The following is a 115,343-nucleotide window of genomic DNA, read 5'->3' as shown; positions in this document are numbered from 1 at the left end:
GCGAAAATTGAATAAAAAACAATGACAAATCATTTCCGCAATTATTTGTTTTATGAGTTAATCCACTTGTTCCATCCGGTAGTCAATCACTTGACTTCTGATTACAGTGATAGGGAAACCATTGAGGCAGGCACCACGATGATTTGAGATCAGGAATCAGAATGACAGACAGCTTCCAGCCAGGACTCTATGAACAACTTCTCACTGAAGAATTAAAGGAGCAGTTACAGACAATCGCTGACCCGCGTCTCTACGCCACGATAGGTAAAGTTGATGCCGAAGATGCACATACTGCGATTGCCCAATACCTGGAACATGTTTTAGCCACTGGAATTGCTGGATTTCGTGGTAAAGAAGCAACTGAGAAACAAAAACGTTTAGTTGATCGTATTCTCAATTTGCTTGCAGAAGAACTGGGACAAGACTGGAAAAATCGATTACGTATCGCGACTCCGCTCGAACGACTGCTGGCAATTCATCGTACCGAGTCTGAAACTCCTGAGAATCGCCCTGATACTCCCTTATCTCGCTCTGCACTTTTGACAGGGACTCGGTTGGACCCCAGTTTGGGAAGCCAATTAAAAAAAGAGATATCAACCGCAGACTCTGTTGATATTCTTTGTTCCTTTGTGAAATGGAGTGGACTCCGTGTCATTCTGGACGAATTAAAAGAATTGGCGTCAAGCCCTCACCCTGATCGTCCCCGCATTCGGGTTATTACCACTAGTTACATGGGAGCTACCGATCCAAAGGCAATAGAAGCATTAAGCGACCTCCCCAACACTGAGATTCGTGTCAGTTATGATACGAAACGAACCCGTTTGCATGCCAAGGCTTATCTCTTTCATCGAGATACCGATTTCGGCAGTGCCTACGTCGGTTCAGCGAACCTTTCAAATGCCGCCCTTTCAGAGGGACTCGAATGGACAACCAAAGTTAGCCAATACGAGCTCTCGTATCTTTGGGGTAAGATCACCGGAACCTTTGAGACATATTGGCAGGACGATGAATTCCAGCCATTCAGCGGTGAGGCTCCTGAACGGCTAAGATCTGCCATTAAGAATGAACGGTTGAGTTCATCAGATCCATCGATGCTGCCTGCATTTCATATTCGCCCATACCCTTTTCAAGATGAAATATTGGACATCCTGGCTGCAGAGCGTGAAGTCCAAAACAAAAGAACGCACCTGGTAGTTGCCGCTACTGGAACGGGTAAGACAATGTTAGCTGCCTTTGATTATGCACGCATCTGCAAAGAAGAGGGCCGCCAACCTTCTTTTCTTTTCATAGTGCATCGAGAAGAGATCTTGAAACAAGCACTCGCATCATTTCGTGGCGTACTACGCGATCAGAATTTTGGAGATCTGCTAGTAGGAGGTCGAGACCCATCTCAGGTGAAACATCTATTTTGTTCTATTCAAAGCTACAACTCGCGTGAACTCTGGAAGAGTCCAATTGATGAATACGAATACATAGTTGTCGATGAATTTCATCATGCGGCTGCACCAAGCTACCAACGTTTACTAGATCACGTACGCCCTAATATCTTATTGGGTCTGACCGCAACACCAGAGCGGGCCGATCAACTCGATGTCCTAAAATGGTTCGGAGGGCGGACCAGTGCTGAAATCAGATTACCTGATGCCATCAATCGCAAATTACTGTGCCCATTTCAATACTTTGGTGTCTCAGATAGTGAAAACCTTGATGATCTGAACTGGCAACGAGGTGGATACGCGATCGATGATCTGGATCGTATTTATACTGGCAACGATCGCCGTGCGCAATTGATTTTAGAAAAAACACACGAAATCCTACTCAATCCATTGGATTCGCGTGGGCTGGGTTTTTGTGTCAGTAAAGCTCATGCAGAGTTCATGGCTCGATTCTTTAACGAACATGGGATCCCTGCAGCTGCGTTGACTGCCGATTCTGCTGATGACCTAAGAAACCAAGTGCAGGCTCAACTTCGTTCTCGAGAAATTAACTTTATCTTTGTTGTCGATCTGTATAACGAAGGGGTCGATATTCCTGAAATTGACACTTTACTTTTTCTAAGACCAACAGAAAGTCTCACCATCTTTTTACAACAATTTGGACGAGGGATGCGTCTCCATGATGAAAAAGAGTGTTTGACAATCCTCGATTTCATCGGCGCTCAACGACGGGAATTTCAGTTTGCATCGAGATTTCGTGCACTCAGTACGAAACCCGAACTGCGTCTCGATCGCGAAATCGAGCATGGTTTCCCTCATTTACCAAGTGGTTGTGTAGTTCAATTGGAACGCGTTGCTCAGCAACGTGTATTAGACAATATCCGTGATTCATTACGACTCAATAAACCAACTATCATCATACGACTTAAAGAATTGGGACGAATCCTCGGACGTAGTCCATTACTTCAAGAAGCTTTGGATTATCTACATACTAACTTAGATGAGTTATTAAAGCGGGGACTCTGGTCTCGTTTGCTCGCAGAAGCAGGTCTCATTGAACCAATTTCAGATTCTGACGAAACTCAACTCGCGAAAGGATTACGTCGCTTAATACACATTGATTGTGCAACTCAAATCGAATACTGGACCAAACATATCCAGTCAGGATTGATGCCGTATTCTAAAGAAGAGAAACAAGCACTAGAAATGCTCTATGTCACACTGTGGGGTAAAGAAGGTCTAGGCTGGACCATTGAAGAGTCACACAATCGATTATTAGACAATATGTCTGCCAAGCAGGATTTAGCCTCAGTTCTTGACTACCGTATTCAGAAAGCTCCTTCACTTCATGCTGGTCGTCTTCCGGAAGTTTCAGGACCGTTAACGATTCATGCACAATACACACGTGATGAAATTCTAGTTGGTTTGGGGCACTGGTCTCTCGAACATCGGCCAGATCACCGTGAGGGAGTATTGCATCTGAAAGATAAAAAGATTGATGCCCTCTTCGTCACTCTACAAAAAACGGAAGAAGAGTATTCCCCGACAACAATGTACGAAGACTATTTAATTTCGCATGAACTATTTCACTGGCAATCGCAGAGCAATACTTCATCTGGATCCCCCACAGGGCAGCGGTACATCAACCATAAAAAGCAGGGTTACACACCACTATTGTTTGTTCGTGAAGTGAAAAAACTTACATCAGGTCTTGCTTCTCCCTATTACTATCTAGGTCCCTGTGACTATGTCTCCCATACTGGAGACCGGCCAATGAGTATTATCTGGCGACTTCAACATTCCGTACCTGCTAGACTTTACCGTCAAATGGCACGTCAAGCAGTAGGATAGTCTTCTACACCTCCACCCAAAAAAATCACAAATCTCTCACAGTTCAGTTGGTTCCGGGGGGCGGGTCTGGTATCTTCGGGTGTGGAAAACCTGAACGGTTTCTATCTAACATTTCGTGTTTCGCTCGCATGAAATGAGCTCTTGCCGGGGTTGTTGTCCGTGTGTGGCATCGTCGGTTTTTTGGCCAGACGCGACGCTGATCGCGAACGTCTGGGACAACTCGTCACTCCCATGCTGGAATGCATGGCGACCCGCGGACCTGACTCCGCAGGCCTGGCTCTGTTTCACCGTCCACTCCCAGCCTCCCGGCGGTTTGCGCTCTCCACCCACGATCGCAAATTTGACTGGCAGGCGCTGGCTGAATCCTGTCAGCAGGAACTGGGACTGCCCGCGCCGGTCGCCGCTCTCGAAAATCATGCATCGCTCATCAGCGAACTCCAGCCGGACATCTTTAAACCCTGGCTGAATTCGACGTTTCCCGAAGTGCATCTGCTCTCGACGGGGCACGCGATTGAAATCTTCAAAGACGAAGGGCATCCCGAAGAGATTGCCCGGCGGTTCCACTTTACCGAAATGGTGGGTACACACGTTGTCGGCCATACGCGGATGGCGACCGAATCGGCGGTCTCGCCGGCTCATGCACATCCCTTTACGGCCGGTGAGGATTTCTGCCTGGTGCATAACGGTTCGCTGTCAAACCCCTACAGTGTGCGGCGGAAGCTGGAGAGCCTGGGAATCGCCTTTGAAACGGATAACGATACGGAAGCGGGCTGTCGTTTTCTGGAATGGCGGATGAGGGAAGGGGATACGCTGGAGACCGCCATCGAAGTGGCCCAGGCGGAGCTGGATGGCTTTTACACCTTTCTGATGGCGACCGCTGACAAGCTGGTACTCGTGCGGGATGCCTTTGCCTGCAAGCCCGCGGTCGTCGCGGAGACGGACGATTATGTCGCCGTCAGTTCGGAATTTCGCTCCCTGGCACATCTGCCTGATATCAAACATGCTCACGTGTATGAGCCGGCTCCGGAACAGATTTATTCATGGTCAGTCTGAAACAGCTTGATTTAACCGACTTGAGTGTCCGCCAGGTCAACGAGTACCTGCATGGGGAACTGCTGGAAGAACGACCCGCGCGGGTGGAGATCCTGAACCCCGACGGTTTGCACAGCATTGCCGCCGGCCTGGATACGGAAGTGGAGATCGACATCCTGGGGCACGCGGGCTATTTCATCGCGGGGATGAATCAGCGGGCCCGGGTGACGATTCACGGAAACGTCGGCTGGAGTGTGGCGGAGAACATCATGTCGGGCGTGGTTCGCGTGAAAGGACATGCGTCTGAATGTGCGGGGGCTTCGGGACACGGCGGACTTTTAGTGATTGAAGGAGACGCCTCTTCCCGGTGTGGCATTTCGCTCAAAGGGACCGAGATTGTTGTCGGGGGGAGTGTCGGTCACTTCTCTGCTTTCATGGCACAGGCGGGGACGCTGGTGGTCTGTGGCGATGCCGGCCCAAACCTGGGTGATTCGCTGTATGAAGCGACGATCTACGTCCGCGGGTCCATTCACAGTTTTGGTGCTGACGCCCGCGAAGAAGAGATGCAGGCAGACGATTTTGAAAAGGTCGCAGAACTGCTGTCCCGGGCGGAGATGAATTATGACGCCCGCGAATTCAAACGGGTCAGTTCGGCCCGCAGTCTGTATCACTGGAATGCGGACGCCCATCAGGAATATTAAACCACGTACTGCAACGAAATCAGCAGCGGAGAGCAAGTGTGAGTTCGGACAAGTCGATTCAACGCGAAGAGAGTGCCAGTTTCAACGAGCATTCCCTCTCTTACATCCGGCAGGCCGCTGAGTACGGGCTGTACGAGATCCGCGGCATGGGTGCGAAACGGCGTGTACCCAGCTTCGATGATCTGATCTTCCTCTCCGCGTCCGCGTCGCGGTATCCGCTGGAAGGTTACCGTGAGAAGTGCGAATCGAAAACGGTGCTGGGCACGCGGTATGCGAAGCAGCCGATCGAACTGGAGATTCCGATCACCATTGCCGGGATGAGTTTTGGCTCGCTCTCCGCGAATGTGAAGGAAGCGTTGGGTCAGGCGGCGACGCAGATGGGAACGTCCACAACGACGGGCGACGGCGGAATGACGCCGGAAGAGCGGGAATCGTCGAAGACTTTAGTCTATCAGTGTCTGCCTTCACGTTACGGGTTCAATCCTAACGACCTGCGGAAAGCGGATGCAATCGAGATGGTGCTCGGACAGGGCGCGAAACCCGGAGGCGGCGGGATGCTGCTGGGGCAGAAGGTTTCTCCCCGCGTGGCACAGATGCGGACGCTGCCCGAAGGGATTGATCAGCGGTCGGCCTGTCGGCATCCGGACTGGACGGGACCCGATGATCTGAAAATCAAAATCGAAGAACTGCGGGAGATCACCGACTGGAAGATTCCGGTGTACGTCAAGATGGGCGCGACACGCGTGCGGGAGGACGTCAAGCTGGCAGTCAAAGCGGGCGCGGATGTGGTGGTGATTGACGGGATGCAGGGAGGAACTGCGGCGACGCAGCAGGTCTTCATCGAACATACGGGCATTCCAACCCTGGCTGCGTTGCCCCTGGCGGTCGAAGCGCTCAGCGATATGAACGTACTGGGTGAAGTGCAACTGATTATTTCGGGAGGGATTCGTACGGGAGCCGACGTCGCCAAGGCGCTCGCCCTGGGGGCGGATGCGGTTTCGATTGGTCAGGGTGTGCTCGTCGCGCTGGGTTGCAATCATCATGCGTATCAGCGGGCGGACGGAGAAGAGGTCGACGTCACCGCGGACTATGCAAAACTGGGGACGGCCCCCGGGTATTGTCATCACTGTCATACGGGACAGTGTCCGGTGGGCATTACCACGCAGGATCCCGAACTCGAACCCCGGTTGATTCCGGAGGTCGGGGCGAAGCGTCTCAAGAATTATCTGCAGGTTCTGAATATGGAGCTGACGACCCTGGCACGGGCCTGCGGCAAGTCGAACGTACATCATCTGGAGAAAGAAGATCTGGCCGCGCTGACTGTTGAAGCAGCGGCGATGGCCAAAGTCCCCCTGGCCGGAACCAGCTGGATTCCGGGCACTGGTTCCGTTTAAGCGCACAAAACGCGGGCCGCAGGCGCAGCAACTGACAATGAGGAACCACGATGAGTGACCGTGAAGCAATCCGGAGCCGTATGAATACCGCCGGGATCGAATTTCTGCTCGCTCAGTTCGTCGACATACACGGTTCGGCTAAAGTGAAGATGGTCCCCTATTCCGGTTTCGATGACATGATCGACTCGGGGGCCGGGTTCGCAGGTGCTGCGGTCTGGGGCGTGGGACAGGGCCCAAGTTCGCATGACATGCTGGCCCGTATTGATCTATCAACCTACACGCCACTCCCCTGGAAAGAGAACACGGCCCGCTTCGCTGCGGACCTGTTCGTGGATGGGGAGTCGTATCCTTTTTGCCCGCGGACCAACCTGAAACGGGTCCTCGCGGAAGCGAAACAGAAAGGGTATGTGTTCAATGTGGGGATGGAGCCGGAACACTTCCTGGTGACAAAGAACGCGGATGGAAGCCTGTCTCCCTGGAACCCGGACGGCGTGGATTCGCTGGCCAAACCCTGTTACGACTTCCGCTCGATGGCACCGGCGATGGATTATCTGCAGGAGCTGACCACGGCGTTGAATGAGCTGGGCTGGGGCGTGTATCAGACCGATCATGAAGATGGCAATGGTCAGTACGAGATAAACTTTGATTACCAGGATGCGTTGACCACCGCGGACCGGATCACTTTTTTCAAAATGGCGACGTCGCAGATTGCCCAAAAATATGGTGCCATCGCTACGCACATGCCCAAACCGTTTGCGGATCGGACGGGCAGCGGATTGCACGTTCACTTTCACCTCGCAGATGCGGAAACAGGGGCCTGCCTGTTTGATGACGCTGCCGACAAACGGGGGCTGGGCTGTTCGGAACTGGCGTATCACTTCATTGGCGGTGTGCTCAAACATGCGCCGGCCCTGTGTGCCGTCACGAGTCCGACTGTGAACTGCTATAAACGGCTGCAACTCGGTTCCGGCCTCTATTCCAGCCGGAGCGGATACACGTGGACGCCTGCGTTTGTTTCCTATGGGGACAACAACCGCACCCAGATGATTCGGACCGCGGGGCCCGGGCATTTTGAAGACCGGACGGTCTCGGCGGGATGCAACCCATATCTCGCGCTGGCGGCTTACCTCGCAGCGGGCCTGGACGGGATTGAGAACCAGATCGATCCCGGCGAACCAAACCTGGGCAATCTCTATGAAAAGACGCCTGCGGAAATTCTGGAGCAGGGAATCAGGATTCTGCCTCAGTCTCTGTGGGAGGCGATTCAGGAACTCAGACAGGACACGGTCATTCAAGGTGCCCTGGGTGTGATCGCCGATGAGTTTATCGAACTGAAAACGCAGGAATGGGAAACCTATGATCGTCAGGTAACGCAGTGGGAAATTGATGAGTACCTGACGTTTTTCTGATCGCGAAAATGTCAGCGAACTGTGATTTGCAGAAAATCGCAATGAATGCGAGTTCTGGTCCTTCTCTGAAAACAGGATGTGTTATAGTGCAACGAAAAGAGAGATCGTCATCAAGCGGACGATCTCCCGTTGTCACCTGTTAGAACGGAAGCGACCTGAGCTGACCATGACTCAAGCAACAGAACACGAACCTGCCGGCGAGGACCACGCCGGTCACTCACATGGCCTGACACATGCGGATTCCCTGCGGGGTGTGAGCAGTTCGCGGCTGATCTGGGCGATCGTCCTGAATCAGTTGCTGACGGTCGGGCAGGTGGTCGCGGGAATTTATTCGGGCAGTGTGGCGCTGCTGTCTGATGCTGCTCACAATTTCAATGATGCCAACGCGCTGTTGATTGCCTACATTGCGCGACGGATTTCCCAAAAGGAAGCCAATGAACGGTTCACCTTTGGTTATCGCCGGGCTGAGATGATTGGTGCTTTGATCAATCTGACGCTGCTGGCGATTGTAGGCCTGTACCTGGTTTATGAAGGGATTTCCCGGTTTTTCGAACCAGAGCACGTCATGGGTTCGGTGATGGCCTATACCGCGATTCTGGCCCTGGTGGTCGATGTCGGATCGGCACTACTGTTGTGGTCGATGAGCAAGGGGTCTTTAAATGTCCGGGCCGCTTTTTTTCATAACATTGTCGACGCGTTGAGCAGTATCGCGGTCCTGGTGGGTGCAGCGGCGATTATCTGGTTCGGCTGGAACTGGGTCGATCCGCTGATTACCGTACTGATCTCGGGTTATATTCTCTGGGAAGTCTATAAGATGCTCCCGCAGGCGATGCGGATGCTGATGGAAGGAACCCCCGCTGACTTCGATATTCCGGCCCTGGTCGAACGCGTCGAAGCTCTTGCCGACATCGAAGAGATCCATCATCTGCACCTGTGGGAACTGGATGAAGAGCACACAGCGCTGGAGGCACACGTGGTCATCCGAAAACAGAATGCAGAGCAGATGGAGATCATCAAGCAGCAGATCAAGGAATTACTGGTACACGAATTTCAGATTGAACACTCGACACTGGAATTCGAATTCGCTGACGCAGCAGAAAACCAGTGCCACGATACGCGGGTGATTCCCGAGCACTGATGGCACTGGTGTTTTTTGCTCTTCTATTTATGTTCTACCGAGTGTCGCTCAGTTGGTCAGCGAAGCACTCTTGGAGGCCAGCTGCTCGAGTAGATCTTTCCAGGAATCGACGAACGACTCGGCACCATCTTTCTGCAGTTTTGCAGCGAGTGCATCACAGTCGACGCCTGCACTGGTGAACTCACCTAACAGGGAGCCGCTTTCGCCGCCGTCGTCTTCCAGCAGTTCTCCGGTCTCGCCGTGATCGGCAAACGCGTGCAGCGTTTCTTCGGGCATCGTATTCACGGTGAAGGGGGAGGCCAGTGATGTGATATAAAGAACGTCAGAAGCGTTGGGATCTTTCGCCCCGGTACTGGCCCAGAGCAGGCGCTGCATCTGCGCACCACAGTTGAAGATCCGCTGCCAGCGGGGTGAATTCATCAGCTCTTTATAGGCTTTGTAACACTGCTGACCGATGGCGATACCCAGGCGGTTATGCAGGTTTTCGGGAACCTGATCAACGACAGCGCGGTCCCAGCGACTGATAAACAGGGAAGCGACCGAGCCCACGACCGGATTCAGTCCCGCTTCGATGCGGCGTTCAATACCACGCAGGTAGGCTTCTGCAGCAGCCACGTAGTGTTCGGGAGAAAAGAGCAGCGTGACATTCACGGGAATGCCGGCGAAGATCGATTCTTCAATGGCGGGCAAACCTTCTGTCGTCCCCGGAATTTTGATCAGGACATTCGACCGGTCCGCACGTTCATGCAGATCCTGGGCAGAAGCGATTGTGCCTGCGGTATCGTAAGCCAGGGTGGGTGAGACTTCGAGTGAGACCCAGCCGTCGACCCCCGCGGTTCGTTCCCAGACCGGTCGAAATAAATCGGCGGCTTCCTGGATATCCTGCAGTGCCAGTTCGAAAAAGAGCTGTTCGCCTTCCCGTCCCTGGTTTCGCAGTTCCAGGATGGAATCGTCGTAGAGTTTGCTGCTCTTGATGGCTTTCTGGAAGATCGTGGGATTGGAAGTCAGACCTGTGAGTGAAAGCTCTTCGATGTATTGCTGGAGCGTGCCCTCTTTCAGCATGTCCCGGGTAATATTATCAATCCAGAGACTTTGCCCCAGATCGTGAAGTTGTTGCGTGGCTGGCATGGAATGACCTCCTGTTATAGTCAGATATTATTCTCTTTGAGTTTCCGTGAATCGATTTTCCATTGTCGTCAATTTCCGCAGCGATTGAAAGGCTGAGTCCGACAACATATCCGTTGTGCACCGCCAGCCCCAGTTCCCCTCACACGTTCCGGGTGTATTCATACGGGCTTCCTCGTCCAGATTCAGCAGATCCTGCAGGGGGGCGATCGATAACATTGCCACGGAGGACCAGGCCTGTTCCAGGAAGAGCGGTGCGATTTCTGTCTCGGATACTTCCGCACGTTGCAGAAGCTGATAAATCGGCAGTCGTTCCTCTGCAGACAGACTGCGGAACCAGCCACGGGTGGTGTTGTTATCGTGCGTGCCCGTATAGACGACGGAATTCTGATTAAAATTCTGAGGCAGATAAGGATTCGCGGGATCCCCGTCGAAGGCAAACTGCAGAACCCGGGTTCCCGGCAACTGGAAACGGTCGCGGAGTTCGTTGACGTCGTCGGTGATGACTCCCAGATCCTCAGCGATAAAGGGGAGTGAGCCCAGTTCCCTCTGTACGACATTAAAGAAGTCACTGCCCGGTCCGGTCACCCATTCTCCAGTAAGCGCACTTGGTGCGCCAGCGGGGACGTGCCAGGCGGCAGCGAAGCCCCGGAAATGATCAAGGCGGATGAGGTCCACATGCTGCAGGAGTGCGCGGATGCGATTGATGTTCCACTGATAGCCGGTCGCTCGGAGTGCCTCCCAGTCAAAGACTGGGTTGCCCCAGAGCTGCCCCTCGGCACTGAAGTAATCGGGAGGGACGCCCGCGACGTACTTCGGCCGGAACTGTTCATCCAGCAGGAACAGTTCCGGATTTGCCCAGGCATCACAGGAATCGGGGGAGACAAAAAAGGGGAGATCGCCGATAAGCTGAATGCCCTGCTCGTGCGCATACTCTTTGAGTCGCTCCGCCTGACGGTACACCAGATACTGGGCCAGGCGGATCTGTTCGATTTTCGGGGTCAGTTGTCGACGCGCTTCAGCCAGGGCAGCCTCTTCCCGGTGGACCAGTTCTGCAGGCCAGGTGAGGTAACTGGCTCCCTGATAGCGATCTGAGAGCGCCTGGAACAGGGTGTATTCTTCCAACCAGTGTTGTTCCTGTTCCGAGAACCGTGCGAAGTCCTGGCGCAGTTCCTCACTGGCCCAGGAATGAAATTTCGCAGAGACCGTCTGTAGCAACCGCTGTTTGAATGCTCGGACTGCTGGATAATCGACATGGTCGGTTGAGAAATCGGGAACCTCTAGTTCATTATCATGAACAAGCCCCACCGCGAGGAGATCTTCAGGGCTGATCAACAGCCAGTTGCCGGCGAAAGAGGAGATGGGCTGGTAGGGTGAATCTCCGTAGCCGATTGCCGACAGGGGGAGCAACTGCCACCAGGACTGTCCTGCCCGGGCGAGCAGGTCGATCCAGTCACGGGCCGCGGCTCCCAGATCGCCGATACCATACGGACCGGGTAAGGATGTCGCATGCAGCAGCAGGCCGGCACCGCGTTTCTGTAGTACGGGGGAAGCATGGCCTGTAATCTCATCATCGGCGGTCATATCTATTTTCGAATCCTTTCCTCAGATCACCTTAAACTGACGCAGTATTCTATCCCAATCCGAAGAAGATTCTCTAATTAAAATTTAAGAAGTGACAGGTTGCGTGGTTCTTCCCAGGAGGACATCAAATCGGGAACGTCTGCTGATCGACTGGGAAAATGAGAAGAAACGCTTTATATTGAAGCCAGGCTGGAAGCACTCGTCCACGCGTTGCTTTCGGTACCAGAATTTATTTTACTTTTCGCGCTCACCCACAGGATTTACATATGTTTCAACCGGTTCGTCTACTCTCCCTGTTACTGGCAGCCCTTTTCCTTCTACAAAGTCCGCTCCGTGCAGCGCAAACTGAGCAACAGAAACCGCTAAAGGCTGATGTCATCGTTTACGGGGCAACGCCGGGGGGATTCTGCGCTGCGCTTGCGGCAGCACGCGAGGGGGCCGAAGTGATTCTGCTGGAACCGACCGACCATATCGGGGGCTTGAATACCGGCGGTTTAAGCTTCAGCGATTCGAACCAGACAGTCCGCAGTACGGTCATGGGGCTGTTTGATGAATGGCATACGCGGATTGAAAAAGACTATGCCGACCGGGGGATCACGCTGCCATACAAGGTGAGTGTGAAAGACCAGTCGAAATGGACCTACGAGCCACACGTGGCAATGCGGGTGACGCGACAGATGCTGAAAGAGGCGGGCGTCAAAGTACTGCCGGAACAGCGTCTGCAGTCGGTTCAGAAAGCAGGGACGCAAATCAAAGAACTGGTCACCAGCCGGGGACACTTCGCGGCGCAGGTCTTCGTGGACGGCACATACGAAGGGGATCTGATGGCAGCGGCAGGCGTCAGCTGGACCATCGGACGCGAAGGGAAAGCGGAATATGGTGAGTCCCTGGCGGGTAAACGCTATCCCAAAAGAAAGATGAACATCAATGGATTCGCTGAGAGCGGCAAACCGTTGCCTTTGATCACGACAACCGATGCAGGCCCTGAAGATGAGGGGGATTCCCTTGTCATGGTTTACAGTTTCCGGCTCTGTCTGACGGATGATCCCGACAACCGGGTCCCTTTCCCCCAGCCGAAAAATTACGACCCCGCCCGATTTGAGGTGGTGCGACGCTATGTGAAATCAGGTGGTCGCGTGGGCTGGGATATGTATCCGCTGCCCGGTGGTAAACTGGACGGCAACAATTCGATTGGGGGCCAGTTCTCGCTCGGCCTGGTAGGAGCGTGTAACGGCTGGAGTGAAGCCGACGCAGCAGGGCGGGCCGCGATCTGGGAAGAACATAAGCAGTACACGCTGGAGTTTTATCATTTTCTGACAACGGATCCTGTGGTCCCGGAAAAGATTCGTCAGCAGTATGCTCGGCTGGGGCTCTGCAAAGATGAGTTTCCCGAGTACGGACATTTCTCTCCGGCCCTGTATGTGCGCGAGGGACGACGAATGCGGGGCATGTTTGTGCTGAGCCAGAAAGACATTCTGGAACAGCCCGAAAAAGAGGATCCGATTGTGATCTCGTCCTTCCCGATTGACTCGCATGACTGTCAGCGGGTGGCCCTGAAAGGGGGCGGCGTGATCAATGAGGGGACGATTTTCCCCGTCAGACGCGCGTATCCGAAACAGGGCTATGCGTATCACGTCCCCTATCGTTCGATCCTGCCAAAACCGGATGAATGCACCAACCTGCTGGTGCCGGTGGCTCTCTCCTGTACTCACGTCGGTATCTCTTCGATTCGAGTGGAGCCCACGTGGATGATCCTCGGTCAGAGTGCCGGCATCGCGGCGGCCATGACTGCCAGTAAGAACACGACCGTGCAGAAACTTCCCTACCCGGAACTGCGGGCGAGACTGTTGGAGCGGGGACAGGTACTGGAGTTGCCCGAAGTCCCCCCGGAACCGAAGACCGTGAGCGGCATTGATCCGAAGACACTGCCGGGCGTGGTGCTGGATGATGGTGCCGCGGAACTCAAAGGGAGCTGGAGTCGTTCGACAAATTTCAAACCCTATATCGGCAAGGGTTATGTACACGACGGTAAGTCGGGGAACGGAAGTGCGTCGGCGACTTTCCGCTTCAAAGTCCCCCACACGGGCCGTTATCAGCTGTTGATGGCTTACTCGGCGCATCCGACCCGTGCGAAACAGGTTCCCGTGACCGTATCCAGCGGCACAGACCAAGCGACGCTGACCGTCGATCAGACCAGACCACTGCCGGCGGGGAAACAGTTTCGCGAGATCGGAACAGTCCGGTTGCAGGGCGCTACCGAAACCACGATCACCGTCAGCAACGATCAGACTGACGGCTTCGTGATTCTGGATGCGATCCAGCTGCTGCCGATCGCTGAAAAGTAAGCTCGGACTTACTTGCGTTTGAAACGCAGGAAATAGTTTTCCTCAAAGGCGGGAATTTTGACTTCTTCCACGAATTCGAACCCAGCATCTTCGACTTCTTTACGGAAGGTCTCTTTGCCTGCACGAACATGGCCCAGCGTCCATTCGCGGGACTTGCCGGGGATGCGTTCGAAGTCGATCAGAATCAGCTGACCGCCGGGAACGATTGCCTTGTGCAGGGAGGCCATCGAACGGGACGGGTATTCGAAATGGTGGTAGACATCGCAGATGAAGGCAGCGTCAATTGAAGCGGGGGGCAGGCGGACGTCGTCCTGTCCACAGAGGACGGGAGTGACATTCTTCAGATCCAGGATATCTGAGATTTTTCCGACCCGTTCGACGAATTTGGGGACAATATCCAAAGCAAACACCCAGCCTTTTTCTCCAACTGCCAGGGAGAACGGTTCCACGAACAGTCCCGTCCCGGTCCCGACGTCGGCAATACGATCGCCGGGTTTGAGTTTCAGCTGTTTCACAATCTGGTCGCGGGCACGGAAGACTTCCCGGCTTTCAACTTCAAAGCGTTTAATCCACTGATCGACATCCAGATCGGGATCGAGGAATGACTTGTTGATGCCCGGCTTCACACTTTGTGGTGGCGCGGTAGCAGTCTCCTGGGCCATGACAGGAGAAAAATGCAGGCAGACGGTGGCGAGCAGAGTCAAACATATAACACGCATAGCAGGTTCCTGAATAAAGGGGATGCGAAACAATTTATTCGATTTGGCCAGTGCTTTTATTTTACATGTAAGGTACCTGCGAGGAAACCGTCAAACGGCAGATAGTGGTTGAGGCACCTCCTTGAGAACGGGCTCATCCTCCATGGGAACACTGAGCGGGCTGATGCGGAAGTTTTCAACAATGATGGCGTAGAGAGCCGGAATGACGAACAGGGTCAGCAGGGTGGCCATCAACAGGCCGACGATCATCAGCCAGGCCATGCCCACCCACAAGGGGCCCCCGGCCAGGGCGAGGGGGAGCAGGCCGCCGACAGTGGTGGCTGTGGTCAGGAAGATGGGGAGCAGCCGCTGCTTGCCGGCCTCGGCCAGGCAGTCGCGGAATTCGTCCCGGGTGAGCCCGACAATGGGGCCGCGCCCGTTGCTGGCCTTCGAGCGAGTAGCGATCTGGTAGTCGGCGAACTCCATGAAAATGATAGCCGTATTTAATACGATGCCGAACAGAGACAGAATCCCCAGCTGGGGCATGAAGCCCAGGGGATTACTGGTGAGATACAGACCGAGCAAGGCCCCAATCAATGCCAGGGGAAGCGTGAAGATGATCATGATCGACTTCGAAATGCTGTTAAATTGAATGACCAGCAGGAGCAGGATGGTCACAAAAGACATGCCGAAGGCTTTGAGCATCATGCCGGAAGCCTGCATCGATTCTTCGAGTGCGCCGCCAATTTCGATACGGAACCCGTTAGGCAGATTCGCTTCGATCTGTTTGAATTCATCCGAGGACATGATCCGGCTCACGATATCGTTCCCGGAGGCGCCGGGTTCGACGCGGGCAGAAACTTCGATGGTCCGGTTCATATCACGGCGTTCGATGACTGCGGGTTCCCAGCCATACTCGAAGGCTGCGACCGATTTGATGGGAACCTTGCCGTTGCGACCTTCGATGTATGCGGATTCGATGGTCGACACTGTTTTGCGTCCCTCGGGAATCAGACGGAAATAGACGGGAACCGAATAGTCTCCTTCGCGGAACATGGTCAGCTGTTTTCCCGAATAGTAGGTATTCAGGGTCGAGGCGATCTGGGCATTACTGACTCCTGCCAGACTGGCGCGGTCGGCATCCACGTTGACCTGCAACTGGTAACCGTCGGCGCCCCAGGAATCATGCGTGTTCCAGGTCTCGGGCTGATCACGGATCAGCTTCTCCACCTGGCCGGCGACCTCGCGGAGTTTGTGCAGATCTGCGAAGCCATTTCCGGTAATCCGCAAGGCCACAGGGGCCGCCGGCGGTCCGAGCATCATCTCCATGGGGACAACGCGGATGCCGGGCAGCGGGTCGATGCCCAGGTCCGCATCGCCGGTGAGTGCGACCTGACGCACCTGCTGGGCAAAGTCGTGCGTGAGTTTCGGATCAGAGGTTCGAATCAGGATCTCGGCGTAATTGGCTTTCCTCGATTCGGGGTTCCAGGAAAGATACCAGCGAGAGCCGCCGCCTCCAACCAGGGTGCGCATGGCCCGCAGGCGTTCGACCTGATTGCCGGCTTCGTCGGTGGTGGGGCTCAGTTTGCGGAGCAGTTCTTCAACCTGCCTGGCGGCCTGGTTGGTCTGTTCGATGCTCACGTTTTCCGGGAGCCAGACGCCGACGACAAACTGGTCCCGTTCTCCCTGGGGGAAGAACTCGGTGCTGACCGGCAGTTTGAGTGCCAGGAAAAAGAGACCGATGGAAACGCCCAGCGTGAGAAATTTATGTTTAATGGCCTGCGAGACAAGTGTCCCGTAAACCCGACTGATGTAATGCTGGTTCTCCGATTTCCAGGAGATTTCGTCGGCGGCCCGTTTGCGGCGGAAGAGCGTTTTGAACCAGTAGAAGCAGCGAACCAGGGGCGCACTGGGCTGGTCTTTGGATTTGGGCGGGCGAATGAACATGGCTGCCAGGATGACACAGAAGGTCATCGCCAGAACCCAGCTGACGGCCAGCATCACAGAAAGGGTGACCGGCAGACTGTAGATGAATTCGCGGTTGCCTCCTTCAAAGAAGATGACCATTGGCACGAAAGAGGCAATAGTGGTAAGGGTTCCATTCAGCATGGGAGCGGCCAACATGCGGGCTCCGCTGACGCTGGCTTCAATCGGTCCCATGCCTTCGATCTGGTTGGTGCGCGACTGATCACAAATCTGCACCGCGTTATCCACAAGCAGGCCGAGCGAGATAATCATGGAGGCCAGCGACATCTGCTCGAGCTGGACTCCGAAGAGCATGATGACGCCGACGGCTATCAGGGTCACAAAGGGGATGTTGGCGGCCATGACGGTGGCGGTGCGAAAGCCCACAACCAGATAGACGACCACGACCACTATGATCACCGCTTCAATGACATTGATGATCACTTCGTGTATGCGGTTATTCACACTTTCAGACTGGTCGGAGATGGGCACGAGTCCGAGATCTGGGGGGAGTTCGTATGTTTGATGTTGCATTTCCTCCAGGCGGGCTTTGGAGGCATTACAGATATCGATGATATTCGACCCCGATTTCATGGTAACCGCGACAATCACTGCGGACTGCGAAGTCTCCGGATCGCTGTAGCGACAGATCAGTGAGGGGGGATCCTGGTAAGCACGTCTGACATTCAGCCCCAGGTCATCCAGATACACCTGGTTGGAACCTTTGTCTGAACTGGAGAGATCAGCGACGATCGTATTGATTTCATTCACGCCGTCGAGTTTCCCGCCCGGTTTGACATAAAAACGTCCATCGCCGGTATCGAGCAGGCCTCCTGCTTCAATAATGTTGCGGTCGGAAATCAGGTCTTTAAGGTCTCCGGTGGTCAGTTGCAGCTGCGACCAGGTGCCGGCATCGGTCTCGATGTAGATCGCTTCTTCACGAACGCCGAACCGCTGGACTTTGGCTACGCCATCGAGCAGTCGGAGGGCATCGCGAACGCGTTCTGAATAGAGATCCAGGTCCCGGTCGGTGTATACGCGGTGCGGGTCGATCTCTGTCTGGCCCGGCAACGGTTTCTGATAGATGGCAAAGAGGATTACGCTCGTGTCGCCGAAGTCGTCGGTGACGATGGGGGTGATATTTTCCTCGGGCATCTCCACGTTTCGGACACGGGCGCGTACCTGATCCCAGACCTGATCGACGTGTGCGGGGGAGACGTTGTCATACAGATCGACAAAAATAGTCGACAGCCCGTTGATGGAAGTCGAACGCAGAACGTCTACTTCTTCTATACCATCCAGGACCTCTTCGAGTGGATCGGTAATCAGCTCTTCGACTTTTTCCGCCGAGACTCCCGGCCAGGGAGTCGTGACGACGCAGGTCATGATGGTAAATTCGGGGTCTTCGCGGCGGGGCATGGTCTGAAAGGAGACGATGCCCCAGATGACCAGCAGACCGACGATGGTAAAGACAATCGTCCGATAGCGGATGGCAAATTCGGGGAGAATGTTCATTGGACGGCCTCCGGTTTCCCGACGACTGTCACCGGTTCGCCGTCACTGAGGAAGGGCATGCCCTCCAGAATGACTCTCGCTTTATGAGGCAGCTTCACTCCGGGGGCCGGTCTGATCTGACGTAACATCATTTCCCGCGAGGAAGGGAAGCTGCTTTCCGAAAGGACGATTTCGACTTCACGGGCCATGGTCTGCTCAGTCGCGTCGTCAACTATGAAAATTGAAGTTTTGCCGGCCTGCTGGCGGATGGCTTTCATGGGCACGTAGAGTCCGGGTGTGGTCGCTCCCTGATCCAGGCCGACGCGGACGACATCGCCGGGCCTGAGCAGCCAGCTTGATTCGTCGAGGAGGATATGGCGTCCGTTCCAGTTGTCCGGCTGCCCCTGGCTGACCTTGAGTTCCCCGGCCACCAAATCACGTTGCGGATCAAAGTTCTGTCCTGGCTGAATTTCCACTGGGACGAAGTACCAGTTTCCCAGGAAAGGAACCCGAATCGTACCGGGCGTGATGCGGACTTTTTCGACGTTCAAGACGCGATTGCCAGACGATGTGATTTCACCTGCCCGGCGGTTTGTAATCTTCCAGAGAAAAGCGCCGTTTGTGTCCCGTCTGATCGCTTTTTCTTCAGTCATGAGCGTGTTACCACCGCTGACAATCGGAGCGAAATTCAAAGGCCAGATATCTTTCGTACGGGCGATATTCTCAGTCGGATAGCCGCGGGGAATTTTGAGTTGCGATTTCCGATTGCGCACAAGCAGGGTAACGGTGAAGGTTCTGGTCTCCGCATCCGCATTGGGGTCGGTCATATAGACATAGCCTTCGAGTCCGGTCTGCTGTCCCTGGCTGTTTTCGGCGATGACCCGTACGATATCACCTCGATGAAAACGCCGCGACATGGCTGCAGAGAGTTCCAGCTCGACTTTGATGGGATCCATGATCTGAATGGTTAAAGCCGGATCACCGGCATCGAGGTAGCTGCCGGGAACCGCGTGTACCTGGGCGACCTGTCCGCGAAAGGAGGAATAGAGGACCGTATCGCGTAAATTGCGTTCGGCTTCTGCGAGTTGAAAGCGGGCTTTTTCGATCTCTGCATCCTGGGAGCTGAGTTCCGCCTGTTTGGTTTTCAGTTCTGCTTCAAGATTTTTGACCGTGGCGTTCGTGGTCTGCAGTTCGGCCATTGCCCGGTCGTAATCGGAACGGGTGGCGACTTTTTTGCTGACCAGGGTCACCGTGCGCTGAGACTCGGCTTTGGCCAGATGCTGTTCCGCCTGCGCCGAAGCGAGGCGGGCGGGAAGGCCTTCGGCGATTTCCACCTGCATCGCTTTTTTTCTTTGCAGGGCGACATCGACGTCAGCCCGGGCGGAATCAACGGCAATGCGGTACCGTTCGTCGTGCAGTCGAGCCAGGACGGTGCCCGGCACCAGCACTTTGCCACTCCCCTGGTCGAGTACGCGGCCTTCGATTTCGGTTTCGGGCTCAAGCACGCTTTCGACGCGTCCCGAAATTTCAAAGCCGATTTTCTCGGTTTTCCAGGCACCCACCGATCCGGTGACGAGCGAATGGGAAACCGGGGTCATCTCGTGGAGCATAAAAATTGAGACCGGCCGGGGGGCTTTGGGTTTTGATTCGATTTGACTGGATGAATCACAGGCTGTTGATAAGATGGCTACTGCTATCAGCAGAACCGCGCAGGGAACGTTCATAATTTCCGTGGTCTCTATGGGAATTGGGTAGAAGCGCAAGTATACTACACCGGGTAGTGTAGTTTTTTATTAAAGTATGTAAACCGCAAAGTGTACTTTTTTTATGACGTCAAAATCGGCAAACAAGGGAAGACTGACAGATCGGAAACGGGCCGCAATCATGGAGGCCGCCGTTTCGGAGTTGAAGCAGAACGGTTTCGACAACACCAGTATGGACCGGATTGCGGAAGTCGCATCTGTATCCAAGAGAACGGTTTACAATCATTTTCCCAGCAAGGAGGATCTGTTTGCTGCGATTGTGGATGAACTGATGTCACGATGTCAGCTGATCGAAGTCTCCGACTATACTCCCAGTGAACCCATTGCCACTCAGCTGAGCGACATCGGTCAGACGGCCGTCGATCTGATGGCTTCCCCCGAATTTCAGGACCTGGCCCGGGTTACGCTTTCCCGTTTTTTGCAGTCGCCGGACCTGGCCCGTGAGATGATGATTGATTCGACCCAGTTTGAGGCGGGGTTGATCGTCTGGCTGGAAACAGCGCATCAGGATGGTAACCTGCACATTCCTGATGCCCAACTGGCGGCGAAGCAGTTTCTGGGACTGATTCAATCCTTCGCTTTCTGGCCCCCATTAATCGGCAAGGAAGCGCCACTCACGGAAGTTCAGAAGAAACAGCTGGTGGAGTCGACGGTCAGCATGTTTCTGGCTCAATACTCCTGTTGAAAACGGGCCTGAAGCGATGGTCTCAGGGTTCAGGGTTCCTCGACGAACTCTCTGATACGGGCCTAAAACCAAGTGTCCAGGGCAAACTTTCCGGACAGTCACATCCTGAATAGCTTCCTGCAGTTAAGAAGAACAGGCCTTCCGATTTTCTGCTGAAAAATCTGAATTCTGCAATTGCCTCATATCGACATCTCCCATAAACTTCATGTGAATAGTTTTCGTATAAACTATTAGCCAGGCTTACCGATTAGCGTCGTAAGTGTGTACCACCCGGAAAACAGGGCGATCCGAATGCCAGCAACGCTTTTCCGAAAACAGCCTTCCTTCAGATTCAATCAACCATCGGCGAGTTCAATGAAGTATTTAATGAGTTTATTCCTGGTCCTGTTGGGCGGACTGTGTGTCAGCCTTTCGGGATGTAACGAAGCCCAGACGGCCCCACCCCAGAAAGTGGCCCCCACTGTGACGACTGCCAAGCCAGTCGTCAAGCAGATTGTCGAGTGGGACGCTTACACCGGTCGACTGGAAGCAATCGACTTTGTCGAAGTGCGGGCGCGGGTCAGTGGTTATCTGAAATCCACCCACTTTGATGAAGGGCAGATGGTCAATAAAGGCGATCTGCTGTTCGTGATAGATCCCCGCCCTTTCGAAGCGGAGCTGAGTCTTGCCAAAGCGACACTCAGCCAGTCGAATTCGCAACTGGTGCAGGCCCGGGCACAACTTGAAGAAGCAAATGCCCAGAAGGAACAGACACAGGCGCAACTGGAACTGGCATTTGCCCAGGTCAAGCGGACGCGCTCGCTCAAATCAAAAAACGTGACAACGCAGGATGAACTCGATCAGCTGGAAGCGGCTTTTCTGCAGGCCAAAGCAAATGTGGAAGCGAGCCAGGCAGGCATCAGTTCAGCGAAGGCGGCCATTGAAACCGCGCGGGCGGTCATCGAAGCTTCGAAAGCACAAGTCGAGACAGCCGAACTGAATCTGGATTACACGCGGATCTATGCTCCCGTCACGGGACGAACCAGTAAGAAACATGTCACGGAAGGGAACCTCGTCAGCGGAGGTACTTCAACTTCGACGATGCTGACGACGATTACTTCGGTCGCACCGATTTACTGTAACTTCGATGCCAACGAGCAGGAAGTTTTGAAATACACTCGCCTGGCTCAGAACGGCAAACGTGCCAGTTCCCGTGTGGCTAAAAACCCCGTCTTTCTGGGGCTGGTAGATGAGAAAGGGTTTCCTCACCAGGGACACATGGACTTCGTAGACAACCGGTTTGATGTGGATACCGCCAGCATGCGGGCACGTTCTATTTTCCCGAATAAAAACGGGACGCTGCTGCCGGGGATGTTTGCCCGGATCCGGATTCCGGGAAGTGCCGCTTATAAAGCGATCCTGATTCCCGACTCTGCAGTGGGCACCGATCAGTCATCGCAGTTTGTGTATGTCGTGGTGGATGGCAAAGTCGAGCAACGCGTGATTCAACCGGGGCCGATTGTGGATGGATTACGCGTGGTACGCGAGGGGCTGAAAGGGGATGAGCAACTCATCATCGCCGGTCTGCTGCTGGTACGTCCGGAGATGGAGGTCCAGGTGAAACCCGGGAAAATCGAAGTCGTCGAAGATGGTCTGCCCAACGATTACAGTCCCTTGCCGCCTGAGCAATGGATCTCCCCCGAACCCGATCCCCTGCCGACGAAGCCGGCACCCAAGGTCAGTTCATTGTTTGGAAAGCCGAGGAACAACCCATGAAGTTCCCCCATTTCTTTATTGAACGCCCCATTTTTGCGTCGGTGCTCTCCTTCATCGTGGTTCTGGTAGGAGGTCTGGCGTACTTCTCATTGCCGGTCTCCCAGTATCCCGATGTGGCCCCGCCGACGATTGTGGTTCGCGCCAGTTATCCGGGTGCGACGCCCCAGGTGATCGCGGATACGGTGGCGACGCCGATCGAACAGGAAATGAACGGTGTGGACAACATGCTGTATATGGAATCGTCCTCGAGTAGTGACGGTACCATGCAGCTGACCGTCACGTTTCAGCTGGGAACCAACCTCGACGACGCACAGGTGCTGGTACAGAACCGGGTCGCGGTTGCGGAAGCGCGGCTGCCTGAAGCGGTGCGCCAGATTGGTGTGACCACCCGCAAACAGATTCCCGACATGCTGATGGTGGTGCACTTGAACTCACCCGACAACAGCCGGGACCAGCTTTACATCAGTAACTTTGCCTTCCTGCGCATTCGCGACGCGTTGATGCGTCTGGATGGTGTGGGGGATATTCGTGTCGCCGGTGGTAACGAATACTCGATGCGGATCTGGCTCGACATTGAGAAGATGACGCACGTGGGTCTGACCGTGGGCGACATCGTTTCGGAGATCCGTCAGCAGAACGCGCAGGTGGCGGCTGGTGTGATTGGCCAGCCCCCCATTGATGCCTCTGGTGACTTTCAGCTGAACGTCACCACCCAGGGACGTCTGCGAGAAGAGGATGAATTCGGCGATATCATCGTGAAACGAGGCGATGATGGTCGCGTGACGCGTCTGAATGATGTGGCCCGAATTGAACTGGGAGCCCAGGATTACTCGCGTATCAGTTACCTGGACGGGAAGCCGGCGGTGGCGATTCTGATTTATCAGCGGCCCGGTACGAATGCGGTCGATGCGGCAGCCGAAGTGAAGCAGACCATGGCCATTCTGAATAAGGACTTCCCTGAAGGGGTAGGCTACGAGATTGCTTACAACCCGACCGACTACGTCGAAGAGTCGATCGCGGAGGTGTTTGAAACTCTCTATATCACGACGGCGCTGGTAGTGCTGACGGTGTTCCTGTTCCTGCACGGCTGGCGACCGACGATCATTCCCGTGATCGCAATTCCGATTTCGTTGATCGGAACATTTGCCGCGATGCAGGTGCTGGGCGTTTCATTGAATACGCTCTCGCTGTTCGGGCTGGTGCTCGCGATCGGGATTGTGGTGGACGATGCCATCGTGGTGGTGGAGAATGTGGAACGTCTGATCGGCGATGGTTATTCGCCGCGCGAAGCCACACATAAAGCGATGGACGAGGTCGGCTCTGCGCTGATCGCGACGACCCTGGTGCTGATTGCCGTGTTCGTGCCGACCATGTTCGTACCGAGCATGAGTGGTCGCTTTTATAGACAGTTCGCGATGACGATTGCCATCTCGACCGCGTTTTCAACATTCGTGTCGCTGACCTTGAGCCCGGCTCTGTGTGCGTTACTGCTCAAACCGAAGAACGCCGAGCGGAACAAGATGGGGAAATTCGTCGACTTCTTCTTCGGCTGGTTTTTCCGTGGGTTCAATCGTTTCTTTGACTTCACCGGGAATGTCTACGCGGGCTTCATTTCCCGCATCATTCGTGTGTCGGCACTGTCACTGATACTCTATGGCGGCCTGTTGGTGGCGACCTGGTACAGCTTTGGTATGGTCCCGTCAGGATTCATCCCCGCCCAGGACCAGGGGTATCTGATTGTCAGTATCCGGCTGCCCGATGGTGCTTCTCTGTCGCGAACCGATGTGGTTACCAGACAGGTTGCGCAAATCGGAAGTGAGATTGATGGTGTGGCACATTCCGTCGGGATTGCCGGTCTGTCGGGTTCGACGTTCACGATCAGCCCTAACGCCGCGGTGACGTTCCTCCCGCTGGAAGATGCCAAGGAGCGGGCCAAGCGGGGACGGAACCTGGATGCGATTATCGGGGACCTGCGACGTGAAGTCTCTTCAATCAATGAAGCACAGATCTTCATCATTCCCCCGCCCCCGGTCCGTGGGATCGGTCGTGGTGGCGGATATAAGATGTACGTGCAGGACCAGAGTGGCGCCGGCGTGGCAGCCCTCAACCAGGTTACCGAGCGGATGGTGGCGGAAGCCAATCAACAGCCCGGGCTGGTGCAGGTCTATTCAAACTTCCGAACGAGCGTGCCTCAGATTTATGCGGAGGTGGACCGGACCAAGGCACAGATGCTCGATATTCCGATTAACAACGTTTTCGATGCACTGGAAGTCTACCTGGGCTCGGTGTACGTGAATGACTTTAACTTCCTGGGGCGTACGTATCGCGTAACGGCACAGGCGGAACCCGAGTTCCGTGACGAACCGAGCGACATTCTCCGCCTGCGCACCCGCAGTGCCCGGGGCACGAGCATTCCGCTGGGTTCGGTGGTGCAGTTGAAGCGAACAGCAGGACCGGACCGCCTGGTGCGTTACAACCTGTTCCCTGCTGCTGACCTGAATGGTGACACCGTCCCCGGTTTCAGTACGGGACAATCGCTGACGACGATGGAACAGCTGGCGGAACAGAGTCTGCCCCCCGGATTCGGTTATGCGTGGACTGAACTCGCATTCCAGGAACGGCAGGCAGGGAATACGATTGTATTCCTGTTCCCGCTGGCGGTGCTGTTTGTATTCCTCACGCTGTCAGCCCAGTATGAAAGCTGGTTGTTGCCGCTGGCCATCATTCTGATTGTGCCTTTGTGTCTACTGTTCGGCATCATGGGGATCTGGTTCCGTGGCATGGACAACAACATTCTGACGCAGATCGGATTCATCGTACTCGTGGGTCTGGCCTGTAAAAATGCGATTCTGATCGTGGAATTCGCCAAGGCGGAAGAAGACGCGGGCAAGGACCGGTTTGAAGCCGCTGTCGCGGCCTGTCGTTTACGACTGCGGCCGATTCTGATGACAGCGTTCTCCTTCATTCTGGGTGTGATTCCTTTGCTCATCGCCACCGGTGCCGGTTTTGAAATGCGACGGGTATTGGGTACCGCGGTCTTCAGTGGTATGCTGGGAGTCACCCTGTTTGGTCTGTTTCTGACCCCGGTCTTCTATGTGGTGCTGCGGCGTTTCTCCCGTAAGCCTGCAGTGGCCGGCGGGGATGCTGCCGTTTTGAACCAGGAGATCAATGCGATGTTACCATCCGACGAACATGTTTCCCGCAGCCAGTCTAACACAAGCAGTTCCGACTCGGCTTCCCCTGGTCCGGCTGACAGAGAGACCACTCCTGCCGAGAACTTCGAACAGATGTACGCGGAAGAGAGGCCTCCCTGGGACATTGGTGAACCGCAGCCGGAGTTTGCGAACATGGCAGACCGGATCCGGGGCTGCGTGCTGGACGTCGGTTGTGGGACAGGAGAGAATGCGCTGTTCTTCGCGGCCCAGGATTGTGAAGTGACCGGCATTGATCTGCTGGCCGCCCCGATTGCAGAAGCCAATCGTAAGGCGACCGAACGGGGTTTGCGGGCAACGTTCCTGCAACAGAACGCATTACAGCTTTCAGAGTTGAATCAGCTGTTTGAGAATGTACTCGACTGTGGATTTTTCCACATTCTCTCGAATGAAGACCGTGTACGTTACCTGAGTGAACTGGCCCAGGTAACGGAACCGGGGGCGACGCTTTATCTGCAGTGCTTCAGCGATAAGGAACCTGCGGGCGAAGGACCGCGACGCGTGAGCAGCGAAGAACTGCGTGCCACCTTCCAGGATGGCTGGCAGGTACAGTCGATCGTTGACTGTCGTTTCGTCACGCGGGAAGACGCGGACACCCACTTCTCGGAAGGGGGACCACACGCGTTGTTTGCTGTAATCCAGCGGGTTTAAGTGGCCGATCAAACCACTTGAATCACGCTATTGGTTGCGACACATAAGCTGGAATCATTGCGATTACATTGAGTTGAGGCAAACCTATCGATCATCGACTGGAAATCCGGTCGATGAGCTTTTTCAATATGTCCCCGGATGATGAGATGATTTTTGAAGGTTCTCCACCGGCCGGTCTGTGAAAGACAAGGGTGATCTGGTTCTGCGCCATGATGCCTGGCCAGCTGTGCCGGGGCAGGGAGGACCATTGAAATTCCGCAGGTTGATGTTTTTCACTGAGGATGAAATCGATGCCTTGAGTGAACTTCGATTCGGCAAAGCGTAAAAAATCAGCAGCGGGAATTGAGACATCGAATTCCAGCCGATGAATGGAACTTTTTAAGTCGATCGCGTCTGTCTGAAAAAGTGCCTGGGAGAGGATGGAATCCAATTTCCCTGCGATTTCGAGACCGGGGTTACTGATCCAGACATATCCCTGTTCCGGCACAATATCTGGCCAGGCTGTGTGATCGAAGGGCGGTAACACCGTTTCGAAAACGCCGTCAACTTCTTCGATGTGATAAAATCGATGCATCACGGGCTCTTCGATACTTTCTCTACGACTGGATGAACAGCCTGGTCAACTACTGGCAAAAAAGAATTCAGATCTGATGTGGGGTTGAAGCAGTAATCGTCCAATGATGGCTGCGATAGACATACTCGTCATCCGTGTATGAGACCAGGCAGCCACACTCGATATCAAATATCTCTGGAATTTTGACGGCATAGAGCTGACTGGGGCGTTGCGAATCGGGCAGACTGTTCTCGTAGAGGAATCCGTGGAAATAGTCTTCATCAAAAAACAGAGTGACTTCACTTGCAAACAGGTCAGGCAAAGTCAACAGGACTGCCACCCGGTAGAATTGGCTATTCTCAGGTGGTTGTTGCCTGGCCAGTTTCTCGGCTGCCCGCAGTAACTGTGAAATCACGTCTGCCTGTAGACGATGTCGAGACCGCGGCCCTTCGACCAGTGCAGCGGGGAGTGGGACTTTGAAGTTAACATACTTCTCCCCCGGTCGAATATCATTTTCAAAATGAATCAGATCTGCCCACTTCGTCAGGCTTCGTAAATGACGCCGTACGCCTCTCAGTTTCCTGTTGGGGCGATTCAGAGTAATCCGTCTCACAAACGCTGCACCTTCATTGGTCCACGAGTTTTACTTAGCTCTGTTGCCCGAGCTGTTTCTTGAAGAAGTCGATCGTTCGTTTCCAGGCGAGTTCTGCGGACTTCTCGTCGTAGCGGGGAGTGGTATCGTTATGGAAGCCATGATTCGCGCCTTCGTAGACATAGGCCTCGAACGGTTTGTCGTTCTTTTTCAGAGCGGCTTCCAGTTCGGGAGCACCTGCCATGATGCGGCGATCCAGTGACGCATTGTGAATCTGCAGGGGAGTCTTAAGCTTGGGAACCTCGGCAGTGTCGGGCTGGCGACCATAGTAGGGGACGCCGGCATCGATGACGTCGGGGAGTTCGAGCGCCACCTGGTAGACCATGCCCCCACCGAAGCAGAAACCAACCACGCCTACTTTGCCGGTGGACTTGTCATGTTTGTCGAGCAGTTTCGCGGCTGCGACGAAATCCTCTTTCATTTTTTCAGGTTCCCGTTTCCGCTGCATGGTACGGCCTTCGTCATCGTTACCAGGATAACCACCCAGGGGCGTTAAAGCGTCGGGAGCCAGTGCCAGAAAACCCTGTGCAGCGAGGCGGCGGGCCACATCTTCAATGTAGGGATTCAGGCCCCGGTTTTCATGAATCACGAGGACCGCGGGAAATTTATCTCCCTTTGCGGGCCAGGCCAGCAGGCCCTTCATTTTGCCAGCTCCGTCGGGGGAGTCGTAGGTGATGCGTTCGGTTTTAATGCGCGGGTCATCAGGCTTAACCTGTTCGGCCCAGCTGTAGTTGGGAGAGAGACTGGCCAGCAGGCCTTCCACGGTCAGGCCTCCCACAGCAAAGGCACCGAGTTGTTTAATATAATCCCGCCGATTGAGTCGGCCGTGGGCATAGTCGTCGTAGAGGTCCAGAACTTTCTGATCGAATTCAGATGCGGATTTGCGTTCCATGGGAGAATTCACTTTCAATTAAAATAAGCCGGAAGTCATCGATATCCACAACCGGCGGGAACTCAGAGTAAACACCGTCTTTTATGATAAGTTTTCTGCCGTCGAACTGAAAATAGAATTTCAGTAAATTCATTTCCGGACCCGAATGACGGGGCATGAAGATTCAGTAAAATCTCTGGAATGTTGTAGGATGTTGAAAATGAATTGTTTAGAATCTGAATACCTTCCAATTCCAGCTGGCATCCGGATCTCATCAGGGACCTGTACCAGCAATTCCAGTGCCGGTAGATATTTTCAGGTCCAAATCATGAATAAAACATTGTGCATTTTCCGTTCAGCATGCCTCTCTTTGTCAGTAACGGTACTGATTCTGTTCGCCACAATTCAGGCCCACTCACAGGAATATACACCACCACCGGCTGAACTTGTGACTCCGGACGAACTGAACTCTTCGATTGGAACCCTGGAATTTCAAAATGGTGTCCCGACAGAGAACACCGCTGGCAGAACATCCAGCATGCTGGATCTTGTCAGGGGTGTTAATGTCTATAATAACAGCTACCGGGGGGCATCGGCGTATGCGCTCGGTAAGGGATTCCAGAGTATCGGAGCTGAAGATAATACGATCGTTATTTTTTCAAAGCTGATGGATGCTCATTCTCTGTTTCTGACGGCAAACGCTGATACCGTCTACTACATGGGCGTTATCAATCTGTCTCAAGGCCCCATGGTAATCGAACAGCCTCCCCTCGGACTGGGAACCATCAACGATATGTGGTTCAGCTGGATTATTGATATCGGGCGTCCCGGCCCGGACCGCGGTGCAGGAGGCAGGTATCTGCTTGTGCCTCCCGGCTACCAGGGTCCGTTACCTGAGGGAGGTTATTTCATCGCGCATTCCAAAACAAACCGCGTTCTGTATGCAGCGCGTTCCTTTCTGGTCGATAATGATCCGAAACCGGCGGTAGACAATATCAAGCAGAACCTGAAAATTTATCCTTACACCCCCGGCGGCTTTGGGACGAGTATTGCCTCAGCGCTGGAGGGGAAGGTCCGCCTCGCGCAAAATCCTCCTGTTCCCCCAACCCGGTTTATTGAAGCCAGCGGTAAAAGCTTCAATACGGTGCCTCCAAGCGATTACGGATTTTTCGAACTGATTAACGAAAACGTTCAGCAGGAGCCGGCTACCAGTTATGATGTAGAACTCGCAGGACAGCTGGCAGCGATCGGGATTGTCAAAGGGAAACCGTTTGAGCCGGATGCACGTACGAAGAAAATCCTGACCGATGCCGCTGCCATCGGCAATGCCAGTGGAAGGATGCTGAACTGGCGTTTTGCACAACGCCATCCCGAGTGGGCCTACTATAAAGGATCCCAGTGGATGAACATGCTGTTTGAGGGTGGGGCTTTCTTCGAGACTCCGCCACCCGCATACAAAGACGGCATTTTCAAACCATATCCTCCCACCGGGGCACGCACGCTCGACTCACGAACTGCATTCTACTTCGCGTATACGCTTGATTCCCCCGGGATGATTATGCGGATTCCTGGTGTTGGTTCGCAGTACCTGATCGCCTTTTCTGATGACAGTGGTGAGCCCTTCGATGGTTCAGCCACTTATCGAGTCACTTTACCCAAAGGAATCCCCGCGCGGGCATTCTGGTCGTTGACAGTCTACGATAACCAGACCCGTTCGATGTTACAAACTCCTCAAAAATACCCGCGCGCAGGGAGCCAGAGTTATCCTTCGCCGGCAGCGGAATCGGATGCAGCGGGAAGTACTACGGTCTATTTCAGTCCTCAGAAACCAGACGATGTCCCGCGTGGAAACTGGATTCAAACCACCCCCGGAAAAGGCTGGTTTACCATTCTGCGGCTCTATAGTCCGCTACCTTCATTCTTTGACAGGACCTGGCAGCCGAGTGAGATCCAGCCGGTTCCATAAAGCGGCTCGATATTCGAGGTCTGATGAATCGATTCCCCTCACAAGGAACCAGTCGAACCCGTATTTGACATGGGACATTTGCGGTGTACTCGGCTCGTATCATCAGCTACAATTTATGGTCCCGATGGACTTCGCTTCTCGAATTGATATGTTCGGCAAAGTATGAGTCTGATTACATCTGCAGAATTTCATTTATTTCTCCAAGAGGATTTCACTGAATGTCAACTTCTCAAAAAATGTCGCGCCGCAATTTTATCCAGGGAGTCGCCTTCGCGGGTGCTGCCGGTATCCTGAGCCCTTCACTTAATCGGGCCATGGGATATGAGTCCCCCAACGAACGTCCGGTGTTTGCGACCATCGGTCTGCGAAACCAGGGTTGGGCGATCACCAACAAATCAACCAAGTTCGCCGACTTTGCGGCACTGGCCGATGTGGATGATAACGTACTGGGCGCGAACGTTGAGAAGCTGGTCAAAAAGCAGGATAAAAAACCGGACGCTTATAAAGATTACCGCAAGGTGCTCGATCGTCAGGATATCGATGCTGTGATGATTGCGACTCCCGATCACTGGCATACCAAGATCGCCGTCGAAGCGATGCTGGCGGGCAAAGACGTTTACTGCGAAAAACCATTAACGCTGACCATCGACGAAGGCAAGCTGATCGAAAAGATGGTCAAGCAGACCGGTCGTGTGTTCCAGGTGGGAACCATGCAGCGATCTGAATCGGGACAGCGGTTCCTGCAGGCGATTGCCCTGATCCGCGATGGTCGGATCGGCAAGGTTCAGAAAGTGACCTGTGGCATCAACGGCATGGAAGGGTCTCCCAAAATTCCCAAAGCGGAAGTTCCGGAAGGCTTGGATTATGAATTCTGGCTGGGACCAGCACCGAAGGTCGCTTATCGAGCTCTGCCTGAAATGCGTGAAGGTTACGGCGGAGGAGTGCCGCTCTTCAGTAACTGCCACTATTCATTCCGCAACTGGCACGAGTATTCCGGCGGTAAGCTGACCGACTGGGGTGCCCATCACGTCGACATCGCCTGCTGGGCACTGGGTGCCACCGATACTGGCCCCAGCAAGATTTCCCCCGTCAGTTACGAACTGCCTGTGGAATACAAAGACGGTCATCCCGTCGTCAACGATCAGTACAATGCCGCCACGAGTTTTCGTATCAAGGTCGACATGCCTGAAGATGTGGAAATGATTATCACCAGCGAAGGAGATAACGGTATTCTGTTCGAAGGGACCAAAGGCCGGTTCTTCGTCAACCGGGGCAAGATTGTGGGTGCTCCCGTTGAAGCATTGAAAGACAATCCGCTGCCAGACGGCGCGATTGAAGCTGTGTATGGCGGCAAAGTGAGTGAAAACCACACTGCCAACTTCATTGAGGGAATGAAATCCCGCAAGCAGCCGATTTCGGACGTCTGGTCGCATAACCGGATGCTGGAAATCTGCCATCTCTCGAATATCTCAATGCGTCTTGGTCGCGATCTCAACTGGGATCCGAAGAAACGCGAAATCGTCGGCGACGATCAGGCGAACTCATTCCTCTCCCGCGAAAACCGCAAGGGGTATGAGATCAACATGTAATCCCGTTGGATTCAGGGAACAGACTCGACCGGGTTGTGCGTCACTGCGCGATCCGGTCGAGCGTCTTTCCGTGGATGCTTTGTGGATTACGGTGATCTTTCTCCAGATGTTCTCAAGCCATGGGTGGTTCGATGATGCGCGTTCCTGTTGTGAGTGGAATTCTGGTACTGCTGGTGTTCTGTGCCTGGTCTGCAGAAACGGACGTTGAAGCAGCACCGCCGAATATTCTGATCCTGCTGGGCGATGACATCGACCGCGATTCCCTGGGCCCGTGGGGTGGTCAGGCACAGACGCCGCACCTCGATCAACTCGCGCGGGACGGCATGCGACTGGACAACGTGTACTGCAACGTCGCGATGTGTGCTCCCTTTCGGCAGGAACTCTACAGTGGTCGCACTGTCTGGCGGACGCGGGCGATGCCCAATCATTCCAAGTCGGTCAAAGGGACAAAGAGTCTGCCGCACTATCTGAAACCGCTGGGTTATCGTGTGGGCCTGTTGGGGAAGCGTCACATCGGACCGAACGAGTGCTATCCCTTCGACAATGTCGGCAGTCTGTCCAAGCAGGAAAATGCGAACCCCAAAGCGGTCAAGCTGGCACGGGAGTACATGACGACCGCCCGCGAGGCGGGTCAGCCTTTCTGCCTGGTTGTCGCCTCGCATGATGCGCACGGACCTTCTACAACGGGTGACCCCAGCCAATATGATCAGCAGGGATTATCACTCAACGCCGACACCATTGATACGCGGGCCTATCGCAGAGAACTGGTCCAACATTACGCAGAGATCACCAATCTGGATGATCTGCTGGGACAGCTGCGGACCGTACTGAAGGAAGAACAACTTGCGAACAACACGCTGGTCCTGTTCTGTTCCGAGCAGGGGAATGCGTTTCCTTTTTCCAAGTGGACCTGTTTCGATGATGGGCTGGCTACCGGTGTTGTGGTCTCGCTGCCTGGAGTGATTCCTCAAGGGAAGCGCAACTCCCAACTGATGTGGCTGGCCGACATCGCCCCCACGCTGCTCACCGCTGCGGGAGGCCAGCCTGACGATCAGGATTTTGATGGACGCAGTCAGTGGGCCAACCTGACAGGCGGCAATCAGCGGGTGCATAAATACGCTTACGGTGCCTTCACCAACTGCAACATCATTGATAACCGGGAACGGATTTTTCCGATTCGTTCGATCCGCGACCAGCGCTATACGTTGATCTGGTCGCCACGTGCAGACCAGGAGATCACATCCAACACCACGCTCACCCAGGCACTTACGTGGATTGAAGCCGGTAACTCACAGGGCCGGGCAGACACCGCGGGATCGTGGGTCCGCAGAGCTCAAAAGACGAAACGTCAGTCTCAGGACAGACTGGTGCAGCGACTGCACCATCGTCCGGAATGGGCGTTATATGACCGTCAGGCGGATCCGGAAGAGCTGGAGAATCTCGTCGACAAGCCGGAAATGGCACCGGTGTTGAAGCGGCTGAAAGGGGAACTGCATATCTGGCTGCAGCGTTGGGATGATGCCGACCCGGTTGCGACTGAGCGCAGCTTTCTCAAGCAGAAATGAGACGCGGCCAGTAATCAAAAAAAGGGGAGCAGGCCGTTAGGCCCACTCCCCCGTTCGCGTCAACGTTTCAGGCGTTGATCATCAGATCTAGCGCTGACTCAGGCTGGCTGCGGGAGCCGCCTTCTTCAGAGCCGGATCCAGGTCGAACCGGTCGAGGTTCATGACTTTGTTCCAGGCGGAGACGAAGTCTTCCACGAACCGTTTTTTACCATCTTCGCTGGCATAGACTTCGGCGATCGCCCGCAACTGTGAGTTCGAGCCGAACACCAGGTCCACAGAGCTGGCCGTCCATTTGACCTGTCCGGTTTTGCGATCCCGACCTTCGAAGAAGTGATCGCACATGGGTGACTTCTGCCATTTGGTATCCATGTCGAGCAGGTTCACGAAGAAGTCGTTAGACAGGGTTCCCGGCTGCTTAGTGAAAACACCCAGCCCCGGAACGCCAACATTCGTATCCAGCACCCGCATACCACCGACGAGGGCCGTCATTTCCGGCGCTGTCAGCGTGAGCAGGTTTGCCCGGTCAACCAGCAGCTCTTCAGCCGGCGTCGTCAATCCGTGCGAGTAGTAATTGCGGAAACCGTCTGCCTGTGGTTCGAGGGCAGCGAAGGATTCCACGTCGGTCATCTCCTGGGTGGCATCGGTGCGACCGGGTGAGAAGGGAACCTTCACATCATGACCGGCGGCCTTGGCTGCTTTCTCCACAGCGGCAGATCCGCCGAGTACGATCAGGTCAGCCAGGGAAACCTGCTTGCCGGTTGTCTGAGCCTTATTGAACTCCTGCTGAATGTTCGTCAGCGTCTGCAGAACTTTTTCCAGCTCTTCGGGCTGATTGACTTTCCAGTCTTTCTGCGGTGCGAGCCGGATACGTGCTCCGTTGGCACCACCACGATAGTCACTGCCACGGAAGGTGGAAGCGGAACCCCAGGCGGTTGAGACCAGCTGTGGGACAGTCAGGTCGGAAGCCAGGATTTTCTGTTTAAGTTCTGCGATATCCTGCTTGTCCACCAGCTTGTGATCGACGGCGGGTACGGGATCCTGCCAGATCTGTGCCTGGGGAACTTCAGGACCGAGACAGCGGGAGACGGGCCCCATGTCGCGGTGCGTCAGCTTATACCAGGCCTTCGCGAAGGCAGCGGCGAACTGATCCGGATTTTCGTGGAAGCGTTTGGAGATCTTGCCGTAAGCGGGATCCATCTTCAACGCCAGGTCAGTGGTGAACATCATGGGTGCGTGTGACTTGGACGGATCGTGGGCATCGGGAACCGTTCCTTTTGCCGATTCTGCTTTGGGAGTCCACTGCCACGCACCGGCGGGGCTTTTGACCAGTTTCCATTCGTAACCGAACAGATTGTCGAAGTAGCCGTTGGACCACTGGGTTGGGGTTGAAGTCCAGGCACCTTCCAGGCCACTGGTGATGGTATCGCCGGCATTTCCTTTACCGTATTTATTTTTCCAGCCGAGTCCCTGTTCAGCGAGACCAGCGCCTTCTGGTTCAGGACCAACGTTGCCTTTGGGGCTGGCGGCACCGTGGGCTTTACCGAAGGTGTGTCCGCCGGCGATCAGGGCGACGGTTTCTTCATCGTTCATCGCCATGCGACCGAAGGTATCGCGGATGGCGTGAGCGGCTGCCAGTGGATCGGGTTTGCCGGCAGGGCCTTCCGGATTGACGTAGATCAGACCCATCTGGGTTGCAGCGAGCGGGTTTTCGAGTTTGTCATCATTCTCGTAACGTTTACGTCCAAGCCATTCGCTCTCCGGTCCCCAGTAAACATCTTTCTGAGGTTCCCAGACATCTTCACGACCGCCGGCGAAACCGAAGGTTTCGAAGCCCATGGACTCCAGAGCAACGTTTCCGGTCAGAACCATGAGGTCGGCCCAGGAGATTTTCTGACCGTACTTCTGTTTGATCGGCCAGAGCAGGCGACGGGCCTTGTCCAGGTTGGCGTTGTCGGGCCAGCTGTTGAGCGGTGCAAAGCGCTGGGTGCCATCTGATGCACCGCCGCGTCCATCGGTAACCCGGTAGGTACCGGCACTGTGCCAGGCCATCCGGATGAAGAGGGGACCGTAGTGTCCGTAGTCAGCCGGCCACCAGTCCTGGGAGGTGGTCATCAGCTGTCTGATGTCTTTCTTGACGGCTTTCAGATCCAGTTTCTGAAACTCTTCGGCGTAGTTGAAATCGTTGCCGAGCGGATTACTCTTCTGGGAATTCTGATGCAGAATATCGAGGTTCAACTGATTAGGCCACCAGTCACCGATCGACATGTTGCCCGCTGCTGCGGCGGTATTTCGCTGGCCCTGGGAGTGGCCGATGACCGGGCACTTGGCGGCTGCCCCTTCTTTGTCACCTTTCAGTGCGGCCACATGGGGATGCTGTTTGTGAACCTCTGATTGTGTCTGTTTCGCGTGGGGCGGGTGATTCTGTGCGAACGCAGAACTGGCGACGCATAACACCAGCACCGTGCCCTTCTGTATTGAGCGACCAAAGTAACTAGTCATCACATCTCCTGTCAGTATTTAGAGTGAAATGGAGTGTCCTCGACCGGGACTGTTCCTGAGACACTTTCATTCTAGACAGAGGCCGCGATATGTCTAATACATTACTCACATACATACCATGCATTTGACGCATGGGTTTGATTCATCACAAGACGTATATATTTAACATGTTACAATCTTGACCTGCATGTCCTATTTGTGATTTTGACATAAAACATGACATCGACATCCAGTGCAAGTGCCAGGTGAGACCACTCCTGATTCCGGAATTAAGAGGACCGTCGCGACTGAAAATACAGGAAGCTTACAGAGGCTGGGGGCCCGGCATCGTCTTTATTGGCTGCCCCCTGACAAACCGGCACAAACGTTATAACTGATCAGATGAGATCAAGCGGAATTAGTTCGGCAGACGATATCAACATTGGTTATGTCCCCTGAACCGGGGCGCACACAAAGCTCTATCCTGATGGAAATTCAATCCCTCAGGAAATGGTTTGCTGATACTTTACGCTGGATCTGACAGACAGATGAAACTGCTTCGCCTTTTAATGATCGCACTGTTGCTGCAACCGTGCCCCGTCTGCTGGGGACATGGTCTGGCCGGCTGCGATGAAGCTGTTTCCACCGCAGGCGAAGTCTGTCTCGCTCCCGCTTCGAATTGCAGTTGTTGCGTACATACCTCGAAGTCGGCAGAGATCCGCAGTGAATCCTCGCATGATGATCACCATGACTGCCCCTGTATCTGTCATATGGCCGATCAGGTTTTTGCACCGAATGCACCAGTAGTGCCACTCATCAGTGTGACACCACTTCCCGGAATTGTGGTCAATCATGATCAGGACGGGGCGCGTTTCACCGTCCTGGATTCTTTCTCCAGGGACACATCACAGACGCCGCTGACGCTCCCCTTGCGTTTATAAATTCTCGTGGCCTGCTTTGCGCAGGCGATCGCTCTGGATGCTGAACCAGAGTTGTCTTTCAGTTGATATACCGAGGAGAACAGCGCTGCGCTAAATCCATCAGAAGATCAGAGATCTTCACACGGAGAACGCATTACGTCCATCGCTGGCTCCTCTCACCAAAATAGATTTATTCATTCCCATTACTGACAAGGAAAATGATCGCTATGATGACTCCTTCGATTCTCAGACTGTTCAAAGTTAACGGTATCCGCCTGCTGGCCGCCGGAACTCTGCTGAGTTCTCTGACCACGGTATCGATGGCTGAAGAGGTACCCCGCGTCGCTGCCCTGAGTCGAGCCGAAAGCTCGCGGGCTACAGCTTCGCAACAGAACAAATACACGTTCATCATGTTCTACAAAGACCAGGATGACGCGACGAAAAGCATGTGGAATACGCTGTCGCAGAACCTGAACGGCAAGAAAGAGACCACCTCTTTTGTCGCCGTGAACACCAACGATCCTAAAGAGCAGAAAATCATTGAAGAGTACGGTGTCTCCCGGGCACCGATGCCGCTGACGCTGGCGGTTGCTCCCAATGGTGCCATCACCGGATCGTTCGTGAAACAGATCAACGATGATTACATTCAGCAGGCCTTCGTGTCTGCCACTAAGGCCCGCTGCATGCTGAACCTGCAGAGCCGCAAAATGGTTCTGCTCTGTGTCAATCCCGGTGGCAACACAGGCGTACCTGCGGGCGTAGAGGCATTTAAAGCGATTCCCTGTTACAAGGACGTGGTGGAAGTCGTGACCGTCGACCGTAGTGCACCGGGTGAAGGTGACTTCCTGAAAGAGCTGGAAGTGCCGGCTTCACAGGAGTCTTCAATCGTGTTCATGGCGCCTCCAGGTGTGATGATTGGTCAATACAGCGGCAAGGTTACCAGCCAGCAGTTGATCGCCGAGCTTAAAAAAGCGGGCAAAAGCTGTGGCGTGGAAGGCTGTAAGCACTGTAAAGAATAGACCGTCTCACTCACTGAAGGAGGTTTCTCATGACAATGAGCACCATGATCTGGAAAGAACTGAAGGAGCGTCCCACGGCGTTGATTGCCAGTCTGTTGGCGATCATCCTGAGTGTGACAGCGCTGGTGGCGATCCGCAACGTCACGATCTTTTCTGAACAGGAAGTCGCCGGCAAACTCGACGAACTGGGGGCCAACGTGTTGATTCTCCCCCAGGGAGTCACTTTGCAGGACTACTACGCAGCGGACATGCACCAGGAAACGATTCCTGAAGAACACGTGGCCGAACTGGCACTGGCAGGACTTACCGGAGTAGAAGCGATTACGCCGAAGCTGTGTGTCCCGACCAAGGTCGACGACCAGGATGTGATTCTGACGGGGATTCTGCCTCAATCAGAAATTCAGAAGATGAATGCCTGGTCGGGGGGCGGCATGCTCTTCAAAAAGCACGAAGGCTGTAAAGCGAAGATCAACGTTGCTGACGAAAACCAGGATTCCCCCGAGGCCCTGGCCGAGCGACGTTCGCTGCAGCATCTGAATAAATCGGAAGTCATTCTGGGATCGGACTTCGCTGCCGCTAACAACCTCAAAGCCGGTGATTCACTGGACCTGCTGGGAGAGTCATTCAACGTCCTGACCGTACTCCCTGCAACCGGTACTGTGGATGACAGCCGGGTGTTTGCTCACCTGCATACCGTCCAGCGGCTGTCCTCTGCGGGTCCGGTTGTGAACATCATCGAAGTGATGGGCTGCTGCGAGGATGTGGCCAATGGACTGGTAGGCGATCTGTCAAAGCTGCTGCCCGGTACCAAGGTGGTCACCATCGCCAACGTGGTCGAGACGCAGGTTTCGATTAACCGGATGATGACGAACCTGTCGTACCTGTTCCTAGCAATTCTGATTGCCGTGGGTGGTGCGAGTATGGCCAGCGCGAGTTTCGCAAATGTCATCGAACGCCGCCGGGAAATCGGTACGCTGATGGCACTGGGAGCGACGCCGCGTTTCGTCACACGGCTCTTCCTGGCGAAAGCAGCGCTGCTGGGCCTGGCCGGTGGGATCTGCGGGTATATCCTGGGCAGCGTGATTGCTGTCTTCCTGGGTCCTGCCTTTGCGGATGTTGCCGTCGTTCCGGTTCCCGGTCTGGCACTGGTCGCTGCGGCTGTCGCGGTGCTGGTTACACTGGCGGCCAGTTACTTTCCGGCTCGCCAGGCATCCCGCCTCGATCCCTGTCTCTGTTTCAAGGAGGTCTAACCGCATGTTGAAGTTAGAAAATGTCAAAAAAGTCTACCGCAAGAAACAGGACGAAGTCGTGGCCCTGGAGTCCACCAGTGTCGAGATTCCGCGGGGAGATTTTGTTTCGATCATCGGCCCCAGTGGCAGTGGCAAAACAACGCTGCTGTCAATGCTGGGAGCGATGTCCGCCCCTTCCGAGGGACGGATTCTGCTGGACGGGGAATCGATCTATGATCTCCCTGTCGAACAACGGGCCGAAGTCCGTCAGAATAAGCTCGGGTTTGTGTTTCAGACATTCAACCTGATCCCCTATCTGACGGCGATAGAGAATGTGCAGGTCCCCATGATGCTGTCGCAGAAGTATAAAACGGAGCGACAGCAGCGGGCCGAGGAACTGCTGGCCACCGTCGGCCTGCAGGATCGTCTGCAGCATAAACCGAGTGAGCTGAGTATCGGCCAGCAGCAGCGCGTGGCGCTGGCCCGGATGCTCGCAAACGACCCTTCGATCATCCTGGCCGATGAACCGACGGGAAACCTCGATCCCGATACCCGGGATCAGGTCCTGTCGTTTTTGCGGCAGTTCAACGAAGAGGGTCGGACGATCATCATGGTTACGCATGACCTCTCCGCTGCGGGATGCGCCCGCAGGACCCTGAAGCTTTCCGAGGGTCGAATTCAATCAGGCACTGAAGAGGATCTGAAGAAATCGGCTTGAAGTTAATCACGACCTGGTAGAAGTGCTGCGGGCCCCCTCCCAAGACGAGGGGGCCCGTTTTATTTACGTCTTCTTAAAGGTCTGTGTGTGTTACTTCGTCGCTTTGAGACCGACCGGTTTGCCGTCGAGCTGCCATTTGGGATCGACTTCGCCCAACAGGTGCTGTAACGCAGTCGCGGTGACGTCCACCAGGTAAGCCTGCTGCGAGATTTTACCGGGCGCCACGGAGGGGCCGTGGGCTATCAGAAAGACGCGACGGATTTCCGGTACATTCAGGCCGTCGCTGTGACTGCGTTTCAAACCGCCATGATCGGTGCAGACGATGGTGAGCCAGTCCTCATGCTTGAAATTCGGTCGTGCTTGAACGGCTTTCAACAGCGAATTGACGCGACTGTCAATGTTCTCGATCGCGGTGATGTACTCGGGCACTTCAGGGCTGAAGCCGATCGCATGGCCGGTGGCGTCGGTCTGATGAAAGTAGACGAACATCGCGGTGGGATCTTCTTCCCGGAGTATGCGGACGGCGGTCTCGGCAATAGTTTTGTCCCGCTCTCCTTCCCGTGCGAGGGCATCGGTGTTGCGGGGATCGGGGGGTTGAACGTAAACGCGGACGCTGTTCTTTTCGTGCAATTCCAGATTGAGGGCGCCGGCTTTGCCGTTGTAATTGCCGAAGAGAATATTGCGTCCCTTATCGGTCGTGCGAAAGCGAGCTTCGATGGTGAAATCAGCATGCGGCAACTGTTTGAGGGATTCGGTTAATGGAATCTGCAGACCGTGGTCTTTCCCGCCATTATTGGGAAGATCGAGGACCTGTGAACCGGAGTCGGCAGCGTCTTCAAAGCGATATTCGGCAACCAGGCCCTGGCGATCGGGAGTCGCACCGCTGGCGGCTTGTGCAATCTGTTTGTCGGTTAACGACCGGTTCCAGAGTCGGATGTCGTCGAGTTGACCATGGAAGCAGGTCGGACCGGTGCGGGAATCCCGGCCGAGAAAATAGAAGTCGCCACCCAGTGTATAATCGAGGTCGACGCCGGAGAGCGAACCAATTTCTTTGCCGTCCAGATAGAGTTTCAGAGTGTCTTTGTGACGGGTTGCGAGCAGGTGATGCCATTTGCCGTCGCGGGTGTCGATGTTGAGTTTATCACCAGAGACGCGGAGGTCTGCGATCTGCTGTTTACTGCGGGGAAGCGGGAAGACCTGAGCGACATCGGCCTCTGAGAGAATGTGTTCGTGAATGGGATCCCAGGAGACGAGCGAGACAGTTTTCGCGTCGGGCCGCTGGCGTTTAAGGCGTTTGAAAAAGTGGGGGAAGAGTTCGTAGTTTTTCCCTTTGAAGCTGTTGTCATGCACGCCGTGCTTGTCGGCCCAGACGCCGGTGAGGATGCTCGACCAGCCGGGACCGCTGATGGTATCGTTCTTCTGATAACGCGTGCCCAGAATATTGGCATCGTCGGTGAAGGCACCTTCCTTAATCAGTCTGTCGAAGGTGGGGGTCTTCGCTTTCAGCAGGGCGTCGGGGCGGGTGCCGTCCATACCAATGATGAGGACATGCCTGTTGGATTGATCAGCGGGTTCTTTTGCCTGAACTGTCTGCAGGAACAGAGACGCCAGCAGGCAGCAGAGCAGACCGGCACAGAAATTTGAGCGGTTCATCACATTCACTTTCATCAGAAGACAGAGAAGGACTGACGGTCAGCGCACTGCTGTACCGCCAGAGCATTCCTCAGTATAGAGAGAGTGCGCGGCGGAATTCAATTAAGAGGAGATGAAGCTATGGTTAACCCGCCCCCTCATTGATATGGGAATTGATTCCTGCAGTAAGCAGCTGCAGACATTATTGGTCTATGGGTTTGAGCGTGACGCCGGCTCCGATTACGGCGACCCAGGGATCGGCTTTGGTTGGTTCCGTCGCGATCACCCAGATTTGTGCCTCCCCCTTTTTCAGAGCACAAGTAGTAAAGACCGGAGCTTTCTTCGGCTGGGTGCCGCTCCAGCCGGCGGCCATCAGCGCATCAACTACAGCCTTGCCCACCGCGAATGCGGAACCCGATTTGACCTGCATCCGCAGAGCGTACGGTTTTTCCTGCTGCACTTTGAGACTGTCTTTCGTCAGAACAGCGACTTCCGGTTTTTCGCCTTTACGATATGTGCCTTTGCGTCCCTCTTCTTCGTAAGCGAGAAACTCTTCTTCCGCTACCTCAGCGGCGGTCTGATGTTTAATTCGCACGCGGGTACGGCCTTCAAAATCGTGAGTGGTGATCGTAATCATCTGCTGTCCCGGTTTACGGAAGATGGTGAGCTTCTTCCATTTGATGGCAACCGGCTCGTCGGTTGTGGCCTTCCAGCCCTCGGTCGCCAGTGCCTTGCGATAAAAGTCGGTCACGGCCTGGAGAGTGGCATTTGTATCGAAGGACAACTCGGAGGTCATATCGGTGTAACGAAAATCGATGGCATCCGGAAAAGCCGGCAGAGCGAGTGAGAGCAGCGAACTGGTATAAGTAATTGCGGTTTTGCCTCCCTGACCTGGTGCACTCATGACGTTGACCATCACCAGCACCGCGTTCTGACGATAATAGGCCGTGGTACTGGCGCTGCCGTAGGGGGTCCAGCCTGCTTTCAGCATCAGAGCGCTGCACTGTTCCGCCGTCTCCTTCACAGGGGCTTCGGTTGTGTACATGATGGTTGCTGGAAACGCATAGACCTGCTTTGCTCCCTTGGGGACCGGCAGGGCAGTCAATGGAATATTGCCGTAGCGAGAAAAGGTCACGTTGACCGGATTGGTAGGAGCAGGCTGCATGACCGAGAGGTTGAGGTGAAAATCACCATGCGTGAACTCAGCGCCGGCGAACGGTCCTTCGCGACGGCTGCCTGCGACCTCTTTCCACCCCCGCCCGGTCAGTTCTTTGACATTGAAGTCGAAGATTTCTTTGAGCGGCTTTTGAACCGTGTAACTCAAAGTTGCCATTCTGCGGGGGCCCTGCATCGTGGCATCGGCAGGTAAAGGGAACGTGGCCAGGTCGAGAACCGCTTCTGCTTCAGCGGTTGTTGCCGCCTTGCCGGGGGTTTTCGCGGGCGCTGCTGTCAAGCAGTTGGCTCCGGTTATGAAGAGAGTTGAGAGCAAACCAGATACAACAACCAGACTGAGACGTAAGACTTGCATACCTTGTGTACTCCAAAGGGTGAGCCTTGATATGTAACTTTCTCAGCAGCGTTTTCAGTCGGCGTCTCAGCGAGGTCTCTTCTGGAAAACGTGGAAAGCAACTCTCTATTTTAGCAGTTGTCCTCTGAGAAACTCCAGTCCCAGATTGCCGGGAAACAGATCGCGGACTATCCAGATTGATGAGAATTTCGCGAATCGTGTGACAGAAGACTGTCAATGATTGATCGGTAACCAGGCCTGTTGATTGCTGATTTGGGGTTGTGATCACTTGTAAACATGGTCAGAATGTTAAGTTCAGGAGAATGTTCGCGATTTACGTTCTGGTTCGCCCTATTCCATTTTGTGGCATCAACTTAGATGCTGAATGGGTTGGCTGCGTCGACGCCGGAATTCCAGATATGATCAATCAGCGCTTTATTGAATACCATCAAGAATTGGATATCAGGCTGCAGATATGAGCGACCCACCTTCAGAGGCCGACGGGCAGAGTTTAAATATTGATCAGCTGGTCGCTGATTTCAAAGCTCACACCAAGCCTGGTGAACAGTTCTCCTTCGAGAAATTGCTCGAGGCACATCCCGAACATACCGCTGAACTCACACGGTATTTCCAACAGTGGAAAGAATCGGAAACTCCTACACAGTCTGACAAAGCGGAAACAGACACGTCGTCAACGGAAACCAGTGTGCCTGACAAAATCTCATTCGAAGATGCAACTGCTCACACAATGATTCAGGGGACAGGTGATTCAGAATCATCACTCACCCGGGACTTTCAACAACCCAATACGGAAGCAACCTCGGAAATCGAAATCTCCAATTCGTTCAGTCGCTATGAGATTCAGAAAGTGCTCGGCCAGGGAGCGATGGGGGCAGTCTATCTCGCTAAAGATACGCAGCTGGATCGTGATGTGGCTCTGAAGATTCCCAAGTTCGGTGACGGGAATGGTGTCGATGAGGAAGAACTGCTCGCACGCTTCTATCGCGAGGCCCGGGCAGCAGCGACGCTGCGGAGTCCCAACATCTGTCCCGTCTATGATGTCGGCGAAATCGATGGTCAGCACTACATCACCATGGCGTTCATCGAAGGCCGACCGCTGAAGGATTATACGAAGTCGAAGAAGACCCATTCCGAAAAGCAGATCATCACTACCATCCGGAAACTTGCGCTGGGACTGTCCGAGGCACACGAAATTGGTGTGATACACCGTGATTTAAAACCCGCGAATATCATGATCGATCGGAAAGGGGAACCGGTCGTCATGGACTTTGGTCTGGCGCGACGCAGTTCGAGTGATGATGTGCAGGTGACGCAAAGTGGCGCCATTATTGGTACGCCTGCCTACATGGCTCCCGAGCAGGTAGCCGGCGATCAGGCAGTAATTGATCACCAGGTCGATATCTACGCGCTGGGCGTCATCATGTATGAGCTGATTACTGGCGAGATGCCATTCAAGGGAAACCTGATGGCGCTGCTGCAGCAGATCGCACTCAACGACCCAACGAAGCCTTCCGAATTGCGCCCTGATATTGATCCGCGTCTGGAAGCCATCTGCCTGAAAATGATTGCGGGGGACCGGGAGCAGCGTTACCAGTCAATGACGGACGTCGCGAATGATCTGCAGGAAGTACTCCGCAACCCGGATGAAAGACATAAGCAGGCACAAGCTAAAAAGAAGGGCCAGAAACCGAAATCACTTCCCACCGCGAAAGATGAATCGAATCCGGCTTTGATTTCAATCGACCGTACTGAATCCTCGGTAGTCAGGTTGCGTACGAAACAGGGGAAGAAGTCATTGTCAAAGGGCAAGTCGACTGCCGCTTCAAAATCAAAATCATCCGGCCCGCCAAAGAAACTGCTGATCGCTGGCGGCATAGGCGGATTGTTACTGCTGCTGGGGATGGCTTATTTCGTTCGCGATGGCAAACAGGATGTACAGATCACGCAGGACGATCCCGGCATCACAAATCGCGTCGCTGGAAAAACGGCACTGACGGCCAAGGTTGTGAATGGTCAGCTCGATGGCTTGCTGAATGGAGCGCTGCCAAACAGTCACTCTGCGAGTGAATCTATTAAGAATCCACCCCCTGCAGCAAGCAACTCACAGCGCTACGCATTAACTTTCCCGGAGCCAACAAGTGTTGTCGAGGTGAAAGCACCGTTCAGACTCGATGAAGACTTTACACTTGAGGCGTGGGTGTCCGAGGGAGATAGCTTCCCCACAGCGAATGGGGAAGCCCCGCCTAATGAAAGCATTCTCGATTTGTCTTTTCAAATGATGCTCAATTTAGTTCATGATCAGAGACTCAACAAGTGGTCGTTCGTAACGACGACGAAACTCATCCCTGGATATGAGTATGTTATCTGCAGGGGCAGTTATACAAATAGTAATATTGCTATACGCGGTGAAAGAAACCACATTGCAGCCGTTTTTGAAAATGGTGAAGTCTGCCTTTATGTAGATGGAAAACGATTGGATAAAGTGAACTACGGCCCTGAGCGAACCCCTGCGCAGGGCACCCCCCCCGCTCTGGTCAGAGAATTGTTGATCGGAAACACTCGTATGGCAGGCATGAGTCCGTTTCGTGGCCTGATCGAAGGCGTGCGCTACTCAAAAGGAGCCCGCTACAACGAAGATTTCATGCCACCCGCGGAGTTAACCAACGACAGTACTACTGAAGCACTTTACCTTTTCCAAGAAGGTCAGGGAGATATTCTCAAAGACTACTCCGGCAACGGTCATGACGGAAATATCATCGATGCGAAGTGGGTGAAAGTTGGAAAGAGTTCAAGTCAGACAATCGACCTGTTGGCTGATCTCGTGCCAACCGCATTGAATTCCAAGAATATGACATGGCAGATGAAAGACGGAATCCTTGCCGGCAGCAGTAGTGCATCCAGGCAGAAAAAAGAATGGGTCGGTGCGATATTTCCACAGGAGATCAGCGGCGATTTTGACTTGGAACTGGAGTTGAAGCAATCGGGTTTTGCACCTTTGCAAATTGACTTACCACTGGGCGATAAGCAGGCGATCCGCCTGCATCTAGGCGGACTCGGCAGTGCACTCATGGTAATCGATGGCAAAGAAGATCGAGACGCTGCACCAGAGCACAGTAACAAGGACGCCAGGTTGAAAAGAAATGTCTGGCAGCGCTTGACGGCAAAAGTCCGCCACCACGGTGAAAACGTCAACATCGATGTTACCCTGGACGGAGACCGCGTTGGTCAATTCTCTGGACTGCGTTCGCGCATAACGTTTCCCAAATGGGTCAAACCCGATCCAGTCCATGTGAAATTCGCGGGAACCGGTACCTCCAGCACGCTTGAACTGGAATTTCGCCGGGCTATTGCCCACATCACCCCCCCTGCGGCAATGCAGATTGATCAAGCGAGCCCAAAGTAGACGCAGTCTTTCCCTCCAGCGTGTTTACTCTTCATTCAAACGTGAGCGTGACTTTGTCAATCATCGGTTTTGACTTGTTGGCGGTCGTGTCTTTCAGTTTCAGTTCGAAGCCGAAGCCATAACCGGCGGGTAAACTGGTCAGGTCGAGTTGAGCCGGTGTTTTTTTGACGTGTTTGGATAGGCCGGGCGTGTAGTCGTAGGTCTCTTTGACTTCCTGCCAGTCGGTCCAGGTATCGAGTTTGCCGTCGTTGTCGGTGTCTACGCCGACACGGGCCTGGACCTGTTCTACCCAGGGACCAGGGCTGGTAAAATCGGTTTTCTGCTGGGTGAAGAGATAGAAGCGACCTTCGGCAAAGCCGATATCGGGATCGGGGTGTCCTTCGCCGATCTTGTCGCACCAGGCGAAAGGTCCGTCGATACTGGGACTGGTGAACCAGGCGACGCTCATGTGTCCGCCGCCAGCGGGATCGTAATCGCCGAAGAGGTAGTATTGTGAACCGACGCAGATGGGGGCCCAGTCACCGTAGGCTTCCTGCTCGGGCTCGTGAACGTGGTATTTCCCGATGTTGGTGTTCCAGTCGGGGTGCTGCAGCCAGTGCGGGTGTTTGTATTCAGCGATTTTGCCGGTGTCTTTTGTGCGGTTGTCGACGGGTGGGGCGAGGAACTTCCAGTCCGTGACGCCATCTTCGCTGACCGCGTGGGCAGCCAACGGGGAGTCCCAGGAACGTTTGCTGGCGTTGATGGGGCTCCAGTCTTCGAGGATCACATGGAAGCGTCCCTGTTTGTCACGGATGAAGCCGGCGTCGGAGCCGTGTGAAGGATCTTTGACGGCCAGGCCCATGTCTTTGCCGGGTTTCCCATCGGTGAGATCTTCGTCGATGTAGACGTGCGGGTCCTGGTCGTTGGGGTAGTCGTAATAGATATAGACTTTGCCGTCTTTATACTCGGCGCTGGTCACCCAGCGGGAGAAGGCTTCGGTGACGGGGCCGTGATGCACCCAGTTGACCATGTCGCGGCTCTGCCAGGCGTGATAGCCGCCAAGCCCCTTGTTGAGTCCCCCCGGTGCATCAAACTGATGTTTCCAGGGAGTGGTCTGCAGCTTGACGTCGAACCCGTCGAGTTGAGCGGGTTCGGGTTGAAAGCCCTGCTTTTTCTTCGCGCCGCCGTAACGCCCGAAGACCCAGTAATTATCAGGGCCGATGGGCAGAAAGACGGGAGCATCCTGCAGGTTGACCGGGCCGAGGTTCGCCACGGGTTCCCAGTTCTGCCAGAGAGGAGACTGCTGGACGACCAGCGATTTCGCTTTGTGTTTCTGTTTAAAGCGTTCGACTTCACTCACGAAGGTGGCTTTGCTGTCAGTGGGAATCGCAGTGCCGTCTTTGAATTCCAGGTGCGTCTGATAGTTGGCTGCAGCTGTCCATTGCTGTTGTGTATCGATCACCCAGTCTTCAGCGACAGCAATCGTCGTGAGGGAAAGAGAGAGCAGGGAACTGAGTATGAAGCAGGTTGAATGCTGTGGCATGGTTCTGGTTTCCGATGAAGTTGCGCGAGGTTCAGAGGACTCCGGGAGTGAACGGAAGTGTGATGCACACGCTCCGTCGCTCCCTTCACAGTAGCCTGCGTGATGAGAGATTGCAATGTGCGGTTCCCGCCGGCCAGTGCTTTGTTGTTGAGCTGGTGCCAGCGTAGAGTTAGAATCGCAGGTTGAGTGATCATTAATCAACGTTGCCTTCTCGAGAGGTTTATCATGTATCGCAGCCTGCTGTGTCTGATTGTGTTACTGTTACTGATTCAGCCCGCGGCGGCGGAAGAGCGCCGTCAGCCGAACATCCTGTTTATCCTGGTGGATGACCTGGGCAAGGAGTGGATCAGCAGTTACGGGGGTGAGGGAGTCTGGACGCCGGCCATCGATCAGCTGGCGACGACCGGAATGAAGTTCAACAACGCGTGGTGTATGCCGCAGTGCACTCCGACGCGGGTGACTCTGCTGACGGGTCAGTATCCGTTTCGGCATGGCTGGACCAATCACTGGGATGTGCCCCGCTGGGGCGCGGGTGCGCATTTTGATCCGAGTTTGAATACGACATTTGCGAATGTACTCCGCGACGCCGGTTACAAAACGTGTGCCGTCGGGAAGTGGCAGATCGACGATTTTCGTGTTGAACCAAAGGCAATGGAAGAAGCGGGCTTTGATGACTGGTGCATGTGGACGGGCTATGAAGCAGATAACCCGCCGAGTGCCGAGCGGTACTGGAATCCCTATATCAATATCAAGGGGAAAGGGAGCAAGACCTTTCAAGGTGAATTCGGTCCCGATATTTTCTGTAACTACCTCGCGGACTTCATTCAGAAACACAAAGACGAGCCGATGCTGCTCTATTATCCGATGGTACTGACACACAGTCCGCTGACGACGACGCCCGACAATAAACAGGACTTCGAAAACGACAACGACCTGGATCAAAGTGAGCGAAAACAACGGATGTTCGCCGGCATGGTGCGTTACACCAACAAGCTGGTCGGACGACTGCTCATCGCCCTGGACGCTGCGGGGGTGCGTGAGAATACGATTATCGTCTTTACCACCGACAACGGTACCGGCGGCCAGAGCAACAAACGCAATGGTCGCATGGTGCGGGGTGGTAAGACGAAGATGACCGAGCAGAATGGCACGGCGATGCCGTTCATCGTCAACTGCCTGGGTACGGTGCCCGCGGGTGTGGAGACGGACGCCCTGATCGACTTCACCGATATTCTGCCCACGTTTGCCGAACTGGCGGGAGCCAGGCTGCCGGCGGATCGCGTGGTAGATGGGAAATCGTTCGCACCGCTGATTCTGGGTGAGACGCAAACAGGGCCGCGGGAATGGATTCTCTCAATGGGTGGCGGGCCGGCGGCGCTGCGTGACGGACGCGTTCAGCCCGCACTGGATTACGACGACCGCGTGATTCGCGACAAAGACTATAAGCTGTGGATCAATGCGAAGGGGAAACCGGTCAAGCTGTATCAGATCAGCGGCGACGCGTGGGAAGAGAAGAACCTGATCGACTCTGATAACCCAGAAGACCAGGCTGCCCTGAAACGGCTGACGGCGATCGCAGACCAGTTCCCGGAAAAAGATGCTGCTCCGCGGTACGAAAAGAATCCGCCACAGAAGTGGGATCAGAAACCGGGAATTCCGGGCGGGGGTATAAAGAAAGCGAAGCGGTAATAACGAGTCTTTCATGAACCACGAAAGGCACGCAAATAATTTGCAGGTATTCGAAATCGTCTCTTTATAAGCGGCAAGGATGAACATGGAAGTTTTGGATGACACGGAGGTGACGTTACTCAGGGAGGATCAGCTCAGCCTGGGAATTGTGCTGGTACAGCTCATGAAATCGATGGGTGTGTCGCTTTATCTCACCTGCTGGATGAGCTTAAGGTTGCTTGGTTCATTCTTTGGGCTGGTCGCGCTGGGTCTGTTAATTGCGGGCCTCGTCGCGGGCTTCATCCCGTTACCCGGGAATCTGGGAGAGGCCTGGAAAGTGCTGCGATTTGTGCTGATAGTGATTGGCGGCAGTACCTTGTTACTCACGCTGCTCAGCCTGTTTGCGATTCTGGTTGTTCCGCCCGTGGCGTTTGAAAAGGAGCGGGTGCTCAACGGCAGTAGTTCGATCGATGTGAAACAGATCACCGGGCTGAGGATTTCTGAGTCAGCGATGTCGCGAATTTTGACTCTCTGTTATGAACAGGAGGGCCACACCACGGAACTGCCGCTGCACCTTGTCCGGAATGCAGCGACACAACAGAAACTGGACTCGATACAGGCGTGGTGTGCTGTACGGGAGATCGGTGTCGAGGTGGAGTAAGTGGGCAAACAGCTTTAATCATGTATGATTTGAAGAAACCAAGAAAGGCACGATATTTATTTGTGTCGCGTCTAAACTGACCAGAGAAAGATACCACCATGACGAGTACGGAATTCTGGTTAACGCCGCTGATCCTGTTGCCGGGGGTGGCGTTGCTGATTGGTTCGACTTCGGCCCGCTTTGGTCAGATTCATACCGAGTTTCACCACCTGCTGGATCACCCCGATGCAGGGGCGCAGATCCTGTCACGCAACCTGCAGCAGCGGGCGCGGCTGTTCCGCGACGCACTGGCGAGCCTGTATGTCAGCGTGGGACTGTTTTCGCTGGGAAGTCTGCTGGGGGGTGTTGTGAATCTCTGGCGGCCGCAGTCGCTCTGGTTTGTGGGCGGACTGATTATCGTCGGCATCGGCTGCGTGGTGTTCGCCTCGGTGCAGCTGGTGCGTGAATCGCTGTTGAGTCTGAATGTGATCGACGAACACTTTGAACGGATCGAGCGGGATTCTGAGCGGTAACGAACCTCACTTCTCCGCAGGAAACTGTTTCATCAATTCTGCGGCCGCTTTCTGTGTGGCTTTCCAGTCGCCGGTTTCCTGGGGGATGGCTTTGACGATGACGGTGAAGTCGAGCTTTTCTCCCTTTTTGAAGGCCTGGCCGTCGTTGTGGCGGAGGTAGTATTTGTGGTAGCGGTCGAGGTCCCAGATCATGCTGGCGCTTTTGTTACCGGTGATGATGCGGGGAGTGTAACAGAGCACGCTGAGCTGTTCGGCCGGATTGAACTGGGCGACCCAGGATGTGTCCAGACTGACGGCCATTTTCTTTGAGTGCGAGAGCGGGCCGGTTTCGATGGTGCCGTCGGGGAGTCGTGCCATCCATTTCGTGGAAGTCGGCGGGAAGCAGTGCATGAAGTAATAGAGCAGGTCGAGCTCGCAGTCTGCGAGGGCTTCCAGCTGTGTGCGTTCGAAGACTTCGGAATTGGTGATCGTGGTTTCGGCGCGGACTTTGAACTTCCAGATCGTGGATTCCTTGATGAACTCAATTCGCTGGCCTTTGATCGTCTCGCCGGTCTTCGTGATGGGGACTGCTTTGCCGTCGACAATGAGCTGTACCTTATGAACGACCTCGCGGCCCCCTTCTTTGTGGCCGGTGCCCCACCACTGTTGTCCCTTGGGACGCATGACAGTGCCGTACTGCCCGTTGTTGAGACCGAACTCGTGCCCTTTATAAAACATCTTATCGATGGTCCAGCCACTGGCGGCGTCCATGGGGATGGTGTAGTTGTCTGTCTCGAGAGTGAGGAAGCCGGTTTCGGGAACGCCGGGATCGTAGAGTCGTTCCGGGCTCTGATCGGCGGCCTGTAACGGGCTGACAGAGAGGAACAGAAGGGAGAGACAGCAGGCGAGCAACGGTCGGGCGAGGGTCATTTCAAACTCTTTTCAACAGGCGGTTGACAGGTGTTTCGCCCGTGAATGTACCGGCGAAAATTCAGATTCATGCGTGATAACTTAACGTTGTTTATGATATATTGAAAGTGAATCATAACAGAACGATTTTATTCCAGCGCTGCATTAATTTGAATGAAACGAGGTAGATATGTGGAACCCGACCATTTCGCGACGTGGTTTTCTGTATGCAACGGGCGCGGCCTGCTGTAGTGCGTTGTTGCCTGTGAGTGCAGCTGCCGATCCGGCGCAACAGGCGAAGAAATATAAGAAGCTGGACTGCCACCTGCATATCAACCACAAGGGACGCACAATTGAAGATACGATCAAGCATATGGATAACACCGGAACCGATAAGGCGTTCATCCTGCCTTTAGAGACGGGAGAAGGGGGCGTGACGCTAAGGACCGAAACTGTGCTGCATGCGTTTCATCAGTACCCGGAGCGTCTGATTCCTTTCTGCCAGACCGACATTCGTCAGCCCGATGTGATCGAGCGAATTCGGGCTTACCACCTGCTGGGGTGCCGGGGAATCGGCGAACAGAAAGAACATCTGCCTTTGAATGACAAACGGGTGGAGGCGGTCATCGCGGAGTGCGACGAACTCAACTGGCCGATCACAATTCATTTCCAGGATGATAAAAAAGGATTCAACCAGGGGATCGAACAATACCTGGAACCGTATCTGAAGAAATACCAGCGGGTGCGGATCATCGGACATGCCCAGTCCTTCTGGTCACATATCAGTGCCGATGTTCCGTCGCCGGATAAGACGCTCTATCCGCGGGGACCGGTCAAGCCGGGTGGACTGCTGGATCATCTGCTGAGCAATTATCCGAACCTGTATGCGGACATGTCCGCCGGCAGCGGGTTTAATGCGCTGTCGCGGGATGAAGACTTCACCGCCGGTTTCCTGGAACGGCATCCGAAACAGATGCTGTTCGGCAGTGACTGCCCCTGTAGTGACGGTCAAGGTGGCGAGTTCAATGGTGTCTGTTACAGCACGCGGCTGCAGGAGTTCCTCGTGCGGATGGTGAAAGATGAAGCCACGTTGCAGGACATCTTCTACAACAACGCCGAACGCGCCTTGAACGGGAATGCGTGAGTGGGAAGGGAAAGCTGATGCGAAGTTTATGCCTGTCATTGCTGACGGGAGTGATGCTGTTACAGACTGCGATGGCGGATGAGAAAAAGGCGGACGCGCTGTCATCGTTTCAGGTCAAGCCGGGATTTCGTGTCGAACTGGTGGCGGCGGAGCCCTTGCTGCGGGATCCGGTGGCGCTGGCCTTCGATGAAAACGGTCGGATGTTCGTGGTGGAGTATCCCGAATACAACCAGCAGTTCGCGAAAGACAAACAGCCGGTAACGGGCAGCGTGCGGATGCTGGAAGATACCGACGGAGACGGGCAGTATGACAAAAGCACGGTGTTCGTCTCGGACCTGGCGGCGCCGTCTGCGGTTGCCTGTTACGATGGGGGGCTGTTCGTGGCAGCCGCCCCCGACCTGCTGTTCTGTAAGGATACGGACGGGGACGGAACAGCCGATACGCGGGAGGTGGTCTTCACCGGCTTTCGTCGTCTGGAGAACCGGACCGATCCGTCATTGAACACGCTGCTCTGGGGACTCGACAATCGCTTCCATGCCTGCACCAGTTATTCCGGGGCGGAAGTCCGAGCGGTGAAACATCCAGGTGAGAAGGCCCGCTCGATTAGAAATCGCGGGTTTCTGTTTGATCCGCGCACACAGCGGTTCGACCTCTCCAGTGGGGGCGGCCAGCATGGACTGGCGATGGACGACTGGGGGCAGGAGTTTCTCTGCTCGAACAGTTCTCCGGTCAAGATGCTGATGTACGATGATCGTTACCTGGCGCGGAATCCCTATCTCAAGGCGCCGGCTCCCGCGGTGGAAATCACCGAAGGGGGGAAGCATACGCAGCTGTTTCGCATCAGCCCGGAGGAATACTGGCGGCAGGAGCGGACCCGCCTGCGAAACGAGGGCAAATTCCGGGGAAGCAATGAAGGGGGCAAATCGTCCGGCTTCTTTACCGCGGCGACCGGCGTGACGATTTACCGGGGCGATGCCTGGCCGGCCGAGTACCGGGGAAGCGTGTTTGTGGGTGAGCCTGCGAACAACCTCGTGTTTCGGGGAAAACTGGAGCCGGACGGCGTGGGGCTGGTGGCCCGACGGGCGGATGCAGGTCGTGAATTTCTGGCCTCCACGGATACGCGGTTCCGACCGGTGCAGTTCGCTAACGGGCCGGATGGTAATCTGTATGTGATCGACATGAACCGCGACCTGATAGAAGGGGCGATGTTCCTGCCGCCCGAGTTACTCAAAAAAGTGAATGTCAGCGGCGGTGATCAGCGGGGACGGATCTATCGGATCGTGCGGGATAACTTTGAACATTCGTCGTTACCGCAATTGGGCAAGGCGACGACGGCGGAACTGGTGCGACTGCTGGCCCATCGGAATGGCTGGCACCGCGATACCGCGGCCCGGCTGATCTACGAACGACAGGACCAGGCGGCGGTCCCCCTGTTGAAACAGCTGGCAGTTGAGTCCGATTATCCTGTGGCCCGGATGACGGCACTGTATACACTTGAGGGACTTGAGGCACTGGACGAAGCGAGTCTGCTGCGGGCACTGAAAGATGATGTGCCTGAGGTGCGGGTACATGCACTCCGGCTGGCTGAGCAGCGAGTACAGGAATCAAAAGCCATCCGCGATCAACTGCTGGCGATGGGTGAGGCCCCTGCCCTCAAGGTTCGCTATCAGTTGGCGTTTTCGCTGGGAGAACTGAAATCAACGACGGAGCGAAACGCGGTGTTAGCGTCGCTGGCGATGCGGGATGGTCAGGACCAGTGGATGGAGCTGGCGATCTTGAGCTCATTGGCAGAGGGGGCAGCGACCGTGTTTCAGCGGTTGGCTGGTGAGGACACTTATCGTCAATCCAAGATGGGCACACGGATGCTGACCGCACTGGCGCGACAGACAGGGGCTGCCGGGAGTCCGCAGGAAACAGAGGTCGTGCTCAACAGTCTGCTGCAGTGGAGCGTTGCTCAAGAGCAACAGGCAGCGGTGCTGCTGACGTTACTGGCAGCACAGCCGGAAAAGACGCGCCGGACGTTTCTGAATCGTCACCAGGCTTCACTGAAACCGATTATGGGACGAGTACTGGAGGAGGCCCGGGAAGCGGCACTCGACACGCGGCTGCCAGTCAAGCAGCGGCTGACGGCCATCGAGCGGCTGGGGTTCGCTCCCTACGCGGAAGTGCGGGATGTGTTCAGCGAGTTACTCGAACCTCAGCAGGTAAACCCGGTGCAGGTCGCTGCGATTGTTCAACTGGGACAGTTTCCGGATCAGGAGATCGCTGCGTTGCTCATCAACGGCTGGCCGAAGATGACACCGGACTTAAGGACCAAAGCCGCCGAGACGCTACTGACGCGTGCTGCCTGGAGCGGGGCTCTGATCGATGCGATTGAAGCCGGAAGCATTGGTCGCGGGGACCTGAGCCCGGCACGGGTGGACCTGCTGAAACAGCATCCGGACAAACGGCTGGCCGATCGGGTCAAGCAACTGTATGCAGATCGTTCGCTGGCACGACGGGACGAGGTGGTTCAGCAATACCAGTCCGCTCTGAAAACGAACGGTAATGACGCCTCGGGTAAGGCGGTGTTTAAAAAGGTCTGTTCGGCCTGCCATCGTCTGGAAGGTGTGGGGACTGCGGTGGGTGCGGATCTGAAGGCGATTCGCGATCGTGGAAAGGCGGGTGTGCTGCTGCATATCCTGGATCCGAACCGCGAAGTGAAGCCGCAGTACATGAGTTATACGCTGGTGCTGGAGAGCGGTCAGGTGCTGTCGGGAATGATTGCCAACGAAAGCGTGAACAGCATCACGGTCCGCAAACCGGACGGTACGAGTACAGCGGTGCTGCGGATCAACATCGAAGAGATCCGCAGTTCGGGACTCTCCTTCATGCCCGAAGGTCTGGAGAAACAGATCGACCAGCGTGCGATGGCCGACCTGCTGGCGTACCTGATGAGTCTGCAGGCCAATGCTGCGGAAGCGAGTAATTAAAGTCGCCTGGCGACTGTTCCCCCACCAGCAATTCGCCTATTTCGGATAGGTGGAAGGGAGCTGTGCGGGGGGTGTGGCGATCAGGTCATCCAGAGCGGGAATTTTCTGTGCAGCCCAGCTTTCTTTGCCAAGCTGCATCACGGTTTGCACCTGTTCTGCGGGAATCCGCGTCTGATCGCCGACTTCCAGCGGGTCATAATGAAACAGGTAGAGACGCGATGCGAATTCTGCGATCGGCAAGGAAGATTCGCCGTAGACTTCGCCGGCTCCATTGGTCGAAACGACGACACCGTTCCCCAGATCCTGACCGCTGTCGTTGTTGGGATTGAAAAAGTAAACACGGGTTTCGCCGGTCTGATCGATGGCAACCCGTAAAATCGTGATCGCATGCCAGCCGACAAAGCGGGCCAGCGAATCGGTCACTGCGAGTCCAACGGGTTGCGGATGAATGACTGGATTGCCGCCATTGTAAACGGGGTGATAACAGGCGTAGAACAGGCGAATAAAGGTTTCATACTCGTGCAGTTTGCCGTGCGCGACATCGACGGCGATAGCAAACCCGCCGCCCACCTGCCAGCCATGAAACTCCGGATTGACGTGCAGATGCGGATCCTCGCCTGCCTTGTGTGCCAGTCGACACATCTCTGCATAGACGCGATCGAGGTGGGGCACCAGGACCATTGATACGGGATCGAGATCGCTGCCGACAACACCGGCGCCGCCAGCGGGGAGAAACGCCGATGAGATGCGTTGCCCGCGAAAGGTCATGAGCACGCCGTCATCGCGTCCAGCCCAGGCGAGGAGTTGCAGCAGGTAGTCGGGATCGGAATAGGCCCACCAGGAGAGGGCGCGGGCTGACTGACAGGTCGGGTTGTCTCCCTGGCCTATCCCCAGTGGTTGTCCGAGCATGCTCAGCAGTCCTGCGAGCAGATAGACGTCCGGCGGTTGTTCGCTGCCACAGGAGGCGATCAGGCGATTCTGCGTCTCAAGCGTCAGTGGAAGAGTGAGTTGTCGCCAGAGGGACGAAGCGACCCCGGGGAAATGCAGGACAGCACGTTCCAGCATGCCCGAGAGGCCGAGTATCGATTGACTGGTTTCGGGATGAACGGCTTTATCGATGATGGCGTGAACCAGTTCGCGGTAGGTCAACAGGCCATCGACACCGGTGCTGCTCAGTCCGAGGGCCGTCACCAGCAACTCCGGATTTTCCTTGACCAGGTAACGAACCAGAACCGCGTGATAGGGGGATACGAGCCCGGTGTCGTACATGGAGCGGGCACAGGCGCCGGCTTCTTCTCCCAGTGCCTGACTGTCGAGCGTGGTGAGCCGCTCCGCATAGACCGACGTTCCCGGATCTCCCAGCGAATTGGGACTCGGACTGAACAGGGAACTGATGAGTCGCTCGGCCCCGGCGGGAATCATGATGTTTTCGTGTTGCGGATCGTAACAGTAGACGGCCAGCTTCGTGATCATCAGTTTGACAGGTTCGATACGAATCGGGCGCTGCCGCAATAATCGCCAGATTTCTTCGACGAGCTGCTCGAGCAGATTATCGTATCCGATGTTCTCAGCCACATACCGCAGAACATTGCGAGGCAGTTGAAAGGCAGCTGCGTTGATGCGAGCCGCTTCGGTCTGATGATGATCGAAGACATACTCCAGGGTCAGGGCAAGCAGTTCTTTGAGGAAATGACTGGCCTGCTCGGCAGAGAACCCGGGACGGGAGACCTTTCGTTCGGAGAGCGCCAGGATTCGCAACTGACTGAGACATTCGAGGGTCACTGTCCAGCGATCCGCTTCTGCCAGCGTGCGCGGTACGAGGCCCGGCTGCAGGCGCGAGGGGAATGCCCAGTCGCTGCCCTCAAACACACCGGCGGCATCAAAACGCTCCGCAGACTGGTAGACCGCTTCGACGCCTCCTGGTTTCCTCAGGAGGCGCTCTGCCGTATCCAGCAGTCTGCTGCGATGATTCTTTTTGGCAAACAGCGGTGCCTGTTCGAGTCGTTCCAGGGCGGCTGAAAACCGCTCCAGAGCCGGTGTCAGTTCGTCGGTATTGATATTCGTCATAAGTCAGTTTTCGCCAGGGTATGGTTTCCACATCGTGAAATTACCTGGTGAGAGGCGAAGTTATACGTAAAAGTCCAGCTCTTCCTGATGTTCCAGAAGCTCCTTCAATTGAACAGGATCTTCTCCGAAAAAGAATAAGAGCCCCCAGTGCGTGCCGAATGCGGATCGTTTGGAGACCTTGGATTCAAGCGGTTCGGGGAGTTCATGAAATTCAAAATACTCGTGATCCAGTATTTCGTCCGGAATTTCCAGCCGATTGACGACCCAGCGCCGCGGATAAACGGCGAAACAGCCCGCGTGTCCCTTGGCTTTCTGCACGTCCTCGGAAAAGAATTCCTGGATTTCCTCTTCCGTGGTTTTGGGATCGAAGACCAGCATCGAGGCCTGATAGGGATTAAAGCCGTACGCCCGTTCGATGAGCTCAAAGGCTTTGAAGCCCGGCGGACGATAGGCGACTTCGCCGAAATACATGGTTCCGTCACTGGTGAGAAAGTATTCCGGGTGAATCTGGCCGAACTGGATATCGAACGTGTGAATCAGTTTTTCGACTTCTTCGATGATGCGGGGTCGCCACTTTTCCAGCTCGGGAGAGGGGGGCACGAAGACGGAGTAGCCCAGGCGGACATATTCCGAGATGTTGAGAAAGCGGATTTTCCCATCGTGGATCCAGGCCTCGACGGCAAACTCGTGTCCGTCGAGATGACTTTCCATCAGCAGGGGAAATTCCTCGTCAGGAATCCGATAGACTTCCTCCGGCGTGCTGATCATACGATGGCCCAGGCAGCCTGCTTTATCGAAGGCTTTCACGTGGATCGGGTCATCCGGGTCGCCGTCGAGTTTGAGCAGCGTCTGGTTGACCCGGCGGATGAAGCGAATCACGTCGTCACGATCGTGGGCTTCTTCGAAGATCCCGACGCGAATCCCGCCGAGTTGGGCCCGGCGTTTCATGAGAGCTTTATCACGAAACAGAACCGCCTGGCCGTGGAGTCGTGGGTTCTGACGCAGTACGGAGTTGATGGCGCCTGCCCATTCTACAGTCTCTTCGAACAGGGGTATCGCGATGTCGACCCCTTTCTCCTGCAACTGTTCAGCGATTTCCAGCGAACGTTCATTGAGACGTTCAAAGTTCCAGGGAAGATAGGGAATGCCGTGCTCGCGGGCGTAGTCTTCGGCCCACTCGGGGGCGATGACGATGTAACGCCGGTCAAAATTCTCTGCGGCTTCAATGGCGCCTAAAGACCAGCCTAGTAATGCGATATAACCTTTATCAGGATTTTTTTCAGCCATCATAAACTTTCGTTGAGGTTCTCATTGCAAGTTTATTGCCGGCCACGCTGCGTGATGACAACGAATGATACGATCAGAATGGTGTTGGATTGCTGAAAGGGACCGACTCACAAATTTTTTTCGCTTCTTGATTCTCTCTTCTCACCTTAACGGCTGGGGACTTTAATTCCAAGGGCACTCTTTCGCAGTCTCATTCTTATGCGGAATCAGACAGAGATCGGGAACATTTAAGTGCAAATGTACCGGCGGGAACAAGGGTTTTAAGTTCACTAGACGCTTCAAGAATGGGAGTGCTATAATTCCTAACCCACAGGGCCAGGAGCACTTTTGTAACGTTCCAGACAACTTGCCGATCATTCCTCTCGGAACTGAGTGATCTACTACTACGATCATCTATACTACTGTGACCATGCGCCCGAATTCTATTACTCCCTCTACCGCTCTGATTCTGAGCCATCCCGGTCATGAACTGCGCGTACTCGGCTGGCTGAAGACAGTTCGACCGCTCGTATTGATTCTGACCGATGGTTCCGGTCATACGACTCAGCCACGGATCGAACTTTCCTGCCAGCTGATCGAAGGGGCCGGCGGCCGCCTGGGAGCATTGTGCGGCAACTTTACCGACCAGCAGTTTTACCAGGCGATACTCGATCAGGATCTCAGTTTCTTTACGCAACTGCGAACTCAGATTTGCGATATACTCGCAGAACAACAGATCAATCTGGTGGTGGGCGACTCGATCGAGGGCTATAATCCTTCACACGATCTGTGTCGCAGCCTGATTGACAGTGCAGTACATGATCTGCAGCAGATATCCGGTCGAACAGTGCAGAACTATGAATTCCCGCTCGTGGATTCTCCCAGTGCCTGGTCGGATCGGGAGGGAGCCTGGTGCCATGCACTCACTCAGACCGAACAGGAATGGAAGCGGGCCCAGATTCGAGATTACGCCCGGAAAGTGGGAGGTACCCTGCTGGAAGAGGTCGAAGAGATGCTCGCACGATTCGGGAACGGGATCCTGGGGGAGGAATGGTTTTCGCCATCCATCTCGGGTCAGGAATTGAATCATTTTGAGGAGACACCTCCGTTCTATGAGCGGCACGGGGCCCGTCAGGTCTCAGCGGGCTACTATCAACGCGCGATCGAGTTTCGTCAGCATATGCTTCCCCTGATCTCCGCACTGGGGAGGGACGACCGCGCATGACGTCCCCCCTGCGGATCCTGTTGACGAATAATACGCTCGCGTTGCGAGCCGGTTCGGAACTGTTTCTGTCCGACGTGGCGCAGGGACTGTTGCGACGCGGGCATCTGCCGGTGGCGTATTCCACGACACTGGGAGACCTGGGAGAAGAGTTACAGTCGAAGACGATCCCCGTGATCGATGATCTGAACGCACTGCAGGAGCCGCCCGATGTGATTCACGCGCAGCATCATCTGGAAGCGATGTCGGCGATGCTGCATTTTCCTGATACGCCTGTCGTGTATTACTGTCATGGCTGGCTTCCCTGGCAGGAACGTCCGGTCGTGTTTCCGAATATTTTCAAGTATGTCGCCGTCGATGATTTGTGTCGCGAGCGTTTGTTGACGACGCCGGGCATTGCATCTGAGCAGATCAGAACTTTGTATAACTTCGTCGATCTGAAACGTTATCAGCCGCGAGCGCCACTGCCGGAACAACCGCAGTCTGCGCTCATCTTCAGTAACCAGGCGTCGGATCAGAACTATGCGGGGCTGATTCGTGCGGCCTGTCGTGCGAGGGGCATCGAGCGGGTGGATCTCATTGGACAGAGCTCGGGGAATGTGCAGTCCCGACCCGAAGAGTTGCTGCCTCAATACGACGTTGTGTTCGCGAAAGCCCGTTGTGCGCTCGAAGCGATGGCCGTGGGTTGTGCTGTGGTCGTCACCGAACATTACGGGGTTGGAGGGCTGGTGACCTCACAAAACATGCAGCAGCTCCGCCGATTGAATTTTGGGGTGAGGACGATGCAGGCGGCTCCCTTAGCGGAAGCCCGTCTTGTGGATGCCCTATCCGGATATAACGCGGCGGATGCATCAAAAGTCTCAGAGTGGATTCGCCAGGAGGCTGACCTGGAGCAGTACCTGGATCAGCTGGAGTTGCTCTATCACGGTGCTGTGCAGCAGAGACAGGGAGAGATTGTTTCTCCTGACAGCAAATTCAGAGCAGCGGCGAATTACCTGCAGGAACTGGCTCCGCTGGTGAAACGACAGGCAGAAGTCGAACAGCGGGCCGCCGGGTTTGAGCAACGCGCTCAACTGCTGGAACAGCAGCTTCAACAGTTGCAGTCCCAGTTGCAGGAACGGCAGACAGAACAAGAACAGACCGCACACGAATACGCGGAATTTCGCGGCTCGATTGCCGGTCGGCTGGCGTTGAAACTGCAGCAGATGAGACTCTGGCTGACCAGACCTCGCTGAAGCGGCATCTGGTGAGAAACAGATCTAGGCTTGAATGCCCAGTTTCTTCAGACAGACGACCATCGCCAGGTAGAAGCCGATCATTGCGACCGTTGAGATTCCGAAGCTGGCACCAAAGCCCATTCCTTTTTTCAGCAACCAGGGCAAAAGCAGGAAGAAGGAGAGTGAAGGCAGGACCAGCCAGAAGATACTGCTTGACAGTTCCGATACTTTGGCAGTGCTTCCCGTGTCAATATAGAGCCAGATCAAGCCGAGGTAAGACACCAGAGGTAACGAAGCCAGCACACCACCTAAGAGTGAGCTGCGTTTGGAAATTTCTGAAACGGCAACCACCAGAACTGCCGTCACTGCGACTTTCAGGAGATAATACCACATGTGTCTGTATCCTCGCTGGCGTTGAAGTGTCCCCGTGCATACGTAACAGTGCCCCGGCCGGGCACCGCCCGAATCACTCATCCAGGCGATGACCAGCTGCGAGACCGGTAATACAGGCGGTTCAATTATTCTTCAAATTCCCCTTGGGAGGGTTTACCGTCGATTTCACCCAGTACCGTTCCGGAGAAGTCTGCGACGTTTCCGATTCCGGGATCAGTGCCGACGAATTTGGAAGCTTTCCCATCCGCGGCGTCCTGTGGAAGCAGCTTGACTGTCATGGGTGGGACCACCTTACCCTCTGCCGTTTTCGTTTCTTTGGTTGTGAGCGTCAGCTCTGTGGCTGCAACCTGAGCAGGTGATTTTTCATCAGCACCCAGGAAGAGAATCGTGCATTCATGACTGGGATGATCGACGGTGAATTCCGCATGGTACTTACCCAGATCAAAAATGACCCCGCCGTTGGGACCGGTTCCGTGAGAATGTGCTTCCGCATGATTGTCTTCTGAATGCGCTGCGGGCTCAGCGGCCACTTCGGGAGGTGCCGATTCAGGGGTGCCTTTGTCTGCACAACCTGTTACGAGCAGAGCGGCGAAGAGTAAGCCGGAGAGGTTCAGATTTTTCATTTCGTTTTCCTTTGCTTGAGAGAAAATATCAAGAGTGTTGTTGAGTTGCAGTTCGCAGGAGTTCTGCATCCGATGTTTCGCTGCGAACCAGTCGATCGGCATCCTTGCCTGAGAATTTCCAGAAGAGCCCTGGATGAATAAAGAATTCACAGAAGGTGGACGTGACCAGGCCTCCCAGTATTACAGTCGCGACAGGATAGAGGATTTCCAGTCCCGGTTTGTTCCCGCCCACCACCAGCGGAATCAGGGCGATCCCGGCAGTGAGTGCGGTCATCAGCACGGGAGCCAGTCGTTCCAGGCTGCCGCGAAGTACCATCTCGGGGGAGAAGCTTTCTCCTTCCTCTTCCATTAAATGGAAGTAATGCGTCACGAGCAGAATGCCATTCCGAACGGCAATTCCCCCCAGCGACACAAAGCCCACCATGCTGGCGACCGTCAGAGTCTGGTCGGTTAAGACCAGCGCGAAGACACCTCCGATGAACGCCGTCGGGATGGCATTCAGGATCTGAAAGGTGATGCGGGCGGAAGGATAGAGCATCATCAGTACGATAAAGATCCCGGCGACCGAGACGGCAGCCAGAATGGTAATCAGGAGTGTGGCAGAGCGTTGTGCTTCAAACTGCCCGCCGAACTCCACAAAATAACCGGTTGGCAGTTCGACTTCTGTGCGAACCTGCTTTTCAATCTCAGCTACGGTACTGGCCAGATCGCGTCCCGAAACGTTACAGCGGATTGTCTGCCGGCGGCGGACATTTTCCCGGTTGACCAGGTTCGGACCACTGGCGGAAGCGGGAAAGTCAGCCAGCTCCCGTAAACGAATCTGTCCTCGTCCATCGGGGAGTTCGAGCCTTAGTGTGCCGAGGTTATAAGGATCGGAACGATATGGTTCATCGAGCTTGATGACCAGATCAAAGCGCCGCTGTCCTTCGAGCACCTGAGAGACGGCTTCCCCTTTGAGGGCAGTCTCGACAAAGCGGGCGACGTACTCCCGGCTTAACCCGAAGTAAGCCAGCTCATCGGGTTTGAGCACCACGTGCAGTTCATCGACACGTTCCTGGGGATCGATGATCGGCGGCGTTACGCCGGGAATGTCTGTGATGGCAGCACGAACGTCGCCTGCCAGTTCGCGGAGTTTATCGAGATCATCGCCATAGAGTTTGATGCCGACCTGGGCTTTGACGCCGGACAGCATGTGGCTGATCAGGTGAGAGAGTGGCTGCTCTGCTTCGATGCCGACTCCCGGTACGTTGGTTTTCAGGTCGGAGAGTAAGGTTTCCAGGAACTCATCGCGGTCGTAATCCGCTTCCGGATTCATGGTCAGAATGTATTCGCCCACGTTGACGGGTTGAGCATGTTCATCCCGCTCAGCACGTCCGGTCCGGCGGAAAAAGTGCAGGATCGGGCCGCGGGGATTGTCCTTTGACTTCTGCATTTTGACCAGTTGGGCATCGATCAGCGAGGAGGCCTCATTGGACGCTTTGAGGGAAGATCCCCCGGGCAGGGTAACGTTGATCTGGACGCTGCCTTCGTCGAATTTCGGTAGAAAGTCTGCTCCCAGCCTCGAGAGTTCCCAGACGCTGACACCGACCAGGCCCCAGGTCAGCAGTAGCAGGAGGGCAGCATGCCGCATACTGAACCGGATCAGATATCCGGCGCCCCATTTCAGAAATCGCAGCAGTCGCCCATCCTGATGCGTGTGGGTGGCTTTGGCCTGGGGAAGCAGGTAATACGACAGGACCGGCGTCACCGTCAGCGAAACAAGCAGGGAAGCCAGGATGGAAACAATGTAGGCGACACCAAGGGGAACAAACAGACGTCCTTCGACTCCCGAGAGAGCAAACAGAGGCATAAAGGCCAGCACCACCACGGCGGTTCCAAAGACAATCGCCGAACGGATTTCCCGACTGGCTTCAAATACGACGACAATCGCCGGTTTGGGATCGGGGCTGATGTTGTTTTCTCCCAGTCGACGGAAAATATTTTCCACATCCACAATCGCATCGTCGACAAGTTCTCCGATGGCGACGGCGATGCCTCCCAGGGTCATCACGTTGATCGACAGTTCGGTCCCCGTGAGCACACCCACCACGCGGAACACGAGCGTCGTGATGACCAGCGAAAGAGGAATGGCCGTGAGGGTTATGAACGTTGTCCGCAGATTCAAGAGAAACAGGAACAGTACGATCACCACCAGTACCGCCCCAATGACCAGCGCCTCTTCGACATAGTAAATTCCGCGGTCGATGAAACTCTTCAGCTTAAAAAGTTTGGTATTGATGACGATGTCGGCTGGCAGGGACGTTTCCGCATCACGGAGTGCCGCCATGACGTCGTCGGTCAGCTTGCGGGTATCGGCGTGGGGCTGTTTGACAATGGTGATCACGACTCCCGGGTGTCCGTCGATACTCGCGTCTCCGCGTTTGGGTGCGGGACCTTCGACGATCTCGGCCACGTTCTCCAGCAATACCGCCCGGTCTCCATTCATCTTCACGGGCGCCTGGCGCAGTTCTTCGAGGACATTATTGGTCAGGGCACCGAGTCGGCCGATGACCCGCACAGGGCGTTCGGTCTGTCCGCTGAGGATAAATCCGCCACTGGCATTCAGATTGTTCGACTGCACGGCTTCTTCGACATCCTGCAGGGAGACATTATATTCCTGCAGCTTGATCGGATCGACGAGGACCTGGTACTGTTTCTGATCGCCGCCCATAACGATGACTTCGGCGATGCCATTTAATTTGAGCAGGCGGGGTCTGATCAACCAGTCTGCCGTGGTCCGCAGGTCCATCTTTTCTTCTAAAGGCGTGGGAAAGACAACATCGTAGGAACGTTTGTTCCAGGTAAATGAAACCTCTCGCCCCGGGAGTGCCGGGTCCCAGTGGGGATCTTGAATTTCGACTTTTTGCCACTGTTCGGGATCGTTGCGTACGACGGGATCCCAGACGGTGAGCAGGGGGCGTCCTTCCTGCTCAGTCAGCTCTGCGAGGAGGTCGACCCGCTCCAGCGGCGCAAGCAGACCACCTTGTGGCCCTTTGCGACGATGGATCCCGACGTGCAGAATCTGTCCCATGATCGAGGCCTGGGGAGTCATGATCGGGCGGATCCCGGGCGGCATGGGAACGTTGGCCAGGCGTTCTGAAACGATCTGCCGGGCGTAACGAGGTTCCGTCTGCCAGCTGAACTCGACGTAGATGACGTTCATGCCCTGGCTGGACTGGCTGCGGACATCCTCGACGCCGTTGGCCCCCAGAATGGCCGTTTCGATGGGATAAGTAACGAGGGTTTCCACCTCTTCCGATGACATGCCGGGACACTGTGTGAGGATGACCACGCGCGGACGGTCGAGGTCAGGAAAGACGTCGATCGGCAGCGTGGTGGACAGGTAACCGCCATAAGCCAGAATGACCACACAGGCCGCCAGGACCAGTGTGCGATGGGTTAGCGAAAGTCGGATAATGGAATTGAGCACGGCGTTCTCCTATTTCCCTTCGTCTTCGTTTTTGTGGAGACTGCCGTCCGCGTGGATATGGTAGCCTTCGGGCATATCATTATCGGAGGAGGACTTCAGCATGCGATTTAACTGTTCGGCGGCGCCCTGAACTACAAAGGAACCGGGGGTGAGTGAACCATCGTTGGCAATCACGGTATGGCGGCGATCCCGTTCCAGTATCCGCACCGGTTTGCGGTGGAAGGTATTCACGTTCTGAGTGAAGACGAACGCCTCTGCGCCTTCGCGGGCGACGGCGTCAGCGGGGAATACGAATACGTTGTCCAGTTTTTCCACCCGAATCATCAACCGGACTTTCTGTCCGGGACGAAACCGCCAGAGCACCTGGGACTGCCCATCCTGTTGCACCACACGCGACTGATTGTCCAGTGGCAGTCGAAAGGCAAAGGTACGGTTCACCGGATCGATGACATTCATCAGTTTCTGGATGCGAAACACCTGCTCGACGGGGGGCCAGTCGCTGGAGCTGTGTTCCTGGAAATCGACTTCGACCGGCCAGCCCTCTCTGACACTTCGTTCCAGCAGTTGGGTTTCATTTCGAAAAGCACGCCCTTCGATGGCCAGCAGGCGGTGGTTAGCCAACAGACATAACATCTGGCCCGTTTTCACCTGTTGTCCGAGGTCGATGTCACTCTCCTGAATTTCGAATGTGAGCGGTGTTTGCTGACGAGCTGTGTCTCCCGAAGTTTTCATCACGACAGAGGTCTCCTGCAGCCGGGAAGGGGGCAGGCGATCGGGAACGAGAATATCCAGGTCCCGCACAAAATTTCCCTGGGCGATTTCCTGCAGCTGCTGGGGAGTGAACCCCCGATTGTGCAGTTCGTGCTGATAGCCTTTGATGGCGACTTTCAACCGCTTGATTTCATTGGCGACTTCGATGATGCGTGCTTCGGGTATTGCGCCCCGCGAGGTCTCCAGGCGTTTCTGTTTTTTCTCGGCCAGTGCGATGTTGTGGGTGTCTTTGAACAGATTCGTCTGCGTCTGCTGTAGTGATTCACTGAGGATGCCAATCGTATAGAGCACGTCTCCCGGTCGCACGGTATCGCCCGGGTAAAAGTTCATCTTCTCCACGACGCCTTCCACAGGAGAGATCACGCCCTGGTCGCTGCGTCCGGGGCGATCGACGATCATGCCCGGGACCTGCAGCGTTTTCCAGTACGTTTCCGGGAGGATGGATTTGACCCGCAATCCCAGGTTGGCAATTGCCTGATCTGAGAGAATGATCTTCTGCTGTTCGGAATCTTTTTTACTCCCCGATTTTTTCGAGGCAGCAGCCTGACGATCCGCGTCAGACGGATTCTGCTCCAGCAGCGGCAACCAGCGGTCTCGTAAAACGAACGCTCCGGCAATGACAATAAAAACTGTAATCGCCAGGACGGGTTTCAGTGATTTCAGAAGTACGTTCATGTCTGTCCCTTATCAGGTCGCAGATCAATGCAGCCAATGGATATGATCTCTTTAAAATGAGAATCACAGTGAATCGAAGCGGAATATTTTCCCTGGAGAATCAGACCTTGAAGATCGCGAACTGCCTGTTGCGAAACGGAATGTCACCGTGGACAGGGAGAGCAAGTTCAACGCCTGAAGTGAGAGGCAGATGTGGCCAGATTCAGATTACGATCTGGTACTGCCGGGGTGGCGTGCTTAGATCAGGATCGCATGATGGCGCAGGAACAGCGGCGCAGCAGGATCGGGGGGCGCGCAGTCAAGCACACGGAAGGCTGGTCCGTACGCTGGTACCACTTCGGTCACGGAATCTGCTCCGGTCAGAGACCAGAGGAGCAGGTCGTTCACATCGAGATTGATGCTGGAACGTGCCCCGGAAGTGAGGTCGGTACTGTTCAGATAGATGGCTGAGGAATTGTGGTCGAACGGAGATTCCAGGTGATTAGAAGGTTCTTGCTCCTGTTCGGAATGCGCGTGGTCCCCATGTGCATGGCAGTGATCCCCGTGGGAATGCACGTGCTCATGTTCCGCGTCAGCCTCGGAAGAGTTAAGGTGAATGTGGGCGCGCAAGTCGTGTCCTGCAGGCTGGTTACCTGCATGCGCGTGTCCGAATGCGAAAGACTGAGTCAGCATTACAAACGGAACCAGAATCAGGGACACGGTTTTTCGAAACATACCCATCGTTTCAATAGAAGGTCGGAAAGTGTTGACCGTATTCTAACATCCGGCCAGTTAAAGTCCAGATCGACTCTCGCTATGCGGAACCGGCAAATGTGATCAGATTCAGCATACAGGGCTATGTCCTGTCGCGGGGTACGCCGAAGAGGCGGCGGTATTCTCTGCTGAATTGTGGGGGAATTCCGTAGCCGATGCGGAATGCGGCCTCGGCTGCTCTCTTCGGGAAGGGTGACTGTTGTACTGTCCGCCCGACTGATATTCCAATCTCATCGTGCTTCGTTACAGGGGCAGGACTTTCGGCTTGGAGAGTCTTGCCCCTGTTCCATTTCCGAAAGCAGACTGACACTGTCTTGCGGTTCCAATTCTGTTTTTGGGGTGTTTCTCTCTGGAACTCGCCCGCGCACTATGTACCATAGAACAGTACTCCTATGTACTTGCATCCAGAAATAACCATTTCTAACGAGTCGAAATACTTTAACAGCTGGAACCCCTCCCGATTATGAGTAACTGGTACTTCCAACAGGGCGAACAAATTCTGGGGCCGTATCCGTTTCAGGATCTGGTGGAACTGGTGCGCGACGAAAAACTGGGCCCCGAAACCCTGGTCCGCAGCAGTGACGAAGCGAACTGGCAACGTGCCGACTCCGTGAGTGGCTTGTTTGAGCGGGCAGAAGTCGATCCCGCTGCGGAGGCTGACCCCGATCTGGTATTAGCGAATGCTGGAGACCTGGAGACGTTTCTTACTGCGCCGGATGTTGCGGAAGAGAAGAGCACCGGCAAAAGTGAGCCGACGGGTTCTGCTTCTAAGGAAGCAGTGGCGGAAACCACCAGCAAGGAAACAGACGACGAAGCCGAGACGGGCGCTTATTCAGACGAGACCTGGTCGACGACGGTGAAAGCGGCCGTGGATAAGATTGATTCACGTAACCCGAAACCGACGGAGGAAGAGCAGGAGGAAGCAGAGCCCTTGCAGATCGTTCCCCAGATCAGCTTCTCCATTCTGCAGCGTCCGGCAGTACGCATGCTGATTCTGGCCTGCATTCTGGTGTTGTGTGCGTGTGCCGGGGTGTATGGTTTTATTCAATGGATGGGGGAAGAGCAGGTCTATTTCCCACTGGTCGGTGAGACTTCTCCACTACTGTTTCTGGTTTATGCAGCCTGTGCATTTCTGATCGTGGTGTTGATCGTCCCGCTGCTGTCCTATGTGTCGACCCCCTATCTGCGTGCGGGATACAAACTGGGAGCGTCCCTGGTCACGGCTGGTCTGACGGCGCTGTATCTGCTGCACTGGTCCGAATGGCAGAACCTGTCTTTTCCCGCGCGAAATCAGGCGGAAGCGAAACTCTTTTTCCCATTGATGGGAGAGTGTTCGACCTTTTTCTATTGGATGTACTTCACAGACGTTTTGATTTTCATTGCCGTGCTGACATACTTTACCGCCCGCTGGCTGGAGTCGCATGCAGATGAAGTGTAATTACAGAAGCACTCGAACGATTGTCATGTCCCGGAAGGTGAAGTCATTTCGCGCCCGGAGAGGCTATACCATCATTGAACTCCTGACGGTCACCGCAGTAATCAGTATGCTGATTGCCCTGTTATTTCCAGCCCTGCAGTCGGCCCGGAGTTCGGCGCGGCGGGTCCAGTGTTTAAACAACATGCGGAATGTGAGCCTGGGCCTGTTACAGGCGACAGACAGTGCCAACCGGTTTCCTGCCTGTGGCTATTATGGGGATGGGACTCCGGGCACGGTAGGCTCTTTCCGCAGCTGGGTTGTGGACATTCTGCCTTACATCGATCAGGCAAGTCTGTATAACGAGTGGGACTTTGATGAGCATTACCTGAAGACCACGAATGGTCCTCTGGGAGATACGTATATTCCGGTACTGATCTGTCCTGATGACATCAGTGAAGTTCCCGGACAGGGGAACCTGACGTATGTCGTGAATAGCGGCGTGGGGTTTTCGGCCCTGATCGGTGGCGTGCATGATTGTCCGATTGGCCCACTGAGCGGAAAGCTGGATCTGAACGGGAACGGGATCACCTGTAATTCCTCGACGAAAGGGGATGGCACGCCCTCCGACCGAGAACTGTTCTTTCAGATGGGACTGTTTTTCAATGAAACGTGGAAGGGCACAATTCGCGCGCAGCGGCATCACACCATGGCCAGCATCACCGATGGGTCATCCAACACGCTGTTGATCTCGGAAAATATTCGCACCGGTTACAATCCGCAAGACCCCTTGTCCAACTGGGCTTCTCCGAACCCTTACCTGACGAGCTTCTATATTGGAACTCCCTGCAAGGGGGGACACTGCGCTGCAGGCAACGTCGATTACAATCTGGCAAACTCCGGAGAGAGTGCGATCAACGCGGGGATTCAGAAGTCGGAAGGACATTCCCCCTTTCCCAACTCACTGCATCAAGGAGGCGTGCATGCTGGTTTTTGTGATGGACATATCCAGTTTCTCTCCGAGAATATTGATGGAAAAGTTTACGCTGCCATGGCCAGTCCCCAGGGGCAGGCGCTGGAGAATACACTGCTGGCCCAATAGAGACCGTATTCAGATACGCGTCTGACGAAACATTCAGACGACTTGTTGATAGAAACAGAAATCATGCCTATGTCCTACTTCAGCCGGTTCTTGACAACCAAAGCAGCGATATTGAGCGGTTTACTGCTGTTGCTGGCAGGCGGACTTCTCACCCCGATATTGGCGGCTGAGGAAGAACAGCGGGAGGATTCTTTTCTGAAAGACATTCCCCAGGCAACCGAGCTCAAAATCCGCAATCAGTTTGACAAAGCAGACACGAATGGAGACAAGGTGCTGGATCAGGCGGAATACCTGGCGCGGCTCAAACCCGAACATCAGAAGGTGGGCCGACTGGAGTTCCTGATCAGCGATCACAACGATGATCAGCAGATGACGTTCGAGGAATTCTTCCGAACGCCGGCTGTTCCGGCGGAGTTGCGGCGGATTCCTGATCCTGTTCGAGACCGGGTCAAAGAACTGGTGAGTTCTCTGGATTCGCAATTTGCGAAATGGGACACCAACGGCAAGGGGGGGCTCAGCAAAGAGGAGTTCCAGGCCTCGCGGTTGAAAGAGAGTGTTCCCGGTATGGAACGGACGTTCTTTCCGGAATGGGACCTGGACAAAGATGAGCAGATCACCCGAGACGAAATCACGCGGTTGCTGGAAATCGCTTATGCTGTGCGTACGCCCGAGGGGGAATTGCTGCGCGAACCGACGGGGCGGGTGGTCAACTGGATGCTGTTTCGCCATCTGGATGCGGATCACAATGGCCAGTTGAACGCCGCGGAACTCAAGCCCCAGTTGAAAACCGATAACAAAGTTCAGGACCTGCTCAAGCAGGCGGATCAGAACCAGGATCAGCAGTTGAGCCTGAAAGAATGGAAGTCCACACGTTATTGCTGGATCGATCCATATTACTATTTCAAGCGGATCGATAAAAATTTCGACGCGCGGCTCAATCCCGAGGAACTGGCCGATGACAGTGGTTTTCACCGCGATCTGGCACCTTACCTGATTCCTGCTTTTGACTCCAATGCCGACGGGGTGCTCTCGCTTTATGAGTACCGCAACACGCCGATCACCAATCCGGTGGTGAAATGGCATGTGGGGCGGAAAGATACGAACAATAACGGCATGCTCTCGGAGGCGGAATTTGACTGGAACCTGGGCCTGTCAGCCCGTTCGCTGCTCCGTGAATCATTTCACTTGCTCGACCTGGATCACAATCGGCAATTGGATGAGGGCGAGTTCCTGTTCACCACGAATGCCCAGACGCCCCGCAAAACGTTTGACAAAGCAGATACGAATGGCGACAAGGTGCTGGACCAGGCGGAATACCTGGCACGGCTCAAGCCCGAGCATCAGCAGATCGGCCGACTGGAATTCCTGCTCAGCGATTCTGATCAGGACCAGAAGATGTCATTTCAAGAATTCTTGAGCACACCCGCGGTCCCCCCGGGACAGCGACGGATACCAGATCCAGTGAAAGACCGAGTCCAGCATCTGCTGGCCATGCAGGAAAAACGGTTCAAAGATCAGGAGCGTGATGCCGAGAATGAGCCAGAACCGGAAGTGCCCACGACACCAGAGAAAGACGGTTCATCCGTGAAGAAAAGCCGTTTGAAGAGAGTGACAAAGCTACCTCCCAGGTCTGTTTTTGAATGGAATGGGAATGGCAAGTTCTCACCAGAGAAGACGAAGCAGTTCCTGGAAGTTGCCTATGCGGTGCGTACGCCAGAAGGTGTGCTACTGCGTGAGCCATCGGGGCGGGTGGTAAATCTGAGTCTGTTCCGACATCTGGACACGGATCGCAACGGTCAACTGAGTGCCGGGGAACTTTTACCCCAGTTGCAAGCGGAAAACACGATCGAGGAACTGATCAGACAGGCGGATGCCAATCAGGACCAGGAATTAGATCTGGAAGAATGGAAGACCACGAGTGAATGCTGGATCGATCCGGTTTATTACTTCAAGCGGATCGATAAAAATTTCGATGCGCGGCTCGATCCTGCGGAACTGGCCGGTGACAGTGGTTTTCATCGCGATCTGGCTCCTTACCTGATTCCGGCGTTTGATGAAGACAAGGATGGAGTGCTATCGCTGTATGAATACATGAATACTCCGATTGCCAATCCCGTGGTGAAATGGCACGTGGAGCGAAAGGACAGAAACAGCGATGGAAAACTGTCGCGTCACGAATTTAACTGGGGGACCGGACAATTAGGGATGAGCCTGATCCAGGATTACTTTGTCAAGCTGGACCTCAATCAGGACCAGCATCTGGATCAGCGGGAGTTTATTGTGAAATTCGACCTTGCCCGGGCACCGCGGGAACTTGTGTTTCAGAGTCTGGATCAAAATGACAATGGTCGGCTCTCGATCGATGAGGTCTTCGCTGCGACCCAGGAGATTGTACGTTTCAAAAACGACATTCACTACCAGCGGGTGCGGACCAAGTTCGAAAAAGAATTTAAAGCACTGGACCTGGATCACGACGAGTCATTGAACCTGGCTGAATTTCAGGAAAAGACGGCAGTGGTCATGCTGCCGCCATACAGTTACAGCCCGCGGATGATCGACCACTTCAAACGACACGTTCCCACACCGAAAAAAAAGTACGTACCGGGAATGGTGCTCACAATCAATGTACTGCTCTTCATCTTCGTGGTCATCTATTTCGTACGAGTGAAACTGAAAAAGCGTGCTGAATCGTAAGCGATCCTTTTCTTGCCAGGTGATTCAGAGTCAGAAGCGTGACACGCTTCCAGTGCACAAGTTCAGGGGAACAATTCGTTATATCTGGATCACGCGAACGAACCTGCTTAACCGAACTTCGACAAATCCTGGTGTTGCTTAAAAACAACATTTTCTTCTGCTTCGATTTGACTGCGTTCTATTGTTGAGCGAGCGAGGAAGAAAACTGTTGACGCTCGTTATTCCGACTGTGACGAATGGTCCGTGTTTAACGATTGCCTGTTGTTTCACTTCTGGTGAACCGGTCTTCTTTGTTCGCTCGGAACAGTCAACCAGTCTCGCTGCCGCTCGCAGAGACTGTCTGAAACCATCCATCAGCCCACTATTGTGCTGAGCGTGATACCAAACCCAAGAAGAATCAGGAAGGAGCGTTTTCAAGTTTGACTTGAATCAACGCAGCCTGCGATCCGTTTAAAGAATGATGTCCGCCAGAAATTTTTATCCAGCTGTTTTGATTACACTCATAATGTGCGCGCCGCTTGCGGCCGAAGAAGCCTGCCCATCGTGCGCTCCCGGACATTGTGCAACTCCCCTGGCTGAGAAAGAGTTCCAGGCGGAGGGGCCTTTCGTCTTTTTCTCGAAGCTGTTCGACACCAGTGATTTCCCACAGCGCTGGTATTGCGGAACGTGGTCATCGGATAACGGCTGGTTACACATCATCTCGGATATCGGCATTTTCGGGGCCTATTTCGCGATTCCCGTGATCCTGCTGTACTACATGCTACAGCGGAAGGACCTGCCTTTTCCCAAAGTAATCTGGCTGTTTGCCGCGTTTATTCTGTTTTGCGGCCTGGGACACCTGATTGAAGCCGGTATCTTCTGGTGGCCCGTCTATCGCTTCTCAGGTCTGATCAAAGCGTGCACGGCGGTCGTCTCCTGGATTACCGTGGTGGCGTTGATCAGTCTGGTTCCGGCAGCATTGAACCTGCCCTCCGCTGCCCTCCGCTGCGCTGCTGGCCAAAGAACTGCAGAAGAATAAAGATCGTCTCGAATTCGCCCTGGATTCGGGGCAGATCGGCATCTGGGAATGGGACCTCAAACACAATACAATTTATGGTGATCAACGAACACAAGATATATTCGAGGTCTACGGGACAGAGCAGGAGTTCCGGTTTCAAGATTTCCTGAACCTGCTGCATCCCGATGACCGCAAGGGAATTGATGATCAGATCGAAGACTGCATTACCTCCGGGTGCCCGTTCAATTCGAAGTTTCGGATCATCCATGCTGACGGCAGCATGCACTACATACACGCGGAAGGGAGAGTGACTTACGGAGACGATGGCGCACCCGAGCAATTCATCGGAGTCTGCCACGATTTCACGGAGAGTAAACTTCAGGAGAATGCGCTCCTGGAAAGCGAGCAGAATTTCCGCAGTACGTTCGAGCAGATTGCCATCGGCATTGCGCTGGTCGCCCCGGATGGGAGCTGGTTGCGAGTCAATAACGGGCTGTGTGAGATTGTCGGCTACGACAGTGATGAACTGTTGAAGCTGACTTTCCAGGATATTACGCACCCGGACGATCTGGCAGCCGACCTGTATCACGTCGAACAACTGTTAGCAGGCAAAATCGACTCCTACTCAATGGAAAAGCGGTATCTCCGCAAAGACGGCTCCGAGGTCTGGATTAACCTGACGGTCTGCCTGGTTCGACATCACACGGGAGAACCCAAGCACTTCATCTCTGTTGTCGAAAACATACAGGAACGCAAAGACGCGGCTGAGGAACTGAAACAATATCACGATCAGGTGGAAAAACTGTCTCTGGTTGCCAGCAAGACACAGCACTCGGTGATTATTTCCGATGCGCAGGGGCGGATTGAATGGGTGAACAGTGCATTCAGCGAGTTGACCGGATATGAACTGGCAGAAATCGAAGGCAAAAAACCGGGGGAGATCTTACAGGGACCAAATACAGATCCGGAAACGACGGCTGTAATGCATGACCATCTGCAACAGCAGAAAAGTGTGGCGGTTGAGATCATCAACTACGATCGGCAGCAGCGGGAATACTGGGTGGAAGTCAAAATCGATCCCGTATTCGATGAGGCGGGGACTTTGGTTAACTTCATCGCGACGCAGGTTGATATCACTCCGCGGAAGCAATCGGAGCTGGCATTACGCAAGGCCACCGGTCAGTTCGAGCGGTTACTGACTGCCGACATTCTGGGAATCATGACCTGCCGGCTGGATGGCAGAATCGAACAGATCAACGATGAACTGCTGCGCATTCTGGGCTACAGCTATGAAGATGCCATCGACAACCAACTCAACTGGCAAGAGTTAACGCCACCCGAGTGGGCAACAATGGACCTGGCGGCGACTGAAGAATTGAGCCAGACGGGACACGCCAAACCGTTCGAGAAAGAGTATCTCCGCAAGGACGGAACACGAATTCCAGTGGTGATTGGCGTGACCATGCTGGACGAAGCGGACGACCTCTGTCTCTGCTTCGTGCTGGATGTGACATCGCAGAAAGCGACCGAAGAAAGTTTGAAAATTGCCAAGCAGACGGCCGAAGAGGCGAGTCGGGCCAAGAGTGAATTTCTGGCGAACATGAGCCATGAACTGCGTACGCCTTTGAATGGAATCATTGGCATGACAGAGCTGCTGGGCTTGACAAAGCTTGATCAAAGACAGCACCAGTTTGTGGACGCCTGTCGGACCAGTGGGGAATCACTGTTGTACCTGATCAACGATATTCTCGACTTCTCCAAGATTGAAGCCGGGAAGCTGGAACTGGACCAGCAGGCCTTTGACCTCGAAAAGCTGATGATCGATACCGTATCGACCATGGCCTGGCGAGCCGCGGAAAAAGGACTGGAATTACCCTATTATGTCGATCCCGCTGCACGGCGCATGCTAAACGGCGACAGCAACCGCCTGCGTCAGGTTCTGGTAAACCTGATTGGAAATGCGGTCAAGTTTACCGAAGCGGGTGAAGTTGTGGTACGTGTTGAATCGGTACGTACAACTCAGGATCAGCTCAGGGCGCGATTCTCGATTTCTGATACCGGAATCGGCATTTCGGAAGAGAAAATCGGCCGCCTGTTTCAGTCGTTTTCGCAGGCAGATGCCTCGACGACGCGGAATTACGGAGGCACCGGTCTGGGGCTGGCGATCTCGAAGGAAATAGTAGAGCTGATGGGTGGGACCATCGGTATCGAAAGCGAACCGGGCACCGGCTCGACATTCTGGTTTGAGATTCCTTTCCAGGTTATTTCAGATACGGCAGAGACATCATCCCAGACTTCCAATCTGGCGGGTAAACGGGCACTGATTGCGGAAGAGAATCAGACCTGGAGACAGATTCTGTGTGAGTATGCCTTAGAGTTAAAGCTGGAGGCAGTGGCAGTCAGTACGTTCGCTGAAGTGCAAGATACGATCGAAGCCGGGATACAGAACAATGTTGCCTATGATCTGCTGCTGGTGAACTCAGAGTTGGCCGGAGCTGATGAGCTGAAGTTATGGAACAGTTCCCGGGAGGACCTGCCTCACACCGTGTTGTTGCTCAATTCACTGGAAGACCAGCTGGATTCAGAGCAGAAGCGTGAAGTTGACGCGACGATCTGCAAACCACTGCATCGACGTCAGTTGTTGAGCGTGATCGAAGGTGTATTGAACGGCCGAGAAGAGCACGGTGGCCTGAAAACAGTGGAGTCTATCAAGGAATATACGACAACGGAGCAGCCCCGACTACCAGCGGCCCATGTACTGATTGCAGAAGATCAGAGCATCAACCAGATGTATATGGAAGAGTTGCTCAAAGCGCTGGGCTGCACTTGTGAAACGGCTCTGAACGGACTCGAAACCATTGAAGCGGTCAAACGAAGTCAGTTTGACCTGATTCTGATGGATTGTCAGATGCCGGAGATGGATGGTTTTGAAGCTTCGCGGCAGATCCGTCAACTGGAGGCAGACGGTATTTTAAGTGGTCGCATCCCCATTGTGGCGTTGACCGCGAATGCGGTGAAAGGGGATCGCGAAGTCTGTCTGCAGGCCGGGATGGATGATTATCTCAGTAAACCGGTTCAGGCGAATCAGATTCGAGAAGTGTTCGCACGACTGCTGCAACAGAAGCCAGATACTGCTGATTCGTCCCGCGCGGATTGTGATCAGAGCGAGAAGAGCCGTGCCGAGTCACCGATAAACAGTCAGCAACTCTGGGAGCGCTGTTTTAAAAACCTGGATTTTGCCAACTCATTATTGAATGAACTTGAGGCCGTCGGCCCCGACCGCATCATTGAGATTCAAGAGAATGCCGATCAGAGGAATCTGACAGGAGTCGCGGATTCGGCGCATGCGTTAAAGGGGACGGCAGGAATTCTTTGTGCCTCTCCGTTATATGACCTTTCGCTCCAGGTCGAGAAGGCCAGTCAGAATGAGTCATACACAGATGATCTTAACGAGCTGATCAAGCAGGTGGTTGCAGAAATGCAGGAGTGCCTGGACAGCCTGCCTAAACTACGAAAAGAATTTCAATCAATCAACGAGAACGCGAAATGAAGCAAGCATTAGTAATCGACGACGATTCCCTGGCCCGCCTGGCTATTCAAAACACGCTGCTGGAAGGTGGCTACGAGGTGCTTACAGCCGGTAACGGCCAGGAAGGGCTGGAGCTGTTAAGTCAGAACCAGGCCCAACTGGTGATCTGCGATTGGGAAATGCCGGTCATGAACGGAATCGAGTTCTGTAAGGCCGTCCGGAACAGCAACCTCAACCGTTACATTTACGTGATCATGCTGACTTCCAACAATCAGTCGGAAGATATCATCAGCGGGTTACACGCAGGCGCCGATGACTACGTGACGAAGCCGTTTCATCCGGGAGAGCTCCTGATGCGGGCGAATGTGGGGCAGCGGATTATTGGCCTGGAAAGTCGTGAAATGACGATCTTCGCCCTGGCTAAGCTGGCAGAGTCGCGTGATCCGGAAACGGGTGCGCACCTGGAGCGGGTTCGTTCCTACTGTCGCGTACTGGCCCTGAAGTTGCAGAAACAGCCCCGTTATCAGAACCTGGTGGATGACAACTTCATCAACCTGGTCTATGAGACCAGTCCGCTGCATGACATCGGCAAAGTTGCGATCCCCGACAGTGTGCTGTTAAAACCGGGACGCTTGACGGAGAGTGAGTACGAACTGATGAAGACACATACGCTGAAAGGCGCGGAAACCTTAGCGGCTGCAGTGAAGCAGTTTCCGAATGCCCGTTTTCTGCAGATGGCGCATGATATTGCGCTGCATCATCACGAACGGTTTGACGGCGATGGTTATCCATATGGACTGTCCGGAGAAGCGATTCCGCTGGAAAGCCGGATTGTCGCCGTGGCTGATGTGTATGACGCGCTGACTTCCAAGCGGGTCTACAAAGAGTCTTATTCCCATGAAATGGCCGCAGAAATCATTCAGAACGAATCCGGCAGTCATTTCGATCCGGAGATTGTCGCTGCCTTTCTGGAAGTGGAGGACGAGTTCATTCAGATCCGAAAAAATAATGCCGACTGCGAGAACGAGGAAGAAGAAGCCCGCAAACGTTGCGTCACCGCCGAAAAACGGTTGTTACTCTCGCACGGTGCACTGGCTTAGTCGTGACGTCGAATCATTCATTTCAATGACGGATACCGCCGACAGCAATTGATGTAGAACCTGGGAACAGTCCTGCGCGAACGACTGTGCGATGTTCAGATTGGCGCGGTAGTGCGGTTGCTTAGAATCGATCTGGTCTGTCTGCAAACAGATGGACTGTTACGACGATTCCCGTGTGCTTTCTATCCTGGATTCCAGTCAGCTCCTCCCATGATGTCTCAATTTTGTGAATCGGCGTGAGGGGGTCAAGCGGAATTGGGGGTTGCGCGCGGAGTGAAATGCTCTCAATGTGCAGTGACTTCCGTGTGAGTGTGCTGCGAAGTGCGTTGAAAGTGCTCCGAAATGATTTGAAATGTTACGAGACAGGGGGAACCGGTGGTGATTGTTCCGGTGAAAAGTCGGAAAAATCTACGGCGATTCAGGTGGTTCTGAGTCACTTGTTCGGCAGATTCCGGTGCACACATCGTCCGCCTCGCGCGCGAAGCACAATTGCACAACTTTATGATTCGGGAAGTGCAGATCAAGGGGAGTCTGTTCAGTTTTGGAGACAGAAGTGCGCTGGAAATCGGGAGGTGTCGTTGTTTTAAGCCGGGATGAGTTATATCACATCGGAGCAATCCGCCTGGAGCCCACATCGGTTGTTAAGACGACATGGCTGTTAAAGCTCGCTAAGATTAACTCGTGTTTGGCAGCCTGATGTGCCGGGTCGTCCCAGAGGTTGTTGTGTTCCCAGGGGTCCGTTTGCAAATCGTATAGCTCGCCTAAAGCCTTGTCGTGATACAGAGATAATTTATAGCGGTCGTCGCGATACATGGTCGCAAAACTACCCTCCCCGCCCGTAAAAAACGGATCGAGTGCGTCAAAATATTCACAGCGAACACTATCACGAATATGTGCGCCCGTCTGTTCGCCCGTGAGTACCGGGAGCAGGCTCTGCCCCTGATGATAGTCAGGGATGGGAACCCCCGTTAAATCGAGTAAGGTGGCAGAAAGATCGAGTAATTCCACAAGCCCGGTGGCCCGCTGGTTGGCCACAAGGTGTCCCGGCCAGGAGAAAATCAATGGGACCCGGATCAACCCTTCATAAAAACGACATCCCTTCTGTACCAGCCCATGATCTCCCAACGTCTCACCATGGTCTGAAGTGAAAATGATGACCGTATTGTCTCGCTGTCCTGTAGATTCCAACACGTTCAGGATCCGCGCAAACTGATCGTCAATCTGAGCAATCATGGCATAATACAGTGCCTGTATTTTTTTCAGCTCACTGATTTCCGTTGAGGTCGTGACAGGTTGAAAATCAACTTGAGAAAGCAGTTCCTGAGTGGCCTGGTCAGACTGTTCATAATGGGGACCGGGCATCGCGGTCGGGTCGAACATGTTTGCATATTTTTCAGGAGGCGTAAACGGGGGATGTGGGTCATAGACATTGATATTCAGCAACCAGGGTTGTTGATGATCCTGTTCGATAAATTCGATCGCCCGATCAGAGGCCCACTTTGTCTGATGATATTCGGGGTCCACATGCTCTTTGCTGTTTCGCATATCATCCAGGCTTTTTCCCTGAGCACGCACCCAGTCGGCATAATCGTGTGTGCCTGCAGGCCAGTCATCACGCGGAGCATGGCTGTGCTGCCAGACTGTGAACCCATCATCCAGCCGAGGTTCTACGCGATGGCCGGCACTCACTAAATGAAATTTTCCAATCAACCCGCACAGGTAACCACTCTCGGCGATGAACTTGCTGATCAGGGGAGGCCAGTCAGGAAAGGTGTCATTGCCATTTCTGGTATTGTGTAAACGCGAGGGGTACAACCCGCTCATAAAACTCGCCCGGCTGGGCGTACAGATGGGACTTTGGCAATATGCATGGGTAAAGGCGACACCCTCTGCCACGAGTGAATCAACCACGGGCGTTTTCACATACGCGTTCCCCAGTGCACCAATCGTGTCAAACCGTTGCTGGTCGGTGCAGTACCATAAAATATTAGGGCGCGTCATGGAACAGCCTTCGTGTTTTTTAGACTTTGTGATTGAATAAACTCTGGAACCTCTGCGTGAGGTCTGTTTTTCTGCGCTGGTATTAACCAGTTACGGTAGTACAACAGAAAACACTGATGTGAACACAATTTCTGTTCCCAGACCAGTCAACAAAGCGAGTTCGATGAGAACTGGCAAATAGCTCGGTTTCCATTTTGCCATAGTTCCTCCCGTGACTGCAATCATCAATGCGGTCGCCAGCCAGTAATTGAGCCAGCTCTGCTCTAACACCAGCACATAGCAGCACAGCATTACAAAACAACAAACGGCCAGCCAGATGCGCGGCTTGCTGCTTGAGGGACGAATTGTTGACGGTGTTTGTCTGAGAAAGATTCCCTGCACGACAATCATGCTCACCAATAAGAGAGTTGCCATGATAATATAGAAAGGAAAATCAGGCAGTTGAACTGTTGAGCCGGTAACCAGTTCGCTAAATTTCTTCTCACTCTGGCTGATATGCTCATTTAGTTTCTCACCCCGATAAAACACTGGTGCAATCGACAACACCTGCAAACGATTCCGTACAGAATCAGATTGCATCGCCTGTTCCAGTACATCTGCCAGCTGATCAATTCGCTCTTGCGGAGTCCCTTTGGGTGCCCACCAGTAAAACGAGTTACCCACCACGGCATCGATCTGCTGTTCGCGAGCCGTTGCAACGTCCGGCAGGGCGGATTGCCTCTTGTCAGACAAGACTGCCAAGGCGCGAATCTTCCCATCTCCCTGATAGGTCAGAAATTCTGCCAGCGAAAAAATGGTGGCATTGATGTGATCTCCAATGAGCATCGTATATCGCTTTTGCCCATCTCCCGATTGCACATAATTAAAATATTCGCCCCCCGATGCCTGTTCTATCTTTTTGGCAGCGAAATGGGCGAGGGCCCCGAAATTGGTTCCAAATTGAAGTTCACCAGGATGTTTCTCAGCATACTGCAACAGCTCAGCCAGATTTTGGTACGGGGCATTTTGCTGCACGGCAACCACCAGATTGATCTCTCCCGTCTGGGCAATCGGCTCGAAGGCCTCCGGGCCAAAGTTCACTTTGCCGGAGTATTTCGATGTAATAATCCCTTCATGGTTACAGAGTATTTTGTACCCATCAGCCCGCGCCTGTTTGACATAGCGGCTCCCAATCGTTCCACTGCCTCCGGGCTGATTGATGATGACGACAGGTTGTTTCAGCAGCTTGTCCTCGGTGATTGACTTTTGAATGATTCTGGCAAACAGGTCCGTGCCGCCTCCTGCAGAAAATGGCACAACAGCCTGAATGGGGCGTTGCGGAAATTGTGTCAGCCCCTGTTGATTCGTGAAGAAGCCGGAATACAAAAAGACGAGCATGCCCATAATCGACAGCACCGCAGTCGTATGCCAGACTGGTAAACCAAATCGACTCCAGACTGAGTGCGAATGCTGCTCCCCATTCTCACAACATGTTCCTGACTGATCGGTGATAGTCTTCTCTTTGGATTCATCGTCTTTCAAGGACTCTTGTTTGCTGTCTCGTTTTTTCCGGAACTGACGCACGAGCGGCACAATGAGTAATAAGGCAGAGATGACGACAAAGAGTAAAGAAATGGGACGGGCGAAGATCGGCAACCAGTTCCCCTGCGATGACATGAGCCCGGCGGACAGATTTTCTTCCGCAATCGGACCTAACACAAAACCAATGACAAAGGGTGCCAGTGGGATTCGGTTTCGTTCTAATACCAGTCCCAGCAGCCCGAAACCAAGCATCACCCAGACATCGAACATGCGGTTCGACAACGCAAATGCTCCGGCAATGCAAAAGGTGAGAATAATGGGCAACAAATAAGGGCGTGGGAACCGCACCAGTTTTGCCAGGAAACCGACGGATGCAATCATCACCGCAAACATGACCAGGTTTGCCAGAAAATAGGTTCCCATAATCGTATGCACGAGTTCGGGATGGTCGCTGAATAATCGCGGCCCCGGTTGCAATCCATGTAGAACTAATGCGCCGAGCAAAATGGCATCGATCACACTGCCGGGGATGCCCATCGCCACGAGTGGAATTAAAGCGCCTCCGACAGTCGCATTATTGGCTGCTTCGGAAGCAATAATTCCCTCTGCAGAACCGGAACCGAATTGTTCCGGAGTCTTAGAACTGTTTCTGGCAGCGGAATAAGCGGCGATCGAACCGATGTTGGCACCAATGCCGGGAAGAATGCCAATAAAGGTCCCAATCAGAGAAGACCTCATCATATTCACCCATTGATCTTTCCAATCTGCGAAAGTCAGCAGCAAGCCCCTGTGAGTTGCCGAGACACGCGGAATTTTCTGGTCAATATTCGCAATGTCGCGCAGCACCTGATTGATCGCAAATAATCCAATTAAAACGGGCAACAACTTGAATCCACCATTAAGAGGAGTGAACCCGAATGTGAGTCGCACTTCGCCTGTGGCTGCGGAAATCCCCGGCATGGCCGCCAATATTCCCAATGTTCCCGAGAAGAGTGAGCGTGTCAGCGATGCACCATCAATGGACGCGATCAACACCAGGGCCATCAGTACCAGCGAGAAATACTCAAAAGGTCCCAGTTGTGTTGACCAGCGGGCAATCGGGGCAGACAAGCAGACCAAAAACACACAGGAAATTAAACCACCCACCAGAGAAGCATAAATCCCCAGCCCCAGCGCACGGCCGGGCTGTCCCTGTTGCGACATGGGGTAACCATCCAGGGTAGTCATCACAGAGGCGGGTGTGCCGGGCATTCGCAGAAGTGTGCCGGTAATTAAGCCGCCGCTGATGGACCCCACATACATACTCACCAACAACGTCATCGCCAGTTGAGGATCGAGCGTAAACGTCAACGGCAACGTGAGTGCGATCAACATGGCACCGGTTAACCCGGGAATCGCCCCCACGAAAATGCCAAGCGATGTTCCCACAACAATCAGCGTCAGGCTGAGAGGCGTAAATAATTGAACAACGGTAGTTTGAATCGCATCCATATTTTGTACTGGTGCAGATGTCTGCTTAACCCCTTACTCAACGGAGACAGGTAGAGTTAGAACAAGTAAATACTTACATTCACAGACAAAACTCGAGACTACGAAGGAGAACTAAGATGATTTAGTGTTTCCGCTATTTTACCTGACGTTCCATCATTGTTTTTCTGCCATCCTGCCCAGATGGTTCCATAGCATTATCCTGACTCGTCATATCTTAAAACCGATATTGAATATCGTGACGAATAAAACCCTTTTCGTAAAGACTTCTGCATCAGCTGATTCTGGGAGGCGTGTGATACCTGGAGCTTTAGAAGATTCGAAATTCCAGGTTGACTTTGTACTATGCCGGACTATCAATAGTTCACCTTCTTACAATTTCTTTGAGCAGGTCCACTTGCCCCTGGCCGGCTCCCGGCAGATGACCTGGTAAAATAACTCACGTTTACCAATCCTTTACGATCATGGCAGTAGCCAGCAGTGCAGGATTCCGGCCAGGCGATGTCGTTCGTTTCTGGATTGAATTGCACAGCGGCAGTAATGTTGAAGAGATCTTTCGAGATCGTGGGCTGAGACTTGCCACAGGAAAATAACCTTTACCGAGATGGTCATATTCTATATCCTGCGACCCTCTCCTCTCCTTCTCTAATATCCATCTCTCTGTCTTCTTTAAATCTAACCCCACTATCCGTTTTCGCTCAATCCAGCCAAACATTGTGGTGGAAGATCTATACATCAAACTTCATATCTCGACCGCCTCAAGCTCCATTTCCAGGGCGGTCAAATGGTCTAATTCAACAGGTTTACTAATGAGACAACTTAGTCTTGTATTGCTGACTGCTGTGTTCTTTTGTCTTAGCAACGAATCACATGCTCAAACGTGGGAACCGCTGACTCGGCAAACGAAGGTGAATACTCAACATTCATCCGGTACGGCACAGCAGACCAGGAAAGAAAAACCTCTGGTTGAGGTTGATGATATTTTTAGCAGTTCACGGACCAATCAAGGTATCTCATCACCGATCAGGAACAAGTGGGACAATCAAATCAAACCCGCGCGTTCAAGTACAAAAACGCAAGATCCATTCGGAGGCCCTCCGACTCTGAAGAGCGATGTTCCCAAAGCGCATTTTAATACAGCCGATAATGTTCCCAAATCAATCCTGCAAATGAGTCACACCCAGTCTGCCAAAGATAACAAGGCTGAGGGATCCCCGCAGGGAGAGAAAGGGACTGAAGAAGTTCCGGCACAGCAGAAATCCATCCTGCAGGATGAGTTGACTGTAAACAAGATCAACGAAATCATCAAAAATCTTGAAAGTTCGGAATCTGTAGACAGCCAGAAAAAGACTGAATATCTCGCCTACTTAAACCAGGCAATCAAATGGCTTGAAAATGCCAAAGAGTATCAGGCTAAGACAGTTCAGTTTGAAGCCGAGATCAAGCAGGCTCCGGAATTACTCAAGCAGTTAAAAGAAAAGCTCGAGACAGAGGTTGAAGTCACCAAGATTGAGCTTAAGGCAGATGCCACACTCGCTCAGCTTGAACAGCAGTTAGGGCAAGCCAAAGACGCTTTAAAAGCGGCTCAGGCCAAACTGGTTCAGGCAGAAAAAGATTTGAACTCGAAGGACCGTACGAATCGCAAAACCGAACTGGCTAAATTAAAAGAAGGCACTAAAAGTCAGCTGGAGAAAATAAAAACCGAATTAACTCCTGCCAGCAGCGAGTCATCTTCTGAACAACAAGCTTATGTGATTGGCATTGAGAATAAGGCCCGCCAGGCGGCGTTAAAGCAACAGCTTTTGATGATTGATGCCGAGATCAATCGATCTGATGCCTTAGTCGAATTGTTCCCTGTAAAACGTGATCTCGCCAAACGCGAGGTTTCGCAAGCAGAAAAACTGGTTGAGAAGCACCAGGTGATTGTGAACGATTTCCGTTCCTCTGAATCAAAAAGACAGGCAGCAGAAGCGAGAACAGCAGCCAGCAATGCCCATCCGGCAGTTCGGGAATATGCAGAAAAAAATGTTCTGCTGGCTGAAAGTCGAACGAAACTGACTAAGAGTATTGAACTCGTCTCGGGTCCTGCAGGCTATCTTTTGAGCGTTCAGGAAAAGTTGACGAAATTAAAAGAGGACTTCAAGTCAGTCAAACAGAAGATCGAAGTGTATGGGATGACCCCAACCATTGGTTTGCTGCTCAGAAACCGTCGAGACCATTTACCCGCCATTGAAATTCATAAACAGAGAATTGTTTTCAGTGAACAGGAAATGCAAGCTGCACAAGTAGCACTTCTTGAATTAGAAAATGATCGATCACAGTTAGGCGATTATGAAAAGACCATTGAGCAGACACTGGTTGACCTCGATGTCGACTCAGACCAGGTACATCCTCAGCAACTTGAAAAAATTGTCCGAGAACTGATTAAAGATCGCCGTCAATATCTGGACAGCCTGATTCTGGACTATCATACCTACCACGACAATCTCAGTAATCTCGAATTAGTGTCGCGCGAGTTGATTGAGGAAACAACATCGTATCGGAGTTATATTGACGAACAGATCTTATGGATCCCCAGTGCAAATCAACTTGGCAAAGCAGAGTTTACCAAGAGCTATGATGCATTGGCATCTTTTTTAAAGCCTCAAAGCTGGTATGACGTCTATAAAAGCACGACTCGCAATGCGCAAGATTATCCTGTTGCCAGTTTATTTCTGATACTGACCTGCATCCTGTTAATTGTAAGTCGAAAACGTCTGCAAGGATGGCTGGAAGAGTCAGGGCAGCGCGTTCAGGATGAAAATCATCTCTCGTTTATCCCCACGTTCCGGGCATTTATCATCACAGTATTCCTGGCCGCCGTGGGGCCGTTGATGTTCTGGTGCGTAGGCTGGTGGATGTCACTCAATCAAAACGCCACGGACCTGGTTCTTGGTCTGGCAGATGCATTCACATCGGTTGCCATATTTTATTTTGTGATCGAATTATTTCGAATGATTTGTCGCGAAGGTGGTCTGGCAGACAAGCATTTTGGCTGGCCTCAAGCCAGTCTGGCTCCATTATCCCGAAACTTAAATCGCTTCAGTTTCTTAGCACTCCCGACTTTGTTCATCGTCAGTATGCTGACCCGTCATCATAGTGGAGAGTGGCAGAATTCATTGGGACGTATTTCCTTTTTAGCCGGCCTAGGAATTCTTGGGTTTTACCTGCACATTTCGTTGAGACCAGGCAAGGGTGCTATTCCTCAAGCATTTGCAAGCTCAGGCAATTTATGGGGACATCGCTTTCGGTTTGTAACTTATCTATTTGGGGTTGGCTTCACAATCACATTAGCTTCACTGCTTTATATGGGATACGTTTACACAGCGAACCAGCTGTTGCAGCGAATGTGGCTGGTTGTCTGTTTCCTGCTGGCACTGTTGTTGATTCAGGAACTCTTGACGAGACTCTTGCTGGTTGTCTGGAATCGAATGCGACAGCAGAAACTTCTCAGACTCAGAATTAAAAAGTCAAAATTAAAATCAGATATGCCTGATAATGTAGCCGTTGATGATTCAGCACATGAACTGGAGAATGTTGGCAAACAATTGAGTCAACTGGTGAGAGGGGCAGCGTTTCTGACGTTTCTCTGTTGTAACTGGTTTGTCTGGTCTGATGTCTTACCCGCATTACAGATATTCGATCGCGTTGAGCTCTGGAATATTACTGAAATGTCAAATCAGCAGATGCAGACTGCGGATGGCAAAACCATTACTGAGCAGGTCCCACAGATTGTTCCCATTACTTTGGCCGATTTGTTTTTGAGTATCATTGCCATTCTCGGCACTTATGTTGCGACAAAAACACTCCCGGGCTTATTGGAAATTTCTATCCTGGGGCGATTGCCTATCGATACTGCGATGCGGCATGTCATCATCATGGTAAGTCGTTATATCGTTAGTTTGGCAGGGTTTATTCTGGCCTGCCATTTAGTCGGGATCAAATGGTCCAGTGTGCAATGGCTGGCTGCTGCGATGACAGTTGGACTTGGCTTTGGTTTACAGGAGATCTTCGCGAACTTGGTTTCAGGTTTAATCATTCTCTTTGAGCAACCGATTCGAATTGGAGATACAGTGACCGTTAACGGAGTCACCGGTACAGTGACGCGAATGCAAATCCGTGCCACAACCGTTACCGATTATGATCGTAAAGAATCAATTATCCCCAATAAACGATTCATCACCGAAGACGTAGTCAACTGGACTCTATCTGATCCTATTACGCGTTTTGTGATTCCTGTTGGCATCTCATACGACTGTGACCCATCGACTGCGAGGGAGCTGTTGTTGAAAGTCGCGAGAAACCATCCACTCGTTTTGAATGAACCTCGCACGACTGCACTTTTCAAGGGATTCGGTGACAGCACACTTGATCTGGAATTGCGTGTTTTCATTGGAAAGAGAGACGACTATTCAATCGTCTTGCACGATTTGAATGTTGCTATCAAACAGGTATTTCAGGAGGCTGGTATTGAAATTGCATTTCCGCAACAGGATTTGCACATTCGCACATTTACAGATTCCGTTTCTTTTGAAGCAGCCGAACAAAGTTCGCAGAATAAGAAAAATGCTGCACCAGACATGACAGCACATAGAGAAGACGGTCTGGCAGATGCGGCATAATGTTGACCTTCCACCGCGAATGTCGACAGTCTCATGACCCAATGAGTATGCGGTTCGAGGTTCCGCTATGGTCAATCCCAGAGAAACGAGGCTACTCTCTTGGCTTTCGTGTGCTCTGCAGCCCTATCAAGTAATTCCGAAGGAAGTGATAACCAGCAAAAGCGTAGCGACATCCGCAACGAAGGGCTCCGTATGACTGGATAAGATGACTGTCACAAGCCATGACCTGCCTCTAGAACCTTGGAAGTCAGCTGCATACTCAACTCTATGAATAGATTGCCTCTGATTTACCCCACAGCTGAAGTGACGGAAAGATTTTTAGCAAAGCGACTTATCGCCCTGATCTCTGAATGCCCTTAATCGTGTGGTATAGAGTATTTGACTAAGAGAGCAGCTGCCTGAGTCAGTTTTCCGGTCCGTTCGTCAGAATCGAATGTCTCGAACAAACTTCCTATTGAATCACATATCTGACTGGTTGCTGGAGGAGTTCCCTGGTGGCGTTTCTGTCCTGCAGGCGGTGGGCCAGCATCTGGATGGCCAGTTCCGCGGGCAGGCATTCGGAGAATTTGAGCCCTTCTAAAGCCTCTTCTTCAACAGCCGGGTACATGTCGTCAGCGTTTTGCCGGACGACTGTGGAGACCGCCGTCTTGATATCCTCGAACGCGAGGGAGGACTGAAAGTTCAGCATGAAACTGTCGCACCGGACTTCGCTTCGTGTCAGACGGGAAAGCTGGCAGGCCAGTGCGGCATTGACCTGTGATCCAGCATAGGTCCACCATTCAACTTCCTGACCTCCCGTCTGAAGTACGACTGTAGATTTCGGCTGCAGCCAGGTATTCTCCTCTCGAAGTTTCGTGAGTGTCTGCGTGGCTCTCTGAGACCAATAGTCCCGGTTCTCTGTCGTCGATAGAATTTGCAGCATTGCCTGCGTCATACGATACGCCAGGCCCTGGCCAGCTCCTGACCAGCGTGTGCGTCCTTTGGAATCGGTTGGTTCTACCCAGGCTTTCCGCCTCTGCCAGTCGATGTGATTAATCTGCCAGGCACGGCCCCCCAGCAAAAGACTTCGTGGGCCGTCCTGTTTACTGAGAAATGTCATTTCATCGACATACCCCAGTTCCTGGCGTCCATAAAGGATGGCAAAGAGCGGGGGCGAGAGAAATACCGAAAACAGCTCCATGAAATGTCTGCGTCCATAGGTGTTCTCTCCCGCTTGTCCCATGCCCAGGATGCCCGCTTCTTCCCAGAGGATCTCCCGTTCGAGCATCGATTTCACCAGCTGTTCGACCTGCTCAGATGCAATGCTCTGAAAACCCGAAACGCCTTTGAGCCAGTCAAACCAGTCGGTGCGCCCGATCCCACTTTCCTGCAGGATGAGTGCCATCAACTGCTGGGCCAGAATATGGTAGGGCAGAGGGGGAGGCTCAACTGGTTCGACATAGCCGGCTGCCCAGAGCTCAATCAGGGCGGCTGCCTGAATGAGCGTTTCTTCTTTGGTAGCCAGAAACAGGCAGTTCCGCAGTGTTCCCACGCGGCGGCCGGTGCGTCCCATCCGCTGCAGGAAACTGGAAACGGTGGGCGGCGAGTCGATTTGAATCACTCGATCCAGATTGCCGACATCGATCCCCAGTTCGAGCACACTGGTAGCAACAATGACACAGTCATCACGCGAAGCAAACGCCTCTTCAGCCTGCTTTCGCTGTTCCTGGCTGAGGGAACTATGCGTCACAAACGTGGTGATTTCCAGTCGCCTAAGTTCTGAAGCCAGCTGTTCTGCTCGCGCCCGACTGTCGACGAAGACCAGCCGTTTCTCCCCCCGATGGAGCCGGGAAATGACGACTGCCGCATTCGAGAGCGAGCCCACGTAATCCAGTTGGACGTCGGCTGCATCCGCGACGGAGGCCGGCGGGAGAAAAACATCGCGGGGCCGCTGACAGGAGCCGGCGAGCCAGTCCACGAGCGTTTCTGGATTTCCCACGGTAGCAGAAAGCCCCAGACGCTGCAGCTCCCGCCCCGCGATACGCGAGATCCGTTCGAGTACGGAGAGCAGATGCCAGCCCCGATCGTCACCGGCAAAAGCGTGGATTTCATCGATGATGACCACCTGGAGATTGCCAAACAGGCGTTGCGCATCCACGTTGGGAGAGTCCAGCATTACTTCCAGCGATTCAGGTGTGGTCAACAGGCAGTCCGGCGGTTCGCGCAGAATCTTTTTCCGTTCTCCCGGTTTCACATCGCTGTGCCAGAGTGCGGAGCGTCGTCCCAGCAACCGACAGTACCCCTGCAGGCGGATGTCCAGATTATTGAGCAGCGCTTTGATGGGACAGATATAAAGCACACTCAGGCCGTTCCATTCCTCAGTGAGCATCCGGGACACGACGGGAAAAAAAGCTGCTTCCGTTTTGCCGCCCGCAGTCGGCGCCAGCACGATCAGGTGTTTTCCTGCCAGGATATCCGGAATGACCGCATCCTGAAACGGGCGCAACTCCCGCCAGCCCAGACTGTTGACGATGTGATGCTGCAGTGCAGGATGGAGAAGGTCAAAACTGCTCAAGCGGAAAGTCCTTCACTTGGTTCTTCGAGAAAGTGATTCGGAACTAGAAATGAGGTTTCGTCCTGACTGTTATCGACTTTGATTACGCGACTGTTGCAGGGGCCAGTATTGAGAACTTTAACTGTAAATTCCTGGTCTTCGTCGTCTTTGTATTGGTACTCCCAGTTCACTTGAGGGGAATGAGGAACCACCATTCCTTCCTCGACCTCAACAGGAGTTAAGCACTCATTTGCAACTAGGAATGACTTCTCGCGTTTGCTAGGTTGATACACTCGACTCCGCCGAGCCCCCGAGAAACAGACGACAACAGTTTGGTCTTTCCGATTGCCTTCTGAAATCTTATAGAATTTACCACTGTCAGGAAGCGAGGTAGAAGGTGGATCCTGCTGACGTGAATTATAATTTAAACAAATCCCATAGAATTTATTTATTTCGTCTTTAAATTGAGTCAACTCATTTATCAGGTCTTCCCAGGCAATACACTTCAAAGACTCATCTTGCACCATTTTTTCGAGGAGTGGCTCGAACCAATCAGTTTGCCAATTCATAAACGTCTCTTGCACATCTATAGAGAACTGAGAAATACGATTTCCAACGGCCTCTCGTATCGAATCAGCATCTATGGCAGCGTCGAATATCCCCTTGTTGACCTGTGCCTGAGGAGCTACCACAAAGAATCCTACCGTTTCCAGTTCACGCGGTAATTGCTCGGCTTTCTCTAATGTATGTGCCATGCAGGCGATCGTGCGTGCTGCCTGATTATAGCCAGGCGCATTTTTAGTTCCCGGCGAAAGTCCTGAAAACATTTTGGCTTCGTAAACACAAAAATGTTTGGCATCGGAATTCAACTTAATGGCGCTCTTCGTTCCTTTCTCTCTGGTGATGTCGCCGACAGCGCCATCCGTGTGAGTGTTTTTCTCGTATGGAGTTCCCTTTTTCCTGCCGAAAGGAGATCGCAACTGCCCTTCTGAAAACCAATTAATTCCTTTGGGGAAATACTTATCGTTTTTGAAATACCCCTCTTCTGCGGCCTGTAGAATCAGACGCAGCATCCAGCCTTCGTTGTAGATCAGGGTCTCCGGTTGATTTCCACTTGCACCCAGCTGATTCAACGATTTCAGCATCTGCTCCGGCATATCACACCTCTAGAATTCGAGTTCGATTTCATCCACATCAGTGGCACCGGCGGCCTGGCGTTCGACGGGAGTTAATTCTGTATCGGACATCGTCAGCCGATAATGTTCGTGAGGATCGAAATCGTCGAACTGATCGATGCGGTCGAGGATATCGGCAACCAGCTTTTTCAGGAAGATCCGGGGCGCGACGCCGACTTTACCCCCCAGTTTCCCCGCCACTGCCTGGGCCAGTTCCTGGATATAGCTGTCATCACACAATTTTGAAATCCGCTCTGGTGCCTGGGCATGCTGCTGGAAGAGATCTCGGACTCTGCATCCGACCAGACAGAGGCGTTCCAGGCTGAAGGCCGGGAGCCGAATCTGGGGAGCGCGGGGATTATCAAACCGGGCGTCAGTCTGAAAGTCGACGTGCAGTCGCTGAGCCAGCGGTTCCAGACGCTGGATGCCCTGCGGTCCCTCATAAAACGCGGGAGTGCCGGTGACCAGAAGATACAGTCCGGGGAAGCGACCGGAGTCAACTTCGTCGATCAGCTGGCGGAGTGCATTGAGGCTTTTATCCCGCACATCGCTGCGAACGCGTTGAATGGTTTCGACTTCATCCAGGATCAGCAGCAGTCCCGGATGGCCCGAGTCCCGCAGGACCGTCAGCACTCCCTGCAGAAAACTGAGGGCACCAAAGTGGTCGATGTCCCCCTTCACCCAGCAGTAGCGTTTTGCAGAAGCAGAGACATTCGGCTGCCCGGCCAGCCAGGCCAGAATCCCATCTGCGACAGCCCGTTCCCCCGCAGCCTGTGCCCGACGGTAGCCTCTCAAGGCGGTACTGAAGGTTGGGGTGATGTCGGTTACCCGTGCCAGTCGCTGTTCCAGAAGTTCACTGGTGCGATCGAGCAGCGCCTGCTGATCTGATTCATCGATCTGTCCTTCTGAAAGGACATCCTCTTCCAGCGCATAGAACCAGCCGTCGACGACATTTCGCCAGGCTCCTTGTGGCGTGTCGGCTGTCGAGAGTCGTTCCATCAGCCGGCGGTAGACCGTTTCCAGTCGATGCAGGGGCGTTTCAGTTTCCGAGACCTGCACTTCCGCTGTCGCAAACCCCTGCTTGCGTGCCTGGTCGGCGAGCCAGCGGGAGAAAAATGTTTTTCCGCAGCCGTACTCTCCGCGAACCGCCTTGAACACACCTCCGGTTGAAGCGACTTTCTGCAGTTCTTCTGTGAGGGCAGGTTCAAACCGCTCCAGGCCGACGGCAAATGCATCGAGGCTGTTTTGCGGAACCGTGCCGCGGCGGAGTGCATCAATAATTTCTTCGCGTCGTCGGGGACTGATCATTGGCAATTAGTCATCCAGGTCATACTGTTTGAGCAGCAGCTCGCGCTGCAGTTCCACGGTGTCCGAAGTTTCGTCGTAACGGATCACATCGTAGCCATCGATATTCAAGACACGTTCCACTTTGGCTAGAAACCCGGGCATTCGTAGAGGAGCCGCGTCGAGTGCGCGTGTCAGGGCGCGGAGTGTCATCGTACCATCGCGCCGATCCAGCGCCTGCAGCAGGCGTGAGAACTCTTTGTCTTCCGGAACCCGTCGCCCCCCCAGCCGCTTCTGGTCTGCAAAGACCGGGCTCTCGAGTAGTTGCTGAATCCATTTCGGAACCTCGGGAGCTTCGCTGGCTTCCGGCGTTTCTACTTCCTCTTTCAGCTCTTTAAACAGCAGCGGTGCTTTTTCCACCTTTTTCTTGCGAGTGCGAACAGGAGGGGAGGGCACAAGCGTTTCATGCTCCGGCGGTAGTTCATCCCACCAGACGGGGGTGTCGATGGGCTGCTCACTCCAGTCTGGCGGGAGTTCATCCGAGTTGGTAAGCACCACTATTGGTACGACCATTTCCTGAGGTGAGAGCCCCCCATGATAACCGTTTTTCTTCATGCTATAGCGGATGCGTTCGCTCCAGGGAGCGATCAGTTTCTGATCTGTGGTCTGTACGCGACTGCCTGAAATCAGCAGTTCTCCTGTAACAGGAGCCGAACCTGCAGGGCGCCAGCGTTCGCCCCCCGCCGTCTCATCCGGGGTGTTGATATTCTGAGTCTGGCAATCGAGCACATGGCCGTGATCGCTGACGAGAACCACCAGTCGGCCTGCACTGCGGGCATCGTGCAACAGTGAAGTGAGCAGCTGAATCTGATCGCGGGACCAGCGTGTATCCAGTTGCTCCCCTTTGAGCAGATTGTCATCGACGGCGTTGATCACTACACCCACAACGCGCCGGGTGGAAGCGATTTCCTTTCGCACCTGACTTTGTTCCGGTCCCTGCAGCGCGGCCTTGTGAAACAGCAGCGGGGACTCCCGTCCCGGAGTTTTTCCAGACAACCGGGGATGATTTTCGAATCCCTTTTTCTCATCGTGCTGTCCCCCCTGCATCAGTTTGCCGGTTAAGAGACTCGTTCGCGAGAACTCCGTTGCCGAGGGGATCGCGGCGATTCCGGGTCTGTTGAATCGTTGATTTGGTTCCGCCAGCGCCACCCATTCATTGCGGGTCAGGTCGCTGAGCAGTTCGCGGCAGACGGCGACGCTCATACCGTCGATCACGAGCAACAGGACCGGTTGCGACTCTGCCAGCGGCGCGATGGTCTGCTCGATTATCTGTTCAACAGGCAGTACGTCATTCCCTTTTGAGCCTGACGCGGTCCATTCAGCCAGCAGCGTTCCAAAGTGTTCTGACTGCTGTTCGCGGATCTGGGTCACGGTTTCAAACAACCGCTGATATGCCTGTGAAAGGGCTTCCACTTCCGCACCGTGTCGGACCTGCAGGCGGGCCCAGTCAACAAAGCCGCCCGTCTCCAGCTGGTATCGCGCAGCGGTGGCGAAAGACTGTGGCAAAGCTGCAGCGGACGGTTTGTCATATTGCAGCCAGCGGACCAGGCGGAGTGCCATTTCCAGCCGTTCGAGCTGTCGCGTCTGATCGAAGGAAGCATCATGACTGCGGATTGCGGCTTTCAGTTCCTGGAGTCGTTCGACTTCCTGCCAGGCGCCGCGATCCAGGATGTCGGTGAGCGTTGTGCCGAACTGCTGTAACCGCTGTTCGTAACCCAGCAACGACGTATCGCTCAACCGGGCGTACTCTGCTGCAGCGAGTTCCTTCAGGATGTCGTCTGCCCGTCGCACGATCACGTGATGCTTATGCAGATCGGTGTGCTGCAGGGAACGAACCACCTCGCGGGCGGAAAGCACCCAGCGCTGCACCTGGTCTGGTGTGGGAGACTCTTGCGGGAAGAACAGCCCTTCAAACTTGCCTGTGGCCTTTTCCAGTCGGCCGCGTGCGTCTTCGTGGTACAGCACAAGCATGGCTATGCCGACCGACAGCGGATGTTGTTTCGGTTTGTCCTCCTGCAGGCACTGCAAAATCAGTCGGGCGACGGGGCCGGCCTTTTCACACAGCCAGTCGATGGTCGCTGCCTGAAACTCTTCAGATTGGTGTCGGAAGTGCTGGGTGGCGGTCTGGTCGAGTGACCATTTCAACAGGCTCGTCAGGTCGGGCGATTCTCCGCGGAGCTGGATCGTATGTTCGAGCAAAAGCGACCAGGCGGTATCGGCATCGAGGAAGCCACCCCGTGCTGGCGGATAACCGTGGCGCGGTCCCAGTGCCAGCAGGGCCTCGGCCATCCAGGGATGATGCGTCAGTCGTGTATCTACATTGCGGGCATTGAACAGCGAGCAGACAATCTGCCAGGGTTGAAGCGGGAACAACCGCTGCTTGGCCAGTCGATACCGCAGGTCATCCCCCAGGTCGTTTTCTTCCAGTCCGGTGATCAGAACTTTCGTCGTCTTGTCGGGCACTGGTTCGCGAATGGCGATGCGACAGGCCAGGGGAGAATCGCACTGGTAGATCAGATAGGTCTGATCGCCATCCTGAATGCGGGTTTCATCACTCCAGCGGCCACGTGAATGGATGCCGATGACGTCGGCCCGGGTCGTTTTCTGCTGGATTGTCGCGACCTGGGCTTTGATCTGACTGAAGGTCGGGGCGGTGAGAGTCATGCCTGCGTGCCTCCCTCTTCAATCACCCAGCTTACGTATATCTGAACCGACTGTCCTGATTGCAGGCGGGATTTGATTTTCGTCAGGGTCTCTTCCGCTTCAGGCAGCGTCAGGCCCTGTCTGGCATCCTGCTCGATAACCTTGACCCCCGGCGTGGTTGCGGGCGGGGCCGGTTCGGGCTCGGGAGTTGCAGCGGGCGGAACGGGATCCGGTTTGAGATTTTCCAGTGCATCGGAGATCAGCCGCGATGCCTGCGACTGGCATGCCTGCAGTGCGGGGCCGAGCTCGTGGACATGCTCGTCACTGACGAGGGCCTGCTGCAGGTCGTCCAGGATTTTTGTGACCGCAGTTTTGAATTTCGCGGCCAGTTTTTGAATCTGGTTGAAGGAATCCCAACTGGTATGGTTGAGTGATTCCTGCAGGCGGTCGGCTTTGCTGATGCACTCGCCCATCGCCGCGGTACTGGTGGCGATGGAAGCACCGGTTAACAGGGAGACCACGTCCGCCGGTTTGGCAGTACTCAGATTTTCCACAAGGACCTGGCTGGCGACCGCGGTCTGCAGGCGATCGGTGCTTTCCGCGGCAATACCTAACTCGACGAGTCGTTCCTTGAGCTGCCGGGCGTATCCCTGGCAGGCGGGGCGGGCCTTTTTCGCGATCGTCTGACAGGCGGTCGCGAGGGCTTCGACATTGCCGGCACTGAGGAGCGACGATCCGCTATACCCGAACAGGATTGCTGCGAGTTCCAGCGCCTGCTCCCAGTCGGGCTTCGGTGGGAGTGCAATCGTGCGCAGTTCGCAGGCGTCGGGCAGGTTGCTGACCGTTGCTTCATACGGGGCACCGTGCAGGTAGGGAACCCGGTTGTCCTGGGCGGCGTAGAGCAGGATCACCAGGTTCTGCGCTTCCGTGGGCAGTCCCATTGGTCGGGGATCGTCGATCCATCTGCGGAACTGGGAGACTGAAAGTTCGCTGCCGGTTTCTGCGGCTTTCTTCATGAAGTGCGACTTCCAGTGATGACCGAGGACGAAGTGGGTGGCGTCGATGCCCATTTCGCCGAGCTGCAGCGGGACCGCCACCTGCCTTAACAGGGGACGCATCGATTTGTCGACGGCGAGCCGGCCATCCCGGGTCTGGGTTGATTGCACCACCAGGTCGAATACTTTATTCAACGTGCTCTTTTTGATCTCGGTTTCGAACTGCGGGGCGGCCGGGAATTCGTATTCCAGGGCCTGGCTGAGCAGGTGCTCCATCGCGGCAGAGAGGTTGGCTGCCACCGGTGGTTGCGGAGTGAAACCGTCTTTGAGGGAAACATAATGCTGATTGAGTTCGAGTTCGTTGGTGCTGTCGATGGAATCACTGGAGTGCCGATCGAGACCGTAGGCGGCATCAAGGTTGTTGCGCACGCGCTGTCTCAGCTGGTTACGCTGGCTTTCCAGAATGGTGCGGGCGGCCTGGCGATCCTGCGGGGAGAGATGATTCGAATATTCGTTGAAGCGATCGCCGGTCATCAGGAAGTCGAGCAGGTAGAGCATGCCCACATCCTTTTGCGCTTCGGCGGTGAAGAAGGAGGGGACCCAGCACAACGTACGGCTGCCTTCCGGGTTGGAGGGGGAATACTTCTGCAGCCTGCTGATGTCGTCGCGCGGTCCGTGCCCCGGCTCGTCGAAGGGGAAGTCGATGACCAGCTTCCAGTCGCTGCTTTCGTTTTCGAGTGAGGAGTCGGGGAGCTCGCGGATATTGCGGAACAGGACGTTGCAACTGCGCCTGGTGTTCCGCCAGGTGAACTCGTGGAACTGTTCGAACTCTCCCTCGCCCTGGATACCGAGCTGTTCGAAGAGGATCTGCCGGATCAGGCGGCTGCGGTTGCCCTGGTTGTCTTCACGACGGACCTGTTCGATGATGCTTTCGGTATCGACGCCGGAGAGCTGGACGGTGATCGTGGGGTTGCTTTCATCACCCAGGCGGATTTCGCCGACGCTGCCCGACCAGTGTTTGAAGCGACGGAACACTTCGGCGGCTTCTTTGCCGGGGATGGGGGTTTTGATGGTGCCGTGGTTGAGGGCCGCCAGTTTTTCGGCGTTCAATGCCCGCAGAGATTCCACGTTGGGAACCAGGGCCGAGAGCAGCAGCGTTTTCAGCAGGCGGTCATCGTTGCGGAAGGCCTTGCGTTTAGGGTCGTTGAAAGGGAGGGTATCCAGGTCCTCGTGATGGATGTTGTGTTCTTTTTCCAGCAGGGGGAGCAGCTTGAGGTGGTAGAGCCGCTTGGCGTTGTCGAAGTGAATTGCCATTTCGGGGCTGAAGGCTTCATCGCCGTGGGCGACAACATCGAACAGATCGCCGACCGGAATCAGTTCACCCAGTTCGAGTGTCTCGCGATGATCGACGAGCAGCTGCATCATCACCTTGAGCGCGGTCCGTTCGCGCTGCAGCACACTGGAGACGCCGATCAGCGTCTGGACGAGTGCCGGGCTGAAGGGGTAAACCTGGCGGAACATTTCCTGATTCCCCTCGTGGGTCAGCAGGATGTTCATCACGTTGTCTTTCATCCGCGCGGTCTTATCGAAGGCGGCGCCCAGTTCGATGCGGGCGGCTTCGTCTTTGCACTTGAGGATACGTTTCGACGCGATCGCGGGCAGGTTGCGGTCTTCGAGGGTGATGGTGTCGAAGCGTCCCTGCTGCCAGTCGAGCGAGTCGCTGAAGCTGAGTTTTTCGGCACCGGGAACATGATCGCCGACCAGCTCGCGGAGATCGCGCTGGCGGGCGACGAAGCTGATCAGCGGGATCGGGCGTTCGGCGGACTGGGCTTCGACGAGGTTGGTGAGCTTGGCGGCTTCGCTGCGGACGAAACTGAGGTCGGCCGAGCGGGTGGCGAGCCAGAGGATGAGTTCGTCGAGGAAGAGGATTAACGCGTCGTAGCCCAGGCTGTGGGCGTGCTGGCTGATCAGGGAGAGGCCTTTGTCGAAGCGGACGAAGTTTCCACCGCGCTGGCTGACGACCTCGGCGTGTGAAGACGCGACCGTTTTGAGCAGGGTGCTGACAAGCTTGAGGTGCTGTTCCGAATCGGGGTCAGCGGCGGCAGCGGCTTCGAAGGTTTCCGCGGTCCAGGTGCTTTCGAGATCTCCCCAGCCGCCGCTGCTGGTGCTCTGGTCGCTGTTGAGGCGTTTGAAGAAGAGATCGTCGCCGTAGTTTTCGCGTTCGTTCTGTGCCTGTTCGATGAGGGAGGCGGAGAGATAGACGGGGGGCGTGGGTGCCTCGGGATGCGTGCGGCGCATGAAGTCGACGTAGTTGCCGAGGATGCCCGATTCCATGTCGTGGGCGCCGATCATGTGATAGGGGACGAGCAGGAACTTTTTGCCGCCGAGCCAGGGGTTGTGTTTCTGAATGACGGCGGCCAGTTCGGGAATACTGCGGGCGGCGGTGTTTCCCTGGAGGATCAGATGCAGGACGGCCATGAAATGACTCTTACCGGAACCGAAGCTCCCGTGCAGGTAGCTGGCCTTGCTGGAGCGGTTCTGTACGGCGTTGCCGATAAACGAGAGGGCGCTGTCAAAGCAGTTCGCCAGCTCGGGGGTGACCACGTAATGATCGAGGACGACCTCGGGCCGGTCAATGTCTTCAGCGAGCCTGAGAACAAAATCCCCTTTTTGCACACGCTCGGGGATGTTGATGAGTTCTTTGATGAGAGTCATGGATGGTTTTTACTTTATGAATAATTAGCGATGTTGATTCAATTGTCAGCAGGACTTGCTTTTCCAGAAAGCAAACGCTTTTTTTGCTATACTTTCAGCTTCTGAAAAATTCTTTCTATATAATTTTTTAAAACATCGCATACAATTAGTGTGTTTCTCTGCTCCGGAAGTGTATTCCTGAACTATTATCTGAGCTTCCTTTTTCTCAGCGGAATTGCCATCGTCATATTGCTTAAGTGCTTTGAATAACCAATATAGCATTTCGGCTCTTTCTCTTAGTAAAAAAGAGCGTTTATCAAGTTCAAAAAGCTCAATTGTGACCAAAGCACGCTTCCTGCTAAATCCATTCGATGCTTTAGCTTTGGGTAGCACTCCTTCAAATTCGATCAATTTTTCCGGGTCTTCGTCGAGATCACTGATGGGGTAAATCAAATAAGAATTTTCGCTTTTCATTCTTGCAGGATTCTTTGAATGGTTCATTCTTACTTTACCTGCTATTGGAAAAAAGCATTTCTTCCGATCTAAATTACATGCTTTGCATGATGCAGCATAATTAAAATAGTTATAGGCTAGTAATCGATAACCAGGCTCCGATCCTGAAGTGGGGTTTTTGATCAGAATTTTTTCTTCTTCAATCAATGATTTTGAGGCGACCCATGAATCGGCTCTGTTTTTTGGGCGAAAATGCTCAACATCTTGCTCATACTTATTTTTTTCAATTTTCTTCTCACAATAAATGCATTTCGAATACTGGAGATCCATAAATGCTTTTTTAATTGGACGCCAGATGTTTTCAATCTTCAATGTTGTGTTTAATTCCAATTCTTTAGTTTTGTCTTTCGCGTTTTGAATCCAGCCGGCATCTTCTTTTGAGATCATTTTTTCAAGGCGTTTTGAATCGATTTTTATTCGGATCATTTTTCACCCTCTATGCCCCTGGCCAATTCTGATAGAAATTCTTTCGCAGCACCTTTGTCTCCTCTACGAACACGATTGCGCAACTCATCCAAAAGATTTTGTTTCGCTCTAGCACGAGTCGATTCTAATCCAAAAAGTGTTGAAACAAGAATTTGATCGGCATCTAGACCATGTATCGGTTCTTCAAATAGATCGACTACTGTCCTGTGAAAACGATCTAAACTAAGCCGAGTGATATTCATCCATTCAACTGAGCCAGCGATCAATGGACTGTGTGATGTGAAAATGAATTGTAATCGAGGAAACGTATTAGCTAGTTGAGATATCACATCCATTTGCCATCTTGGATGAAGATGTAAATCGATTTCATCAACAAGCACAATCCCCGGGATATTTTGCATACTGATTTTAGTTCTAAGACTGATATACTCGAGGTGGTAAAGAAGATCAGTAATCCAACTTAAAAAACCCTTGTATCCATCGGAAAGACTACGTAACGGGATTTCCATTCCACCACGAGTGAAAAGACAATCATCCTCATTCCAATTACCTTCATATTTCAACTGGCTTTTTGCTAAGGCGCGATTTATGAGCTTAACTATAAGTTCAGAACGCTTTTTTCTTCTTTTGTGGTTTACAAACCATTCCCAAAAATCTACCAAGGTAAATTCATCTTTAATGATGCTGTTTATTCGATCGGTTCGCCAGTAGTGCGTTCGATTTCTGAGATTTTTTGACCTCTCACTATCAAGAGATCCTCTTCGTGAAGTCCCGTATGCAACAATAAAAAAAGCGGCGTTTTCGTCTTCGTAAACCTGTTTCCATCTAATGTTTTTGTTTTCTTTGTGCTCAATATTCTCTAGTTTACCTTTTTTAGAAATAAGCAGTTCACTGGAGAACCCACGACTGGACGGTGGAACTATCGAATCGAATTCACCTTCATGTAGAGTAAAGAATGCTCTAATCGTTCCTATTTCACTTTTCTCTGCTTCTGAAGGTTTACGCTGAGAAGGGATGAGGCGAACTAGTGGTTTGGGATCAATGCGTGATTCAATAATTGCAGGGCCCAGAGATGCCAGTGCAATGACTTCAAGAACAGTCGATTTACCAGTGGAGTTCTCACCGAAAAGCAGATTGACGTTTTTTAGTTTAGGTGCCTGCTTAATCGGTTTATCTTCCCCATACACTCTCTCTGGGTAGTTAAAGTGAATGGTGCTTTCTGCTGCGAAAGTGCGAATATTTTTCAGGGTAATGCTATTGATATACATGCTAAGATCCCGTTTCACGTAAGGTTTCATCGTGCTTGGCGAAACCGACTACCAAACAGTCTTGATCACACTGATGTTTTTTTAGCCCAACCTGATCCAGAATCGTTTTCCAGTGGGAAATGATTGTATCGTCCGAACTTTCCGCTTTATGGATCAAAGCCTGTTTACGCTTTTTTTGGTTCTTATTTCTGGCGTAGTGATATCCGAGTGCGGTTAGTGCTGCATCCCAACTGTGGCTATTGAATCCACACCTTTTTTTGCGAGGTAGTTTCCAATCTCCGGTTACAAAACCTTCGAAGAGTTCGATATCGGCAGTAGTCTTATGGAAAGTTGTAATCGATTTCTTTTTAATGGCATCTTTTATGTCATTAAAAAGCATATAACCTATTGAAATTGCTTTTACCGAAGAGGTTGCACCACCAAACTTATACCATCTCCGATTCTGCTTATTGATTTCTCTGTCTTCTGCAGCAAATCGTGCAGGAAATAGATCAAAGACTGTACCTGCGTTTGACTCAGGAACTGGTTGCCACATGGGGGCTTCCATTCCTATGGCGATCCGCTTTTGAGAATTCAAATCTACGCAGATCTGATCTACTAATTTTCGCATGTCATTTCCTGACATGTAATCGTCAGTAGTATCGATATGGTATACGGTCTCCCCATTTTCCTTACTGGATACCAATTTCGCTGTCGTTTTAACTCTGGCCCAAGCTAGCGTTGTTGAGTCGTCAATTTCATGTTTTTCATCATGACGATACATACCAATATCGATGCCGTAGGCGATTTGGGGAGGCGTGTATTTTGCGGGCTGTTCTGGCTCCGTCATTTCTTCGCCTTTCGTTTGGTTGCTGTTTTCTTTGTCTTTTTGGGTGGTTGCCAGTTTTTGATCTGGTCGATGGTCATATCTAATGCTTTGGCTTCGGTGGTGAGGAAGCCTGCGAAGACTTCGTCCATGCGCTGGTTGAATTCGGGGTCGAGGTCGTGGTGCCATTGTTTGAGCCAGGGGAGCAGCTCTTCCAGGCAGGCCAGCAGGGGGATCAGGCGGGGGTCGTCGCGGCCGCCGAACTGTTCCTGGACTTCGACAAAGTAGGCGCTGATGGCGCGGGCGAGTTGCAGGTGGTCGTAGCCGGCCCAGGCGATGACGGGGGTGCCGTCGGGGCCCTCGCAGTGGGGGAAGCTGATCCAGCGTTCCCTGGGGACGTCGAGCTTGCCGCGGAGGGCCCAGTAGCGGACGCCGCCGGTGGAGAGGAAATCGCTGCTCTTATATTTCGGGGGGACGGGGATGTCGCCGACCTCGGCCTGTTTGAGATCCTGGGCTGCCTGGGGGGTGAGGTATTGGGGATCGTCCTCGGGGAGCTGGGAGCGGGCGTCGATGGCGTCTTCGCGGCGCTGGAGTTCCCAGGTCTGTTCCCACTCAGCGCGTTTGCGGAGTCCGGCGGGTTTGTAGCGGAGAATGGGGAGCAGGGGGACCTGTTCGGCGTGGACGAGTTCGTCGATGAGCCGCTGCACGTCGAAGGCACTGTCATCGCGGTAGACGGCCCCGACTTCCAGGAACTGCGGATCGCGGCGGGCGATGTCGGCGAGCTGGGCGATGCTGATGAGCTGGATGTCGATCTCGGCGGTCGGCGTCCCCTCGGGATTCATCCGCCCGTCAAAATCAAAATACCGCTCCAGCCGATCCAGCAGCCAGTTCTTTGCTGCATCAAGTAGTTCATTATCTGAACGTTGATGATTGAACAGACCTTGTCGACCAATCCAGCGTCGCTTGTACATGGAACTCTCGATCAGTCGAAGTGACTTATTCGATTCCAGTTCTTTGAGACGCGCGTTCCACAGTGCCTGAATTTCTTCTGGCCAGTCTTCCGGAACCGATGCAGGCACATCGAATCCATCTTCATTTTTACTCGCATGAATGCAGAAGGGACGTGCTCCAGCTGTAAGATCGAAATCAATTTGATCTGTCTCCTCACCAATCAGACTGTCGGGGATGAGATCGAACATTCGGTAGACAGTGAAATCGATCTGCTCTTGTAGAAAGATCTGACGTGAACGGAGCTTCTGTCTTTGGCGCTGGTTTTCTTCCCAGGCTTTTAAAATAGAATCCTTGGTGAGATTGTTTGCACAGAAGACAGCTGCGGCTTTCAAATCACTGTACTTCTGAGTGGCTTGATCCATCTCTTTCGTTAGATCTAACAGTCGGTCGCGTAATGCTCCTTTGGTCCAGCTTTCTGGAATTGGCAATTTTCCGAGTGCTGTTCCATTAAAAGCATAAGGGACTTTAGCCTTTGACTCGATACGAATTCCATCTCCCCCCATCATTTGTTTCTGATGACAAACCTGTTTCATCCAAAAACAGGCAGTCGAGCTATTAAGTAGTCCTAGCAAAGATAGGTGATCTTTTTCTAAGCAATCTTCCGGTAATTTAATGACCGGAGCAGTACGATTATATGTTTTCCCGCCACGGTCTAAGAAAAAATGATTATGTGTAGCCACTTCTGCATAAGTTATTGATAGTTTAATAATGTATTTTTCTGGAATCCATCGGTACCATGTCCACCACTTATCCCCACATTCCAATCGGGTTCTCCCTCCGAAAGAAACCACACCACCAATTACGGTTCGCATAAACCAGATCCATCGTCCCCAAGGGGCTCCAGTCTCTAATGTTATTGGGTCATAACTGCTATCATATGGAGTAAACGCTGATTCTGTTGTTGTCATCGACCAGTCCCTGATGCTGTCTCCGACGACAAATGGCTTAATATGTTGGGGGGAGATATTAGCTCTCAGAAAACATTGTGAATCACTAACGAAGGCATCATCTTGCCCGGTGAAACTTGCGAATCCAATCGAATTTGAATAAGTGTTTAATATCGATGTGGCTATGTTTTCTAGTTTTTCTTTGAGTTCAGATGCACCTCCCCCTCCAATCGACCAGGGATGCTTATGAAACAGTACCCGTTCTGAATCCGCAACACTCATAAAATCACTTTCGGAATCAACGCGGTCAATCTGATCAACGATGGCGGACCAGACGAGTCCCTGAGCGGGATCTTTGGGGGTACTCGGCTCGCCGCGGATGCCCATGACGGTGCGGATGGTGCTGGTGACCGGTTTGCGGTGGCGGCCGAAGAGGATCACGGTGGGAGTGCCGTGGCCCGGGATGTACGCGCCGCTGGTGTCGATGACGTGGGTCAGGTCGATCTGCGGAAAGAACTGTTCGATCAGTTTTTTGCCGAACTCCCGTTTCATGAAACTGTTGGCGGTAATCTGTCCCGTGAAGCCGCCGGTGACGGCCAGGCGGAAGATGCGTTCCAGAAAGGGGACAGCCAGGGAGTACTTCATGTGGCAGGATTCGAAGCGCGTGCGGTAGCGCTGGTTGAGCTGCCGGTCTTTGGGGGTGATGTACGGCGGATTAGCGACGACGGCGTGGTAGATGCCGGAGCGGAGCGACTGTTTGAGGGCGGGGAGGTCTTCGCTCTGGTAGGCGTGTTCGCATTCGGCGTCGTCGCTGGTGAGTTCGAAGTCGAAGACCTGCTGTCCGCCGCGGAGGGGGCTGTGGAGCAGTGAGTCGCCGCAGGCCAGGTGGAGCGTGAAGGCGGGGGCGTTTTTGAGCTGGTGAATGTCGCAGGCCTGCATGGCTTTGAGGAGCAGGCGGAAGCGGGCGATGGCGATGGCGTAGGGGTTGACGTCGACGCCGTGAATGCTGTCGAGGGTTTTCTGGACGAGGTCGCGGACTTTGCCGCCGGGCTCTTTGCGGTACCAGCGGTCGAGCAGGCGGGGGAAGGTGCCGAGCAGAAAGTGGCCGCTGCCGCAGGCCGGGTCGATCATGCGGAAGCCGGCGGGGGTGACTGCGGTGCCCTGGGCGTCGGTGACGGGGGGCGCGTCGAGGCCGAACTCGTCGAGCGCCGGTTCGAGAGTGCGGTCGAGGATGAATTCTTCGACGAACTCGGGGGTCTGCAGCAGGGCGTATTTCTTGCGGGCCGCTTCGGAGAGGTCCTGGTAGAGATCGCCCAGGAAGCGGGTGTCCCAGTCGGCATCGGTGAAGTCGTGGACGAGTCCGCCGGCGTTGGCGTCGATCTTCTGGAAGAAGGCGAGCAGTTCGCCCGCGGCATCACCGGAGAGCCACTGCGGGAGTTCGCGGAGCGGGTTGTGTTCGCCGAAGACTTCGCGGGTGCCGGGGAGCGTGGCGAGTTCATCAAAGACGGCGAGCAGGTATTCGCGATCGGTCTCGGTGGGATGGGCGCGGAAATAGAGTTCGCGTTCATCGCGGGCCCGCTGCAGCTGATCGCCGGGGCCGGAGAAGCGGGGGGGCTCGATGAGCTGGTTGTCTTCGAGGAAGCGGACAAAGACCGCCGAGAGGACCCAGGCAGCGGCGGCCTGGGTGATGGCGTCGCTGCGCCAGTCTTCATAGTTCTGGGCGGTCCGTTCGGCAGTGCGGGCCTGTTCGTACTCGGTGCGGAGCGTCTCCCCGACCGCGGGGACGTCGGCTGATTCACTGCGTTCGAGCAGATCGGCCTCGAGCCGTTTAAGGAGTTTCTGGAGATCGGAGAGGAGAGCACTGCGGTTGATCATGGATTTATAAAGCTCAAATTATTTTGAAATTAGTTTCTGAAAATTAATTCAGCAACACTAGATATATGTGTGAGGAGTAATCTCAAGCGAGATGTAAACGGTCTCCTCATTATTTGAGGATTTTTTAGAAATGAAAGACCCAACGATATTATTGATGATCATCCAAATCTTGCTGCAAATTGCTGGATTATTAAAGGATAATAACAAGGAGTAAAACCAATGTGGTATTGGAAGAACAGAAGGGGGGCTCGAGGGCCTCCTTTTTTTACGTCGGGACTGTACTGCGGGTTCATGAATGGTCCTCTCTATGTATATTCCGCAGCCAGCTGTTGGGGATGCGGGTGCGTTGTCCGGGGCCGATGAGGGGGACCGGTTTGCCGTCGATGAAGGCCTGGTTTTCGCCGGGGAGCAGAAGCCAGAGTCCGGGGATGCCGTTCGTGCGGCCGACCTGTTGCGAGAGGCGGCTGAGCAGGTCCATCTGATCGTAGCGGGCGAGCAGACCGGGGTAGATCATGAGCATGGTTTTGTCGGCGGCCTGGAGCTGTTGTTCCACTTTCGGCAGCGCCCGACTGACGAGCAGTTTGAGTTTGTCCCAGTCGCCGGACTGCGGGAGGGCATCGGTCTGCAGGACGAGTTCCCAATTGACGCCGGCCTGGCTGGCGGTTTCTTTGAGGGCTTCGATGAGCAGTCCTTCGAGGTCGACCAGTTCCAGCGGGAAGTGGCGGGTGAGTTCGGCGAGCGCCCGATCGAATTCGCGGGGGTTGACCAGCAGGGTGAGGAAGGCTCCTTCGCGGAGGTTCCGCTGCAGACGCTCTTCAAACTGACGGGCGTCGGCGAGTTCGGGGGTGATGTCGCCCGGATCGCCGGGGAGTGAGGAACGACGCGACCGGGAGGTGCCGCTGCTGGTGAGGGTGATCTGGTGCGGCGCGCGGCTGGTGAAGACGCCGGGGAGTCCGTCGCTGCCGTCGACCCATTCAAGTTCGAAGCCGGCCTGCTCGAGGAGCGTGTTGAGCTGTGGTCGCCCGGGGAGCGGACTGGCATCGGGGTAGCGACCGGCGACGCGATCCTGAATCTGGGCGACGGTCATCGATTTCTGTCCCAGGAGGGCACCTTGCGACAGTTTCAGCGCACGCACCGCTTCCATACCGCGGGGATAGAGTTCCTGTCGGCTGGAGAGGGCCGCCTGTTCCGAGACTTCCGCGGCAAGGCGGACGAGCCGGGTTTCCGAGACGAGCTGATCGTCGGGGGGCGTAATTTCCTGGAGACGTTCGAGGACGCGGGTGGGGGCGAGCAGCGGATCGGCCTGGGCGAGTTGATCGGCGAGGGCGCCGAGCTTGCGGGCCCAGGTGACGAGTTCGGCATCGGTGGCGATAAAGATTTGCTGTTTTTCACGGCGGACGAGGAAGCGAGGATCGGCGGTGGAGCGTTCGACTTCGACGGCGGCCCGGATGACGGCGATGGCGTTGGTGGTGCGCTGCGGGTCTTCCTCGGAGGAGCCGCGGGCGACGATGAGGGCTTCGGCCAGTTCGCGGAGGGACATGACGCCGGCCTGCGCGGTCAGGATTTCCAGGAGATCGTCGCGGACCCGCGTGAGCGCGGGATCTTTTTCCCAGCGCTGTTGCAGTTTAAGGACGACCTGTCCGGGTCGGGCCCGGCTGACATTGAGTTCGCGCGCGAGATCGGCCTGGCTGGGCCAGGGATTGTCGAGTGCAGGATCGAGGCCGAGCAGGAGACGGACGCTGCGCTGGAAGGTCTCTCCGTCGCGGGCGCCGACTTTGAGCAGTCGGCTGACGAGCAGGTCGACGCTGAGCGCGGCGATGTCGATGGATTCGGTTTCGGTGGTCTCGGGTTCGGCGAGGGGGCCGGGCTCGCGATCCGGTTTGCCCAGGCGGGCGCGGAGAATTTTGACTGCGGAGGTAATTTCGCGACGGGTTTTATTACCGACGCCGCGGAGACGCATCAGTCGTCGCATGGGGACGGTGAGCAGGTCTTCGACGGTGAGGATGTTCGCGCGGTCGAGGGCGTTGGTGGAGCGCGAGCCCAGACCGAGTTCGGGGATGTGCGTTTCGAAGTCAGCCTCGGCGAGGAGGTCCTGGAGCCGGGATTCATCAGCGTGATCGGAGAGGGCGCCGGGTTCATCGATGCCGGCAAAACAGTTGCGCCAGGCGCGGAGCATTTCTTCCGCGTTGTCGAAGCGCTGGTCGATGTTGCGGCGGAAGGCCTGGGTGAAGAACTCGGTAAGTGCTTCGCGCAGGGCGGGGTCAAACAGTTCGGCGTCGATGGTGATTTCAGTACCTGCAGGCAGGTGACTGGGAGAGGTGACGCCATCGCCCCAGACGGGGAGTGTGCCGGTGGCGAGTTCGTAGAGTGTGACGGCGGCGGCGTAGCGTTCCGCGTGCAGGTCCCAGCGGGGGGAGGTGGGATCGCGGAGGGGGAGCAGCGGATCGAGGTAGCCGGTGGTGCCGGCCCGGATGTTCTCGGCGGGGGTACGTGAGAGCGAGAAATCGAAGAGGACGAGGTGCAGTTTGCTGCCGCGTCCGACCATGCCGACGGCGATGTTATCGGGCTTGATGTCGCGGTGGGGGATGCCCTGTTCTTCAAGGTGATTGACGACCTGGAGCAGGTCATCGCCGAACCGCTGGAGCAGATCGATGTGCAGCCGCCCGTCTTTGCGGAGCCGCTGCCCGAGTGTTTCAATGAGGCGTTTGCCCCGCTCGGTGTAGACGGGCCGCATGAGGAAGCCGACGTGGTTACCGAGCTGCAGCGACTCGACAAAGTGTACGATGTTCGTGTTCCGCATTTCTTCCCGCGCGAGGAGTTCAGCCTCGGCGGCGACGCGGTCGTTGTGTTCCGGATCGCTGGCGACTTTGAGGATGAAGTCCTGCTGATCGTTCTCGACGAGGAGTGCGACGGAGCAGGCACCACGGCCGAGGCGGCGGACGACTTTGAAGCCGCCGGGGAGGGTGTCGCCGATCTGCGCGTGAGTGGGATCGTCGAGCAGTTCGTGCTCGGGTGAGGTGAGTTCGTTCTCGACGAGGTCGAGCGATTCGAGGAAATCGTCGACGGAGCCGGTGCGGTCGGGGACGATGGGACTGGTAGCGGAGCGGACCATTTCCTGGAGCCATTCGCTGGCGCCGTTGAGGACGGCGCTGATCTGCAGGCCACTGGTGCCGCGGAGTTTTTCACCGAGTTCCAGGGCACTGGCTGCGGGAGCGACGCCGGAGAAGATCTGGTAGGCGATGGCCCCAAGGGAGAAGACGTCGAGGTGTTCTCCCAGTCCGGCCTGGGCATCGGCGAGTGACTCGGGTGCGAGATAGGCGGTGGCGGCGTCTTCCACCAGGCGATCAACGTGTGAAGTGGCAGTGAAATGCCGCGAGACTTCGGTGGAAGTGGTACTTTCGCGGTAGCTGAGCTGCCAGTTAAAGATTTTCAAACGGGGGTGCCCGGTGTTGATGCGGGTAACAAGGACGCTTTGCGGTGAGAGTCCGCGGTGGACGATTTTTTTCTCGTGGGCATATTTGACGACCTCGGCGAGCTGGCGGACGAGGTCGATCTGGGTTTCGATGCTGAGCTGGTCTTTCTGCTGCGCGAGATAGTGATCGAGACGGAGGCTGAGGGGGTCGTGCTCGAAGAGGAGTGCCGGCCCGAGTTCGTGTTCGGTGAAGTTGAAGACGCGGAGGATGCCGGGGTGCTCGAGGTTTTCGAGGATCTGGAATTCGCGGAGTGCGGCCCGCTGGACACTTGCGCGATCATCCGCGTTGGCTTCATTGTGAACGAGGTAGAGACGGACGCGGCGGCGGGAATTTTCGAGTTGTGAGTGCTGGGCGCTCCAGTCCTGGTATTTGGGTCCCGCGCCGATGATTTGTTTCAGGAGGTAGTCGCCGACTTTGCGGCTTTTCTGCGAGGGACGGACACCGGCCTGGTTGAGGGCCTGACCGATGGCATTCGACATGGGGGTATCGTGTGTGCCGCGGGGGTGCTTATCGAGGCCGGGACACTCGCGATTGATGAGGGCCGCCATGATGCCAGGCCGTTCGGGGCGGTCGTCGGTGGCGGGTTTGTCGCGGAGGCAGACGCGGGCGCGGGCGTTGCCGGTGAGTTCGCAGTGGAGTTCGGTGGCGGAGCAGAAGACGAGTGCTTCCAGATAGGGGAGGCGGCCTTTCTTTTTGAGTGCCTTCTGTTTCTGCAGGAGTGAGCTGAGCCGTTTGGCTTTGAGGTTGGTGGCGATGAGCGGGTTATCGACGGTGGCCCGCTTGCCCTCTTTTTCCCAGGTCCAGGTGCCGGCATCCCCGCGGAGGCGCCCGGGGCGACTTTTGATTTCGACGAGGAAGAAGCCCATGGGGGAGAAGACGAGGAGGTCGACCTCGTTGACGCTGCCATCATCGGCGATGAATTCGAAATTAGACCAGGCGCGGTAGGGGGCGAACTCGGGAAACTGGCTGCGTACGAAGTCCAGTGCTTCCCGTTCCCAGGGAAACTTTGATTCAGTAACCGTAGTCCAGTTGTCTGCCTCTGCCATTATTGAAGTTGAGCCCGCTATCCGTCAGATCGATGGTGAGTAAGTGTGTGTTCAGAGAGGATCCTGCGTGCGAAATGGTCTCTTGAATCAGGAATACGCTCGTACAGATTTACACCTCACCTTACCAATTCAGGGGGCGGTTTTCAATCGGCGGGAAGCTCTCTGCGAGCTGTTTTTCACGGCTGTCGGAGCAGGCCCCCGTGTAATGTGAACGGTGCTAAAATAAAGTGACGCGACTGGTGCGGGGTGTTCAGATTTCGCTGTCTGTGCGGTTGCGTAAAATCTCTGCTGTTCGTATTGAGACTGTGGGGATGGTGTTTGCCTGTCTGATACGTGTTGGATTGTCGGGGTTGTGATGACTGGATTGATTTTGCGGATCGGCGTGAGGGGGTCAAGCGGAATTGGGGATTGCGCGCAGCGTGAAATGCTCTCAATGTGCAGTGACTTCCGGGTGAGTGTGCTGCGAAATTCGCTGAAAGTGCTCCGAAATGATTTGAAAAGTTACGAGACAGAGGGAACCGGTGGTGGATGTTCCGGTGAAAAACTGGAAAAATCGACGGCGATTCAGGTGATGCTGAGTCACTTGTGAGTCAGGTTTCGGTGCACGCATCGTCCGCCTCGCGCGCGAAGCACAATTGCATAACTTTATGATTCGGGAAGTGCAGATCAAGGGGAGTCTGTTCAGTTTTGGAGACAGAAGTGCGCTGGAGATTGTGAGGTGGTTGTGCTGAGAGGGGTGGGGATTTACGAGGCGTAAAAAAACACGGAATCGATTGAGGTCGATCCCGTGTTTTTTGGGAGTAAGCGGAGAGAGGGGGATTCTCTGACTGCCGATTTGCTGCCGTGCTTACCATGTGTATGAGACTATTATGATAGACTTATTCTGTCATTCGTCAAGAACTATTATCAGGCGTTGATTCTTTTCAGTCATATATGAATGCCACAAAACTGCCACAAATATTTTGAGCTACTCGATAGTATAGACGCATGAGCTCCCTAAGCTATGGCCATGTGCGGTTTGTTATTACCAACAGCGACTTCATCCCGACATCGGTGTCCCACTCTGGTACAGTCAGTTCTGATGACAATGATGTCCTGCACTTCGTTGCTGAAATTATTTGACTATTTCCAGATGCGAGTACTCGCGCGAAAATGTCTGGAATGTTGTGATAAACAGGAGGGCAAGAGAGCAACCTACGCGTGTTCGCTCCTGAAAGGTCAAAATAGATAGTCCTTCACAGCTCGACTGCAGTCAGCCAGAGCGTCTGATTCCGGAACTGCTTCAGCGGCTGGATCCGGACCAGGAGCGGATTAACGCCGCCGATGATATCTCTTTGATGCTGTTCCAGCGCAACAATGAGCGTATTTCGCTGTACGATAACCTGGCAGCCCCGTTTCGGACGTTGAAGCATTACTTTCGCAGGACAGAAAAGGCTTAATGCGAGCTGAGGTTCATGAGGGCTTCTTCCCGAGTGTCGAACAGCGGCCAAAGCGTTCCCAGTTTGATACTCTGGAGAATGTACTGCATGTTATCACAGGCGTTGCAGAAGACAGCTTGACCGCCGGACTGTTTCGCCTGTTGCAGGAGACGGATGAGACAGCTGATGATGATCGAATCCAGATATTCCACCCGATTGAGATCGATGATCACATTGGAAATATCACGTGCATTCAGCAGGGCCAGGATTTTATTGGATTCAATCTGGATGTTGCTATACAGGAACTGCAAGGCCGATCCCTGGGGAATCACGATCAGATTCGAGGCAATGGTTTCTACCTCGAATATTTCATACTTTTCAGACATGATTTGAGCTCAATCTCCACTGGTCCACTACAGATATAACATAAGAAAATAAAATCCAGAGAAGTGAATGTTCTAGCATAGCTCATTCACTTTCCGGATTTCAATCAGTGAGACGGATATCTTTGATTTAACTCAATCCTTCTGCGTCCTGTTGTGTCTCAATGTGCACAGGCTGTTTTTTCTGATCACGTTTTTTAGAAATTTTCCGTTTTAATGTATGAACGGAACGTCTGATGGCGACATTGATTGCCGATGAGAGTCGTTCGCGGGTTTCCTGCACGACAATCGGCGCGCCGACTCGGGTCTGCAGGACAATACGACAGCGCTGATTGATGCCTCCTTTCGGTCCGTTGATGTCTGTAATGCAGATGCGGACCGTTTTGATCCAGCTTTCGACGCGATTGACGGCCTTGTCCCACTCGCGTTCGATGTACTCTCTGGTTCCGGGACCACAATTGATCTGTGTGGCGACACATTCAAAATCATAGTTTCTCATTGGAAAATCCTTTGGGAAAGAGAACAACGGTTTCAACGATTGAAGTGATTCTCGATGGTGCAGTGGATCAGGAGTTCTGTCACCAGCGCGCCGAGTATGCTTTACTGGAAACGCCTGAATGATACATCCGCTTAAAATTTTCGTAGGAAGCTGACATGATCAGATCGAATTCTGCCGATTCGTGTTGCTGAAACTTCTGATAGAACTGATCAAAACGTTCGATCTGTGCCGCGTAAGTGGTTTGATTCCATTGCGGGTATAACGCCTCTTCAACCTGCTCGGCGATCGATGCGATTTCGAGGTATAAATCTTCATGCTGATCTCTCAGCCGCTGTGACTCAGCAGCGGTGATGGCGTCAACCTGGTCTGCATGATCGAAATAGCCGAAGGTGCCTTCCAAGGCGAAATGCATCGCCAGTTGGTCTCTCAGTTCGTTGATGAGCACGCTGAACCATTCCGGTTTGAGTGTCAACGGATCAGGAACCAGCCAGAAAGTACGCAGATTTTCCATGAGATTGTAGAGCCTGAGGTTATCCTCTTTGATCTCTTTGAGAAAAGCAGCATTAACAGTGACCTGACGAGAGTTGCTGATCATGTTGATGTTCCCGTTTAGAAAAGTGTGTCTCGAATTGAGTCTGTGCTGCACCAACAGTGACCTGCAGAGCAATCGCGACAGCTTCCGGATCGGATTGCTGCAGACTGATTGCCGTTAATAAAACCTGCAACGCGTAATACGTTTTGAGGTGTCCCGTGATCGAGATCCGTTCCCGATCCTGTTGGCAGGTGAGCTGCAGAAATTGCGTGTCTTTCAGCAGTTCCTCCAGTCTTGATTTCGTCAGTGTGATGGAATCCGTCGCCAATCCATTGTTTGACATGTCATTCCCGTTCGCTTGAGTGAGGAGCGGACTGTCAACTGCCGTTGACAGTGTTGCCCCACGTTGATGGTTGCAGCCGGAAGGCAAAACAGACCATGGTGCGCCGCAGGTTAGAATCAGGCCCAGTACAAGCCTGTCTCTCGCTCATCCAGACGGCACACCATGGTGATCCTCCTTAAAAATTGATCTGCCGCAGGAGAAGAAAGGCAAAGCGCATGCCAAACCGGGCGAACAGGAATACCGACTTGTCAGAGATGCGTTTCAAGGGAGACCGGATGTGAACTGCAGGTGACAGCGTCGCGCCCGGCTGACACTTCTCGGTTCCTCTTGAAGATCGCATCAGTCCTAAGTGATGAGTGCGTCAGGAACAGTACTCACCGTAGACCAACTGGCATGCTGTTTGCTTCCTCTAGTCCGGCAAACACCTCGAGGTGCCTCATGGTTTCCATTACGAAAGGGCACCGCAATGCGCAATTTATTAAACAAACAGACTCCTCGGCTGGTTCCATTCACTCCTCCACGGTTGCCTGCACAGGCGGATCGGGAGGATGTATTAGGGCAGGTGATCCTCTTCCTGGTGATTCTGCTTGCGATCCTGTTGCAGGCACTGATGTAGAATCTGATCGAATCGTCTCTATTCAATTGCCCGCCGCCGGTTAAAATGGAATGAGCTTTGAAGAACATTCCCTGTCGGGGATTTTGTACTTCACCCGAGATAGACATCCATCAGAACAGGCGGCGAGGCTTCATGTCCGGCGAATTCAGTGCAGATTGTTTTCGAGCGATTGC

General features: G+C 54.2%; 71 protein-coding genes and 2 pseudogenes. 35 read left to right on the top strand and 38 right to left on the bottom strand.

Annotation, left to right across the window (positions count from 1 at the left end):
- Positions 1-161 precede the first annotated feature (161 nt).
- The 6 genes from RID21_RS30165 (at position 162) to RID21_RS30140 (ending at position 8,961) form a co-directional block, all read left to right on the top strand.
- On the top strand, positions 162-3,287 hold the full coding sequence (locus RID21_RS30165) for a DEAD/DEAH box helicase (protein WP_350195483.1): 3,126 nt from the start codon (positions 162-164) through the stop codon (positions 3,285-3,287).
- A 159-nt stretch (positions 3,288-3,446) separates the two neighbouring features.
- Positions 3,447-4,340, top strand: a complete 894-nt coding sequence (locus RID21_RS30160; RefSeq protein WP_350195624.1) for a class II glutamine amidotransferase domain-containing protein — start codon at positions 3,447-3,449, stop codon at positions 4,338-4,340.
- Positions 4,328-5,020, top strand: a complete 693-nt coding sequence (locus RID21_RS30155) for a GltB/FmdC/FwdC-like GXGXG domain-containing protein (RefSeq protein WP_350195481.1) — start codon at positions 4,328-4,330, stop codon at positions 5,018-5,020. The genes RID21_RS30160 and RID21_RS30155 overlap by 13 nt, the downstream gene beginning before the upstream one ends.
- A 38-nt stretch (positions 5,021-5,058) precedes the next feature.
- Positions 5,059-6,414: an FMN-binding glutamate synthase family protein gene (locus tag RID21_RS30150; protein WP_350195479.1), complete on the top strand. Its 1,356-nt coding sequence runs from the start codon at positions 5,059-5,061 to the stop codon at positions 6,412-6,414.
- A 50-nt stretch (positions 6,415-6,464) separates the two neighbouring features.
- The gene (gene glnT / locus RID21_RS30145; protein WP_350195477.1) at positions 6,465-7,823 is read left to right on the top strand and encodes a type III glutamate--ammonia ligase; all 1,359 of its coding nucleotides are present in this window, start codon (positions 6,465-6,467) and stop codon (positions 7,821-7,823) included.
- A gap of 166 nt (positions 7,824-7,989) precedes the next feature.
- Positions 7,990-8,961 carry a cation diffusion facilitator family transporter gene (locus RID21_RS30140; RefSeq protein WP_350195475.1) on the top strand — a complete coding sequence of 324 codons (972 nt, stop codon included), beginning with the start codon at positions 7,990-7,992 and terminating at the stop codon, positions 8,959-8,961.
- A 48-nt stretch (positions 8,962-9,009) separates the two neighbouring features.
- On the opposite strand, the gene tal is transcribed toward RID21_RS30140, so the two are convergent.
- Positions 9,010-10,089, bottom strand: coding sequence for a transaldolase (gene tal, locus RID21_RS30135; protein ID WP_350195473.1), 1,080 nt, complete (start codon positions 10,087-10,089; stop codon positions 9,010-9,012).
- Positions 10,090-10,116: 27 nt separating this feature from the next.
- Positions 10,117-11,670, bottom strand: coding sequence for a 4-alpha-glucanotransferase (gene malQ / locus RID21_RS30130; protein WP_350195471.1), 1,554 nt, complete (start codon positions 11,668-11,670; stop codon positions 10,117-10,119).
- A gap of 266 nt (positions 11,671-11,936) precedes the next feature.
- On the opposite strand from malQ, the gene RID21_RS30125 reads away from it, so the two are divergent.
- Positions 11,937-14,015, top strand: a complete 2,079-nt coding sequence (locus RID21_RS30125) for an FAD-dependent oxidoreductase (protein ID WP_350195469.1) — start codon at positions 11,937-11,939, stop codon at positions 14,013-14,015.
- Between the two features lie 8 nt (positions 14,016-14,023).
- Here RID21_RS30125 and RID21_RS30120 read toward each other — a convergent pair whose 3' ends face one another.
- The 3 genes from RID21_RS30120 to RID21_RS30110 all read right to left on the bottom strand — a co-directional run bounded on the left by RID21_RS30120 (position 14,024) and on the right by RID21_RS30110 (position 19,782).
- Positions 14,024-14,734, bottom strand: a complete 711-nt coding sequence (locus RID21_RS30120) for a class I SAM-dependent methyltransferase (RefSeq protein ID WP_350195467.1) — start codon at positions 14,732-14,734, stop codon at positions 14,024-14,026.
- A 90-nt stretch (positions 14,735-14,824) separates the two neighbouring features.
- The gene (locus RID21_RS30115; protein WP_350195465.1) at positions 14,825-18,193 is read right to left on the bottom strand and encodes an efflux RND transporter permease subunit; all 3,369 of its coding nucleotides are present in this window, start codon (positions 18,191-18,193) and stop codon (positions 14,825-14,827) included.
- A complete protein-coding gene (locus RID21_RS30110; RefSeq protein WP_350195463.1) occupies positions 18,190-19,782 on the bottom strand; it encodes an efflux RND transporter periplasmic adaptor subunit in 1,593 nt (530 codons plus the stop codon). The genes RID21_RS30115 and RID21_RS30110 overlap by 4 nt, the downstream gene beginning before the upstream one ends.
- A 217-nt stretch (positions 19,783-19,999) precedes the next feature.
- Here RID21_RS30110 and RID21_RS30105 point away from each other — a divergent pair, with 217 nt between their 5' ends.
- From RID21_RS30105 to RID21_RS30090, 4 genes and pseudogenes are all read left to right on the top strand, one after another.
- Positions 20,000-20,620 carry a TetR/AcrR family transcriptional regulator gene (locus RID21_RS30105; RefSeq protein ID WP_350195461.1) on the top strand — a complete coding sequence of 207 codons (621 nt, stop codon included), beginning with the start codon at positions 20,000-20,002 and terminating at the stop codon, positions 20,618-20,620.
- A gap of 366 nt (positions 20,621-20,986) precedes the next feature.
- Complete coding sequence (locus RID21_RS30100; protein WP_350195459.1) at positions 20,987-22,375, top strand: efflux RND transporter periplasmic adaptor subunit; 1,389 nt, start codon at positions 20,987-20,989, stop codon at positions 22,373-22,375.
- Positions 22,372-25,500, top strand: a pseudogene (locus RID21_RS30095) (efflux RND transporter permease subunit); the annotation flags it as partial. The gene RID21_RS30100 and the pseudogene RID21_RS30095, both read left to right, overlap by 4 nt.
- Positions 25,501-25,548: 48 nt before the next feature.
- Positions 25,549-26,238, top strand: a complete 690-nt coding sequence (locus RID21_RS30090) for a class I SAM-dependent methyltransferase (protein ID WP_350195622.1) — start codon at positions 25,549-25,551, stop codon at positions 26,236-26,238.
- Between the two features lie 91 nt (positions 26,239-26,329).
- On the opposite strand, the gene RID21_RS30085 is transcribed toward RID21_RS30090, so the two are convergent.
- From RID21_RS30085 to RID21_RS30075, 3 genes are all read right to left on the bottom strand, one after another.
- On the bottom strand, positions 26,330-26,812 hold the full coding sequence (locus RID21_RS30085) for a hypothetical protein (protein WP_350195457.1): 483 nt from the start codon (positions 26,810-26,812) through the stop codon (positions 26,330-26,332).
- Between the two features lie 67 nt (positions 26,813-26,879).
- Positions 26,880-27,404, bottom strand: a complete 525-nt coding sequence (locus RID21_RS30080; RefSeq protein WP_350195455.1) for a DUF3916 domain-containing protein — start codon at positions 27,402-27,404, stop codon at positions 26,880-26,882.
- A gap of 34 nt (positions 27,405-27,438) precedes the next feature.
- Positions 27,439-28,335, bottom strand: coding sequence for a dienelactone hydrolase family protein (locus RID21_RS30075; RefSeq protein WP_350195452.1), 897 nt, complete (start codon positions 28,333-28,335; stop codon positions 27,439-27,441).
- A gap of 307 nt (positions 28,336-28,642) precedes the next feature.
- Between RID21_RS30075 and RID21_RS30070 the strand changes: the two genes are divergently transcribed.
- The 3 genes from RID21_RS30070 (at position 28,643) to RID21_RS30060 (ending at position 33,434) form a co-directional block, all read left to right on the top strand.
- Positions 28,643-30,280, top strand: a complete 1,638-nt coding sequence (locus RID21_RS30070; protein WP_502892636.1) for a DUF1254 domain-containing protein — start codon at positions 28,643-28,645, stop codon at positions 30,278-30,280.
- A gap of 218 nt (positions 30,281-30,498) precedes the next feature.
- The gene (locus RID21_RS30065) at positions 30,499-31,869 is read left to right on the top strand and encodes a Gfo/Idh/MocA family protein (RefSeq protein ID WP_350195450.1); all 1,371 of its coding nucleotides are present in this window, start codon (positions 30,499-30,501) and stop codon (positions 31,867-31,869) included.
- Positions 31,870-32,000: 131 nt separating this feature from the next.
- Positions 32,001-33,434, top strand: coding sequence for a sulfatase family protein (locus tag RID21_RS30060; protein ID WP_350195448.1), 1,434 nt, complete (start codon positions 32,001-32,003; stop codon positions 33,432-33,434).
- Between the two features lie 87 nt (positions 33,435-33,521).
- On the opposite strand, the gene katG is transcribed toward RID21_RS30060, so the two are convergent.
- Positions 33,522-35,933 carry a catalase/peroxidase HPI gene (gene katG, locus RID21_RS30055; RefSeq protein ID WP_350195446.1) on the bottom strand — a complete coding sequence of 804 codons (2,412 nt, stop codon included), beginning with the start codon at positions 35,931-35,933 and terminating at the stop codon, positions 33,522-33,524.
- A 527-nt stretch (positions 35,934-36,460) separates the two neighbouring features.
- Between katG and RID21_RS30050 the strand changes: the two genes are divergently transcribed.
- The 4 genes from RID21_RS30050 (at position 36,461) to RID21_RS30035 (ending at position 39,798) form a co-directional block, all read left to right on the top strand.
- Positions 36,461-36,853 (top strand): hypothetical protein, encoded by a 393-nt coding sequence (locus RID21_RS30050; protein ID WP_145190765.1) that lies wholly within the window; start codon positions 36,461-36,463, stop codon positions 36,851-36,853.
- Positions 36,854-37,059: 206 nt separating this feature from the next.
- Positions 37,060-37,851: a hypothetical protein gene (locus RID21_RS30045; protein ID WP_145442636.1), complete on the top strand. Its 792-nt coding sequence runs from the start codon at positions 37,060-37,062 to the stop codon at positions 37,849-37,851.
- 29 nt (positions 37,852-37,880) lie between these two features.
- Entirely contained in the window at positions 37,881-39,101 is a 1,221-nt protein-coding gene (locus RID21_RS30040) for an ABC transporter permease (RefSeq protein WP_350195444.1), read from the top strand.
- 4 nt (positions 39,102-39,105) lie between these two features.
- Positions 39,106-39,798: an ABC transporter ATP-binding protein gene (locus RID21_RS30035; protein WP_350195442.1), complete on the top strand. Its 693-nt coding sequence runs from the start codon at positions 39,106-39,108 to the stop codon at positions 39,796-39,798.
- Between the two features lie 90 nt (positions 39,799-39,888).
- On the opposite strand, the gene RID21_RS30030 is transcribed toward RID21_RS30035, so the two are convergent.
- The gene (locus RID21_RS30030; RefSeq protein ID WP_350195440.1) at positions 39,889-41,451 is read right to left on the bottom strand and encodes a LamG-like jellyroll fold domain-containing protein; all 1,563 of its coding nucleotides are present in this window, start codon (positions 41,449-41,451) and stop codon (positions 39,889-39,891) included.
- Between the two features lie 181 nt (positions 41,452-41,632).
- Complete coding sequence (locus tag RID21_RS30025; protein ID WP_350195438.1) at positions 41,633-42,883, bottom strand: hypothetical protein; 1,251 nt, start codon at positions 42,881-42,883, stop codon at positions 41,633-41,635.
- Positions 42,884-43,412: 529 nt separating this feature from the next.
- Here RID21_RS30025 and RID21_RS30020 point away from each other — a divergent pair.
- The gene (locus RID21_RS30020) at positions 43,413-46,361 is read left to right on the top strand and encodes a serine/threonine-protein kinase (RefSeq protein WP_350195436.1); all 2,949 of its coding nucleotides are present in this window, start codon (positions 43,413-43,415) and stop codon (positions 46,359-46,361) included.
- A gap of 31 nt (positions 46,362-46,392) precedes the next feature.
- Here RID21_RS30020 and RID21_RS30015 read toward each other — a convergent pair whose 3' ends face one another.
- Entirely contained in the window at positions 46,393-47,883 is a 1,491-nt protein-coding gene (locus tag RID21_RS30015; RefSeq protein ID WP_350195434.1) for a hypothetical protein, read from the bottom strand.
- Between the two features lie 225 nt (positions 47,884-48,108).
- On the opposite strand from RID21_RS30015, the gene RID21_RS30010 reads away from it, so the two are divergent.
- The 3 genes from RID21_RS30010 (at position 48,109) to RID21_RS30000 (ending at position 50,724) form a co-directional block, all read left to right on the top strand.
- Positions 48,109-49,572, top strand: a complete 1,464-nt coding sequence (locus RID21_RS30010) for a sulfatase family protein (protein ID WP_350195432.1) — start codon at positions 48,109-48,111, stop codon at positions 49,570-49,572.
- 85 nt (positions 49,573-49,657) lie between these two features.
- A complete protein-coding gene (locus tag RID21_RS30005) occupies positions 49,658-50,212 on the top strand; it encodes a hypothetical protein (protein WP_350195430.1) in 555 nt (184 codons plus the stop codon).
- A 98-nt stretch (positions 50,213-50,310) separates the two neighbouring features.
- Positions 50,311-50,724 carry a DUF2721 domain-containing protein gene (locus RID21_RS30000; protein WP_350195428.1) on the top strand — a complete coding sequence of 138 codons (414 nt, stop codon included), beginning with the start codon at positions 50,311-50,313 and terminating at the stop codon, positions 50,722-50,724.
- Positions 50,725-50,730: 6 nt separating this feature from the next.
- Here RID21_RS30000 and RID21_RS29995 read toward each other — a convergent pair whose 3' ends face one another.
- On the bottom strand, positions 50,731-51,633 hold the full coding sequence (locus RID21_RS29995; RefSeq protein ID WP_350195426.1) for a hypothetical protein: 903 nt from the start codon (positions 51,631-51,633) through the stop codon (positions 50,731-50,733).
- Between the two features lie 169 nt (positions 51,634-51,802).
- On the opposite strand from RID21_RS29995, the gene RID21_RS29990 reads away from it, so the two are divergent.
- Both RID21_RS29990 and RID21_RS29985 read left to right on the top strand, forming a co-directional pair.
- Entirely contained in the window at positions 51,803-52,756 is a 954-nt protein-coding gene (locus RID21_RS29990; RefSeq protein WP_350195424.1) for an amidohydrolase family protein, read from the top strand.
- 17 nt (positions 52,757-52,773) lie between these two features.
- Entirely contained in the window at positions 52,774-55,728 is a 2,955-nt protein-coding gene (locus tag RID21_RS29985; RefSeq protein ID WP_350195422.1) for a PVC-type heme-binding CxxCH protein, read from the top strand.
- A 36-nt stretch (positions 55,729-55,764) separates the two neighbouring features.
- Here RID21_RS29985 and RID21_RS29980 read toward each other — a convergent pair whose 3' ends face one another.
- Complete coding sequence (locus RID21_RS29980; RefSeq protein WP_350195420.1) at positions 55,765-57,795, bottom strand: hypothetical protein; 2,031 nt, start codon at positions 57,793-57,795, stop codon at positions 55,765-55,767.
- A gap of 60 nt (positions 57,796-57,855) precedes the next feature.
- Positions 57,856-59,082 carry an ATP-grasp domain-containing protein gene (locus RID21_RS29975; protein WP_145193905.1) on the bottom strand — a complete coding sequence of 409 codons (1,227 nt, stop codon included), beginning with the start codon at positions 59,080-59,082 and terminating at the stop codon, positions 57,856-57,858.
- A 409-nt stretch (positions 59,083-59,491) separates the two neighbouring features.
- On the opposite strand from RID21_RS29975, the gene RID21_RS29970 reads away from it, so the two are divergent.
- Together RID21_RS29970 and RID21_RS29965 are read left to right on the top strand one after the other, a co-directional pair.
- Positions 59,492-60,286 carry a hypothetical protein gene (locus RID21_RS29970; protein ID WP_350195418.1) on the top strand — a complete coding sequence of 265 codons (795 nt, stop codon included), beginning with the start codon at positions 59,492-59,494 and terminating at the stop codon, positions 60,284-60,286.
- Complete coding sequence (locus tag RID21_RS29965; RefSeq protein ID WP_350195416.1) at positions 60,283-61,518, top strand: glycosyltransferase; 1,236 nt, start codon at positions 60,283-60,285, stop codon at positions 61,516-61,518. Before RID21_RS29970 ends, RID21_RS29965 begins: the two co-directional genes overlap by 4 nt.
- 24 nt (positions 61,519-61,542) lie before the next feature.
- Here RID21_RS29965 and RID21_RS29960 read toward each other — a convergent pair whose 3' ends face one another.
- The 6 genes and pseudogenes from RID21_RS29960 to RID21_RS29935 all read right to left on the bottom strand — a co-directional run.
- Positions 61,543-61,893, bottom strand: a complete 351-nt coding sequence (locus tag RID21_RS29960) for a DUF3147 family protein (protein WP_350195414.1) — start codon at positions 61,891-61,893, stop codon at positions 61,543-61,545.
- A 125-nt stretch (positions 61,894-62,018) separates the two neighbouring features.
- On the bottom strand, positions 62,019-62,516 hold the full coding sequence (locus RID21_RS29955; protein WP_350195412.1) for a hypothetical protein: 498 nt from the start codon (positions 62,514-62,516) through the stop codon (positions 62,019-62,021).
- A gap of 28 nt (positions 62,517-62,544) precedes the next feature.
- On the bottom strand, positions 62,545-65,985 hold the full coding sequence (locus RID21_RS29950) for an efflux RND transporter permease subunit (protein WP_350195410.1): 3,441 nt from the start codon (positions 65,983-65,985) through the stop codon (positions 62,545-62,547).
- Between the two features lie 9 nt (positions 65,986-65,994).
- The gene (locus tag RID21_RS29945; protein WP_350195408.1) at positions 65,995-67,431 is read right to left on the bottom strand and encodes an efflux RND transporter periplasmic adaptor subunit; all 1,437 of its coding nucleotides are present in this window, start codon (positions 67,429-67,431) and stop codon (positions 65,995-65,997) included.
- Between the two features lie 237 nt (positions 67,432-67,668).
- Positions 67,669-68,145, bottom strand: coding sequence for a hypothetical protein (locus tag RID21_RS29940; RefSeq protein WP_350195406.1), 477 nt, complete (start codon positions 68,143-68,145; stop codon positions 67,669-67,671).
- 121 nt (positions 68,146-68,266) lie between these two features.
- Positions 68,267-68,362 (bottom strand): annotated as a pseudogene (locus RID21_RS29935) (AraC family transcriptional regulator CmrA); the annotation flags it as partial.
- Positions 68,363-68,647: 285 nt separating this feature from the next.
- Here RID21_RS29935 and RID21_RS29930 point away from each other — a divergent pair.
- The 6 genes from RID21_RS29930 to RID21_RS29905 all read left to right on the top strand — a co-directional run bounded on the left by RID21_RS29930 (position 68,648) and on the right by RID21_RS29905 (position 79,020).
- Positions 68,648-69,622: a DUF4339 domain-containing protein gene (locus RID21_RS29930; RefSeq protein ID WP_350195404.1), complete on the top strand. Its 975-nt coding sequence runs from the start codon at positions 68,648-68,650 to the stop codon at positions 69,620-69,622.
- Entirely contained in the window at positions 69,612-70,700 is a 1,089-nt protein-coding gene (locus RID21_RS29925; RefSeq protein ID WP_350195402.1) for a DUF1559 family PulG-like putative transporter, read from the top strand. Before RID21_RS29930 ends, RID21_RS29925 begins: the two co-directional genes overlap by 11 nt.
- A gap of 69 nt (positions 70,701-70,769) precedes the next feature.
- A complete protein-coding gene (locus RID21_RS29920) occupies positions 70,770-73,394 on the top strand; it encodes a hypothetical protein (RefSeq protein WP_350195400.1) in 2,625 nt (874 codons plus the stop codon).
- Positions 73,395-73,899: 505 nt separating this feature from the next.
- Positions 73,900-74,412 (top strand): hypothetical protein, encoded by a 513-nt coding sequence (locus RID21_RS29915; protein ID WP_350195398.1) that lies wholly within the window; start codon positions 73,900-73,902, stop codon positions 74,410-74,412.
- Positions 74,369-77,941: a PAS domain S-box protein gene (locus tag RID21_RS29910; RefSeq protein ID WP_350195618.1), complete on the top strand. Its 3,573-nt coding sequence runs from the start codon at positions 74,369-74,371 to the stop codon at positions 77,939-77,941. Before RID21_RS29915 ends, RID21_RS29910 begins: the two co-directional genes overlap by 44 nt.
- Entirely contained in the window at positions 77,938-79,020 is a 1,083-nt protein-coding gene (locus RID21_RS29905; RefSeq protein ID WP_350195396.1) for an HD domain-containing phosphohydrolase, read from the top strand. The genes RID21_RS29910 and RID21_RS29905 overlap by 4 nt, the downstream gene beginning before the upstream one ends.
- A 603-nt stretch (positions 79,021-79,623) precedes the next feature.
- Here RID21_RS29905 and RID21_RS29900 read toward each other — a convergent pair.
- Both RID21_RS29900 and RID21_RS29895 read right to left on the bottom strand, forming a co-directional pair.
- Positions 79,624-81,021, bottom strand: a complete 1,398-nt coding sequence (locus RID21_RS29900) for a sulfatase family protein (RefSeq protein ID WP_350195394.1) — start codon at positions 81,019-81,021, stop codon at positions 79,624-79,626.
- A 90-nt stretch (positions 81,022-81,111) separates the two neighbouring features.
- Positions 81,112-84,033 (bottom strand): tripartite tricarboxylate transporter substrate-binding protein, encoded by a 2,922-nt coding sequence (locus tag RID21_RS29895; RefSeq protein WP_350195392.1) that lies wholly within the window; start codon positions 84,031-84,033, stop codon positions 81,112-81,114.
- Between the two features lie 905 nt (positions 84,034-84,938).
- On the opposite strand from RID21_RS29895, the gene RID21_RS29890 reads away from it, so the two are divergent.
- Complete coding sequence (locus RID21_RS29890; RefSeq protein WP_350195390.1) at positions 84,939-88,691, top strand: mechanosensitive ion channel domain-containing protein; 3,753 nt, start codon at positions 84,939-84,941, stop codon at positions 88,689-88,691.
- A 451-nt stretch (positions 88,692-89,142) separates the two neighbouring features.
- Here the strand turns inward: RID21_RS29890 and RID21_RS29885 are convergent, their stop codons facing one another.
- From RID21_RS29885 to pglW, 10 genes are all read right to left on the bottom strand, one after another.
- Complete coding sequence (locus RID21_RS29885) at positions 89,143-91,245, bottom strand: DEAD/DEAH box helicase (protein WP_350195388.1); 2,103 nt, start codon at positions 91,243-91,245, stop codon at positions 89,143-89,145.
- The gene (locus tag RID21_RS29880) at positions 91,242-92,381 is read right to left on the bottom strand and encodes a hypothetical protein (protein ID WP_350195386.1); all 1,140 of its coding nucleotides are present in this window, start codon (positions 92,379-92,381) and stop codon (positions 91,242-91,244) included. Before RID21_RS29880 ends, RID21_RS29885 begins: the two co-directional genes overlap by 4 nt.
- Before the next feature lie 9 nt (positions 92,382-92,390).
- Positions 92,391-93,707, bottom strand: a complete 1,317-nt coding sequence (gene brxD, locus RID21_RS29875) for a BREX system ATP-binding protein BrxD (RefSeq protein WP_350195384.1) — start codon at positions 93,705-93,707, stop codon at positions 92,391-92,393.
- Positions 93,708-93,713: 6 nt separating this feature from the next.
- Positions 93,714-96,407 (bottom strand): BREX-2 system phosphatase PglZ, encoded by a 2,694-nt coding sequence (gene pglZ / locus RID21_RS29870; protein WP_350195382.1) that lies wholly within the window; start codon positions 96,405-96,407, stop codon positions 93,714-93,716.
- A complete protein-coding gene (locus RID21_RS29865) occupies positions 96,404-100,096 on the bottom strand; it encodes a DUF6079 family protein (protein ID WP_350195380.1) in 3,693 nt (1,230 codons plus the stop codon). Before RID21_RS29865 ends, pglZ begins: the two co-directional genes overlap by 4 nt.
- A 45-nt stretch (positions 100,097-100,141) precedes the next feature.
- On the bottom strand, positions 100,142-101,014 hold the full coding sequence (locus RID21_RS29860; RefSeq protein WP_350195378.1) for an HNH endonuclease family protein: 873 nt from the start codon (positions 101,012-101,014) through the stop codon (positions 100,142-100,144).
- Positions 101,011-102,282 (bottom strand): AAA family ATPase, encoded by a 1,272-nt coding sequence (locus RID21_RS29855; protein ID WP_350195376.1) that lies wholly within the window; start codon positions 102,280-102,282, stop codon positions 101,011-101,013. Before RID21_RS29855 ends, RID21_RS29860 begins: the two co-directional genes overlap by 4 nt.
- Position 102,283: 1 nt before the next feature.
- The gene (locus RID21_RS29850) at positions 102,284-103,111 is read right to left on the bottom strand and encodes a hypothetical protein (protein WP_350195374.1); all 828 of its coding nucleotides are present in this window, start codon (positions 103,109-103,111) and stop codon (positions 102,284-102,286) included.
- Entirely contained in the window at positions 103,108-106,860 is a 3,753-nt protein-coding gene (gene pglX / locus RID21_RS29845; RefSeq protein WP_350195372.1) for a BREX-2 system adenine-specific DNA-methyltransferase PglX, read from the bottom strand. The genes RID21_RS29850 and pglX overlap by 4 nt, the downstream gene beginning before the upstream one ends.
- A gap of 289 nt (positions 106,861-107,149) precedes the next feature.
- Positions 107,150-111,379 (bottom strand): BREX system serine/threonine kinase PglW, encoded by a 4,230-nt coding sequence (gene pglW, locus RID21_RS29840; protein ID WP_350195370.1) that lies wholly within the window; start codon positions 111,377-111,379, stop codon positions 107,150-107,152.
- Positions 111,380-111,812: 433 nt separating this feature from the next.
- On the opposite strand from pglW, the gene RID21_RS29835 reads away from it, so the two are divergent.
- Positions 111,813-111,968 carry a hypothetical protein gene (locus RID21_RS29835; protein ID WP_350195368.1) on the top strand — a complete coding sequence of 52 codons (156 nt, stop codon included), beginning with the start codon at positions 111,813-111,815 and terminating at the stop codon, positions 111,966-111,968.
- A gap of 646 nt (positions 111,969-112,614) precedes the next feature.
- Here the strand turns inward: RID21_RS29835 and RID21_RS29830 are convergent.
- From RID21_RS29830 to RID21_RS29810, 5 genes are all read right to left on the bottom strand, one after another.
- A complete protein-coding gene (locus tag RID21_RS29830; protein ID WP_350195366.1) occupies positions 112,615-112,791 on the bottom strand; it encodes a hypothetical protein in 177 nt (58 codons plus the stop codon).
- Between the two features lie 23 nt (positions 112,792-112,814).
- Positions 112,815-113,183, bottom strand: coding sequence for an STAS domain-containing protein (locus RID21_RS29825; RefSeq protein ID WP_350195364.1), 369 nt, complete (start codon positions 113,181-113,183; stop codon positions 112,815-112,817).
- 127 nt (positions 113,184-113,310) lie between these two features.
- Positions 113,311-113,679: a hypothetical protein gene (locus RID21_RS29820; RefSeq protein ID WP_350195362.1), complete on the bottom strand. Its 369-nt coding sequence runs from the start codon at positions 113,677-113,679 to the stop codon at positions 113,311-113,313.
- A gap of 79 nt (positions 113,680-113,758) precedes the next feature.
- On the bottom strand, positions 113,759-114,274 hold the full coding sequence (locus tag RID21_RS29815) for a hemerythrin domain-containing protein (protein WP_350195360.1): 516 nt from the start codon (positions 114,272-114,274) through the stop codon (positions 113,759-113,761).
- Positions 114,243-114,554, bottom strand: coding sequence for a hypothetical protein (locus RID21_RS29810; protein ID WP_350195358.1), 312 nt, complete (start codon positions 114,552-114,554; stop codon positions 114,243-114,245). Before RID21_RS29810 ends, RID21_RS29815 begins: the two co-directional genes overlap by 32 nt.
- A gap of 466 nt (positions 114,555-115,020) precedes the next feature.
- On the opposite strand from RID21_RS29810, the gene RID21_RS29805 reads away from it, so the two are divergent.
- A complete protein-coding gene (locus RID21_RS29805) occupies positions 115,021-115,170 on the top strand; it encodes a hypothetical protein (RefSeq protein WP_197999793.1) in 150 nt (49 codons plus the stop codon).
- Positions 115,171-115,343 lie beyond the last annotated feature (173 nt).

Source organism: Gimesia sp. (assembly GCF_040219335.1).
GTDB lineage: Bacteria > Planctomycetota > Planctomycetia > Planctomycetales > Planctomycetaceae > Gimesia.
The sequence above is the reverse complement of the archived record's forward strand: the minus strand, read 5'-3'. Positions and strand labels throughout refer to the sequence as shown.

What these genes read in the sequence shown, in the direction of transcription:
- RID21_RS30165 (WP_350195483.1), top strand. Translation starts at nt 162, where the DNA reads ATGACAGACAGCTTCCAGCCAGGACTCTATGAACAACTTCTCACTGAA.
- RID21_RS30155 (WP_350195481.1), top strand. Translation starts at nt 4,328, where the DNA reads ATGGTCAGTCTGAAACAGCTTGATTTAACCGACTTGAGTGTCCGCCAG.
- glnT (WP_350195477.1), top strand. Translation starts at nt 6,465, where the DNA reads ATGAGTGACCGTGAAGCAATCCGGAGCCGTATGAATACCGCCGGGATC.
- RID21_RS30140 (WP_350195475.1), top strand. Translation starts at nt 7,990, where the DNA reads ATGACTCAAGCAACAGAACACGAACCTGCCGGCGAGGACCACGCCGGT.
- tal (WP_350195473.1), bottom strand. Translation starts at nt 10,089, where the DNA reads ATGCCAGCCACGCAACAACTTCACGATCTGGGGCAAAGTCTCTGGATT.
- malQ (WP_350195471.1), bottom strand. Translation starts at nt 11,670, where the DNA reads ATGACCGCCGATGATGAGATTACAGGCCATGCTTCCCCCGTACTACAG.
- RID21_RS30125 (WP_350195469.1), top strand. Translation starts at nt 11,937, where the DNA reads ATGTTTCAACCGGTTCGTCTACTCTCCCTGTTACTGGCAGCCCTTTTC.
- RID21_RS30120 (WP_350195467.1), bottom strand. Translation starts at nt 14,734, where the DNA reads ATGCGTGTTATATGTTTGACTCTGCTCGCCACCGTCTGCCTGCATTTT.
- RID21_RS30115 (WP_350195465.1), bottom strand. Translation starts at nt 18,193, where the DNA reads ATGAACATTCTCCCCGAATTTGCCATCCGCTATCGGACGATTGTCTTT.
- RID21_RS30110 (WP_350195463.1), bottom strand. Translation starts at nt 19,782, where the DNA reads ATGCTCCACGAGATGACCCCGGTTTCCCATTCGCTCGTCACCGGATCG.
- RID21_RS30105 (WP_350195461.1), top strand. Translation starts at nt 20,000, where the DNA reads ATGACGTCAAAATCGGCAAACAAGGGAAGACTGACAGATCGGAAACGG.
- RID21_RS30100 (WP_350195459.1), top strand. Translation starts at nt 20,987, where the DNA reads ATGAGTTTATTCCTGGTCCTGTTGGGCGGACTGTGTGTCAGCCTTTCG.
- RID21_RS30090 (WP_350195622.1), top strand. Translation starts at nt 25,549, where the DNA reads ATGTTACCATCCGACGAACATGTTTCCCGCAGCCAGTCTAACACAAGC.
- RID21_RS30085 (WP_350195457.1), bottom strand. Translation starts at nt 26,812, where the DNA reads ATGCATCGATTTTATCACATCGAAGAAGTTGACGGCGTTTTCGAAACG.
- RID21_RS30075 (WP_350195452.1), bottom strand. Translation starts at nt 28,335, where the DNA reads ATGGAACGCAAATCCGCATCTGAATTCGATCAGAAAGTTCTGGACCTC.
- RID21_RS30070 (WP_502892636.1), top strand. Translation starts at nt 28,643, where the DNA reads ATGAATAAAACATTGTGCATTTTCCGTTCAGCATGCCTCTCTTTGTCA.
- RID21_RS30065 (WP_350195450.1), top strand. Translation starts at nt 30,499, where the DNA reads ATGTCAACTTCTCAAAAAATGTCGCGCCGCAATTTTATCCAGGGAGTC.
- RID21_RS30060 (WP_350195448.1), top strand. Translation starts at nt 32,001, where the DNA reads ATGATGCGCGTTCCTGTTGTGAGTGGAATTCTGGTACTGCTGGTGTTC.
- katG (WP_350195446.1), bottom strand. Translation starts at nt 35,933, where the DNA reads ATGACTAGTTACTTTGGTCGCTCAATACAGAAGGGCACGGTGCTGGTG.
- RID21_RS30050 (WP_145190765.1), top strand. Translation starts at nt 36,461, where the DNA reads ATGAAACTGCTTCGCCTTTTAATGATCGCACTGTTGCTGCAACCGTGC.
- RID21_RS30045 (WP_145442636.1), top strand. Translation starts at nt 37,060, where the DNA reads ATGATGACTCCTTCGATTCTCAGACTGTTCAAAGTTAACGGTATCCGC.
- RID21_RS30040 (WP_350195444.1), top strand. Translation starts at nt 37,881, where the DNA reads ATGACAATGAGCACCATGATCTGGAAAGAACTGAAGGAGCGTCCCACG.
- RID21_RS30035 (WP_350195442.1), top strand. Translation starts at nt 39,106, where the DNA reads ATGTTGAAGTTAGAAAATGTCAAAAAAGTCTACCGCAAGAAACAGGAC.
- RID21_RS30030 (WP_350195440.1), bottom strand. Translation starts at nt 41,451, where the DNA reads ATGAACCGCTCAAATTTCTGTGCCGGTCTGCTCTGCTGCCTGCTGGCG.
- RID21_RS30020 (WP_350195436.1), top strand. Translation starts at nt 43,413, where the DNA reads ATGAGCGACCCACCTTCAGAGGCCGACGGGCAGAGTTTAAATATTGAT.
- RID21_RS30015 (WP_350195434.1), bottom strand. Translation starts at nt 47,883, where the DNA reads ATGCCACAGCATTCAACCTGCTTCATACTCAGTTCCCTGCTCTCTCTT.
- RID21_RS30010 (WP_350195432.1), top strand. Translation starts at nt 48,109, where the DNA reads ATGTATCGCAGCCTGCTGTGTCTGATTGTGTTACTGTTACTGATTCAG.
- RID21_RS30005 (WP_350195430.1), top strand. Translation starts at nt 49,658, where the DNA reads ATGGAAGTTTTGGATGACACGGAGGTGACGTTACTCAGGGAGGATCAG.
- RID21_RS30000 (WP_350195428.1), top strand. Translation starts at nt 50,311, where the DNA reads ATGACGAGTACGGAATTCTGGTTAACGCCGCTGATCCTGTTGCCGGGG.
- RID21_RS29995 (WP_350195426.1), bottom strand. Translation starts at nt 51,633, where the DNA reads ATGACCCTCGCCCGACCGTTGCTCGCCTGCTGTCTCTCCCTTCTGTTC.
- RID21_RS29990 (WP_350195424.1), top strand. Translation starts at nt 51,803, where the DNA reads ATGTGGAACCCGACCATTTCGCGACGTGGTTTTCTGTATGCAACGGGC.
- RID21_RS29985 (WP_350195422.1), top strand. Translation starts at nt 52,774, where the DNA reads ATGCGAAGTTTATGCCTGTCATTGCTGACGGGAGTGATGCTGTTACAG.
- RID21_RS29980 (WP_350195420.1), bottom strand. Translation starts at nt 57,795, where the DNA reads ATGACGAATATCAATACCGACGAACTGACACCGGCTCTGGAGCGGTTT.
- RID21_RS29975 (WP_145193905.1), bottom strand. Translation starts at nt 59,082, where the DNA reads ATGGCTGAAAAAAATCCTGATAAAGGTTATATCGCATTACTAGGCTGG.
- RID21_RS29970 (WP_350195418.1), top strand. Translation starts at nt 59,492, where the DNA reads ATGCGCCCGAATTCTATTACTCCCTCTACCGCTCTGATTCTGAGCCAT.
- RID21_RS29965 (WP_350195416.1), top strand. Translation starts at nt 60,283, where the DNA reads ATGACGTCCCCCCTGCGGATCCTGTTGACGAATAATACGCTCGCGTTG.
- RID21_RS29960 (WP_350195414.1), bottom strand. Translation starts at nt 61,893, where the DNA reads ATGTGGTATTATCTCCTGAAAGTCGCAGTGACGGCAGTTCTGGTGGTT.
- RID21_RS29955 (WP_350195412.1), bottom strand. Translation starts at nt 62,516, where the DNA reads ATGAAAAATCTGAACCTCTCCGGCTTACTCTTCGCCGCTCTGCTCGTA.
- RID21_RS29945 (WP_350195408.1), bottom strand. Translation starts at nt 67,431, where the DNA reads ATGAACGTACTTCTGAAATCACTGAAACCCGTCCTGGCGATTACAGTT.
- RID21_RS29940 (WP_350195406.1), bottom strand. Translation starts at nt 68,145, where the DNA reads ATGTTTCGAAAAACCGTGTCCCTGATTCTGGTTCCGTTTGTAATGCTG.
- RID21_RS29930 (WP_350195404.1), top strand. Translation starts at nt 68,648, where the DNA reads ATGAGTAACTGGTACTTCCAACAGGGCGAACAAATTCTGGGGCCGTAT.
- RID21_RS29925 (WP_350195402.1), top strand. Translation starts at nt 69,612, where the DNA reads ATGAAGTGTAATTACAGAAGCACTCGAACGATTGTCATGTCCCGGAAG.
- RID21_RS29920 (WP_350195400.1), top strand. Translation starts at nt 70,770, where the DNA reads ATGTCCTACTTCAGCCGGTTCTTGACAACCAAAGCAGCGATATTGAGC.
- RID21_RS29915 (WP_350195398.1), top strand. Translation starts at nt 73,900, where the DNA reads ATGTGCGCGCCGCTTGCGGCCGAAGAAGCCTGCCCATCGTGCGCTCCC.
- RID21_RS29905 (WP_350195396.1), top strand. Translation starts at nt 77,938, where the DNA reads ATGAAGCAAGCATTAGTAATCGACGACGATTCCCTGGCCCGCCTGGCT.
- RID21_RS29900 (WP_350195394.1), bottom strand. Translation starts at nt 81,021, where the DNA reads ATGACGCGCCCTAATATTTTATGGTACTGCACCGACCAGCAACGGTTT.
- RID21_RS29895 (WP_350195392.1), bottom strand. Translation starts at nt 84,033, where the DNA reads ATGGATGCGATTCAAACTACCGTTGTTCAATTATTTACGCCTCTCAGC.
- RID21_RS29880 (WP_350195386.1), bottom strand. Translation starts at nt 92,381, where the DNA reads ATGCCGGAGCAGATGCTGAAATCGTTGAATCAGCTGGGTGCAAGTGGA.
- brxD (WP_350195384.1), bottom strand. Translation starts at nt 93,707, where the DNA reads ATGATCAGTCCCCGACGACGCGAAGAAATTATTGATGCACTCCGCCGC.
- pglZ (WP_350195382.1), bottom strand. Translation starts at nt 96,407, where the DNA reads ATGACTCTCACCGCCCCGACCTTCAGTCAGATCAAAGCCCAGGTCGCG.
- RID21_RS29865 (WP_350195380.1), bottom strand. Translation starts at nt 100,096, where the DNA reads ATGACTCTCATCAAAGAACTCATCAACATCCCCGAGCGTGTGCAAAAA.
- RID21_RS29860 (WP_350195378.1), bottom strand. Translation starts at nt 101,014, where the DNA reads ATGATCCGAATAAAAATCGATTCAAAACGCCTTGAAAAAATGATCTCA.
- RID21_RS29855 (WP_350195376.1), bottom strand. Translation starts at nt 102,282, where the DNA reads ATGTATATCAATAGCATTACCCTGAAAAATATTCGCACTTTCGCAGCA.
- RID21_RS29850 (WP_350195374.1), bottom strand. Translation starts at nt 103,111, where the DNA reads ATGACGGAGCCAGAACAGCCCGCAAAATACACGCCTCCCCAAATCGCC.
- pglX (WP_350195372.1), bottom strand. Translation starts at nt 106,860, where the DNA reads ATGATCAACCGCAGTGCTCTCCTCTCCGATCTCCAGAAACTCCTTAAA.
- pglW (WP_350195370.1), bottom strand. Translation starts at nt 111,379, where the DNA reads ATGGCAGAGGCAGACAACTGGACTACGGTTACTGAATCAAAGTTTCCC.
- RID21_RS29835 (WP_350195368.1), top strand. Translation starts at nt 111,813, where the DNA reads ATGTGCAGTGACTTCCGGGTGAGTGTGCTGCGAAATTCGCTGAAAGTG.
- RID21_RS29830 (WP_350195366.1), bottom strand. Translation starts at nt 112,791, where the DNA reads ATGCTTCAACGTCCGAAACGGGGCTGCCAGGTTATCGTACAGCGAAAT.
- RID21_RS29825 (WP_350195364.1), bottom strand. Translation starts at nt 113,183, where the DNA reads ATGTCTGAAAAGTATGAAATATTCGAGGTAGAAACCATTGCCTCGAAT.
- RID21_RS29820 (WP_350195362.1), bottom strand. Translation starts at nt 113,679, where the DNA reads ATGAGAAACTATGATTTTGAATGTGTCGCCACACAGATCAATTGTGGT.
- RID21_RS29815 (WP_350195360.1), bottom strand. Translation starts at nt 114,274, where the DNA reads ATGATCAGCAACTCTCGTCAGGTCACTGTTAATGCTGCTTTTCTCAAA.
- RID21_RS29810 (WP_350195358.1), bottom strand. Translation starts at nt 114,554, where the DNA reads ATGTCAAACAATGGATTGGCGACGGATTCCATCACACTGACGAAATCA.
- RID21_RS29805 (WP_197999793.1), top strand. Translation starts at nt 115,021, where the DNA reads ATGCGCAATTTATTAAACAAACAGACTCCTCGGCTGGTTCCATTCACT.